This window comes from Streptococcus parasanguinis, assembly GCF_964238605.1.
In the GTDB taxonomy this organism is placed as follows: domain Bacteria; phylum Bacillota; class Bacilli; order Lactobacillales; family Streptococcaceae; genus Streptococcus; species Streptococcus parasanguinis_AJ.
In genome coordinates this window covers 1-115,343 of sequence record NZ_CAXSMM010000005.1, presented here as the reverse complement: position 1 = coordinate 115,343, position 115,343 = coordinate 1, and the positions used below count along the sequence as shown (strand labels likewise).

General features: G+C 42.3%; 107 protein-coding genes and 1 tRNA gene (1 of these 108 running past the window's edge). 81 read left to right on the top strand and 27 right to left on the bottom strand.

The genetic code is table 11. The features are described 5' to 3' along the window. The 6 genes from rplA to ACESR9_RS05620 all read left to right on the top strand — a co-directional run. On the top strand, positions 1 to 373 hold the 3' portion of the coding sequence (gene rplA, locus ACESR9_RS05645) for a 50S ribosomal protein L1 (protein ID WP_003005355.1). The gene continues 317 nt to the left of window position 1, outside the view; 373 of the gene's 690 nt are visible here — the last part of the coding sequence; the start codon falls outside the window, past its left edge; it ends in the stop codon at positions 371 to 373. 163 nt (positions 374 to 536) lie between these two features. Then, a complete protein-coding gene (gene pyrH, locus ACESR9_RS05640; RefSeq protein WP_003005706.1) occupies positions 537 to 1,268 on the top strand; it encodes a UMP kinase in 732 nt (243 codons plus the stop codon). Between the two features lie 19 nt (positions 1,269 to 1,287). Next, the gene (frr, locus tag ACESR9_RS05635) at positions 1,288 to 1,845 is read left to right on the top strand and encodes a ribosome recycling factor (RefSeq protein ID WP_003005165.1); all 558 of its coding nucleotides are present in this window, start codon (positions 1,288 to 1,290) and stop codon (positions 1,843 to 1,845) included. Between the two features lie 99 nt (positions 1,846 to 1,944). Next, complete coding sequence (gene cvfB / locus ACESR9_RS05630) at positions 1,945 to 2,799, top strand: RNA-binding virulence regulatory protein CvfB (RefSeq protein WP_373105952.1); 855 nt, start codon at positions 1,945 to 1,947, stop codon at positions 2,797 to 2,799. A 10-nt stretch (positions 2,800 to 2,809) separates the two neighbouring features. Further along, positions 2,810 to 3,025, top strand: a complete 216-nt coding sequence (locus ACESR9_RS05625) for a YozE family protein (protein WP_003005127.1) — start codon at positions 2,810 to 2,812, stop codon at positions 3,023 to 3,025. 79 nt (positions 3,026 to 3,104) lie between these two features. After that, positions 3,105 to 4,097, top strand: coding sequence for a PhoH family protein (locus tag ACESR9_RS05620; RefSeq protein WP_373105951.1), 993 nt, complete (start codon positions 3,105 to 3,107; stop codon positions 4,095 to 4,097). Positions 4,098 to 4,429: 332 nt separating this feature from the next. On the opposite strand, the gene ald is transcribed toward ACESR9_RS05620, so the two are convergent. Continuing rightward, the gene (gene ald / locus ACESR9_RS05615; RefSeq protein ID WP_037608011.1) at positions 4,430 to 5,542 is read right to left on the bottom strand and encodes an alanine dehydrogenase; all 1,113 of its coding nucleotides are present in this window, start codon (positions 5,540 to 5,542) and stop codon (positions 4,430 to 4,432) included. 200 nt (positions 5,543 to 5,742) lie between these two features. Between ald and ACESR9_RS05610 the strand changes: the two genes are divergently transcribed. The 15 genes from ACESR9_RS05610 (at position 5,743) to tehB (ending at position 19,180) form a co-directional block, all read left to right on the top strand. Beyond that, positions 5,743 to 6,312 (top strand): GNAT family N-acetyltransferase, encoded by a 570-nt coding sequence (locus ACESR9_RS05610; RefSeq protein ID WP_287302997.1) that lies wholly within the window; start codon positions 5,743 to 5,745, stop codon positions 6,310 to 6,312. A gap of 50 nt (positions 6,313 to 6,362) precedes the next feature. Continuing rightward, positions 6,363 to 6,435, top strand: a tRNA-Thr gene (locus ACESR9_RS05605). Between the two features lie 393 nt (positions 6,436 to 6,828). Then, entirely contained in the window at positions 6,829 to 8,553 is a 1,725-nt protein-coding gene (gene tetA(46), locus ACESR9_RS05600) for a tetracycline efflux ABC transporter Tet(46) subunit A (protein WP_373105947.1), read from the top strand. A gap of 1 nt (position 8,554) precedes the next feature. Further along, positions 8,555 to 10,291 carry a tetracycline efflux ABC transporter Tet(46) subunit B gene (gene tetB(46) / locus ACESR9_RS05595; protein WP_373105946.1) on the top strand — a complete coding sequence of 579 codons (1,737 nt, stop codon included), beginning with the start codon at positions 8,555 to 8,557 and terminating at the stop codon, positions 10,289 to 10,291. A gap of 96 nt (positions 10,292 to 10,387) precedes the next feature. After that, entirely contained in the window at positions 10,388 to 10,885 is a 498-nt protein-coding gene (gene ybeY, locus ACESR9_RS05590; RefSeq protein ID WP_003005431.1) for an rRNA maturation RNase YbeY, read from the top strand. Next, entirely contained in the window at positions 10,866 to 11,264 is a 399-nt protein-coding gene (locus tag ACESR9_RS05585; RefSeq protein ID WP_021153635.1) for a diacylglycerol kinase family protein, read from the top strand. The genes ybeY and ACESR9_RS05585 overlap by 20 nt, the downstream gene beginning before the upstream one ends. Positions 11,265 to 11,293: 29 nt before the next feature. Next, positions 11,294 to 12,193, top strand: a complete 900-nt coding sequence (gene era, locus ACESR9_RS05580) for a GTPase Era (RefSeq protein WP_003004993.1) — start codon at positions 11,294 to 11,296, stop codon at positions 12,191 to 12,193. A 45-nt stretch (positions 12,194 to 12,238) separates the two neighbouring features. Next, entirely contained in the window at positions 12,239 to 13,063 is an 825-nt protein-coding gene (gene mutM, locus ACESR9_RS05575) for a DNA-formamidopyrimidine glycosylase (protein ID WP_373105942.1), read from the top strand. Continuing rightward, entirely contained in the window at positions 13,064 to 13,672 is a 609-nt protein-coding gene (coaE, locus tag ACESR9_RS05570; protein ID WP_340279830.1) for a dephospho-CoA kinase, read from the top strand. It begins immediately after the preceding gene. Between the two features lie 16 nt (positions 13,673 to 13,688). Continuing rightward, positions 13,689 to 14,888: a multidrug efflux MFS transporter gene (locus ACESR9_RS05565; protein ID WP_301362668.1), complete on the top strand. Its 1,200-nt coding sequence runs from the start codon at positions 13,689 to 13,691 to the stop codon at positions 14,886 to 14,888. Further along, entirely contained in the window at positions 14,878 to 15,027 is a 150-nt protein-coding gene (gene rpmG / locus ACESR9_RS05560) for a 50S ribosomal protein L33 (protein ID WP_003005699.1), read from the top strand. Before ACESR9_RS05565 ends, rpmG begins: the two co-directional genes overlap by 11 nt. A 41-nt stretch (positions 15,028 to 15,068) precedes the next feature. Continuing rightward, positions 15,069 to 15,302 carry a preprotein translocase subunit SecG gene (gene secG, locus ACESR9_RS05555; protein WP_003008189.1) on the top strand — a complete coding sequence of 78 codons (234 nt, stop codon included), beginning with the start codon at positions 15,069 to 15,071 and terminating at the stop codon, positions 15,300 to 15,302. Between the two features lie 96 nt (positions 15,303 to 15,398). Beyond that, positions 15,399 to 17,759: a ribonuclease R gene (rnr, locus tag ACESR9_RS05550; RefSeq protein WP_373105939.1), complete on the top strand. Its 2,361-nt coding sequence runs from the start codon at positions 15,399 to 15,401 to the stop codon at positions 17,757 to 17,759. Continuing rightward, positions 17,722 to 18,189 carry an SsrA-binding protein SmpB gene (smpB, locus tag ACESR9_RS05545; protein WP_003005443.1) on the top strand — a complete coding sequence of 156 codons (468 nt, stop codon included), beginning with the start codon at positions 17,722 to 17,724 and terminating at the stop codon, positions 18,187 to 18,189. Before rnr ends, smpB begins: the two co-directional genes overlap by 38 nt. A gap of 130 nt (positions 18,190 to 18,319) precedes the next feature. Then, positions 18,320 to 19,180: an SAM-dependent methyltransferase TehB gene (gene tehB / locus ACESR9_RS05540; protein ID WP_373105935.1), complete on the top strand. Its 861-nt coding sequence runs from the start codon at positions 18,320 to 18,322 to the stop codon at positions 19,178 to 19,180. Positions 19,181 to 19,307: 127 nt separating this feature from the next. Here the strand turns inward: tehB and ACESR9_RS05535 are convergent, their stop codons facing one another. Continuing rightward, complete coding sequence (locus ACESR9_RS05535) at positions 19,308 to 19,850, bottom strand: TetR/AcrR family transcriptional regulator (protein ID WP_049483745.1); 543 nt, start codon at positions 19,848 to 19,850, stop codon at positions 19,308 to 19,310. A gap of 334 nt (positions 19,851 to 20,184) precedes the next feature. Next, positions 20,185 to 21,531 (bottom strand): Nramp family divalent metal transporter, encoded by a 1,347-nt coding sequence (locus ACESR9_RS05530; protein ID WP_003013089.1) that lies wholly within the window; start codon positions 21,529 to 21,531, stop codon positions 20,185 to 20,187. Positions 21,532 to 21,699: 168 nt separating this feature from the next. On the opposite strand from ACESR9_RS05530, the gene ACESR9_RS05525 reads away from it, so the two are divergent. The 4 genes from ACESR9_RS05525 to ACESR9_RS05510 all read left to right on the top strand — a co-directional run bounded on the left by ACESR9_RS05525 (position 21,700) and on the right by ACESR9_RS05510 (position 26,684). Next, positions 21,700 to 22,401, top strand: a complete 702-nt coding sequence (locus tag ACESR9_RS05525; RefSeq protein WP_023918743.1) for an ABC transporter ATP-binding protein — start codon at positions 21,700 to 21,702, stop codon at positions 22,399 to 22,401. A 13-nt stretch (positions 22,402 to 22,414) separates the two neighbouring features. Further along, positions 22,415 to 25,138, top strand: a complete 2,724-nt coding sequence (locus ACESR9_RS05520; protein ID WP_373105930.1) for an FtsX-like permease family protein — start codon at positions 22,415 to 22,417, stop codon at positions 25,136 to 25,138. 142 nt (positions 25,139 to 25,280) lie between these two features. Next, positions 25,281 to 26,123, top strand: coding sequence for a metallophosphoesterase family protein (locus ACESR9_RS05515; protein WP_061591427.1), 843 nt, complete (start codon positions 25,281 to 25,283; stop codon positions 26,121 to 26,123). Between the two features lie 111 nt (positions 26,124 to 26,234). Next, positions 26,235 to 26,684 carry an Rrf2 family transcriptional regulator gene (locus ACESR9_RS05510; protein WP_024055257.1) on the top strand — a complete coding sequence of 150 codons (450 nt, stop codon included), beginning with the start codon at positions 26,235 to 26,237 and terminating at the stop codon, positions 26,682 to 26,684. 240 nt (positions 26,685 to 26,924) lie between these two features. Here ACESR9_RS05510 and ACESR9_RS05505 read toward each other — a convergent pair whose 3' ends face one another. Continuing rightward, positions 26,925 to 28,007, bottom strand: a complete 1,083-nt coding sequence (locus ACESR9_RS05505; protein WP_373105925.1) for an aminopeptidase P family protein — start codon at positions 28,005 to 28,007, stop codon at positions 26,925 to 26,927. A gap of 160 nt (positions 28,008 to 28,167) precedes the next feature. On the opposite strand from ACESR9_RS05505, the gene ccpA reads away from it, so the two are divergent. Then, positions 28,168 to 29,172: a catabolite control protein A gene (gene ccpA, locus ACESR9_RS05500; RefSeq protein WP_061591300.1), complete on the top strand. Its 1,005-nt coding sequence runs from the start codon at positions 28,168 to 28,170 to the stop codon at positions 29,170 to 29,172. Positions 29,173 to 29,333: 161 nt separating this feature from the next. Here ccpA and ACESR9_RS05495 read toward each other — a convergent pair whose 3' ends face one another. Next, positions 29,334 to 29,924 (bottom strand): TetR/AcrR family transcriptional regulator, encoded by a 591-nt coding sequence (locus tag ACESR9_RS05495; RefSeq protein ID WP_024055141.1) that lies wholly within the window; start codon positions 29,922 to 29,924, stop codon positions 29,334 to 29,336. 156 nt (positions 29,925 to 30,080) lie between these two features. Here ACESR9_RS05495 and ACESR9_RS05490 point away from each other — a divergent pair, with 156 nt between their 5' ends. The 4 genes from ACESR9_RS05490 (at position 30,081) to thrS (ending at position 35,390) form a co-directional block, all read left to right on the top strand. Continuing rightward, on the top strand, positions 30,081 to 30,668 hold the full coding sequence (locus ACESR9_RS05490; protein WP_049485661.1) for a class I SAM-dependent methyltransferase: 588 nt from the start codon (positions 30,081 to 30,083) through the stop codon (positions 30,666 to 30,668). A 102-nt stretch (positions 30,669 to 30,770) separates the two neighbouring features. Continuing rightward, positions 30,771 to 31,769 (top strand): LTA glycolipid anchor biosynthesis glycosyltransferase, IagA/BgsA family, encoded by a 999-nt coding sequence (locus ACESR9_RS05485; RefSeq protein WP_003008161.1) that lies wholly within the window; start codon positions 30,771 to 30,773, stop codon positions 31,767 to 31,769. 1 nt (position 31,770) lies between these two features. After that, the gene (locus ACESR9_RS05480) at positions 31,771 to 33,093 is read left to right on the top strand and encodes a glycosyltransferase family 4 protein (RefSeq protein ID WP_021153617.1); all 1,323 of its coding nucleotides are present in this window, start codon (positions 31,771 to 31,773) and stop codon (positions 33,091 to 33,093) included. Between the two features lie 353 nt (positions 33,094 to 33,446). Then, positions 33,447 to 35,390 (top strand): threonine--tRNA ligase, encoded by a 1,944-nt coding sequence (gene thrS, locus ACESR9_RS05475; protein WP_070675005.1) that lies wholly within the window; start codon positions 33,447 to 33,449, stop codon positions 35,388 to 35,390. 211 nt (positions 35,391 to 35,601) lie between these two features. Here the strand turns inward: thrS and ACESR9_RS05470 are convergent, their stop codons facing one another. Continuing rightward, positions 35,602 to 36,651: a DUF389 domain-containing protein gene (locus ACESR9_RS05470; RefSeq protein ID WP_070587096.1), complete on the bottom strand. Its 1,050-nt coding sequence runs from the start codon at positions 36,649 to 36,651 to the stop codon at positions 35,602 to 35,604. 884 nt (positions 36,652 to 37,535) lie between these two features. Here ACESR9_RS05470 and yycF point away from each other — a divergent pair. The 10 genes from yycF to ftsY all read left to right on the top strand — a co-directional run bounded on the left by yycF (position 37,536) and on the right by ftsY (position 49,114). Next, positions 37,536 to 38,237 (top strand): response regulator YycF, encoded by a 702-nt coding sequence (gene yycF / locus ACESR9_RS05465; protein ID WP_003008151.1) that lies wholly within the window; start codon positions 37,536 to 37,538, stop codon positions 38,235 to 38,237. After that, on the top strand, positions 38,230 to 39,582 hold the full coding sequence (gene vicK, locus ACESR9_RS05460) for a cell wall metabolism sensor histidine kinase VicK (RefSeq protein WP_049472090.1): 1,353 nt from the start codon (positions 38,230 to 38,232) through the stop codon (positions 39,580 to 39,582). The genes yycF and vicK overlap by 8 nt, the downstream gene beginning before the upstream one ends. Before the next feature lie 7 nt (positions 39,583 to 39,589). Next, entirely contained in the window at positions 39,590 to 40,399 is an 810-nt protein-coding gene (gene walJ, locus ACESR9_RS05455) for an exodeoxyribonuclease WalJ (RefSeq protein ID WP_023918725.1), read from the top strand. Between the two features lie 148 nt (positions 40,400 to 40,547). After that, positions 40,548 to 41,093 carry a hypothetical protein gene (locus ACESR9_RS05450; protein ID WP_373105917.1) on the top strand — a complete coding sequence of 182 codons (546 nt, stop codon included), beginning with the start codon at positions 40,548 to 40,550 and terminating at the stop codon, positions 41,091 to 41,093. Between the two features lie 33 nt (positions 41,094 to 41,126). Beyond that, the gene (locus ACESR9_RS05445; RefSeq protein WP_201036695.1) at positions 41,127 to 41,513 is read left to right on the top strand and encodes a YbaN family protein; all 387 of its coding nucleotides are present in this window, start codon (positions 41,127 to 41,129) and stop codon (positions 41,511 to 41,513) included. 99 nt (positions 41,514 to 41,612) lie between these two features. Further along, a complete protein-coding gene (rnc, locus tag ACESR9_RS05440) occupies positions 41,613 to 42,314 on the top strand; it encodes a ribonuclease III (protein WP_070506695.1) in 702 nt (233 codons plus the stop codon). Next, positions 42,305 to 45,841 carry a chromosome segregation protein SMC gene (gene smc, locus ACESR9_RS05435; RefSeq protein ID WP_201036694.1) on the top strand — a complete coding sequence of 1,179 codons (3,537 nt, stop codon included), beginning with the start codon at positions 42,305 to 42,307 and terminating at the stop codon, positions 45,839 to 45,841. The genes rnc and smc overlap by 10 nt, the downstream gene beginning before the upstream one ends. Next, positions 45,831 to 46,637, top strand: a complete 807-nt coding sequence (locus ACESR9_RS05430) for a Cof-type HAD-IIB family hydrolase (protein ID WP_049497382.1) — start codon at positions 45,831 to 45,833, stop codon at positions 46,635 to 46,637. The genes smc and ACESR9_RS05430 overlap by 11 nt, the downstream gene beginning before the upstream one ends. After that, complete coding sequence (locus tag ACESR9_RS05425) at positions 46,634 to 47,455, top strand: Cof-type HAD-IIB family hydrolase (protein ID WP_024054729.1); 822 nt, start codon at positions 46,634 to 46,636, stop codon at positions 47,453 to 47,455. Before ACESR9_RS05430 ends, ACESR9_RS05425 begins: the two co-directional genes overlap by 4 nt. Then, positions 47,456 to 49,114: a signal recognition particle-docking protein FtsY gene (gene ftsY, locus ACESR9_RS05420; protein WP_201036693.1), complete on the top strand. Its 1,659-nt coding sequence runs from the start codon at positions 47,456 to 47,458 to the stop codon at positions 49,112 to 49,114. A 91-nt stretch (positions 49,115 to 49,205) separates the two neighbouring features. Here the strand turns inward: ftsY and zwf are convergent, their stop codons facing one another. The 4 genes from zwf to ACESR9_RS05400 all read right to left on the bottom strand — a co-directional run bounded on the left by zwf (position 49,206) and on the right by ACESR9_RS05400 (position 52,732). Further along, on the bottom strand, positions 49,206 to 50,672 hold the full coding sequence (gene zwf / locus ACESR9_RS05415; RefSeq protein ID WP_155199965.1) for a glucose-6-phosphate dehydrogenase: 1,467 nt from the start codon (positions 50,670 to 50,672) through the stop codon (positions 49,206 to 49,208). Positions 50,673 to 50,865: 193 nt separating this feature from the next. Beyond that, on the bottom strand, positions 50,866 to 51,681 hold the full coding sequence (locus tag ACESR9_RS05410) for a TIGR03943 family putative permease subunit (protein WP_373105910.1): 816 nt from the start codon (positions 51,679 to 51,681) through the stop codon (positions 50,866 to 50,868). Then, positions 51,678 to 52,583, bottom strand: coding sequence for a permease (locus ACESR9_RS05405; protein ID WP_023918706.1), 906 nt, complete (start codon positions 52,581 to 52,583; stop codon positions 51,678 to 51,680). The genes ACESR9_RS05410 and ACESR9_RS05405 overlap by 4 nt, the downstream gene beginning before the upstream one ends. Next, the gene (locus ACESR9_RS05400) at positions 52,583 to 52,732 is read right to left on the bottom strand and encodes an SPJ_0845 family protein (RefSeq protein ID WP_023918704.1); all 150 of its coding nucleotides are present in this window, start codon (positions 52,730 to 52,732) and stop codon (positions 52,583 to 52,585) included. Before ACESR9_RS05400 ends, ACESR9_RS05405 begins: the two co-directional genes overlap by 1 nt. A 147-nt stretch (positions 52,733 to 52,879) precedes the next feature. Between ACESR9_RS05400 and ACESR9_RS05395 the strand changes: the two genes are divergently transcribed. From ACESR9_RS05395 to ACESR9_RS05360, 8 genes are all read left to right on the top strand, one after another. Further along, entirely contained in the window at positions 52,880 to 55,036 is a 2,157-nt protein-coding gene (locus ACESR9_RS05395; RefSeq protein WP_023918702.1) for a Tex family protein, read from the top strand. Continuing rightward, complete coding sequence (locus tag ACESR9_RS05390) at positions 55,023 to 55,478, top strand: SprT family protein (protein ID WP_373105905.1); 456 nt, start codon at positions 55,023 to 55,025, stop codon at positions 55,476 to 55,478. The genes ACESR9_RS05395 and ACESR9_RS05390 overlap by 14 nt, the downstream gene beginning before the upstream one ends. Positions 55,479 to 55,552: 74 nt before the next feature. Beyond that, positions 55,553 to 55,834 (top strand): PspC domain-containing protein, encoded by a 282-nt coding sequence (locus tag ACESR9_RS05385; protein ID WP_195412408.1) that lies wholly within the window; start codon positions 55,553 to 55,555, stop codon positions 55,832 to 55,834. A gap of 120 nt (positions 55,835 to 55,954) precedes the next feature. Then, positions 55,955 to 56,221: a hypothetical protein gene (locus tag ACESR9_RS05380; protein WP_229042337.1), complete on the top strand. Its 267-nt coding sequence runs from the start codon at positions 55,955 to 55,957 to the stop codon at positions 56,219 to 56,221. Positions 56,222 to 56,393: 172 nt separating this feature from the next. Then, positions 56,394 to 57,326 carry an HPr(Ser) kinase/phosphatase gene (gene hprK / locus ACESR9_RS05375; protein WP_023918696.1) on the top strand — a complete coding sequence of 311 codons (933 nt, stop codon included), beginning with the start codon at positions 56,394 to 56,396 and terminating at the stop codon, positions 57,324 to 57,326. Continuing rightward, complete coding sequence (gene lgt, locus ACESR9_RS05370; protein ID WP_373105902.1) at positions 57,323 to 58,105, top strand: prolipoprotein diacylglyceryl transferase; 783 nt, start codon at positions 57,323 to 57,325, stop codon at positions 58,103 to 58,105. The genes hprK and lgt overlap by 4 nt, the downstream gene beginning before the upstream one ends. 3 nt (positions 58,106 to 58,108) lie before the next feature. Continuing rightward, positions 58,109 to 58,492, top strand: a complete 384-nt coding sequence (locus ACESR9_RS05365) for a DUF948 domain-containing protein (RefSeq protein WP_013903891.1) — start codon at positions 58,109 to 58,111, stop codon at positions 58,490 to 58,492. Positions 58,493 to 58,506: 14 nt separating this feature from the next. After that, positions 58,507 to 58,965 carry a YtxH domain-containing protein gene (locus ACESR9_RS05360; protein ID WP_021153588.1) on the top strand — a complete coding sequence of 153 codons (459 nt, stop codon included), beginning with the start codon at positions 58,507 to 58,509 and terminating at the stop codon, positions 58,963 to 58,965. A gap of 284 nt (positions 58,966 to 59,249) precedes the next feature. On the opposite strand, the gene ACESR9_RS05355 is transcribed toward ACESR9_RS05360, so the two are convergent. Beyond that, positions 59,250 to 59,543 (bottom strand): DUF3270 family protein, encoded by a 294-nt coding sequence (locus ACESR9_RS05355; RefSeq protein WP_223325082.1) that lies wholly within the window; start codon positions 59,541 to 59,543, stop codon positions 59,250 to 59,252. A gap of 129 nt (positions 59,544 to 59,672) precedes the next feature. Between ACESR9_RS05355 and ACESR9_RS05350 the strand changes: the two genes are divergently transcribed. Together ACESR9_RS05350 and ACESR9_RS05345 are read left to right on the top strand one after the other, a co-directional pair. Next, positions 59,673 to 60,602 (top strand): peptidase U32 family protein, encoded by a 930-nt coding sequence (locus ACESR9_RS05350; RefSeq protein ID WP_373105898.1) that lies wholly within the window; start codon positions 59,673 to 59,675, stop codon positions 60,600 to 60,602. A gap of 95 nt (positions 60,603 to 60,697) precedes the next feature. Next, entirely contained in the window at positions 60,698 to 61,984 is a 1,287-nt protein-coding gene (locus tag ACESR9_RS05345) for a peptidase U32 family protein (protein WP_003002878.1), read from the top strand. Between the two features lie 182 nt (positions 61,985 to 62,166). Here the strand turns inward: ACESR9_RS05345 and ACESR9_RS05340 are convergent, their stop codons facing one another. Both ACESR9_RS05340 and ACESR9_RS05335 read right to left on the bottom strand, forming a co-directional pair. Continuing rightward, complete coding sequence (locus ACESR9_RS05340) at positions 62,167 to 63,537, bottom strand: MFS transporter (protein WP_201036686.1); 1,371 nt, start codon at positions 63,535 to 63,537, stop codon at positions 62,167 to 62,169. A 40-nt stretch (positions 63,538 to 63,577) separates the two neighbouring features. Continuing rightward, on the bottom strand, positions 63,578 to 63,703 hold the full coding sequence (locus tag ACESR9_RS05335) for a 3-hydroxyacyl-ACP dehydratase (RefSeq protein ID WP_013903887.1): 126 nt from the start codon (positions 63,701 to 63,703) through the stop codon (positions 63,578 to 63,580). Positions 63,704 to 63,805: 102 nt separating this feature from the next. Here ACESR9_RS05335 and ACESR9_RS05330 point away from each other — a divergent pair, with 102 nt between their 5' ends. Continuing rightward, complete coding sequence (locus ACESR9_RS05330) at positions 63,806 to 64,135, top strand: winged helix-turn-helix transcriptional regulator (RefSeq protein WP_013903886.1); 330 nt, start codon at positions 63,806 to 63,808, stop codon at positions 64,133 to 64,135. 263 nt (positions 64,136 to 64,398) lie between these two features. On the opposite strand, the gene ACESR9_RS05325 is transcribed toward ACESR9_RS05330, so the two are convergent. After that, positions 64,399 to 64,731: a hypothetical protein gene (locus tag ACESR9_RS05325; protein ID WP_013903885.1), complete on the bottom strand. Its 333-nt coding sequence runs from the start codon at positions 64,729 to 64,731 to the stop codon at positions 64,399 to 64,401. Between the two features lie 90 nt (positions 64,732 to 64,821). Between ACESR9_RS05325 and ACESR9_RS05320 the strand changes: the two genes are divergently transcribed. From ACESR9_RS05320 to ACESR9_RS05310, 3 genes are all read left to right on the top strand, one after another. After that, entirely contained in the window at positions 64,822 to 65,034 is a 213-nt protein-coding gene (locus ACESR9_RS05320) for a YdbC family protein (protein ID WP_003002541.1), read from the top strand. A gap of 163 nt (positions 65,035 to 65,197) precedes the next feature. Then, a complete protein-coding gene (locus tag ACESR9_RS05315; RefSeq protein WP_201036685.1) occupies positions 65,198 to 66,340 on the top strand; it encodes a 5-methyltetrahydropteroyltriglutamate--homocysteine S-methyltransferase in 1,143 nt (380 codons plus the stop codon). Positions 66,341 to 66,352: 12 nt separating this feature from the next. Then, entirely contained in the window at positions 66,353 to 67,084 is a 732-nt protein-coding gene (locus ACESR9_RS05310; protein WP_003015569.1) for a cyclase family protein, read from the top strand. Positions 67,085 to 67,277: 193 nt separating this feature from the next. Here ACESR9_RS05310 and gorA read toward each other — a convergent pair whose 3' ends face one another. Then, positions 67,278 to 68,627, bottom strand: coding sequence for a glutathione-disulfide reductase (gorA, locus tag ACESR9_RS05305; protein ID WP_373105892.1), 1,350 nt, complete (start codon positions 68,625 to 68,627; stop codon positions 67,278 to 67,280). A 179-nt stretch (positions 68,628 to 68,806) separates the two neighbouring features. Between gorA and ACESR9_RS05300 the strand changes: the two genes are divergently transcribed. The 4 genes from ACESR9_RS05300 to lysS all read left to right on the top strand — a co-directional run bounded on the left by ACESR9_RS05300 (position 68,807) and on the right by lysS (position 73,745). Then, the gene (locus tag ACESR9_RS05300) at positions 68,807 to 69,964 is read left to right on the top strand and encodes an efflux RND transporter periplasmic adaptor subunit (RefSeq protein ID WP_155198819.1); all 1,158 of its coding nucleotides are present in this window, start codon (positions 68,807 to 68,809) and stop codon (positions 69,962 to 69,964) included. Beyond that, complete coding sequence (locus tag ACESR9_RS05295; protein WP_003002759.1) at positions 69,948 to 70,643, top strand: ABC transporter ATP-binding protein; 696 nt, start codon at positions 69,948 to 69,950, stop codon at positions 70,641 to 70,643. The genes ACESR9_RS05300 and ACESR9_RS05295 overlap by 17 nt, the downstream gene beginning before the upstream one ends. Then, positions 70,643 to 71,986 (top strand): ABC transporter permease, encoded by a 1,344-nt coding sequence (locus ACESR9_RS05290; protein ID WP_373105888.1) that lies wholly within the window; start codon positions 70,643 to 70,645, stop codon positions 71,984 to 71,986. The genes ACESR9_RS05295 and ACESR9_RS05290 overlap by 1 nt, the downstream gene beginning before the upstream one ends. Before the next feature lie 268 nt (positions 71,987 to 72,254). Then, positions 72,255 to 73,745 (top strand): lysine--tRNA ligase, encoded by a 1,491-nt coding sequence (lysS, locus tag ACESR9_RS05285; protein WP_049515026.1) that lies wholly within the window; start codon positions 72,255 to 72,257, stop codon positions 73,743 to 73,745. Positions 73,746 to 74,061: 316 nt separating this feature from the next. Here the strand turns inward: lysS and ACESR9_RS05280 are convergent, their stop codons facing one another. The 3 genes from ACESR9_RS05280 to ACESR9_RS05270 all read right to left on the bottom strand — a co-directional run bounded on the left by ACESR9_RS05280 (position 74,062) and on the right by ACESR9_RS05270 (position 76,198). Beyond that, positions 74,062 to 74,685, bottom strand: a complete 624-nt coding sequence (locus ACESR9_RS05280; RefSeq protein ID WP_373105886.1) for a histidine phosphatase family protein — start codon at positions 74,683 to 74,685, stop codon at positions 74,062 to 74,064. A gap of 22 nt (positions 74,686 to 74,707) precedes the next feature. Beyond that, entirely contained in the window at positions 74,708 to 75,181 is a 474-nt protein-coding gene (locus ACESR9_RS05275) for an aminoacyl-tRNA deacylase (RefSeq protein WP_315376719.1), read from the bottom strand. Between the two features lie 141 nt (positions 75,182 to 75,322). Further along, positions 75,323 to 76,198: a GH25 family lysozyme gene (locus ACESR9_RS05270; protein ID WP_151378631.1), complete on the bottom strand. Its 876-nt coding sequence runs from the start codon at positions 76,196 to 76,198 to the stop codon at positions 75,323 to 75,325. Positions 76,199 to 76,446: 248 nt separating this feature from the next. On the opposite strand from ACESR9_RS05270, the gene ftsW reads away from it, so the two are divergent. The 4 genes from ftsW (at position 76,447) to tpiA (ending at position 82,950) form a co-directional block, all read left to right on the top strand. Further along, on the top strand, positions 76,447 to 77,688 hold the full coding sequence (gene ftsW / locus ACESR9_RS05265; RefSeq protein ID WP_373105883.1) for a cell division peptidoglycan polymerase FtsW: 1,242 nt from the start codon (positions 76,447 to 76,449) through the stop codon (positions 77,686 to 77,688). Between the two features lie 38 nt (positions 77,689 to 77,726). Next, a complete protein-coding gene (gene ppc, locus ACESR9_RS05260; protein WP_373105881.1) occupies positions 77,727 to 80,552 on the top strand; it encodes a phosphoenolpyruvate carboxylase in 2,826 nt (941 codons plus the stop codon). A 277-nt stretch (positions 80,553 to 80,829) separates the two neighbouring features. Continuing rightward, positions 80,830 to 82,026 (top strand): elongation factor Tu, encoded by a 1,197-nt coding sequence (gene tuf, locus ACESR9_RS05255; protein ID WP_003002543.1) that lies wholly within the window; start codon positions 80,830 to 80,832, stop codon positions 82,024 to 82,026. Positions 82,027 to 82,191: 165 nt separating this feature from the next. Next, positions 82,192 to 82,950 carry a triose-phosphate isomerase gene (tpiA, locus tag ACESR9_RS05250; RefSeq protein ID WP_373105879.1) on the top strand — a complete coding sequence of 253 codons (759 nt, stop codon included), beginning with the start codon at positions 82,192 to 82,194 and terminating at the stop codon, positions 82,948 to 82,950. Between the two features lie 74 nt (positions 82,951 to 83,024). On the opposite strand, the gene ACESR9_RS05245 is transcribed toward tpiA, so the two are convergent. The 4 genes from ACESR9_RS05245 to ACESR9_RS05230 are packed head-to-tail and all read right to left on the bottom strand — an operon-like array spanning position 83,025 to position 87,588. Further along, positions 83,025 to 84,260, bottom strand: a complete 1,236-nt coding sequence (locus ACESR9_RS05245) for an aminoacyltransferase (RefSeq protein ID WP_155167517.1) — start codon at positions 84,258 to 84,260, stop codon at positions 83,025 to 83,027. A 6-nt stretch (positions 84,261 to 84,266) separates the two neighbouring features. After that, a complete protein-coding gene (locus ACESR9_RS05240; protein ID WP_373105877.1) occupies positions 84,267 to 85,478 on the bottom strand; it encodes an aminoacyltransferase in 1,212 nt (403 codons plus the stop codon). A gap of 3 nt (positions 85,479 to 85,481) precedes the next feature. Next, positions 85,482 to 86,288, bottom strand: a complete 807-nt coding sequence (yidA, locus tag ACESR9_RS05235) for a sugar-phosphatase (RefSeq protein ID WP_287311439.1) — start codon at positions 86,286 to 86,288, stop codon at positions 85,482 to 85,484. Further along, a complete protein-coding gene (locus tag ACESR9_RS05230; protein ID WP_155199808.1) occupies positions 86,278 to 87,588 on the bottom strand; it encodes an HD domain-containing protein in 1,311 nt (436 codons plus the stop codon). Before ACESR9_RS05230 ends, yidA begins: the two co-directional genes overlap by 11 nt. 115 nt (positions 87,589 to 87,703) lie before the next feature. Here ACESR9_RS05230 and ACESR9_RS05225 point away from each other — a divergent pair, with 115 nt between their 5' ends. The 3 genes from ACESR9_RS05225 (at position 87,704) to ACESR9_RS05215 (ending at position 91,774) form a co-directional block, all read left to right on the top strand. Further along, complete coding sequence (locus ACESR9_RS05225; protein WP_049483366.1) at positions 87,704 to 88,087, top strand: YwiB family protein; 384 nt, start codon at positions 87,704 to 87,706, stop codon at positions 88,085 to 88,087. 212 nt (positions 88,088 to 88,299) lie between these two features. After that, complete coding sequence (locus ACESR9_RS05220; RefSeq protein WP_155199807.1) at positions 88,300 to 90,984, top strand: cation-translocating P-type ATPase; 2,685 nt, start codon at positions 88,300 to 88,302, stop codon at positions 90,982 to 90,984. A gap of 121 nt (positions 90,985 to 91,105) precedes the next feature. Next, positions 91,106 to 91,774 (top strand): MIP/aquaporin family protein, encoded by a 669-nt coding sequence (locus ACESR9_RS05215; protein ID WP_045759670.1) that lies wholly within the window; start codon positions 91,106 to 91,108, stop codon positions 91,772 to 91,774. A 309-nt stretch (positions 91,775 to 92,083) separates the two neighbouring features. On the opposite strand, the gene ACESR9_RS05210 is transcribed toward ACESR9_RS05215, so the two are convergent. Then, positions 92,084 to 92,941, bottom strand: coding sequence for a metallophosphoesterase (locus tag ACESR9_RS05210; RefSeq protein WP_155199806.1), 858 nt, complete (start codon positions 92,939 to 92,941; stop codon positions 92,084 to 92,086). A 175-nt stretch (positions 92,942 to 93,116) separates the two neighbouring features. On the opposite strand from ACESR9_RS05210, the gene prfB reads away from it, so the two are divergent. The 3 genes from prfB (at position 93,117) to ftsX (ending at position 95,868) form a co-directional block, all read left to right on the top strand. Then, positions 93,117 to 94,212, top strand: a protein-coding gene (gene prfB, locus ACESR9_RS05205) for a peptide chain release factor 2 (RefSeq protein WP_100209015.1) whose coding sequence is annotated in 2 segments (ribosomal slippage) — positions 93,117 to 93,188 and positions 93,190 to 94,212 — 1,095 coding nt in all. Because the reading frame shifts where the segments join, the coding sequence is not laid out codon by codon here. A gap of 44 nt (positions 94,213 to 94,256) precedes the next feature. Continuing rightward, positions 94,257 to 94,949 (top strand): cell division ATP-binding protein FtsE, encoded by a 693-nt coding sequence (gene ftsE / locus ACESR9_RS05200; RefSeq protein ID WP_003008021.1) that lies wholly within the window; start codon positions 94,257 to 94,259, stop codon positions 94,947 to 94,949. Further along, positions 94,942 to 95,868 (top strand): permease-like cell division protein FtsX, encoded by a 927-nt coding sequence (gene ftsX, locus ACESR9_RS05195; RefSeq protein WP_042759907.1) that lies wholly within the window; start codon positions 94,942 to 94,944, stop codon positions 95,866 to 95,868. Before ftsE ends, ftsX begins: the two co-directional genes overlap by 8 nt. A gap of 69 nt (positions 95,869 to 95,937) precedes the next feature. On the opposite strand, the gene ACESR9_RS05190 is transcribed toward ftsX, so the two are convergent. Next, positions 95,938 to 96,579 (bottom strand): MBL fold metallo-hydrolase, encoded by a 642-nt coding sequence (locus ACESR9_RS05190; protein ID WP_155199804.1) that lies wholly within the window; start codon positions 96,577 to 96,579, stop codon positions 95,938 to 95,940. 118 nt (positions 96,580 to 96,697) lie between these two features. Here ACESR9_RS05190 and ACESR9_RS05185 point away from each other — a divergent pair, with 118 nt between their 5' ends. The 9 genes from ACESR9_RS05185 (at position 96,698) to ACESR9_RS05145 (ending at position 108,356) form a co-directional block, all read left to right on the top strand. Continuing rightward, positions 96,698 to 99,151: a bifunctional DnaQ family exonuclease/ATP-dependent helicase gene (locus ACESR9_RS05185; RefSeq protein WP_155199832.1), complete on the top strand. Its 2,454-nt coding sequence runs from the start codon at positions 96,698 to 96,700 to the stop codon at positions 99,149 to 99,151. A 4-nt stretch (positions 99,152 to 99,155) separates the two neighbouring features. Then, a complete protein-coding gene (locus ACESR9_RS05180; protein ID WP_049472428.1) occupies positions 99,156 to 100,136 on the top strand; it encodes a YeiH family protein in 981 nt (326 codons plus the stop codon). Between the two features lie 33 nt (positions 100,137 to 100,169). Then, positions 100,170 to 101,399, top strand: coding sequence for an FtsW/RodA/SpoVE family cell cycle protein (locus ACESR9_RS05175; protein WP_155199803.1), 1,230 nt, complete (start codon positions 100,170 to 100,172; stop codon positions 101,397 to 101,399). Positions 101,400 to 101,418: 19 nt separating this feature from the next. Beyond that, positions 101,419 to 101,970, top strand: a complete 552-nt coding sequence (locus tag ACESR9_RS05170; protein ID WP_155199802.1) for a DJ-1 family glyoxalase III — start codon at positions 101,419 to 101,421, stop codon at positions 101,968 to 101,970. Between the two features lie 166 nt (positions 101,971 to 102,136). Further along, positions 102,137 to 102,700, top strand: coding sequence for an HAD-IA family hydrolase (locus ACESR9_RS05165; RefSeq protein WP_049491087.1), 564 nt, complete (start codon positions 102,137 to 102,139; stop codon positions 102,698 to 102,700). Between the two features lie 12 nt (positions 102,701 to 102,712). Beyond that, the gene (gyrB, locus tag ACESR9_RS05160) at positions 102,713 to 104,662 is read left to right on the top strand and encodes a DNA topoisomerase (ATP-hydrolyzing) subunit B (RefSeq protein ID WP_031574061.1); all 1,950 of its coding nucleotides are present in this window, start codon (positions 102,713 to 102,715) and stop codon (positions 104,660 to 104,662) included. Between the two features lie 86 nt (positions 104,663 to 104,748). After that, the gene (gene ezrA, locus ACESR9_RS05155; RefSeq protein WP_155199801.1) at positions 104,749 to 106,473 is read left to right on the top strand and encodes a septation ring formation regulator EzrA; all 1,725 of its coding nucleotides are present in this window, start codon (positions 104,749 to 104,751) and stop codon (positions 106,471 to 106,473) included. Between the two features lie 114 nt (positions 106,474 to 106,587). After that, on the top strand, positions 106,588 to 107,256 hold the full coding sequence (gene serB / locus ACESR9_RS05150; RefSeq protein ID WP_347112948.1) for a phosphoserine phosphatase SerB: 669 nt from the start codon (positions 106,588 to 106,590) through the stop codon (positions 107,254 to 107,256). After that, entirely contained in the window at positions 107,241 to 108,356 is a 1,116-nt protein-coding gene (locus tag ACESR9_RS05145; protein ID WP_373105873.1) for a glycerate kinase, read from the top strand. Before serB ends, ACESR9_RS05145 begins: the two co-directional genes overlap by 16 nt. Before the next feature lie 42 nt (positions 108,357 to 108,398). Here ACESR9_RS05145 and ACESR9_RS05140 read toward each other — a convergent pair whose 3' ends face one another. Next, on the bottom strand, positions 108,399 to 108,851 hold the full coding sequence (locus tag ACESR9_RS05140) for a DUF1694 domain-containing protein (RefSeq protein ID WP_070588825.1): 453 nt from the start codon (positions 108,849 to 108,851) through the stop codon (positions 108,399 to 108,401). A 211-nt stretch (positions 108,852 to 109,062) separates the two neighbouring features. Between ACESR9_RS05140 and eno the strand changes: the two genes are divergently transcribed. Beyond that, positions 109,063 to 110,367: a surface-displayed alpha-enolase gene (gene eno / locus ACESR9_RS05135; protein ID WP_021153554.1), complete on the top strand. Its 1,305-nt coding sequence runs from the start codon at positions 109,063 to 109,065 to the stop codon at positions 110,365 to 110,367. Positions 110,368 to 110,624: 257 nt separating this feature from the next. Here eno and ACESR9_RS05130 read toward each other — a convergent pair whose 3' ends face one another. Both ACESR9_RS05130 and ACESR9_RS05125 read right to left on the bottom strand, forming a co-directional pair. After that, complete coding sequence (locus ACESR9_RS05130) at positions 110,625 to 110,810, bottom strand: hypothetical protein (protein WP_003002861.1); 186 nt, start codon at positions 110,808 to 110,810, stop codon at positions 110,625 to 110,627. Between the two features lie 95 nt (positions 110,811 to 110,905). Then, the gene (locus ACESR9_RS05125) at positions 110,906 to 111,916 is read right to left on the bottom strand and encodes a lactonase family protein (protein WP_373105871.1); all 1,011 of its coding nucleotides are present in this window, start codon (positions 111,914 to 111,916) and stop codon (positions 110,906 to 110,908) included. 168 nt (positions 111,917 to 112,084) lie between these two features. Here ACESR9_RS05125 and ACESR9_RS05120 point away from each other — a divergent pair, with 168 nt between their 5' ends. From ACESR9_RS05120 to budA, 3 genes are all read left to right on the top strand, one after another. Further along, entirely contained in the window at positions 112,085 to 113,260 is a 1,176-nt protein-coding gene (locus tag ACESR9_RS05120; protein WP_070506531.1) for an AI-2E family transporter, read from the top strand. After that, on the top strand, positions 113,250 to 114,479 hold the full coding sequence (locus ACESR9_RS05115; RefSeq protein ID WP_023918624.1) for a tetratricopeptide repeat protein: 1,230 nt from the start codon (positions 113,250 to 113,252) through the stop codon (positions 114,477 to 114,479). The genes ACESR9_RS05120 and ACESR9_RS05115 overlap by 11 nt, the downstream gene beginning before the upstream one ends. Before the next feature lie 72 nt (positions 114,480 to 114,551). After that, a complete protein-coding gene (gene budA, locus ACESR9_RS05110) occupies positions 114,552 to 115,268 on the top strand; it encodes an acetolactate decarboxylase (protein WP_023918623.1) in 717 nt (238 codons plus the stop codon). Positions 115,269 to 115,343 lie beyond the last annotated feature (75 nt).

The following is a 115,343-nucleotide window of genomic DNA, read 5'->3' as shown; positions in this document are numbered from 1 at the left end:
TGGTTGGTTGGACTTCGACGTTGTTATCGCTACACCTGATATGATGGCTCTTGTTGGACGTCTTGGACGTGTCCTTGGACCACGTAACTTGATGCCAAACCCTAAAACTGGTACAGTAACAATGGATGTTGCGAAAGCAGTTGAAGAGTCTAAAGGTGGTAAAATCACTTACCGTGCTGATAAAGCAGGTATCGTTCAAGCGATCATCGGTAAAGTTTCATTCGATGATACTAAATTGGTTGAAAACTTTAAAGCTTTCAACGACACAATCCAAAAAGCAAAACCAGCTACAGCTAAAGGTACTTACGTAACTAGCTTGACTTTGACTACAACTCAAGGTCCTGGTATCAAAGTGGATGTTAACTCACTTTAATTGAAATGAAAAGCTGCCTTCGGGTAGCTTTTTTTGTACGCCATTTTTATTTGCTACAGTTGGTAAAACTAATCGGATGGAAAAAAGAAAATTTTGATGGATATGACTATATAAAAAACGTAATTTATGGTAAAATAATACAGATCAAAAAAGGAGAGAGAAAATGGTAGAACCTAAGTATAAACGTATCTTAATCAAGCTATCTGGTGAGGCTCTTGCCGGCGAACGTGGTGTCGGAATCGATATCAAAACTGTCCAAAATATGGCCCAAGAAATCAAGGAAGTTCATGAACTTGGAATTGAAATTGCCTTGGTGATTGGAGGGGGAAACCTTTGGCGTGGAGAACCTGCTGCTGAAGCAGGGATGGATCGTGTCCAAGCAGACTACACAGGTATGCTCGGTACTGTCATGAACGCCCTTGTGATGGCTGATTCACTTCAACAAGTTGGCGTGGATACCCGTGTTCAAACTGCGATTGCTATGCAACAAGTTGCAGAACCTTATATCCGTGGTCGTGCCCTTCGTCACCTTGAAAAAGATCGGATCGTGATCTTTGGTGCAGGGATCGGTTCTCCTTACTTCTCAACAGATACGACCGCAGCCCTTCGTGCAGCTGAGATTGAAGCAGATGCCATTCTCATGGCCAAAAATGGGGTCGATGGTGTTTATAATGCCGATCCGAAAAAAGATGCTTCAGCTGTGAAATTTGAGGAATTGACTCACCGTGATGTGATCAACAAAGGTCTTCGCATCATGGACTCAACAGCCTCTACTCTCTCCATGGACAACGACATTGACTTGGTTGTCTTTAATATGAATGAACCAGGCAATATCAAACGAGTTGTCTTTGGTGAAAATATCGGAACAACCGTATCGAATAACGTAGAAAAATAATAGAAAATAGAGGAAGATTATGGCAAACCCAATTGTAGAAAAAGCAAAAGAAAGAATGACTCAGTCTCACCAAAGTTTGGGACGTGAATTTGGTAGCATCCGTGCTGGACGTGCAAATGCAAGTCTTTTGGATCGTATTTTCGTAGAATACTACGGAGTAGAGACACCATTGAACCAATTGGCATCTATCACCATTCCAGAAGCGCGTGTCTTGTTGATCACACCATTTGATAAATCATCTTTGAAAGACATCGAGCACAGCATCAATGCTTCTGACCTTGGCATCACTCCAGCCAACGATGGATCTGTCATCCGCTTGGTTATACCAGCTTTGACAGAAGAAACTCGTCGTGACTTGGCAAAAGAAGTGAAAAAAGTGGGTGAAAATGCTAAAGTAGCGATCCGTAACATCCGTCGTGATGCTATGGATGAAGCGAAGAAACAAGAAAAAGCAAAAGAAATCACAGAAGATGAATTGAAAGGTCTTGAAAAAGAGATCCAAAAAGTTACGGATGACGCTGTTAAGCATGTAGATGAAATGACAGCGCACAAAGAAAAAGAATTGATGGAAGTTTAATCCATCCCAACCATTACAGGAAAGAAAGACTCAGTTGGCACTGCTGGCTGGGTTTTATTTCCATTATTCTTGTGAAGAGGCAAGAGGAAAGAAGGAAACATGAATACGAATCTAGCAAGCTACATCATGGGAATGGTCATTGATGAAAATGATCACTTCTATTTTGTTCAAAAAGATGGCCAGACCTACGCGCTTGATAAAGCAGAAGGCCCACACCAAGTCGGAGAAAGTGTCAAGGGCTTTGCCTATACAGATATGAAGCAAAAGCTCCGACTCACGACACTTGAAGTCACTGCAACTCAAGAAAGCTTTGGCTGGGGAACGGTCACGGAAGTGCGCAAGGATTTGGGAGTCTTCGTGGATACAGGGCTTCCAGATAAGCAGATTGTTGTCTCACTAGATATCCTACCGGAGATCAAAGATCTATGGCCTAAGAAGGGCGATCGTCTCTATATTCGCTTAGAAGTTGATAAGAAAGATCGGATTTGGGGGATCTTGGCCTACCAGGAAGATTTCCAGCGTTTGGCTCGTCCAGCCTATAACAATATGCAAAACCAAAACTGGCCAGCCATTGTCTACCGCTTGAAATTGTCTGGAACCTTTGTTTACCTTCCAGAGAATAATATGCTGGGCTTTATCCACCCAAGTGAGCGCTATGCAGAACCTCGTTTGGGAGAGGTCTTAAATGCCCGCGTTATTGGTTTTCGTGAGGTGGACCGGACCTTGAATCTATCTTTGAAGCTACGCTCCTTTGAGATGTTGGAAAACGATGCCCAAATGATTTTGACCTATTTGGAAGCCAATGGAGGCTTTATGACCTTGAATGATAAGTCCTCTCCAGAAGAGGTCAAGGCGACTTTTGGGATTTCAAAAGGCCAGTTCAAAAAGGCTTTGGGTGGTTTGATGAAGGCCAAAAAAATCAAGCAAGACCAGTTTGGAACAGAGTTGATCTAAGAGGAGGCTTATGCGAAAATCATTTTATACTTGGCTGATGACGGAGCGCAATCCTAAAAGCAATGCTCCTAAAGCCATTCTAGCAGATCTTGCATTTCACGAGTCTGCTTTTCCCAAGCATACAGATGACTTCGACGAGGTCAGTCGCTATCTAGAAGAGCATGCCAGCTTTTCCTTTAATCTTGGCGATTTTGATGCGATTTGGGAAGAATACCAAGCCCACTAGAGAAGGATAGGTCGAGGATGGTTTTTTCTCGGCCTCTTTGTTATAATAATAGAAAAACACAGGTAGAGAGGTTCTTTATTTGCAAGAACATTCAGTTGAAATTACATTAACGCATCCAGACGATCTCTTTCATTTGTTTGGATCTAACGAACGCCATCTCCGTTTGATGGAGCAAGAATTTGGGGTAACTATTCATGCCCGGACAGAAATCGTCCAAATCATTGGGGAAGAAGAAAGCTGCGAGCAGGTTCGTCAAGTCATTCAGGCTCTTTTGGTCCTCGTTAACCGTGGCATGACCATTGGAACGCCGGATGTGGTGACCGCCATTACCATGGTGAGAAATGGGGAATTGGATAAGTTCATCGCTCTCTATGAAGAAGAGATTATCAAGGATAGTTACGGCAAGCCCATTCGGGTTAAAACACTTGGTCAAAAGATCTATGTCGATAGTGTCAAGAACCATGATGTCACTTTTGGGATTGGACCAGCGGGGACTGGGAAAACCTTCCTAGCAGTGACCTTGGCTGTGACTGCACTCAAGCGTGGTCAAGTCAAGCGGATCATTTTGACGCGTCCTGCTGTTGAAGCTGGAGAGAGCCTTGGTTTCCTACCAGGGGATCTCAAAGAAAAAGTGGACCCTTATCTACGACCGGTCTATGATGCTCTCTACCAGATTTTAGGGAAAGACCAAACAACTCGGATGATGGAGCGGGAGATTATCGAGATTGCGCCTTTGGCTTATATGCGGGGGCGGACCTTGGACGATGCCTTTGTCATCCTCGATGAAGCGCAAAATACCACCATCATGCAGATGAAGATGTTTTTGACCCGTCTTGGTTTTAACTCTAAGATGATTGTCAATGGAGATACCAGCCAGATTGACCTTCCTCGAAATGTCAAATCAGGCTTGATTGATGCTCAGGAGAAATTGAAGAACATTTCTCAAATTGACTTTGTGCATTTCTCTGCTAAGGATGTCGTTCGTCATCCAGTAGTAGCAGAGATTATCCGGGCCTACGAGCCCATTCCGAACCCAGTTGTCAAAGAAAAACTGGATGTGGAAGAAGAATAAAAGAAAAGGCAAAGATCATCGGATCCTTGCCTTAAATTGACGATAAAATCATCTCCTAGCCTTTCCTTAGGTGAGAACGGACGTTAGGTGAAATTATCCAGTGGATGATTTCAGCAATCCAAGAAGTTCCATGACTAATAATTGAGCCTAAGGTCTCAATTATTCCGAGTGCTTGAAACTAAATTGTTTCAAGCACTTTTCTCACGGCGGAAAGTCTCTGAAAATGATTTAAAAAATTCAAAACAACTTGTTTTTTTCAAAACATTTTTAATTAGTTCATATGAAAAAAATAAGTAGTTTGTTTTTTTCGATGGTGATTTTTTTATGATAGTTTAAACCAATTCATCAATTGGTGTGAAGTCACGCTCTAAACCAGTAGCAACTGGTTGGCTTGTGATATGGCCTTGGTAAGTAGTGACACCTTGGCGCAAGCCTTCATCGAGGGCAATTGCCTTGTGGAAGCCATTGTCAGCTAGGGATTCGACATAAGGAAGGGTCACATTGGTAAGGGCGATGGTAGAAGTGCGAGCGACGGCCCCTGGAATATTGGCTACAGCATAGTGGAGCACGCCATGTTTTTCGTAAACTGGTTCCGTATGCGTTGTCACACGGTCTGCTGTTTCGATAACACCACCTTGGTCAACGGCCACATCGACGATGACTGAACCGGGGCGCATTTGTTTAACCATATCGTCTGTCACTAATTTAGGAGCTTTAGCACCAGGAATCAAGACAGCTCCGATGACAACATCGGCATCACGGACGCTGGCTTCAATGTTAAATGGATTGGACATAAGGGTTTGGATTTGATGACCAAAGACATCTTCCAGAACAGCCAAACGTTTAGCACTGATATCTAAGATGGTCACTTGGGCACCAAGTCCAAGGGCGATACGAGCCGCGTGGGTTCCAACGACCCCGCCTCCGATAATGGTAACTTTTCCTTTGGGAACACCTGGCACCCCACCTAGGAGGACGCCTGATCCACCTTCTTGTTTGGTCAGGAAGTGAGCACCGATTTGCACGGCCATCCGTCCAGCCACCTCACTCATTGGCACCAAGAGTGGCAATTGTCCATCTAAGTCTCGAACGGTTTCGTAGGCTACACCAGTTGTCTTGGCTGCAACCATGGCATCTGCTAATTCAGGAGCAGCAGCCATATGCAAGTAAGTAAAGAGCAAGAGGTCTTCGCGAAGGAAGCCATATTCTTCAGCGAGGGGTTCTTTGACTTTGACCACCATCTCAGCGGCCCAAGCTTCTGCAGCAGTCGCAACGATGGTTGCCCCTTGCTTCGTGTAATCTTCATCCGCAAAGCCAGAACCAAGTCCGGCATTTGTTTCCACCAAAACGTGATGACCTTTCTTCACCAAGCTTTGTACACCTGCAGGTGTCAAACCGACCCGATTTTCGTTGTTTTTAATTTCTTTAGGAATTCCAATGAGCATTCTTGCCTCCTTACTCAGATTTAGGTGTAAAAAGGCCATTGGTGTGAGATGGCTCTCTTGACTCAATGACCTTTTCACTCCTTATCTGATTGTTTTGATTGATTTAATTGTATAGAAAAGTGGGTTAAAAAGCAAGAAAAATTTGAGCTTGCCTTCCTTTAGACTATTTGCTAAACTAATCCCTAAAGAAGGAGTGTCAAATGGAAAATTTATATGTGAAGTTAGCGGCTTATCGTGAAGTGGAGACAGAGCGTTTGCACTTGCGTCCGGTCACTCTTGAAGACGCACCAGCTATGTTTGAGTATGCTTCTGATGAGACAGTTACGCGCTATACCTTTGCAACCAATCATAGTCTTGAAGAGACGCGTAATAATATTGCCCTCTTTTACCTAGCGAGCCCACTTGGAAGATGGGGGATCGAGCTCAAAGAGAATGGAAAATTTATCGGGACGATTGATTTACTGGATTTGGATCTTTCTCTGAAGAAGGGGAGTATCGGCTATGTTCTGAATAAAGACTATTGGAACCAGGGTCTTGCGACAGAGGCTACCAAGGCAGTCATTGCCTTGGCTTTTGAACAGTTAGGGATGAACAAGCTAATTGCTGTTCATGATCAGGACAACCCAGCTTCTGGACGGGTGATGGCCAAATCAGGGATGAAATATTCTCACGAGGAGCCCTACGCGATGCTAGACCTGCATGAAGAAGGGAGAATGGTGACGAGAGTTCATTATGTCCTCACGAAGGAAGAATATTTGTCAGAAAAATGAGTCAGGATATTGACAAAAGACCTATCTCCATGATATAGTAGATAGGTACTGCTGGTTTAGCTCAGTCGGTAGAGCGCATCCATGGTAAGGATGAGGTCGCCGGTTCAATCCCGGCAACTAGCATATCAGAAGAGAGAAGCTTAGAGAAGATCTAGGCTTCTTTTTTTGCGAGTCCATCTTTAAAAGTCCGGTTTTTTCAACAATTTTCAAAAAAACGTTGACAAGCAAGGAAATCCGTGGTAAAGTTAGAACAACAAAGAGAAAGGAGAAAACCATCATGAACAAAGTAGATGTTTTGATGACACAATTGAATACACAGCTTCTCCAATCTCAGTTGAGTTCGATGTAAACTATAAATGGAACCCAAGATGGAGGAGTTTGTCTTGGGTTTTTTGTATGCATTTTTACCTGCCTTAACTGAATTGGTGATAGGCATCAGAAGGCCCAAGTGTGGACTGAGCACGTACTCAGCTCCTTGCTTGGGTTTTTTCTGTGCCATTTTGAAAAGGAGAATATATGATCAGAGCTATTTGGGAGTATATCAGGGAGCGCAAGTGGCGATATGTGAAGATCGCTATGGTCCTGATTCTTTATGATTACACCTTATTGATCCCGACGCAAGTTATCCAGCGTTTAGTGGATCATTTGAGTCAGCAGACGCTGACGCAATCGAACTTTGTATGGGATATGGTCCTCTTGGTAGGATCAGCCATCCTCAATTACCTGACGGCTTTTTATTGGCAGTTGCGACTTTTTCAGTCGTCAGTCCATTTCAAGGCGACCCTTCAGGGACAAGCGTTTCGTAAGCTAGTAGCTATGCGGCGTCCCTTTTTTGAGAAATTCCGTTCAGGAGATCTCTTGACGCGCTTTACGACAGATGTGGATGGGATGGCCGATATGGCTGGTTACGGGATGATGGTGCTCCTGTTTGGCGGTGGCTTGTTTGCCTTTATTATTCCGACCATGTTTTTCATTTCTTGGCAATTAACCTTGATTTCCTTTATTCCCATGATCTTCCTCGTCGTCTCTACCTATTTTTTGAGTAGAAAGCAGGAGGAGTATGTTGAGCAAAACCGGGAAGCAGTCGCTCAGTTGAACGATGAGGTCTTGGAGTCGATCGAAGGGATCCGGGTCATGCGGGCCTATAGTAGACGGGACCAGCAGGTCAAACAGTTTCAGAAAAAAACAGCCAGTCTATCCAAAACGGGGGATAAAATTGCCTCTATCCAGTATTCTTTTGGACCTTTAGCCCTGTTGTTTATTGGATTCTCGACAGTCTTGCTCCTGCTATATGGAGGCCAGTCCCTGGCAAGCGGGCAGTTGAGTCTTGGGAAATTATTGGCTTTACAGCTGTATTTGGTCTTTTTAATTGAGCCTATGTGGATGATAGCGGACCTGATCTTGGTCTACCAGACAGGGCAAATGTCCTATAAAAAATTAAAAGAAGTGATTGATGAAACAGATGATCTGGAGCCAGATGGTCCTCACTACCTAGAGCAGATTGATTTGGTGCAGTTTAAGGACTATTCTTTCAGCTATCCTGGTGCTGAGCGAAAGAGCCTGTCAGGCATTGATTGGACCATCCAGAAAGGACAGACGGTTGGAATTGTTGGTCGTACCGGAGCAGGAAAGACTACCCTGGTTCGACAATTCTTGCGGCAGTACCCAGTTGGTGAGGGAGAGTTTTTGGTCAACCAGCAACCGATCGTGGACTACAACCGACACTCCATCGAAGAAAAAATTGGCTATGTTTCCCAAGAACATATTTTATTCTCCAAGTCTATCCGTGAGAATATAGCGCTTGGTAAAAAAGGAGCCAGCCAAGATGACTTGGTGGAAGCAGTAGCCCAAGCTGCTTTTGCGGATGATCTCGAGCGGATGTCTCAGGGAATGGACACCCTGATCGGTGAGAAAGGGGTCTCTGTATCAGGAGGTCAAAAACAACGGATCTCTTTGGCGCGTGCCTTCTTAAGAGATGCTGAGCTCTTGCTGTTAGATGATTCCCTTTCGGCGGTGGATGCGAAGACTGAACAGGCCATTATTGACACGATTCAAAAAGAACGAAAAGACAAGACGACCATCATTGTTTCCCATCGCTTGTCGGCTGTTCATCAGGCGGATTGGATCATCGTCTTGGATCAAGGGCAGATTGTAGAAGAAGGCAGGGCTAGTGATTTATTAGCTCAAGAGGGCTGGTATTATGAACAATACCAACGGCAACAAAAACAGGAAGGAGAATAAGATGAAAGTTTTAAAACGATTATTATCGAGGATCACGCTTTATCCAACTGTCTTTCTTGCTGGCTTTATTTGCCTCTTACTAGCCACCATTTTTTCTGAATTGTCTCCCTTTCTTCTCCAAAAGATGATCGATGGGCCTTTGACCGCACTGACCCACGGTGGCGGGCAAGGTGACTTGCTTCAGATGGGAGGATTCTATCTCTTGGTCTTGAGCCTGGGACAGCTGATTAGCTACTTGGGAAATCGGATCTTGCTACATGGAAGTAATCAAGTAACCGCTAGTCTGAGAGACCAAGCCTTTCAAGTCATGCAAGGGCTACCTATTTCTTTTTTTGATGATAAGCCGGCTGGGAAGATCGCGACAAGAATTGTCAATGATACGGAGACCTTGCGGACCCAGTTTTATAACTCTTGTATGATTTTAGTCATCTATTTGGTGCGTTTCCTCTTTATTCTAGGAATTCTCTTTTATCTGAGTCCTATGATGGGCCTTCTCTTGTGTTTGGTCTTTCCAATTTTCTATGGAATCCAGTATCTCTACAAGGTCATGACGGATCAGCCTATGAAGGATTTCTTTGATGCGCGAAGCGAGGTCAATACCCAGGTCAATGAACTCTTGCATGGTGCCAGTATGATTCAACTCTATCATCAAGAGCCTGGTGTGGTGGAGGAGTTTGAAGCCACTACCCAGAAGATGTTAGGAGCCAATGATCGAATCCTCTTAGCCGATTCTATCGCTTCTTGGACCTTGACGGAATTGCTCAAGTTTTTAGTGATTGCAGGCATTTTGACTATCGCTGGGATTTCTTTCCTAGAGGGTAATATCGGTGTGACGGCTGGTTTCTTATTTATCAATATTAACTATGTCATTAATCTATTTGATCTCATGGCCAATCTCAGTCGTCAATTCCCGAATATTCGGCGATCCTTAGAAACGGGGAGCCGCGTCCTTGCTTTCTTAGACCAACCATTAGAGGCCGATGGTGCATCGGAACTGAAGATAGAAAAGTCTCAAGTCGTGTTTGACGACGTTCAATTTGCTTATGAAGAAGGCAAACCAGTTCTACAGGATATTGCCTTTCAGGCTAGTCCTGGGGAAACCATCGCTCTTGTGGGCCATACTGGATCGGGTAAGTCTTCTATTATGAACCTGCTCTATCGTTTTTATGATCCTCAAGAAGGAGCGATTTTGATCGATGGTCAAGATATTCGCCAAGTCTCTCGTGAGAGCCTACGTAGCCACATGGGGATTGTCCTGCAGGATCCTTATCTATTTACAGGGACCATTGCTAGTAATGTGGCCATGAATCAGAATCACATTGATCGGGATGCAGTCCAAGATGCCTTGAAAAAAGTCGGGGCTTGGCCCTTTGTAGAGCGCCTTGAAAAGGGGATCGACCATCCAGTCGTAGAAAAAGGATCCGCCTTTTCAAGTGGCGAGCGCCAATTGATTTCCTTTGCGCGGACGCTCTATATGAATCCGCAAATTCTGATTTTGGATGAGGCAACCTCTCACATCGATACGGAAACAGAAGAAATCATCCAGAAGGCTATGGCAGTCCTGCAAAAGGGACGGACCACCTTTATCATTGCCCATCGCTTGTCCACTATTCAAGATGCGGATCAGATCTTAGTCTTATCTGAAGGACGCATTGTGGAGCGTGGTAGACACGAGGAACTGGTTGCACAAGGCGGGATCTATGCCCAGATGAATGCCATTCAGCAAACAGTGGGGTAAGATTGTCCTGTAAAGAAAAAGATTGAAAACCAGCCTGTATCTAGTATATAGGCTGGTTTTATGCTATAATGAAGTGATAATAGTGAGGTGATCCAGATGTATATTGAAATGGTAGATGAGACTGGTCAAGTCTCTGACGAAATCTTAAAACAAACACAAGAAATTTTAGAATTTGCTGCTCAAAAAATTGGGAAAGAAGACAAGGAAATGGCCGTGACTTTTGTAACCAATGAACGCAGTCATGAACTAAATCTTGAATACCGTGATACGGATCGTCCGACGGATGTCATCAGTTTAGAATACAAACCAGAGATGGAGATTTCTTTTGATGAGGAAGACCTTGCAGAAAATCCAGAATTAGCAGAGATGATGGCTGAATTCGATACCTATATTGGGGAGCTCTTTATTTCAATTGACAAGGCGCGTGAGCAAGCCGAAGAATATGGCCACAGCTTTGAGCGCGAAATGGGATTTTTGGCAGTACATGGTTTTCTTCACATCAATGGCTATGATCACTATACGCCGGAAGAAGAAAAGGAAATGTTTGGCTTACAGGAAGAGATTTTGACAGCCTATGGACTCACAAGACAATAAGCGAAAATGGAAAAATCGGGACTTCACTTCAAGCCTGGAGTTTGCGATAACAGGAATTTTTACTTCGATCAAAGAAGAGCGCAATATGCGCAAGCATGCCTTATCAGCCCTTGCAGCAATTCTTGCTGGTTTGGTATTTAGGATTTCTGCGACAGAATGGCTCTTTTTATTGCTCAGTATCACCTTGGTGATTGCTTTTGAAATTATGAATTCAGCCATTGAAAATGTGGTGGATTTAGCTAGTAACTACCATTTCTCCATGTTGGCAAAGAATGCCAAAGACATGGCGGCTGGAGCAGTCCTGGTCGTATCAGGTTTTGCCCTACTAACAGGACTGGTGATTTTTGTGCCCAAATTCTGGGCCTTGGTATTTGGATAAGAGGGAGTATGCCCTCGTGAAAGGATAATATGACATTTAAATCAGGCTTTGTAGCCATTTTAGGACGTCCCAATGTTGGGAAGTCAACGTTTTTGAACCATGTCATGGGGCAAAAAATTGCCATCATGAGTGACAAAGCGCAGACAACGCGCAATAAGATTATGGGGATTTATACGACCGATAAGGAACAGATCGTCTTTATCGATACTCCAGGGATTCACAAACCCAAGACAGCGCTTGGAGACTTCATGGTGGAGTCGGCCTATAGCACTCTTCGAGAAGTGGATACGGTTCTCTTTATGGTGCCAGCAGATGAACCGCGTGGGAAGGGCGATGACATGATCATCGAGCGCCTCAAGGCTGCTAAGGTACCGGTTATTCTGGTGGTCAATAAGATCGACAAGGTGCACCCAGACCAACTCTTGGCGCAAATCGATGACTTCCGTAGTCAGATGGATTTCAAGGAAATCGTGCCGATTTCAGCCCTCCAAGGAAACAATGTTTCGCGTTTGATTGATATTTTGAGTGAAAACTTGGAAGAAGGTTTCCAATATTTCCCTGCCGACCAAATCACTGACCATCCAGAGCGCTTCTTGGTCTCTGAAATGATCCGCGAAAAGGTCTTGCACTTGACGCGGGAAGAAATTCCTCACTCTGTTGCCGTAGTCGTGGATTCCATGAAGCGGGATGAAGAAACCGATAAGGTTCATATCCGTGCAACCATCATGGTCGAGCGCGATAGCCAAAAAGGGATTGTCATTGGAAAAGGTGGCGCCATGCTCAAGAAGATCGGAACCCTTGCGCGTAAGGATATCGAGCTCATGCTAGGGGACAAAGTCTTCCTAGAAACCTGGGTCAAGGTCAAGAAAAATTGGCGGGATAAGAAATTAGACCTAGCTGATTTCGGATACAACGAAAAAGAATATTAAGAAGAGGTGGGCAGAAGCCTGCTTCTTGTTTTTGAAAGGAGTCCTATGCCTGAATTACCAGAAGTAGAGACGGTTCGACGCGGTCTTGAGAAATTAATTCTTGGGAAAACCATCCAGTCCGTGGAAGTAAAGTATCCAAAGATGATTCAGACGGATCTGGATACTTTTCGTCAAGATCTCCCAGGCCAAGAAATTCGGGTCATGGGACGCCGTGGGAAATACCTTTTATTTTATCTGACGGATCTGGTCCTCATCTCGCATTTGCGGATGGAAGGCAAGTATTTCTTTTATCCAGACGAGGTTCCTCTTCGCAGACATGCCCATGTCTTCTTTCATTTTACAGATGGTAGCACCCTGGTCTATGAAGATGTCCGCAAGTTTGGGACCATGGAAGTCCTCATACCTGAGCTTGTCGACAGCTATTTTTTGGCGAAAAAAATTGGTCCAGAGCCGACGGAAGCGGATTTTAAAGCACCAGCCTTCCAAGCAGCTCTTAAAAAATCAAAGAAACCCATTAAATCAGCTCTTTTAGACCAAAAATTAGTGGCTGGTTTGGGCAATATTTATGTGGATGAGGTTCTTTATCGAGCCAAGGTTCATCCAGCCCGTTTGGGTCAAAGCTTGACTGCTAGAGAAGCCAAAGCAATTCGCAAAGAAACGATTGCCGTGCTTGCTCAGGCTGTTGAAAAGGGTGGTTCCACCATTCGCTCCTACAGCAATGCTTTTGGCGAGGATGGCACCATGCAGGAAGAACACCAGGTCTATGGGAAAACAGGCCATCCTTGTTTGCGTTGCGGGACACCGATTGAGAAAATCCAGCTGGGGGGACGCGGAACCCATTTTTGCCCCCACTGCCAAAAGGAGAACTAGATGGCAAGAATCATCGGATTAACAGGAGGGATTGCTTCAGGAAAGTCCACTGTGACCTCCTATCTGAGAGAAAAAGGGTATCCTGTCATTGATGCTGATCAAGTGGTTCATGATTTGCAAGCACCAGGAGGAGCCCTCTACCGTGTCCTAGTGGATCATTTTGGGAGAGAGATCCTTACCAAAGAAGGAGAGTTGGATCGCGTCGCTTTGGGTCAGCGGATCTTTTCAGACCCTAGTGAAAGAGACTGGTCCAATCGCGTCCAAGGAAGGCTTATTCGTGAGGCTCTAGCTGAGGTAAGAGACAGACAAGCTGCACAATCCGATCTCTTTTTTATGGATATTCCTCTCTTAATCGAGCAGCACTATGAAGGGTGGTTTGAATCTGTCTGGTTGGTAGCTGTATCAAAAGAAACCCAGCTCAAGCGCCTGATGGAACGCAACCACTTATCAGAACTGCAGGCCCAAGAACGCATCGCGTCTCAAATGCCGCTAGATGAAAAAAGAGCCCATGCAGATCTGGTCTTAGACAATAATGGCGATCTTGCTGCCCTCTATGCCCAATTAGATGCAGCCCTACAACAAGCTCTACAACAATTAGAAAGAAGATGATTTTATCACAAGAGAAATCAATTGGCGTAAAAATCTATATATTGCCTGGATCGGGTGCTTTTTCATCGGAGCCAGCCTTTCTTTAGTCGTTCCTTTTATGGCCCTCTTTGTGGAAGAGTTGGGTGTTACGGGTAAGGCTGTTCCCCTTTATGCTGGCATTGCCGTCGCAAGTTCTTCTGTAACCTCTGCGATCATGTCTCCCATCTGGGGGAGCTTAGCCGACCGCTATGGTCGAAAACCCATGATGCTTAGAGCCTCCATTGCCATGACGCTGACCATGGGAGGCATTGCCTTTGTTCCATCAGTTTTTTGGCTCTTGGTCCTGCGCTTGCTCAATGGGGTCTTTTCAGGCTTTGTTCCCAATAGTACAGCCCTGATTGCCAGTCAAGTTCCCAAGGACCAATCTGGCTATGCCCTAGGGACCTTGTCGACTGGTGTCGTGGCTGGAACCTTGATGGGTCCTTTGATTGGAGGACTCATTGCCGAAAATCTGGGAATGCGCAATGTCTTTCTCTTGGTCGGCTTCTTCTTATTTTTGGTTTCCCTCTTAACCTTCTGGGGTATTGAGGAAGAGTACGAGCCCCTTCCAAAAGAAGAACAAAAATCCAGTTGGCAGTTGCTCATGTCCATTCAGCAAAAAGATATCCTCTTGGGCCTCTTTTTGACCAGCATGACCATCCAAATGATCGCCCAATCTATTTCTCCGATCCTGCCTCTTTATGTGCGGGCTTTGGGACAAAGAGATAACCTGATCTTTGTATCGGGGATGATTGTTTCAGCTATGGGAGTCTCTAGTATGCTCTTTTCCGGTTGGATGGGAAAACTCGGAGACCGAATCGGGAATCACCGGCTCTTATTAATCGCCCTTCTTTATAGTGGCTGTCTCTATATCCTTTGTGCCCAAGCGCAATCACCCCTTCAATTAGGGATTTTACGCTTCCTCTTTGGGATCGGGACAGGAGCCCTACTACCAGGAGTTTCTGCATTATTGAATCGTTTAACCCCCCCTGAAGGGATTTCTCGGATCTTTAGCTACAACCAGCTCTTTTATTACTTAGGTGGTGTATTAGGACCAATGATGGGATCGAGTATTTTCATGCATTTTGGCTATCATTGGGTATTTTACGGTACAGCCCTTTTGGCTTTTACCGATTTGATGTTCCTCTTATTCTTATTTAGAAAGTATTTGAAAGTGAGAGACGTACGTGCGAATTAAAGTTCAATTGACCTGCACCAGCTGTGGGAGTCAGAATTATTTGACCAGTAAAAATACCAAAACCCATCCTGAAAAGATCGAGGTCTTGAAGTATTGTCCCAAGGAAAGAAAAGTAACCTTACATATTGAATCAAAATGATTTTCATGGTATAATAGTGAAGATTTTAAGGAGTTTTGAATATGAGCGGAGCATTAACAACTATTTTACTAGTATTATCAGTATTGATTATTATCGCAATTTTTATGCAACCAACAAAAAACCAATCGAGCAACGTCTTTGACGCAAGCTCAAATGACTTGTTTGAACGTTCAAAAGCACGCGGGTTTGAAGCCGTGATGCAGCGTTTAACAGCTATTATGATCTTCTTTTGGTTATTGATCGCGATGATCTTAATGGTACTTTCTAGTAGATAAGATAGGCTCAGACAATGTCTTTGCCTATTTTTATTTTGTAAAACAAAGACACAAGTAGATAGAAAAAAGGAGGCTGGATAACCAGCAAATAAATCAATGAAAACAAGTATTAAAGAATATTTACAAGAGCATGACAAAGCCCAGATCAATGATCTGGCAGCAGCTCTAGGAAAGGAAGGGTCTAAGGATTTCCGTGACTTGGTCAAAACCATCTCTCTGATGGAACGCCGTCATGAGTTGAAATTCGAAGATGATGGCTCTCTTCGTTTGGCTCAAAAGAAGGCCCCAGCTATTACCCTCAAGGGGATCTTTCATGCGCATAAGAATGGCTTTGGCTTTGTCAGTTTAGAGGGAGAAGAAGAGGACCTCTTTGTTGGTCGAAATGATGTCAACCACGCTATCGATGGGGACACCGTTGAGATCGTCATTACTAAGGTGGCAGACCGAAACAAGGGAACGGCAGCAGAAGCTAAGATTATTGATGTCTTGGAGCATAGTATCAAAACGGTAGTTGGACAAATCGTTCTGGATGAGGAAAAACCTAAATATGCCGGCTACATTCGTTCGAAAAATCAAAAGATCAGCCAGCTGATCTATGTGAAGAAGCCAGCCATCCAATTGGAAGGGACCGAAATCCTCAAGGTCGAAATCGATCAATACCCGAGCCGCAAGCACAATTATTTTGTGGCGACTGTGCGGGATGTGGTCGGTCATGTAACAGATCCAGGAATCGATGTCTTGGAAGTGTTAGAATCCATGGACATTGTCTCAGAATTTCCAGAAGAAGTGCTGAAAGAGGCTGAGCAGGTTCCAGATGCACCGTCTGCTAAGGATTTAGAGGGACGCTTGGATCTGCGAGAGGAGATCACCTTTACGATCGACGGAGCAGATGCCAAAGACTTGGACGATGCGGTCCATATCAAGCTACTCAAGAACGGTAACTTTGAGCTGGGTGTTCACATCGCAGATGTTTCTTATTATGTTACAGAAGGTTCAGAACTCGACACGGAAGCTCTGAATCGGGCGACCTCTGTCTATGTGACCGACCGAGTAGTACCTATGCTTCCAGAACGTCTCTCCAATGGGATCTGTTCTTTGAATCCGAATGTGGACCGCCTGACCCAGTCTGCCATCATGGAGATTGATCCTTATGGCAAGGTCGTCAAGCATACTATTACCCAAACAGTGATCAATACAACCTTCCGAATGACCTATAGCGACGTCAATGATATCTTAGCGGGAGACGAAGAAAAGGCTCAAACCTTTAAGAAAATTGTCCCAAGTATTCATCAAATGGCCACCTTGCATAGCATTCTAGAAAGCATGCGGATTCGCCGAGGAGCCCTCAATTTTGATACCAATGAGGCTAAAATCTTGGTCAATAAAGAAGGAAAACCGGTCGATATCGTCCTTCGTCAAAGAGGAATTGCCGAGCGGATGATCGAGTCCTTTATGCTGATTGCCAATGAAACGGTAGCGGAGCACTTTACGCGACTGAAACTGCCGTTCATCTACCGGATCCACGAAGATCCAAAAGCAGAAAAAGTACAGAAGTTTATCGATTATGCTTCTAGTTTTGGAATCCAAATCTACGGAACGGCTAGTGAGATGAGTCAAGAAGCCCTGCAAGAAATTATGCGCAAGGTCGAAGGAGAACCCTATGCGGATGTCCTTTCGATGATGTTGTTGCGCTCGATGCAGCAAGCTCGCTATTCAGAGCACAACCATGGCCACTATGGGCTTGCTGCTGAGTATTATACCCACTTTACCAGTCCCATCCGTCGGTATCCGGACCTGATGGTTCATCGAATGGTGCGCGAATATGGGAAATCCCAAGAAGTAGCTGAACACTTTGAACAAGTCCTTCCAGACATTGCCAGCCAATCCTCTAGTCGAGAACGCCGAGCTATTGATGCAGAGCGCGAAGTAGAAGCCATGAAGAAGGCTGAATACATGGAAGACTATGTTGGAGAAGAGTACGATGCTGTGGTTTCCAGTGTGGTGAAATTTGGCCTCTTTGTGGAGTTGCCAAATACGGTTGAAGGTTTGATCCATATTACCAATCTTCCTGAATTCTACCATTTTAACGAACGAGATCTAACCCTTCGCGGAGAAAAATCAGGAGTGACCTTCCGTGTCGGTCAGCAAATTCGGATCAAGGTAGAAAGAGCTGACAAGATGACAGGAGAGATTGATTTCTCTTATATTCCAAGTGAATGGGATGTCGTCGAAAAAGGCCTCAAGTCTAAAGGACGTGACCGAGATGGCAACCGCAGGGATCGCAGACGCAAGGATAAAAAAGTTTCTAAGGGATCAACCGCTAGAAAAGATGACAAGCGGAAAGATTCTTTCTCTAAATCCAAAAAGAAAAAAGGGAAGAAACCATTTTACAAGGAAGTAGCAAAGAAAGGAGCCAAACATGGCAAAGGGCGAAGGAAAGGTAGTCGCGCAAAATAAAAAGGCGAGACATGACTACACCATCGTGGATACGATTGAAGCAGGGATGGTGCTGACGGGGACAGAGATCAAAAGTGTCCGTGCAGCACGCATTAACTTGAAAGATGGCTTTGCACAAGTAAAAAATGGCGAAGTTTGGCTTAGCAATGTCCACATTGCCCCTTACGAGGAAGGCAATATCTGGAACCAAGATCCAGACCGTCGTCGCAAGCTCCTTCTTCATAAAAAGCAAATCCAAAAGCTGGACCAAGACACCAAAGGGACCGGAATGACCTTGGTGCCTTTGAAGGTCTATCTCAAGGACGGCTATGCCAAATTGCTTTTGGGGCTCGCTAAAGGGAAACATGATTATGACAAGCGTGAATCCATCAAGCGTCGGGAACAAAACCGGGACATCGCACGGGTCATGAAACAATACAATACACGTTAAAGAAAAAGACAGTTTTGAAACTTGTTTCAGATCTGTCTTTTTTCTTAGAGATGGGCTCTCCTTTTTCTAACTTGTAAAAAGGGGCTTTTTTCTGTATGATAAGGGTAGTGAAAGAAAAAGGAGAAGCAGCATGACACAAAAATTGATCGCCTACAAACGCATGCCTATCTGGACTAAGGATAGCATGCCAGAAGCTCTTCAAAGAAAGCACAATACCAAGGTAGGAACCTGGGGGAAGATTACAGTTTTAAAAGGTCAGTTACGATTTATTGAATTGACCGAAGAGGGGGAAGAAATCGCGAGCCACCTATTTGAAGCAGGAGCAGAGAACCCCATGGCTGAGCCCCAGGCCTGGCACCGTGTGGAAGTAGCGACGGACGATGTGGAGTGGTACTTGGAATTTTACTGTGAGCCAAAAGACTATTTCCCCAAAAAATACAATACCAATCCTGTCCATTCAGAAGTGCTAGAAGCAGTGGGAATTGTCCCAGCTGGAAAGGCGCTGGATCTAGGATGCGGGCAAGGTCGAAACGCCCTCTTTTTGGCCCAACATGGCTTTGACGTAACAGCGGTGGATCAAAATGAGCTGGCACTTGAGATCTTACAAAGTATTGTCGCTGAGGAAGATCTAGAGATGCCAGTGGGACTCTATGATATCAATGCTGCAGCCCTTACTCAAAACTATGATTTCATCGTATCAACTGTGGTCCTCATGTTTTTAGACGCTTATCGGATTCCAGCGATTATCCGCAATATGCAAGAGCATACCAATCCAGGGGGCTACAATCTCATTGTCTGTGCCATGGATACGGAAGATTATCCTTGCCATATGCCCTTCTCGTTTACCTTTAAAGAAGGAGAATTGGCGGAGTATTACAAGGATTGGGAATTGGTCAAGTACAATGAAAATCCAGGCCATCTCCATCGTCGAGATGAGAATGGCCATCGGATTCAACTTCGATTTGCAACCATGTTGGCAAAGAAAAAATAAAGAAAAAGCAGGAGCCTAGCATCCTGCTTTTTTGCTTTTACAAACAAGTTGAACAAGGTGATCTGAATGTTGTTCATTTGCCAAAAAGAAAAACCTTCTCCATAAAGCTAGGAAAAGGTTGGGGGATTTAGTTCCAGCTAGCAAAGTCGCAGACGCTAAGAATGATCGTCCCGATTTCGATTGGCTCTTCCTTGGCACCGGATTCTAACCAGGTCACAATCACAGATTCGATGGTAGCGATGAAAATTTCTAGACCATACTTGTATGGAACTTGAAAGTCTGAAATGATGTGTTCTTTAGCATGGGGAGTATCGTCTAGTGCATGGAGGGTAAAACTTCTTACTAGTTTACGGAAGTCTGAGCAGCAGGATTGGGACAATGCATAAATAAAATCATAATTCTCTTTAATAGCAGTCAAGACATTGAGAAAGTTCACCTTGACAGGGCTTCCTTCAACGAAGAGGCTATCCAATTCTTGCATCATGTCCATTTTCATTTGCTCAAACATGTCGTATTTATCGACATAGTGCAAGTAGAAGGTCCCGCGGTTAATCCCAGCGGTTTCAGTTAATTGTCGAATAGTGATGCTTTCAAAAGGTTGTTGCAAGAGGAGTTTTGAGAGCGCATTTCGTAAGTCTGACTTGGTTGTTGTTTGTCTTTGGCGTACCATATGTTCCTTTCTGTAGTTGTATCAATCTGTTTCTATTTATTTGACGTTAAAATAATCTATATGTTAAATAATTTTACGACACTAACAAAGAGCATTATACTCCAAAAGAATAAATTAGACAACAATTCTAATTTTTGTACAGATAACGGAAAGTGTACAAAAAATTTACAAGTTTATGAATGACGGGCACTGACAAGATTTTGTGAAAATCTCACAACAATTAGTGATTTAAAATAATTCCCTCCTAAAAAAATGGTCAGGAAATTTTTAGGAAATGGAGGAACAAGATGAAGGAACGAACAAAAAAACCAGCACCGTTTAAGTGCTGGTTTCTTTATTTGATAAAAGTTGTCACGATCAAATTGAAATTTAAGATAGTTAAGACAATCGCAACGAGATAGCCTAAGAAAGTATTCCATTTCGCATTGACATGCTCTCCCATGATTTCCTTGTTGGAGGTGAAATAAACCAGAGGGAAGATGGAGAATGGAAGAGCCGCTGATAGGAAGACTTGAGAGTAGACTAGAAGGTCGTCGAGGACATGTTCCTGATCTCCAAATAAGATCGCAACGATGATGACAGGAAGAAGGGCAATGATCCGAGTCATGAGACGAACGACCCATTGTGGTAAGCGGAATCTCAAGAAACCTTCCATAACGATTTGACCGGTTAGGGTCCCAGTAATGGTTGAATTTTGACCACTGGCTAACAAAGCGATGGCAAAGAGGGTGGATAAGAAGGGACTGGCGATAGCACCGGCAATATGGTTATCCTTGAGGGCGTTGTACATGCTAGAGAAAGCACCGATCTTATCTCCGTGGCCAAAGAAGAGGGCTGCTCCAAGAATCAAGAGGAGGGAGTTGACGACGAAAGCCAGACTCAATTCAATATTTGAATCCCAGGTCATAAAGCGAACTGCCCGTTTGATATCTGCTGGATCCTTGTAATCGACTTTTCGCGTTTGCGAAATGGAAGAGTGGAGATAGAGGTTGTGGGGCATTACGGTTGCACCGATGATCCCAAGCGCCAAGGTTAAGGCTTCATTTCCTTTTGGAAGCCCAATTCCTAGCACCTCTTTTTGAGGCAGGAAGCCAGCGAAGATTCCTCCGATATCAGGTTTCGATAGGAAAACCAGATAGCCAAAAATTGCAAGGATCGTGAGGATCAAGGTTGATACGATGGCCTCGATCTTTCGAAATCCTAGATGCATGAGCCCCAGTAATAGGAAGACATCAAAGATGGTGATCAGGATAGAAAAGAGCAAGGGCCAGCCAAAAAGAAGGTGGAGGGCAATCCCTGATCCGATGACTTCCGCTAAATCTGTCGCCATCAAGGCAAGCTCAATCACAATCCAAAGGGTATAGCGAAGCCATTTTGGTAAATGATGGGCGGTTGTTTGGGCCAGATCCTTACGATGGACAATCCCTAGTTTACCAGCCATTTGTTGCAATTGCATGGCGATTAAAGACGAGAGAAGAACCACTGATAAGAGGAGGTAGCGGTATTGGGCCCCTCCGACGACACTGGTAATCCAGTTTCCCGGATCCATATAGCCGACAGCTACTAGACTTCCAGGCCCCGAAAAGAGCAGAAGAGTCTTCCAAAAAGGGATCCCTTTTGGCACGTCAATAGATTGGTTGATTTCTTGAAGTGATTTCCTTTCAAACTGTTGTAAACTCACAATGAGCCTTCTTTCTAAGAATAATTCAAATTTTTCTCTAATTATAGCATAAAATTTATAATAGTTCATGATAATTTAGGATAACCTTGTTTTCTACTACCTCGATTTCTTTGTAATCTATCAGAAAAGGACTATAATATAGATAGGAAGTAGGAGGGAGGAGAGGAAATGGCCTACATTGAAATGCAGCACTGTTACAAGCGCTATACGAGTGGAGAGACAGAGATTTTCGCTAACCGGGATGTTTCCTTTGAGATTGAAAAAGGCGAGTTGGTCATTATTTTAGGAGCTTCAGGAGCTGGAAAATCAACGGTTCTCAATATCTTAGGGGGGATGGACACCAATGACGAGGGTCAGGTTCTGATTGATGGGGTGGATATTGCAAAGCTAAATTCCCATCAACGGACGGATTATCGACGAGATGACGTTGGCTTTGTCTTTCAATTTTATAATTTGGTCCCTAATTTGACAGCTAAGGAGAATGTTGAGTTGGCTTCAGAAATTGTTTCTGATGCTCTGGATCCGGAAGCTGTTTTAAGAGAAGTAGGACTTGGCAATCGTCTTGATAATTTTCCTGCCCAATTGTCAGGCGGCGAGCAACAACGGGTGGCGATCGCTCGGGCAGTGGCTAAGAACCCAAAAATTCTCCTTTGTGATGAGCCAACGGGAGCCTTGGATTACCAGACGGGTAAGCAAGTATTGGGGATTTTACAGGATATGTCTCGAAAAAAGGGAGCGACGGTCATCATCGTAACCCATAATGGTGCCCTAGCTCCGATTGCAGACCGTGTGATTCGCATGCATGATGCCAAGGTCAAGTCGGTAGAAATCAATGAGCTTCCTCAAGATATTGCTACGCTAGAATATTAGAAGAGGTGGTAGCATGAAACGAAAAGTCTATTGGAAGGATCTATTTGCTTCCTTTACACATTCAAAAGGACGTTTTCTCTCCATCTTAACCTTGATGTTGTTGGGAAGCTTGGCCTTGGTAGGTCTAAAGGTGACCACTCCAAATATGCACCGAACGGCTAACCAGTTTATTCAGCAACAAAAGATGCTGGATCTTGCCGTCATGGGGGACTTGGGATTAGACCAGGCAGATCAAGAAGAGCTTTTAGGACTCAAAGGGGCGCGTGTCGAATTTGGTTCACTGCTGGATCTGACGGTGAAAGGAACAGGAAAGGCAATTCGACTTTTTTCTCCCCCAAAGAGTCTCTCTTCTTTTCATGTGACCAAGGGGCGTCTGCCCCAAAAAGAAGGGGAACTGGCCCTAGCGAGTTTTTGGGAGGATCGTTATCGATTAGGGGATACCCTCACACTTGAAGAAAAGGTGGGAACTCGCTCTAGTTTAAAGCGAAAGCAATTCACCATTGTTGGCTTTGTTCAATCCTCTGAGATATGGTCTCAAAAGAATTTAGGCACTGCCATGAGTGGCAGTGGGAATCTAGATGCCTATGCTCTGGTTTCAAAAGAAGTCTTCACTAGCAAACTCCCTGTGATGGCGCGTATCCAGTTTGATGATCTGGGATCTTTTGATTCTTTTTCGCAGGCCTACCAAAAACGGCTAGAAGAACACCAAGAAGAGTTAGAAAAACTTCTGAAAGACAATGGAAAGGCTCGCTATCAAAGACTCAAGAAGGAGGCGGATGGGCAGATCCAAAAAGGCCAGAAAGAACTCAGTCGTGCCAAGGAAACACTCCAGTCAGCCAAGAATCAGATCGATCAGGCTCAAAAGCAATTAGACTTGCAGGAGACGCAACTCAGTAAACTAGCTCCATTTCTGCCAGCTAAAGAGCGAGTAGCCAGTCAAGAAAAAATCCATCAAGCTAAAGAACAACTGGATCAGAAAAAGAAGAACTGGACCGAAGGTGAAACGGAGCTTGCAAAAAAAGAGGAGGAGCTAAAAAAAGCTCAAACCGAGCGAGATCAGCTGGAAATTCCAACTTATCATGTCTATGACCGCAAGACCATGCCAGGCGGACAAGGTTACCTGATGTATAGCAATGCTAGTAGCAGTATCTCTGCTGTCGGAAATATTTTTCCGGTCGTTCTTTATCTGGTAGCAGCCATGGTGACCTTCACCACGATGACGCGCTTTGTCGATGAAGAGCGGACCAATGCAGGCGTTTTTAAGGCGTTGGGCTATCGAACCAAGGACATCATTCTCAAATTTGTCCTCTATGGATTCTTTGCTGGTACGATTGGAACCCTTCTAGGAAGCTTGTTGGGGCATTATTTCCTATCGGGAATCATCTCCAACATTATTACGCAAGGGATGGTTATAGGAGAGAGCAGAGAGTATTTTTATAGGGATATAACTCTGATTGCTCTCGGACTATCTTTCATCGCGAGTGTGCTTCCAGCTTACTGGGTTGCTCGTAAGGAATTAAAAGAAGAAGCCAATCTTTTATTACTGCCCAAACCACCAGTATCTGGTTCGAAAATTTTTCTGGAGCGTATCCATTTTATTTGGAAACGTCTGAATTTCACGCACAAGGTTACTGCTCGTAATCTCTTTCGTTACAAACAAAGGATGATGATGACTATTTTTGGAGTGGCGGGTTCTGTTGCTCTTCTCTTTGCAGGGCTAGGGATTCAATCTTCTGTAGGAAGTGTTCCCAAACGCCAATTTCAAGAGATCCTATCTTATGAGTTGATTGTAGCCAAAAAAACGAATGCCTCCTACCAAGAAAGCAAAGAACTAACCAATCGTCTGGCAAAATCAGACATCAAGGATTATCGAGCTATCTATAGTAAGGTCATTGAAGCTTCTTTAAAAAATGGACACGACAAGCAGACTGTTACGATGTTGGTTACGGATCGTGCAGATTTTTCTCCCTTTGTCAGCCTGCGTTCTTTCAAGAAAGGGGAGTCCTTGTCTCTAAAGAAAGGGGTTATCATCAGTAGCAAACTGGCACAACTAGCCCAGGTTACAGTTGGGGATCGACTGACCCTAGATGGTCACTCTTTTAAGGTGGCAGGAATCACTGAAAATTATGTCGGCCATTTTATCTATATGGATCAGGCAAGTTACCAAAAAATCTACGGAGAGCGGACTTCAGAAAATAGCTATTTGGTACAGCTGCGAAATTCCTCCACACAACAAGTGCAAGCAGTTAGTCGGGACATGATGGCTCTTGCAGCTGTGAAAGCAGTCAGTCAAAATGCTTCGATGATTTCCCTCTTTAACTCAGTTGCCAAATCGTTGGACACTACCATGATGGTTCTAGTAGTCGTATCGGTTTTGTTAGCTATCGTGATCTTGTATAATTTAACCAATATCAATGTGGCAGAACGGATTCGTGAATTATCGACCATCAAGGTCTTGGGATTCCATAATAAGGAAGTGACACTCTATATTTACCGCGAAACCATCTTATTGTCTATCATAGGGATCCTCATGGGGTTAGTGGGTGGCTATTATCTTCATCAATTTCTTATTGCCATGATTGCACCAGATGCCATTCTCTTTTACCCCAAAGTAGGACTTGGTGTTTTCCTCATCCCTGTAGGAGGACTGATCCTTCTTTTGGTCCTGTTAGGAATTTATGTTGACCATTATCTCCGAAAAGTAGACATGCTCGAAGCCCTCAAATCAGTAGACTAAGATACAAAGCCCGTAGCTGATAGCGACAAAATGAGCCCTCTAGTCTTATTTTTCATTTCATCAGCATCGAATGTTTATAAAACTTTCACCTCGGGGTGGAAGTTTTTCTTCTCTTTGTTATAATGGAGAGTAGGAGAAGATCATGACTAAAATTGCTTTACTTTCAGATATTCATGGAAATACGACAGCTTTGGAAGCTGTCCTAGAGGATAGTCGAAAAGCCAAGGTGGATGAATATTGGCTCTTGGGAGATAGTTTGATGCCTGGAACAGGCAGACGCGCTCTTTTGGAGCTGTTAGAGGAGCTTCCTATTACGGTGAAAGTCCTTGGAAACTGGGAAGATAGTCTTTGGCGCGCTATGAGGGGGATGTTGGATGAGACTAGACCAAGTCATCGCTACCTCATGCGCCAGTGTCAATATATTCTTGAAGAAATCACGCCCCAGGAAATTGAAGCTATGCAGGAAATGCCCATGCAGGTCCATAGAGAAATCGCCGGTTTAAAGATCGGCATTACCCACCACTTACCCGATAAGAATTGGGGTCGGGAATTGATCCACATTGGTGAGCAGAAGGATTTTGATCGCTTGGTGACAAACCCGTCTTGTGATATTGCAGTCTACGGACACATTCACCAGCAGTTTTTTCGCTACGGGACAGGAGGAGAACTGATCATCAATCCTGGGTCGATCGGTCAACCTTTCTTTTTGGAAAAGAATCTTCGCAAGGATCTTCGGGCCATGTATGCTATTCTTGAATTTGATCAAACGGGGCTAAAAGATATCGATTTTAAACGGGTGGATTATGATGTGCAAAAAGAACTCCAACTTGCTAAAGACCTCCATCTTCCTTATTATCAAGTGTATTATGAAAGTTTGGTCAATGGCATTCATCATACCCACAATCATGAGCTACTTCATGAGATTGAGCAGAGAGAAGGTCATGATCGAGAAATCGATGCTTGGTTAGAGGACTTTTTCCAATAGTGTAACTGTTGACATTACAACAAAAACTAGTATAATAAGGGTAGTAAGAGTCATCTGTTGACAATCGTCCAATGGATGCCACTTTCAGAACAGGCAGAAAGGAGTAAAAACATGCAAATTTCGAGTCGCTTTACCATTGGGACTCATGTCTTGATCATGATTGCTCTACAAGGAGAAAAAACAAAAGTAACCAGTGATTTTTTGGCAGGAAGTGTTGGTGTGAATCCTGTTATTATTCGAAAGACCTTGTCTCAGTTGAAAAAAGCTGGATTGATCCATGTAGCGCGTGGGACAGGAGGAGCTGAACTCGCTAAAGCAGCCGATGAGATCAGTCTGCTGGATATCTATCAAGCTGTCGAATGCTTAGGTTCGACAGGCCAATTATTTGGTTTCCATGAAAAACCCAATCCAAATTGCCCAATAGGTCACAATATCCACCATGTCTTAGATGGGAAGCTCGAAGACATTCAGACTGCTATGGAAAAAGAGATGGCTCAAACCAGCCTAAAAGAAGTCGTAGAAGACGCGCAGAAAAGAATGGACCTCGAATCGGTTTCATAAGAAAAATGAGAGTGGGACAGAAATCGGTAATTCGTTAGAATTCGATTTCGTCGTTCCACCTCCGCACAGTTGAGTAGGGCTGTAAAAGCTGATGAAATCAGCGCAGTAGAGCCCATTCAACCACTGCGTCTTAATCGACAATCCAAAGACAATTAAGAGGCTAGGACTTTTGTCCCAGCCTCATTTTTTATATTTATTGACGAAACATTCTGTTTGCTGCGACTTGGATCTACAAAAGGATTAGTCAAAGTAAAGCAAGTCTTTGCTGGTTTCTGTAAAGAGTCCAAAGCCGTCTTTTGTGACATAGCCGCAGTCTTCGATACGGACTCCGACTTTACCTGGGATATAGATCCCTGGTTCGACTGAGAAGCACATGCCTTCTTCAAGCACCAGGTCATTTCCTTCCATAATAGAAGGAAATTCATGCACATCCATACCGATACCGTGTCCAAGGCGGTGGTTGAAGTATTCACCATAGCCAGCTTTTTCGATAACGCTCCGTGCAGCACGGTCAACTTCATGTGCGGTTACACCAGGTTTGATCATGTCAATAGCTGCTTGTTGAGCTTCTAACGTCAAGTGGTAGATTTCTTTTTTGAAATCATCTGGTTTTCCAACCGCAACAGTACGGGTCATATCTGATGCATAACCATTCACCATACAGCCAAGGTCAAAGAGCAAGAGAGCATCGTTTTCGACTTTGTTGCTTCCAGGAATTCCGTGTGGGTTAGCTGCATTATTCCCCGTCAAGACCATCGTTTCAAAGCTCATTTCATAGCCCAAGCGTTTGATGCCAAAGTCGATTTCTGCAACGATATCAGTTTCTGTTTTATCCAGTGAGATGGCGTCAAAACCCATATTGACAGCCTTATCTGCGTATTGACCGGCCACCAACATCTTTTGGATCTCATCAGCAGATTTGATCAAGCGCATGCGGTTAATCCGTGGTGTTAAGTTAGTAAATTCCGCTTTTTCAAAGACAGTGCGCAAACCATTGTATTTGGTCAGAATCAAGTTATCATATTCAAGTGCAACAGTTTTGGCATCTGGTTTAGCGATAGCCCCTTTAATCTTTTCCCAAGGGTTTTCAGAATCTACATAGCCAACTACTTGGAAATCGACAACTGCAGTCGCCCGTTCCACTTCAAGTGCAGGAACGAAGAGAAGGGGTTCGTGGTCTGTATAGACGAACAAGAAGAGTTGGCGTTCGTGGGGATCACTGTAAAATCCAGTCAGGTAATTGATGGTGACAGGATCAGATACAACAGCGACGTTTGTTTTTTCAGTTTCAAGAAAATCGACGATTTGATCTAATTTAGACATAATGCTACCTTCTTTCTATGGATCTATTTTGTCAAATTTTCCCTAAAAAAGCAAGAGTTTACAAAATTTTACCAAAATACTTGAAAGTGTTTACAATCCATGATAAAATAGGATTAATTAGAGAATGAAAACGAAATTTTCAATAATGAAAGGAAATCTTATGAATACAGACGATACAGTAACGATTTATGATGTCGCCCGTGAAGCAGGGGTTTCAATGGCAACCGTTAGTCGTGTAGTGAATGGAAATAAGAACGTTAAAGAAAATACACGTAAAAAAGTTTTGGAAGTGATCGAACGCTTGGATTACCGTCCAAATGCTGTTGCGCGTGGTCTTGCCAGTAAGAAAACCACAACAGTCGGTGTTGTGATTCCAAACATTACCAACAGCTATTTCTCTACCTTGGCTAAAGGGATTGATGACATTGCGGAAATGTACAAGTACAACATCGTCCTTGCAAATAGCGATGAAGACGATGACAAAGAAGTTTCAGTAGTAAACAACCTCTTTTCAAAACAAGTGGATGGAATCATTTTCATGGGCTATCACTTGACAGAAAAGATTCGCTCAGAGTTTTCACGCTCTCGGACGCCAGTCGTCCTTGCTGGGACAGTCGATGTAGAACACCAATTACCAAGTGTCAATATCGACTACAAGCAAGCTACTGTTGATGCTGTTGCACAATTGGCAAAACACAATAAGAAAATTGCTTTTGTAAGTGGCCCATTGGTGGATGATATCAATGGAAAAATCCGTTTGGCTGGCTATAAAGAAGCTTTGAAAACGAAAAAATTGAGCTACAGCGAAGGACTTGTCTTTGAATCGAAATACCGTTATGATGAAGGTTACAACTTGGCAGAACGCATCATTGCGTCAAAAGCAACAGCTGCCTTTGTAACAGGGGATGAATTGGCTGCAGGTCTCTTGAACGGCTTGTCTGATCACGGTATCAAAGTACCAGAAGACTTTGAAATCATTACTAGTGATGATTCACAAGTAACACGTTACACGCGTCCAAATCTATCAACGATTGGCCAACCCTTGTATGACCTTGGTGCGATTAGTATGCGGATGTTGACAAAGATCATGCACAAAGAAGAGTTGGAAGAACGCGAAGTGTTGTTGTCTCATACGATCAACCAACGTGGAACGACCAAAAAATAAGGATTAGTAGACTAGAGTCTCGACATGGGAAGACGTGTCTACTAGTCTAAGAGGCTAGAACAGAACTGTTCTAGCCTCTTTTTATATGTGTCATTAATCATAAGTAATGATGAAGTGAAATTGAATGAGTGTTGGTTCAAATATTGATGTGTAAGTTACAATTAAATCGTTCTAGAGTTTGTTAAAATACCATACAACAAAATATGATGAATTTGTTTTGTTTCGTCTTCTATGTTTTTATTTGGAGATAGATGATTTCCTGTGCTATTGAGAGCACTCATGACGTTTAAAATAACCTCTGTTGACAAATCTTTAGCAATTATATTTTCATTTTTACCTAGCTCAATATATGCACGATATATTTCACGCTTTTTCTCATCTATCGCTTTTGTCATAAGTTTCGTAAAAGTAGGATCCTCTAACGTTTTTTCTTGAAAGTAGTTAGAAATCTGTTGGCTTATTTTTTTCTGACATAAAGCTAAGGCTTGATTTAATTTTGATTTATAATCTATATTACTGAGTAGAATGTTTTCAGCTTCTTGTATGATGTCTTTAAACAATTCATTAATACATAAAGCTACTAAATTATCTTTCTTATCAAAGTAATTGTAGATTGACACAGGAGAAACTTCTGCGACTTTTGCAATTGATTGTATACTTGTTTCTTTAAACCCTTTTTCTTTAAATAAAGAAAGAGCAGACTGAATAATAGCTTGCTTCTTTTTTTCTGTTGTTTTTTGATATTGATTCATTTGAACACTCCATTTGATATCAATTATAGCACAACTTTGAAATTTATCTCAGATTATTTCATTAATTCTTGACGATATCTGATATTTACAATATAATTAAGTTTGAAATATAATTAATGATATTTCAAACTTATAATAATTGAGGGAAGATATTTAATGTTAACTGAATTTCTTATTAAGCAGTCTCAAAAACCTAGTGGTCTTATTGGTAGAGTCATCACAAAAATATGGTCATTCTATTTTAAAAAACTTAGTCTTTGGGCGATTAAACAGACTACTATTTCAGATAATTATAGAATTTTAGAAATTGGTTACGGTGGCGGGAGTACTATCAAGAACCTTCTTGCTTTAAATAAAAATCTTGAGATTCATGGTATTGATATTTCTAAGGAATCATATAGAACTGCCCAACGTGTTCATTCAGATTCCATAAGAAAAGGTAGTGTCCAACTTAAGATTGGAAATGTGGAGAATATGCCTTATCAAAATAACTATTTTGATAGAATATTTGCTATTCAGACCCATATTTTTTGGAAGGATATAAAAAAGAGTTTTCAAGAAGTTTATAGAGTCCTGTCCAGCAATTCTACTTTGATAATTGCTTCTGAAAAAGAAAAAATACATTATCATATGACAGATTATCGTACAAGTCATGAATTTAGTCAGTTACTAACAAGTATTGGTTTTTCAAAAATTGAGGAAAAACAGAATCGCAATTGGATTTTGTATATCGTATATAAATAAAATAGAATTTTAAATTTCGAACAGAACTGTTCTAGCCTCTTTTTTATACTGCAAACAGGTAGAGACTTGCTGGGCACTCTTTATTTCGGTATAATAGAAAGTATGAAAGTTTTACTGTATTTAGAAGGAAAATCCGTATTACAAAAATCAGGAATTGGTCGAGCCTTGCAGCATCAAATGCATGCGCTGGATTTGGCTGGGATTCCGTATACGACAGATATTTTAGGAGATTATGATGTGGTGCATATCAATACCTATGGCCCACGGAGTTTCCTTTTGCTCCATGCAGCAAAGCGTCGTGGAAAGAAAGTCATCATGCATGGCCATTCAACCCGTGAGGATTTTGAAAATTCCTTTATCGGGTCTAACTTTTTTGCGCCCTTGTTTGGGAAGTATTTGGCTCACATGTACCAAAAGGCAGACTATGTGATCACGCCATCTGAGTATTCCAAACACCTGATTCAGTCTTATGGGGTGACCACACCGATTATCGCGGTTTCCAATGGAATTGATTTGGAAAAATACAAGAAGGATCCGAAAAAAGAAGAAGTCTTTCGCAAGCATTTTAATATCCAAGAAGGCCAAAAGGTTGTCATCTGTGCAGGGCTTTATTTTAAACGCAAAGGGATTGAAGATTTCGTAGAAGTGGCTCGTCGCATGCCGGATGTGCGCTTTATCTGGCTAGGTTCTATCAACAAATGGATCATTCCGCGTAAGATTCGTCGTATCGTGGAAAAGGATCATCCAAGTAATGTGGAATTCCCTGGCTACTTCAAGGGAGCGGTCTTCCAAGGGGCCATGACGGGTTCAGATGCTTTCTTCTTCCCATCTTATGAAGAAACAGAAGGAATCGTTGTTTTGGAAGCCTTGGCCAGTCATCAGCACACGGTCTTGCGGGATATTCCAGTATACAATGGCTGGATCGACGAGACGTCTTCTGAATTGTGCCATAATGTAGACGAATTTGTGGATTCCTTGAACAAGGTCTTGAACGGACAAGTAGACAAGCGGGAGGCGGGCTACAAGGTCGCTGAAAGTCGTTCGATCGACTTAGTGGCTTATCAATTGGTCGAAGCCTATCAAACAGTTTTGGAGATGTAAGATGCGTGTAGGGTTATTTACAGATACCTATTTCCCGCAAGTTTCGGGAGTGGCGACCAGTATTCGGACGCTCAAAACAGAATTAGAAAAATTGGGTCACACGGTCTTTATCTTTACGACAACGGATAAAGATGTCAACCGCTATGAAGATTGGCAGATCATTCGGATTCCAAGTGTGCCTTTCTTCGCCTTTAAGGACCGCCGCGTTGCATATCGTGGCTTCTCAAAGGCGCTTGCCATTGCCAAGCAATACCAGCTGGATATTATCCATACCCAGACTGAGTTTTCACTGGGCCTTTTGGGAGTGTGGATTGGACGCGAGTTGCGGATTCCAGTCATTCATACCTACCATACCCAGTATGAGGACTATGTCCGCTATATTGCAAGAGGCATGGTCATTCGCCCAAGTATGGTCAAATACATTGTGAGAAGTTATATGAATGATCTGGACGGCGTGATCTGTCCTAGTGAGATCGTCTATGACTTGCTCCAAAAGTACAAGGTCAAGGCAGAAAAACGCATTATTCCGACAGGGATTGATTTGGCCAAGTTTGACCGACCAGAAATCACTCCGACAGAGACAGCAGCCCTTCGTGAAAAATATGAAGTCGCAGAAGATGAAACGCTTTTACTGAGTCTGTCGCGGGTTTCTTATGAAAAGAATATTCAGGCTGTTATTGCGGCTCTTCCTGATGTCCTCAAGGTCAATCCAAAAGTTAAGTTGATCGTGGCTGGAGATGGTCCTTATTTGGATGATTTGAAAAAACAAGCGGCGAAACTGGGGATTTCAGATGCGGTTGTCTTTACAGGGATGATCCCACCAAATGAGACAGCTCTTTACTATAAGGCGGCTGACTTCTTTATTTCAGCTTCAACGAGTGAGACGCAAGGGTTGACTTATTTAGAGAGTATTGCGAGTGGTACCCCGATCATCGCTCATGGCAATCCTTATCTCGATCATGTGATTGATGACCCTATGTTTGGAAAGCTCTTTTATGAAGAGAGTGATCTGGCACAAGCGATTCTTGAAGCGATTGAGGAGATGCCTCCAATCGATGAGACCAAGTGGGCAGAAAAGATTGATGATATTTCTGCAGCAACCTTTGGCCGTCGGGTCTACGAATTTTACTTGGATAAAATCATCTCTAAAGACTTTTCAAATGATTTGAATCCTGAGCAAAGTCGGGTTAAGCGGATGTCTAAGACCATTGTGAAAATCCCGACCAAGGTGATTGCTCTTCCGGTCAATGGATCTGTGAAGATGATGAAGGCTTCGGTCAAACAAGTGAAGAAAATCCGTAAAATCACGCATTTCTTTGATTGAAAATGAAACTTTTTCTTGCAAAATTTTTCAATCGTGCTATAATAACTGACAGAGACATATCAAATCTAGGAAATCTGATAGAGAGCGCGTGGGGCTGGAAATCGCGTAGAGGATAGGTTTGGGACTACTCGTGATTCTTTTATGCAAACATAAAACGGTGGCTACGTTAGAGCCAATCAGAGGTGTCCCTCTTTTTTGAGGAACATAAATGAAGGTGGAACCACGTTGCGACGTCCTTTCGAGGAGGTCGCTTTTTTGATTTCTTCATGAAGACATCAAAAGGAGTGACGATTCCAATGTTCAAAGACACCTCCCACCCATTTAGCTACTAAAAACTTTATAAGGAGAAAATCATGATTAAGATTACTTTCCCAGATGGCGCTGTTCGTGAATTCGAATCTGGCGTTACTACTTTTGAAATTGCCCAATCTATCAGCAATTCTTTGGCTAAAAAAGCTCTTGCTGGTAAATTCAACGGCAAATTGATTGACACAACTCGTGCCATCACCGAAGATGGAAGCATTGAAATCGTGACACCTGATCACGAAGACGCTCTTCCAATCTTGCGTCACTCAGCAGCTCACTTGTTTGCCCAAGCAGCTCGTCGCCTCTTCCCAGATATCCACTTGGGTGTTGGTCCAGCGATTGAAGATGGTTTCTACTACGATACAGACAACCAAGCTGGTCAAATCTCTAACGAAGACCTTCCTCGTATCGAAGAAGAAATGAAGAAAATCGTGAAAGAAAACTTCCCATCTGTTCGTGAAGAAGTGACCAAAGATGAAGCGCGTGAAATCTTCAAAAATGATCCGTACAAATTAGAATTGATCGAAGAACATTCAGAAGACGAAGGTGGGTTGACCATCTACCGTCAAGGTGAATACGTTGACCTTTGCCGTGGACCACACGTCCCATCAACTGGTCGCATCCAAATCTTCCACCTTCTGAACGTTGCTGGTGCTTACTGGCGTGGGAATAGCGACAATGCGATGATGCAACGGATTTACGGTACAGCATGGTTTGACAAGAAAGACTTGAAGAACTACCTTCAAATGCGTGAAGAAGCTAAGGAACGTGACCACCGTAAACTTGGGAAAGAATTGGATCTCTTCATGATTTCTCAAGAAGTTGGTCAAGGTCTTCCATTCTGGTTGCCAAATGGTGCGACCATCCGTCGTGAGTTGGAACGCTACATCGTTGATAAAGAAGTAGCAGCAGGCTACCAACACGTCTACACTCCACCAATTGCTTCTGTAGAACTTTATAAAACTTCAGGTCACTGGGATCACTACCGTGAAGACATGTTCCCACCAATGGATATGGGGGATGGAGAAGAATTTGTTCTTCGTCCAATGAACTGTCCTCACCACATCGAAGTTTACAAACACCATGTGCACTCTTACCGCGAATTGCCAATCCGTATCGCTGAAATCGGTATGATGCACCGTTATGAAAAATCTGGTGCCCTTACAGGACTTCAACGTGTGCGTGAAATGTCTCTGAATGATGGTCATACCTTTGTGGCTCCAGAACAAATCGAGGAAGAATTCAAGAAGATCCTTCAATTGATCATCGATGTGTATGAAGACTTTAACTTGACAGATTACCGATTCCGCTTGTCTTACCGTGATCCTGAAGACAAACACAAATACTTTGACAACGATGAAATGTGGGAAAATGCTCAACGCATGTTGAAAGCAGCCGTTGATGATATGGGTGTTGAGTACTATGAAGCAGAAGGGGAAGCAGCCTTCTACGGACCAAAATTGGATATCCAAGTGAAAACAGCTCTTGGTAAAGAAGAAACCCTTTCTACCATCCAATTGGACTTCTTGCTTCCAGAACGCTTTGATCTTCATTACATTGGAGCAGATGGAGAAGAACACCGTCCAGTTATGATCCACCGTGGGGTTATCTCAACGATGGAACGCTTTACTGCGATCTTGATTGAAAACTACAAGGGAGCTTTCCCAACCTGGCTTGCTCCTCACCAAGTAACCCTTATCCCAGTATCGAACGAAAAACACGTGGACTATGCTTGGGAAGTGGCTAAGAAACTACGTGACCGTGGTGTTCGTGCAGATGTGGATGAACGCAATGAAAAAATGCAGTTCAAGATCCGTGCTTCTCAAACACAAAAGATTCCTTACCAATTGATCGTTGGGGACAAGGAAATGGAAGAGCAGGCTGTAAACGTTCGCCGTTATGGTCAAAAAGAAACAGAAACCATGTCAGTGGATGCATTTGTAGAATTAATTCTTACAGATATTGCAAATAAATCCCGTGTTGAGAAATAAACCATTTAACCTAGAACAAAATCTCAGCCACCTAAAAAGCAACAACTGAAATAGTTGTTGCTTTTTTACATTTTGATTAAGCTGAGCTAGTAGTGATCTGCTAAACCACCACAAATAGTATCCTCATCAACAATCCTTTCTACCCATTAACTTTTGGATATAGGATATCCTCCCAAGATTTGCTTCCTCGAGTTAGATAAGGTCAATATCCTCAATCCTTGTCTGCTTCATTTTCTTTTACGAGATCTTTTTGAGAATCTTTTTCAGAGAGTTTTTGATCGATATACTTGTCAATGTTTTCGTAAAATTCCTTGGTCGTCTCACTATCTAATTTTGTCGAATTATGGACTTGATTGACTTTCAATTGAACAGATTGAATACCGTAAGAGTCTTGTTTTTGGCGAATGGTTTCTAATTCTTCTTCTGAAATCGGATCTCCAACAACTGTCAAGACCAATTCATTGCTACTTGACTTGTAGACTTGATTAATGATCGTATGATTGGCAAACTCTTTTCCTACAAACTGTTTGATCCCTTCTTTTCGTGCTTGATCCATCGTCAGAGTGACTGCTGAATAGCTGGCTGGAAGAACCAATAATACAATCAAGGAGATCAACCCAATTCTCATTTTCATGTTTAGCTCTTTAAATGAACTTAAGGGAGATTGTCTCATCATAATTCTTGTTCCAACAATATTGATTAGCATGATAAAGACACAGTTGATCAAGAAAAGATAGAGAGCCCCAAATAAAAATCGTACATTTCCATTAGCTAAACCATAGCCTGCAGTGCAGATAGGTGGCATCAGAGCTGTTGCAATAGCTACTCCTGGCACGATATTGTTTGCTTCTTTTTTTCTTGAACCAATGACACCTGCTATCCCACCCGCAATAGCAATGAGAACATCCCAAATGGTTGGAGAGGTTCGTGCAATCAATTCGCTACTTGCATAAGATAAGGGAGAAATCCAGAAATATAGAGTCGAGACAAGCAAACTGACCAATACTTGAGTAAATAAAACCCCTAGAGATTGCTTGATTAAACGCGTATCAAAAATAGCTAAACCAAACCCCAGTCCAATAATCGGTGTCATAAGAGGGGAAATCAGCATGGCTCCAATAATGACAGCTGTTGAATTCATATTTAGACCTATCGAGGCAATAAAAATCGAACACATCAAAATCACTGTATCTCTTAATCGAACATGAAGGTCATCATATAGTTTCTCGCGGAATTCACGTGTTGAATAGTTTCCGGACATTGGTTACTCCTTTTATTTCATATAATCTTGTTTCTGCATGGATGATGGTAGAGAGACTTCTGTCCAAACTGACATGTTTTTAATTCTCATTTGTCATTCTTTTGAACATTATCTTTTAAATATCCATCAGTCCATCCTGCATATTATATCAAAAAATTTACAGTCTTTCTCTGAAGAAATCTATCAATTGAACAGATAGAGAAAGTCAGAAATTTTAGATTCCTTATTCAAAGAAGGAGAACGGTATCTCCTCTGAAAGTAGATACCGTTTTAATGTTTAAAGATGATGAGTTTGTAGCAGCAATCCTAGCTGATATCGCCAACAAATCACGTGTTGAGAAATAATGAAAAAATAAAAAGATTGAGGATAAAACAATCTAAAAACCCTTCCCTTAGGTGAGTAAGAACGTCAGCGAACTTCTATGGAGTTCCAAAACTCCCTAGAGAGGCTGGGACAAAAGTCCTAGCCTCTCAATTATCTTTGGATTGTCGAGCAATACGCAGTGGTTGAGTGGGCTCTACTACGCTGATTTCATCAGCTTTTACAGCCCTACTCAACTGTGCGGAGGTGGGACGACGAAATCGAATTCTAACGAATGACCGATTTCTGTCCCACTCTCATTTTTCTCACGACGGAAAGTTTTTAATAAATGATTTATTCATTCTAGCAAGTAGGAAATTAACTATTTTTAGAATAACTCAAGTGATTTTATCTTCTACATATCATTCGTTTTTTCTGAGACGGAGATTTTAACTTCTCGGTCTTTTTTAACCTTTCTTATTGGAAAGTCCAGCAATTGAGGCTCCACATTTCTTCATAAGTTTGATATAATAAGAAGATAGAGATTGATAAGGAAAAGTAGCATTAGAAACAGGTATGTAAGATGAAAAAAATATTAGTAGTTGATGATGAAAAACCAATTTCAGATATTATCAAATTTAACATGGCAAAAGAAGGCTATGAGGTATTGACAGCCTTTGATGGTCGGGAAGCTTTAGAGGTCTTTGCAGCTGAAAATCCGGATATTATTATTCTTGATTTGATGTTGCCAGAGATTGATGGTTTGGAAGTGGCGCGTACGATTCGTAAGACTAGCAATGTGCCGATCATTGTCCTATCTGCTAAGGATACGGAATTTGATAAGGTCATCGGGCTTGAAATCGGTGCGGATGACTATGTCACCAAACCCTTCTCAAATCGGGAATTGCAAGCGCGTGTGAAAGCCCTGTTGCGTCGTTCTGAGTTTGCGGCTGATCCTCAGCTTGAAAATGAGGCCGATACGGAAATTGTCATTGGTGATCTTCACATTCTTCCAGATGCCTTCTTGGTTCAAAAAGGCAACAAAGAATTAGACTTGACCCATCGCGAATTTGAATTGCTTTATCACCTTGCGACCCATGTCGGTCAAGTGATGACCCGTGAGCACCTTCTTGAGACGGTGTGGGGCTATGATTACTTTGGTGATGTTCGGACAGTAGACGTGACGGTTCGTCGGTTGCGTGAAAAAATCGAGGACACACCGGGACGTCCAGAATATATCTTGACCCGTCGTGGTGTTGGATATTATATGAGAAACAATGATTGATCAACTAAAACAATTTGTAATGTCGTCGAACTTTGTCTTTGTTCTGATTACGGTTGGGTTTATCATTGTGGTAGCCTTGCTTTTGCTAGAAAACCGTAGGGACAATATCAAGCTCAGACAATTAAACGCCAAAATTAAGGATCTGATTGCAGGGGACTATTCTGAAGTGGTCGACATGCAAGGAAGTCCAGAACTGACGGATATGACCAATAGTATCAATGATCTGTCTGAGGTTATTCGCCTGACGCATGAAAACTTGGAACAAGAAACCAAGCGTTTGACCAGTATCCTTTCTTACATGACAGATGGGGTGCTTGCGACCAATAGACGTGGTCAGATCATCATGGTCAATGAAATGGCCGCCAAGCAATTGAATGTCAATCCAGATGAGGTGCTCAATACCAGTATTCTGGATTTGCTTTCGCTTGGAGATGACTATGATCTTCGAAGCTTGATTACAGAAGTACCAGAGTTGACCATCGATTCCCAGGATGAAAATGGGGAATACATAAGTCTTCGTGTGCGCTTTGCCTTGATTCGTCGCGAGTCAGGTTTTATCTCTGGTCTGGTAGCTGTCTTGCATGATACGACAGAGCAGGACAAGGAAGAGCGGGAACGTCGCCTTTTTGTCTCCAATGTGAGTCATGAATTACGGACACCTTTGACCAGTGTGAAATCCTATCTGGAAGCCCTAGACGATGGCGCTTTGTCAGAGCCGGTAGCACCAGATTTTGTCAAAGTTTCACTCAATGAAACCAACCGCATGATGCGCATGGTCACAGATCTATTGAGCTTGTCACGAATCGATAATGAAACCAGTCAGTTGGACATCGAGTTGACCAACTTTACGGCCTTTATCACCTTTATTTTAAACCGGTTTGATAAGATCAAGAGTCAATCGCAAGAAGATACCAAGAAGTATGAACTGATCCGGGAATACCCGATCACTCCGATCTGGGTGGAAATTGATACGGATAAAATGACCCAGGTAATCGACAATATCTTGAACAATGCCATCAAATACTCACCCGATGGTGGAAAAATCAAGGTAGGGATGAAAACAACAGATGCCCAGTTGATTATCTCTATCTCAGATGAGGGCTTGGGAATTCCCAAGAAAGACTTGCCACGCATTTTTGATCGCTTTTACCGAGTGGATAAGGCGCGTAGCCGGGCCCAAGGTGGGACTGGTCTGGGCTTAGCCATTGCTAAGGAGATCATTAAGCAGCACAAGGGCTTTATTTGGGCCAAGAGTGAATATGGTAAGGGATCTACTTTTACCATTGTCTTACCGTACGACAAAGATGCGATTAAAGACGACTGGGATACAGAAGAGGAAGAATAAGGAGTCAATGACAGAAGAGGGATTTAAGTACAGTATTTTAGCTTCAGGTTCTAGTGGAAATTCTTTCTACCTTGAGACACCAAAGAAAAAACTGCTCATTGATGCAGGGCTATCAGGGAAAAAGATTACGGGACTATTGGCTGAAATTGATCGCAAACCAGAAGATTTAGATGCCATTCTGATTACGCACGAACACTCAGACCATATCCATGGTGTGGGTGTTTTAGCGCGGAAATATGGGATGGATCTATATGCTAATGAAGCCACTTGGAAGGCTATGGAAGGGACCAAGTATCTAGGAAAGGTCGATGATGCTCAAAAGCATATCTTTGAAATGGGCAAGACCAAGACATTTGGCGATATCGATATCGAAAGTTTTGGGGTCAGTCACGATGCTGCTGCCCCTCAATTCTATCGCTTTATGAAGGATGGCAAAAGCTTCGTCATGCTGACGGATACGGGCTATGTGAGTGATCGCTTGGCAGGTATCGTCGCGGATGCGGATGGCTATCTGATTGAGTCCAACCATGATGTAGAGATCCTTCGAGCAGGTTCTTATGCGTGGCGCTTGAAGCAGCGGATCTTGTCAGACCTAGGCCACCTTTCTAACGAAGATGGTGCGGATGCCATGATCCGAACCTTGGGAAATCGCACCAAGAAGATTTATCTGGGACATTTGTCAAAAGAGAACAATATCAAAGAATTGGCCCATATGACCATGGAGAATCAACTGGCTCGAGCAGATCTAGCTGTTGGCCATGATTTTGAGGTGCTAGATACCTCGCCAGATACCGCGACCCCTTTGACGAAGATATAAGGTAGAGAACCACCCGTGGGTGGTTTTTTATATGCCTATTTGAGGAAATCTATACCTAGTAATGAATTTGCTCTTTACCCAAAATTCGTGTATGATAGGAAAGAACGAATTCTGAGTGAGAATCACGAAAGTAGAGGAGAGATAATAAATGAAAAAAATGGTGTTATTACTGGCTGGTTTGGTTGCTTTAACTGCTTGTAGTCAGTCTAAGCAGGATACGAAAGAGTCGACTTCCAATCAAACGACGAAGGAAACAAAAGTATCAGAGTCTTCTAAAGAAGAAAAAGGTTTGAAATTTGTAGTAGCACCTCAGTATGAAGGTAAAACATCTGAGCTAATTGAGTTAGGAAAAAAATTGCTCAAGGAACATCCTGAAGTTGGTAGTGAAGGTCATATGGTAGTCTACTTTACTGGGGCTGTATCTGAAGGAAGAGCAGCGCTCATGTTGGTCAATAAGACAGATGTGGATATCAAGAAAGATTTGAATTTTTCAATTTCTTGGTCTTATGATGGAAAGACTATTTTTGATAATCAAAAGGTAAGTTATTCCATCAAGGATAGCGGCGAATTACCATCTCATTCAGCAACTTTGATATTGTTGCCACTGAATGAGGAACAATTGGGAATTGTAGATGGAATGTCAGACCCATCTAAGATGAAGCTTCAACTATCCGATATGATACTTGCAGACTGATATCAAAAAATGAATCATATAAAGGAGAAGTAAATGCGCCTTGTTTATCTTACGGTTGGTTTTGTTTCTTTGGGATTAGGAATTATTGGGATTCCTTTGCCGATTTTACCGACGACTCCCTTTTTACTGCTATCGATGGCCTGCTTTGCTAAAAGTTCCAAACGCTTTGAAACCTGGCTCTACCAAACCAAGCTTTATCAAACCTATGTAGCGGATTACCGAGAGACCAAATCGATTGCCAAAGAACGGAAGAAATGGATCCTTCTTCAGATCTACATTCTGATGGGGATTTCGATCTATCTGGCACCGATTATTTGGGTGAAGCTTGCTCTAGGTGCTTTGACGATTTTTATCACCTATTATCTCTTAAAAGTGATTCCCAATAAGTCCGAAAATCAAACAGAAGAAGATCCTGATTAAAATTGGAGAATTCAGGCCCTAGAACTAGGAAAAGAAGTGCGTTCGTGCTTCTTTTTTGGTATACTTAAGAGTATGAATTTATTAGAAAGTAGGCTTCCCATGGAGAAATTACAAGCCCTGTTATCGGAACGGTTTCAGATCGTTTTTTCAGATAGCAGTTTATTAGATACAGCTTTTACGCACACCTCTTATGCCAATGAGCACCGCCTCTTAAAAATTTCACATAACGAACGTTTGGAATTTTTAGGAGACGCTGTTCTTCAATTAGTTATTTCCGAATATTTGTATAAGGAACACCCAAACAGACCGGAGGGAGATTTGTCCAAATTCCGTTCTATGATTGTCCGTGAAGAGAGTTTGGCTGGTTTTTCTCGGGATTGCCAATTTGACCATTTCATCAAACTGGGCAAGGGCGAAGAAAAATCTGGTGGCCGGGACCGTGATACGATCCTTGGCGATTTATTTGAAGCCTTTTTAGGTGCTCTTTTACTGGATCAAGGAGTGGAAGCGGTCAAACGCTTCATTTATCAGGTCATGATTCCTAAGGTTGAAACGGGTCAATTTTCCCAAGTCATTGACTACAAGACCCGTCTGCAAGAACTGTTGCAGGTTCACGGAGATGTGGAGATCCAATACCAAGTGGTTAGCGAGTCCGGTCCAGCTCATGCCAAAGAGTTTGAAGTAGAAGTGTTCGTGAACGGTCAAACGATGGGACATGGTCATGGTCGTTCCAAGAAGTTAGCGGAGCAGGAAGCAGCCCGCAATGCAGTTGAAACGAGGAATGATGGGCCATGTATCTAAAAGAGATTGAAATCCAAGGCTTTAAATCCTTTGCGGATAAGACAAAAGTCGTATTTGACAAAGGGGTCACTGCCGTTGTAGGGCCTAATGGATCTGGAAAATCAAATATCACGGAGAGCTTGCGCTGGGCCCTGGGGGAATCTAGTGTCAAGAGTTTACGTGGGGGCAAGATGCCCGATGTTATCTTTGCAGGGACAGAATCGCGAAAACCGCTGAATTATGCTTGTGTCACAGTTGTCTTAGATAACCAGGATGGTTTTATCCAACAAGCGGGGAAAGAAATTCGTGTCGAACGGCATATTTATCGTTCAGGAGACAGCGAGTACAAGATCGACGGCAAGAAAGTACGTCTCAGAGATGTCCATGATCTGTTCATGGATACGGGATTGGGACGTGATTCCTTCTCCATTATCTCCCAAGGACGGGTAGAGGAGATCTTTAACTCCAAACCGGAAGAACGCCGGGCCATCTTTGAAGAAGCTGCTGGTGTCTTGAAATTTAAGACGCGGCGTAAGGAAACTGAGACCAAACTCAACCAAACCCAGGAGAATTTGGACCGTTTGGAGGACATCCTTTATGAATTAGAAGGACAGATCCAACCTCTTGAAAAGCAAGCGACGGTTGCTCGCCGTTTCTTGGAATTAGACCAAGAACGGCAGGTTCTCTTGCTGGATGTTTTAGTTGCTCAAGTCGATCTGACAAAAGAGCTCTACGAAAAGGCTGATCAAGAAGAAAAGGCCATTCAAGAACAGTTGGCTTCTTATTACCAACGTCGTCAGGTCTTAGAAGAAGAGAATGTACGCATCAAGAAAGCCCGTCATCAGTTGGATGAGAGCTTAGCTGAGGACCAGGCCAGCTTACTTGAGGTTACTCGTTTGATCAGTGATTTGGAAAAGCAAATCGAAGTAGCTAAGTTGCAATCGAGTCAAGCGGCCCATAGTCGCAGGGAAAATCTTGAGCGGTTGGATGCTGTTTTAGCCCGTCTGGAAGAAGCGAAACAAGAGCTGGCTCAAAAACAAGAGACGCTAGCTGTGCTTCAACAAAGACTGACAGAGAACCGTCAGCAACAAGAAGAGTTGGAAAAAGAATTAGCCAACTACGAAGAAGATCCGGAACAAGTCATTGAGCATCTACGCGAGCAGTATGTCGCACTCTTACAGACGGAGGCTGAAAAATCTAATGAACGGACAGCCATTGAGAGTCGGATCCAAGCACTCCTGCAAGAATCTAGCCATCGTCAAGAGGATTTGACCAAGGCACAAACAAACTTCGAAGCTGCCAAGGAAAAAGAAGTCCGACAATTGGAAGAGTTGGATCAGGCACAAGCGACGGTCAAGGGTTTACTAGTAGAATATCAAGAGCAACTGGTAAAAGTGGAGCAGGCCAAAGCTGCCTACCAAGAGGCTCAAGCTACCATGTTTGACTTGATGGATGAGAGCAAGAATAAGCGGGCGCGGATCAATAGCTTGGAAGCCATTCAGAAGAACCATAGTAACTTCTATGCAGGCGTCAAGAGCGTTTTGCAAGAAGCAGAACGGTTAGGAGGCATCTGTGGGGCTGTTAGTGAGAATTTGAGTTTCTCAAAAGACTACCAGACGGCGCTTGAAATTGCTCTGGGAGCTAGCAGCCAACAGATCATTGTCGAAGATGAAAAGGCTGCAACGCGAGCGATCGATTTCTTGAAACGCAATCGCTTGGGACGGGCAACTTTCCTTCCGCTCACGACGATCAAAGCTCGTCAACTATCCCCTCGGAATTTGGAATTGATTCAAGCCAGTGCAGGATTTCTAGGAATTGCGAGTGACTTAGTGACCTATGAAAATCGGTTTGAACAGATTTTCCAAAACCTGCTTGGAGTAACGGCTATCTTTGACACGACGGAGCATGCGCGTGAGGCGGCTCGTAAAGTCAATTATCAAGTTCGGATGGTGACCTTGGATGGGACCGAATTGCGGACCGGAGGATCGTATGCCGGTGGTGCCAATCGTTCCCAAAATACGGTTTTTGTCAAACCAGAATTAGATAGTTTGAAGCAGAAAATGCAAGCTCTGGATGCTCGTTTGAGAGAAGCTGAGCAGGAGGTAGAGACCAAGGACAATCTGCTCAAGCAGGCGCAAGAATACCTGGCCTCTATTCAAAGCCAAGGTGAGCAAGCGCGTCTAGAGCAACAGCGGGCCCAATTGGCCTACCAACAAAGCCAAGAGCAACTGAAAGAAATTCAGGAACTCTTAGAAGCTTTGAAGTCAGAATTGGCAACAGATGCGACCCAGTCTCTTCAAGAAGAGCTGGAGTCTCTTACTGAGCAATTGGCAGAAATTGAGCTTCAAAAAGAAAATCTGAATCGCGACATTGAAACCATGAAGTCGGACAAAGATGTTCTGCAACAAAAGGTACAAAACCTGCAAGAGCAATTGGCAGAATTGCGACTTCAACAGACCGAATGTAAGAGCCAACAAAGCTATGAGCAAACAGATGCTCGTCGCTTGGAAGAAACGATCTCCCAGTTGGAAGTAGAAGAGCATCAGTTGCAATTGCTGATTGAACAAGGCGATGCCCAAGTTCAAACAGTAGATGTGGAGCAGCTAGCCAATCAATTGGCACAGGCCCAAGCCAAGAAAACGGACTTGGAACAAGGGGTCATTCGGAAACGCTTTGAGCTAGATGATTTGGAAGGCCAGGCCGAAGATGTGGCAGAACAGATGGAACAAGCGCGTAAGAAAAACGAAGAATGGATTCGTCAACAAGCCAAGGCTGAAGCGACACGTGAAAAGCATGCGGATCATTTGAACAAGCTCTTAACGCAAATTACCGATGAATTCATGCAAAGCTTTGAACAAGCCAAAGAGCAGGCCAAACCTGTTGAAAATCTTGCAGCAGCTGAGAATCAGCTCAAGAGCATCGAAAAAGATATTAAGGCACTTGGTCCTGTCAATGTGGATGCGATCGAGCAGTACGATGAGGTGAAGGGGCGCTTTGATTTCCTTTCCAGCCAGCGTGAGGATGTCTTGGCTGCGAAAAACATGCTTCTGTCCACCATCAACGACATGAATGACGAAGTCAAGGAACGTTTTAAATCAACTTTTGAAGCCATTCGTGAATCCTTTAAAGTCACTTTCCGTCAAATGTTTGGTGGGGGTTCTGCTGATTTGATTCTGACAGAGCCAGATCTTCTGACAGCTGGTGTTGAGATTTCTGTGCAGCCACCTGGTAAAAAGATCCAATCCTTAAACCTCATGAGTGGTGGAGAAAAGGCCTTGTCTGCCTTGGCCCTCTTGTTCTCGATTATTCGTGTCAAGACCATTCCATTTGTCATTCTGGATGAGGTAGAGGCTGCCCTAGATGAGGCTAATGTTAAGCGCTTTGGGGATTATCTGAACCGCTTTGATAAGGAAAGCCAATTTATTGTCGTGACGCACCGGAAGGGAACTATGTCGGCTGCAGATTCCATCTATGGGGTGACCATGCAGGAATCTGGGGTTTCTAAAATCGTCTCAGTAAAATTGAAAGACTTAGAAAATGAAGAATAATGATATTAAATTGATTGCTACGGATATGGATGGAACCTTTCTAAATGATCAACATCAGTACGATCAAGACCTTTTACGCAAGGTATTAGCAAGCTGCAAAGAAAAAGGCATTTATTTTGCTGCTGCGAGTGGCCGTGCCCTCCTTTCTCTCAAATCTCTCTTTAAAGGATTTGAGGACCAGATGATTTTCATTGCTGAAAATGGTAGTGTGGTAGAATTTCATGGAGAAGATCTCTACGAAGCGACCATGTCCAAAGACTTTTATTTGGGTGTTTTTGAGGCTTTGAAATCTTCACCTTATGCAGACCCGAATAAGCTTCTTTTGACCGGGAAAAAAGGGAGCTATGTATTAGAAACAGTAGATCCCGACTATCTGGCCTTGAGTCAGCACTACAATGAAAACATTCAAAAAGTGCAAAACCTAGCAGATATTCAGGATGAAATCTTCAAATTGACCACCAACTTTGATGCAGCTCTAGTACTTGAAGGTGAGCAATGGGTCACTGAGAACATCCCCGGTGTCAAAGCGATGACGACAGGTTTTGAATCGATTGATATTGTCCTCGATTATGTCGATAAGGGAGTGGCCATTACCGCCTTAGCGGATAAACTAGGGATCTCGATGGATCAGGTGATGGCTTTCGGGGATAACTTAAATGACCTCCATATGATGCAAGTCGTGGGCCATCCTGTAGCGCCAGAAAATGCACGTCCTGAAATCTTAGCGATTGCTGAAAAAGTCATCGGCCACCATGCGACTGGTTCTGTCCTACGCTACATGGAGGAAATTGTATGAGTAAGATTTCCTTGATTGCGCTGGATTTAGATGGGACCCTTCTCAATTCAGAAAAAAAGATCTCCCCTCGCAATAGAGCAGCCCTCGCTGCTGCACAGGCCCAAGGTGTCAAGGTGGTTCTAACCACTGGTCGGCCCCTGAAAGCTATGGATTTTCTTTTGGAAGAATTGGGAACAGCAGGCCTCAAAGAAGAGTATACGATTACCTTCAATGGTGGCTTAGTGCAGCGAAATAATGGAGAGATTCTCTCAAAAGTTGTCTTGGCACCAGAAGATGTCGCAACCATTCATGATGAAACAGCCCGTCTAGGCCTTCCGCTGGATGCTATCAGTGAGGGAACGGTTTATGAGATTCATGCAGATCGAAAGTCTCTCTATTCCCTTTACAATCCCTACCTGAACTTTATTGAAACTGATTTTAAAGACCTGCCATCCACGATTTCCTACAACAAGTGTGTGACAGCAGTCGATCAAGACTTTTTAGATGCAGCGATCAAGCAGATCAAGCCGGACTTATTTCAAGACTATGAAATTTTTAAATCTCGGGAAATGTTGCTGGAATGGTGCCCTAAAAATGTTCACAAGGCGACAGGTTTAGAGGCACTGGCAGCTATTTTGGGCCTTAAGGCAGATCAAGTCATGGCCTGTGGAGATGAAGCCAATGACCTGTCTATGATCCAGTGGGCTGGACTAGGGGTTGCCATGGGCAATGCGATTCCAGCAGTGAAGGAAGTTGCAGCGCTTGTGGCCCCTGTGACCAATGACCAAGATGCTGTCGCATGGGCGATTGAAAATTATGTGCTAAAGGAGAGTGAATAAATGGGATTATTTGATCGTTTATTTGGAAAAAAAGAAGAAACTGAAAAAGTGCTTCCGTCTTCGGAAGAAGTGACGGAAAGTACTGAGGTTGAAGAAACTGTCAAAGAGGAGCCGGCGGCTACCTTAAATGACAAGGAAGAGCAAAAAATCGCTGATATGGAGGCTTATTACCAAGAGCTCAAAGCGCGAATTGCAGCCACTCATCAACCTATTTCAACCGTTGCTCAAGAAGAGCCGGCAGAGGAACCTCTTGTTGAAGAAATCGTGACTTCAGAGACTCCTGAAGATCAAGAACCAGTAGAGGAGCCTCCAGTTGCCTTTGAACCTGCTCAAACAGAAGCAATTCCTCAAGAAGTTTCACCACTAGCTGATGACACGGAGACTGAGCCTCTTGAAGAAGTGAAAATTGAAGCGGAAGAAACTGAAGATGGTGAGGAAGCAGATGGGGCTAACGGTTCAGAACTGGAAGAAGAGTCACCGATTGCTTCTCCATCATCTGAAGCTGAGCTAGTAGAAGGGAGCACGACAGAAGAGGAGTCTCCAGAACTAGTAGAAGCTCAGGATGAGGTTTCAGAACCTGAAGTATCAGAAGCGATCGCTCAAGTGGAAGAAACTTCAGAAGTTGCAGAAGCTGAGTCCAGACTTCCTCAAGGAGAAGCAGCATCAACCGTTGAGGAAAGAACTGTTGAAGAGGCAGAGCAGCCAATTCCAGACGAGGTTAAGCCTCAGCAAGAAACCATTCAGGAAAAATACGATCGTAGCTTGAAAAAGACACGGACTGGATTTGGAGCACGTCTCAATGCCTTCTTTGCTAATTTCCGTTCAGTCGATGAAGAATTCTTTGAAGAATTGGAAGAACTCTTGATCATGAGTGACGTTGGGGTTCAAGTGGCCTCTAATTTAACCGAAGAGTTGCGCTATGAAGCCCGTTTGGAAAATGCCAAAAAACCAGATGCTCTCAAACGCGTGATCATCGAAAAATTGGTGGACTTGTATGAAAAGGATGGCCAATTTAATGAAGCCATTCGTTTTCAAGAAGGCCTTACGGTCATGCTCTTTGTTGGGGTCAATGGAGTTGGTAAAACCACATCTATCGGGAAGTTAGCCCACCGCTACAAACAAGAAGGCAAGAAAGTCATGTTGGTTGCAGCAGATACTTTCCGTGCAGGAGCAGTGGCTCAACTGGCAGAATGGGGACGCCGTGTAGACGTTCCAGTTGTAACAGGTCCTGAAAAATCAGATCCTGCTAGCGTCGTCTTTGATGGAATGGAACGTGCGATCGCTGAAAACATCGATGTTCTGATGATTGATACGGCGGGTCGTCTGCAAAACAAGGACAACCTCATGGCGGAGCTTGAAAAAATCGGCCGGATTATCAAGCGAGTGGTGCCTGATGCGCCGCATGAAACCTTGCTGGCCCTCGATGCATCGACTGGTCAAAATGCCTTGGTGCAAGCCAAAGAATTTTCAAAAATTACGCCTGTGACAGGAATTGTATTGACCAAGATCGATGGAACGGCTCGAGGTGGGGTCGTCCTTGCGATCCGTGAAGAGTTGGACATTCCAGTGAAGTTGATTGGATTCGGAGAAAAGATTGATGACATCGGACCATTCCATTCAGAAAACTTCATGAGAGGCCTCTTGGAAGGCTTGATTTAAGAGTCGAATAGAAAAAGACAAATTGTTGGAAGAACAATTTGTCTTTTTGTTTCCTTGCGCTATCAAAAAAACCACCCGAAGGTGGCTTTCCTTAATTCTTAGGTTCAGGTTTCCAAACCCATTCGGCTCCGTATTCTGCAAGGAGATCATCGGATGCAGTTGGTCCCATGGATCCAGACTTGTATTCATAGAGTGGTGCTCCATTTTCGGCCCATAGTTTTTCGATTCGGTCAATCAATTGCCATGAAGCACGAACTTCGTGCCAGTGGCTGTAATTGGTTGAGTCATTGTTCAAAACGTCAAAAATTAATTTTTCATACGGCTCTGGGGAAGCTCCAGTTGCAGTCGCATCTGTTTCGTAATCAAAGGAAATCGGTGCGATGCTGAATGTTTCTCCGACCTCTTTCCCGTTGATGCTCAATGAGAAACCTTCGTTTGGTTGGATATAAATGGTCAAGACATTTGGTTGCAAGCTATGTCCAAAGATGGAATCGGTTTGCTTGAAGACCACATTGACCATGGTTCCTTTTTGGGTCAAGCGTTTTCCGGTACGGAAGAAGAAAGGCACTCCGCGGAAGCGATCGCTATCAACAAAGAACGTACCAGAAGCATAGGTTTCTGTAGTAGATTCAGGGTCGACATTGGGCTCACTGCGATAAGAGATATCTTTTTTCCCTTCGATCGTACCTGAATGGTATTGACCACGGATAAAGAATTTCTTCAGTTCCTCATCTGTTGGATTGTGCAATTGCTCAAAAACTTTAACTTTTTCTGCCCGAATTGCATCCTTGGTAAAGGTAGCTGGTTTATCCATGGCAAGCAATGACAAAAGCTGAAGGGTATGGTTTTGCACCATATCTCGAAGGGCCCCAGAATGATCATAGTAGCCACCGCGTTCTTCAACTCCTAAGCGTTCAGCAAAGGTAATTTGGATGTTGTCAATAAAATCTCGGTTCCAAAGGTTATCAAAAATAAGATTTCCGAAACGAATGGCAAAGATATTTTGGATCATTTCTTTTCCAAGGTAATGGTCGATCCGGAAGATTTGTTCTTCATCAAAGGTTTCTTCCAATTCCTTGTTGAGCTGACTTGCAGTTTCCAAATCTGTACCGAAAGGTTTTTCAACGATCAAGCGCTCAAAGCCTTGCCCATCCACAATGCCTTCTGATTTGAGGTGTTTGGCAATGGTTCCAAAAAATTGAGGAGCCATGGACAAGAAGAAGACCTTGTTGTGTTCTGTTTGGTATTTTTCATCCAAGCTATTTTGCAATTCACGCAGGGCGATGTAATGTTCGGTATCATTGACATCGTGGCTTTGGTAGTAGAAATGACTAGCGAATTCTTGAGCTTGTTGTGGGCTATCTGCCAGATCTGTGATGGATTCTACCACAACTGATTCAAAGTACTCCTTGCTCCATGGTCTGCGAGCTGTTCCGATAACCGCAAAGTGTTCAGATAGATTTCCTGATTTATAGAGTCTAAAAAGGGATGGGTAGAGTTTGCGCTTGGCTAAATCTCCACTGGCCCCGAAAATGGTTACAATAACTTTTGAAGACATTTAAGTACCTATTTCCTATTTTATTAACCATATTTTACCATAAAATCTACAAGATTTCTTTGATGGAATCGTTGTTCCGAATATTTTCCGCTTGGATTAGAGGATTTGAGAGGAAAGCATAGAAAAAGCTAGAACGAAGGAGCGTTCTAGCTTTCATGGGGTTAAGGCCTATCGAAGGAACTTAGTCTATTCATTAAAATACGCGGTAGACATAAGGATTATCTGGTTGTGTAATGGTTTGACAATCCGTCACGTGGAGGACAGGCAAGCTTTGCTTGAGCTGTTTGTGGTATTCAATGGATAAGGTTCCTTTTGCATGGATCCAGGTATTGTTTTCAAAATGTTGAGGGGCACCGGTTGTTAAAAGACCGTAAACACCCGAGTCTGCGATACAGTGGATGATCCCAAAGCGAAAGAGAAATTGACTTTCTTTGTTATTAGGGTCATTGTAAACAAAACCGGTCAACTCAATGGTCTTTCCTGCAAATTGGTCTGGATAATCATAAATGACTTCCATGACTTCCATATAATTTTCAGTGGTCACCTGGATCACCTTTTTATCAACATATTTCTTAGCTGCCTGCTTCATCTCTGACTCATAGGCGGCTTTGGTGAAATAGCTACTGGTATCAGGTTTGAGATACTGGGTTGTTGTCCCTTCATCCTGTTGGATTTCTGTGGAAGAACCTGCTGCTACTGGGAAGTGATAGCCTTTGGCAGAGACGGTTTGAGAATCCAGCGTTACGGTTGGAAAAAATAAACCGACGAACAAAGGAATACAGAGCAAGAAAATACTCGCCACTTTTGCCCAGAAGCCAGAGAGATGACTGTGGATCTTCATCTGCTTGACCCAGATGATCAGCTGCACAAGAGCTAAAACAAAGGACAAGAACATGGAAATATAAGCCAAGTAAGAATAGTGTAAGTTGATGTATTGATTGAGCTTACCAGATAATTGTAGGTACATGGTGAGCTCAAAATAGCCAGCTAATATCAAGAAACGAATCATAGCACCACCCCCACAAACCAAGCATAAAGGAGCACAACTCCACTCACAATTCCAATAAATTGCCAGATGAAACGGGTCTTGAGATAATTTTTCATCATGAGGAGATTTTTGACATCAAGCATAGGCCCAATCACTAGAAAGGCAAGAACAGGCGCTACTCCAAAACTTGTTAGAAGAGAGGATCCAACAAAGGCGTCCGCCTCGCTACAAAGTGAGAGGAGGAAGGACAAGACCATGAGAAGGAGAATAGCAATAACCGGTGTCGCGCTGATCGAAGTGAGGATCCGTGTTGGGACATAGACTTGGATGAGGCTGGCAAAGAGGCAACCAAATACCAGGTAACGTCCCGTATCAAAGAATTCATCAATGGCTTGTACCAAGACTTGGAAGAGCTTTTGACCTTTGCTCAAGTCCCTAAAATCATGTTCATGTACAGCCTTACGATGTTCTTTTTGGATCGAATCTGTCTGAATAAAACCAAGAAAGATTCCAAGTACCGTTGCGACCAGTAGGGAACCAAGGGCTCGGTAGAGGGCCATCTTGACAGAATTCCCAAAGGCTGAGTAGGTCGCAAAGAGAACGATAGGATTGATGACCGGTGCTGTCACCAGAAAGGGAACAGCAGTATAACTTGGAACTTTCTTTTCTAGAAAGCGATTGATAATGGGGACAATTCCACATTCACAGGAAGGAAAGATAAAGCCGATAAAGGTCCCAAAGAAGATCCGCCCAAATTTATTCTTGGGAAGAAAGCGGTAGACCCTCTCGGGGGTGATATAGACCTCAATAATCCCTGAAATGATACTTCCGATTAGGACAAACGGTAGGGCTTCGATAATAATCGAGAGAAAAATAGCCCCAGCCTGCAAGACGCTAGAGGGAAGGTGTTGAAAGAATGTCATTACTTAACCTTCTTTGCTTCTTTAGTTGTAGCAGTTTCTGCCTTCTTTTTTTCTTCAGGAAATTCTACTTTCTTTTCTACATCCGGAAAACTCGCAAAATTTTCAAACATTTTATCAAGATCATCTGTTTTTGAGAATTTAATAGCCATTGTTGGGCCTCCTTTTTATTTTCTTTCATTATAACAAAAAGGAAAGAGCAAGGGGGAAATGGAGCATAAAAGGAAAGAACCATAGGGTCAAAATTATTCTCTGAAAAATCCCTGAAACAGAGACCAGAACAGGCGCTCTCACCCTTGATGGCAGCAAAATATGCTATAATAGAGGCTATGGATAAATATGAAAAAATAGCCCAAGAATTGGGTGTTAGCTTAAAACAAATCGATACCGTATTGAGTCTGACCGCAGAAGGCTCAACTATTCCTTTCATTGCCCGCTATCGAAAAGATATGACGGGAAATTTAGATGAAGTAGCGATCAAGGCCATTATTGACCGGGACAAATCCTTAACGACTCTAGCCGAACGAAAGGAAACTGTCCTTGCTAAGATTGAGGAACAGGGCAAACTGACAGAGGCGCTCAAGCAGGCTATTGAGGCTGCTGAAAAATTAGCGGATGTCGAAGAGCTCTATCTCCCATATAAGGAAAAACGGCGGACCAAGGCGACGATTGCACGAGAAGCAGGACTTTTCCCCTTGGCACGTCTCATTTTGCAAAATAGTCCAGACTTGGAAGCAGAGGCTCGGAAATTTACCTGCGAGGCCTTCCCAACTGAAACCGCAGCATTAGCTGGTGCAGTGGATATTCTGGTAGAGGCTATTTCAGAGGATACCCAATTACGGGCCCTCACCTATCAAGAAATTCATGGGCATTCCCTCATGACGTCAACCTTGAAGGATGAAAGCTTAGATCCTAAGAGAACCTTTGAAATCTATTATGATTTTTCTGAGAAGATCAAGAATATGCAAGGCTACCGGACTCTAGCTCTCAATCGTGGGGAAAAATTGGGCGTTCTCAAAGTCGGATTCGAGCACCAACTGGATCGGATCATTCGTATTTTTGAGGCTCGTTTTAAAACGAAAAATGCCTATGTCGATGAGGTTATTCAACAAGCGGTTAAGAAAAAAATCGTTCCTGCGATTGAACGTCGGATTCGGACAGAGTTAACGGAGGTGGCAGAAGACGGAGCCATTCAATTGTTCTCTGAAAATCTACGGAATCTATTGCTCATTCCTCCATTAAAAGGGCGCGTGGTCCTTGGATTTGACCCAGCCTTTCGGACCGGTGCTAAACTAGCCGTTGTCGATGAGACAGGAAAGATGCTTGCCACCCAGGTCATCTATCCAGTTGCTCCTGCAAAACCAGCTCAGATCGAGCAGGCTAAAAAGGATCTATCCTCCTTGATCAAAGAGTTCGGAATAGAAATTATTGCGATTGGAAATGGAACCGCCAGCCGTGAAAGTGAGGCCTTTGTCGCAGAGGTGCTTCATGACCATCCAGGAGTTCGCTATGTTATTGTCAATGAAAGCGGAGCCTCTGTCTATTCAGCTAGTGAGTTGGCCCGTCATGAGTTCCCAGAGCTAACCGTTGAAAAACGCTCGGCCATCTCCATTGCCCGTCGCTTGCAAGATCCGCTAGCAGAATTGGTGAAAATCGATGCCAAATCCATCGGTGTCGGTCAATACCAACACGATGTCAATCAGAAAAAACTGACAGAAAGCTTGGATTTCGTGGTAGATACTGTCGTCAACCAAGTTGGGGTCAATATCAATACGGCTAGTCCCTCTCTCTTAGCCCATGTAGCAGGACTCAATAAAACCATCTCTGAAAATATTGTGAAATACCGGGAAGAAGAAGGAATGATTCTTTCACGAGCACAGATTAAAAAAGTCCCTCGTCTCGGCGCCAAGGCTTTCGAGCAAGCGGCTGGATTCTTACGCATTCCTGAAAGTAAAAATATCTTGGACAATACCGGCGTTCACCCTGAAAGTTACAAGGAAGTTGAAAAACTTTTTCAACTTCTTGAAATTACCGACCTCGATGCATCCGCTCAGGAAAAATTAAAAGCTGTGAACATAAAGGAGATGTCTACTCAGCTGGATCTGGGACCAGAAACCCTGAAAGATATTATTGCCGATCTCCTAAAACCAGGTCGCGATTTGCGGGATTCCTTTGATGCACCCGTGCTCCGTCAGGATGTCTTAGATATTAAAGACCTCCATATAGGCCAAAAATTAGAAGGGGTTGTGCGTAATGTGGTTGACTTTGGAGCCTTTGTCGATATTGGCATTCACGAAGATGGCTTGATTCATATCTCCCATATGAGTAAGCAGTTTATCAAGCATCCAAGCCAGGTCGTCTCAGTGGGTGATTTGGTAACCGTCTGGGTGAAGAAGATTGATGTGGAACGCGAAAAAGTCAATCTCAGTTTGGTAGCTCCGAATGAATCTGACTGAGTATGTACGCCAAGTATCCCTAGAAGATTTTGGGAGAGAATTCCGCCATCAAGCAGAGTGGAATTCACGTCTTCAAACTACTGGGGGTCGTTTCTTTCCCAAAGATCGACACCTTGATTTCAACCCGAAAATATACCAAGCTTTCGGGTTAGAGGTCTTTCGTAAAATCGTCCGTCACGAGCTCTGCCATTACCATCTTTACGATCAAGGAAAAGGCTATCGCCACAAAGATCTAGACTTTAAGCAACTTCTCCAGCAAGTGGACGGTCTTCGTTTCACACCTCCTCTACCAGATAGAACTGGGCGAGTCAAGCGGATCTATCTCTATCAATGTCCCCGTTGTGGCCAAGAGTATAGACGAAAGCGAAAAATCGATCTGAAGAAATATGCCTGCGGTCGCTGTCACAGCTGCCTGCAATTTCTTGAAATGAGACAAGTGTAAGAATCAGTCTTTAGGCGGATCTCTTTCCAGTTCGACTCTGCTAAAATAGGTCTAACTAGAAAGAGGAAAATCAAATGACATCATCATTTTACAAATTAAAACGACATCGCCTGGTTTCAGGTGTGCTAGCTGGCTTAGCTGATAAATTTGGTCTTAGTGTAACTCTCCTACGCTTCTTGTTTATTCTTTTTACGGTTTCTCATGCCTTTATCGGTGTGATTATCTATTTACTGTTAGATACGACCTTGCCTTATAAGGACGAGGAGGAGCAGGAAATGTTTGACGATGGCCCTCGACCTCGTCGAAGAAAAGAGGCCGAACCCATCCATGATCAGAATGATAGTCCATTTTTCTAAAAGGAGATTTGAGTGAAGCAGAAGTTCTATTCCCTTGCTTTTATTCTATATCTCTTCTTCAGTTTTATAGGACAGTTTTTCATTTTAAATCGTTTTTTTGGTGAAGGAGTTGGAACAGTTTTGATCGGAATGCTCCTTTTTCCACTGGGCATTTGGAATAGCCTCTTCTACCTCTTGTTTCTGCCAACAGAAATGGCTAGAAAACCACAAATTTATCGGTTTTCGATTTTATTTCTTCCGATTTTGTATCTGGTTTTGTCCTTGCTGGGGGGAGGACCTACCACCTTTATGCTAGGCTTGATCGCATTTCCTTCAAATGCGGTGGTCTATGCAGTCTCTACCGGAATCAAATCTATGATCAAAGATTTCTTGCAAGGCCAAGGCTAGAGCATTCTTCATATGTTCCCATCATTTCCTAGAGGTTGGAGACCTTTGTCTTGGCCTCTTTTTGCTTGCCTTAAAAAGGAGTTGAAAATGGATCTTTCAAATGATACTTCAGTCTCTCGTCTGAAGAGAAAATCTGCTATAATAGAGAGAGAATTTGAAAAGGGAGAATGATATGGCAGTTACTGTTCGCGATCTACAGGAAAAGCTTCGTCTATCGGTTGTTTATGGGGATGATAGCCTCTTAAGCAAGGAAATTACGACTGCGGACATTTCACGTCCAGGTCTTGAAATGACGGGCTATTTCGACTATTACACACCTGAGCGGATTCAGCTTGTAGGAATGAAAGAATGGTCCTACCTGGTGAAGATGAGCTCTCACAACCGTCATCAGGTCCTGCGCAAGATGTTCCAGCCAGAGACACCTGTCATCATTGTCGCGCGGAACTTAGAAATTCCAGAAGAAATGTTGCGTGCTGCGGAAGAGAAGCAACTAGCTATTTTGAAGAGCAATGTTGCAACGAGTCGTTTATCTGGAGAGCTTTCTAGCTATTTGGATAGTCGGCTAGCAGAACGTACGAGTGTACACGGTGTCTTGATGGATATTTATGGGATGGGTGTCTTGATCCAAGGAGATAGCGGAATCGGAAAAAGCGAGACAGGTCTGGAACTTGTCAAACGGGGTCACCGCCTCGTAGCAGATGACCGAGTCGATATCTATGCGAGAGATGAGATGACCCTTTGGGGAGAGCCAGCTGAAATCCTACGCCACTTACTAGAGATCCGTGGTGTCGGGATTATAGATGTCATGAGTCTCTACGGAGCCAGTGCTGTCAAGGATTCTTCACAAGTCCAAATCGCCGTTTACTTGGAAAATTATGCCAAAGATCAGGTTTATGATCGTCTGGGTAATAATGCAGAAGAGTTAGAAATCGGTGGCGTGACCATTCCTCGGATTCGCATCCCTGTGAAGACTGGTCGGAACATTTCGGTCGTGATCGAAGCCGCAGCTATGAATGTTCGTGCCAAAGAAATGGGCTATGATGCTACCAAAACTTTTGAAGAACGTTTGTCCCAGTTGATTAGTCAAAATGAGGTGAAGGAATGAATCCAGTAGCCCTTCAATTAGGTCCGATCAGTATTCGTTGGTACGCGATTTGTATTGTCTCTGGCTTGATTCTAGCCGTTTATCTTTCTATGAAAGAAGCGCCCCGTAAAAAAATTGATCCAGATGCTATCATTGATTTCATTTTGATCGCCTTTCCTCTTGCGATTGTGGGGGCTAGACTCTATTACGTTTTTTTCGAATGGGGTTACTATAGCCAGCACCTGGGTGAGATTTTCGCCATCTGGAACGGAGGAATCGCGATTTATGGTGGCCTCTTGACAGGTGCCCTTGTCCTCTATCTATTCTCTCGTAGACGTTTGATTGAACCGATTGACTTTTTAGATATTGCGGCCCCAAGCGTCATGATTGCACAGAGTATTGGGCGATGGGGGAACTTCTTTAACCAGGAAGCTTATGGAGCTGCTGTTAAAAGTCTTAACTACCTGCCCTCTTTTATTCGAGACCAAATGTATATAGATGGCAGTTACCGTCAGCCAACCTTCTTATATGAATCCAGTTGGAATCTGCTAGGTTTTCTCTTGATCTTGATTCTTCGGAGGAAGCCCCAATTTTTGCGGCAAGGTGAGATCACAGCCTTTTACCTTATCTGGTATGGTTTTGGTCGGATGATCATCGAAGGAATGAGGACGGATAGCTTGATGTTTGCTGGCTTACGTGTTTCCCAGTGGTTGTCGATGATCCTGATTCTAGTTGGACTCGCCATTATCATCTACCAACGTCGCAAAAAAGCCCCTTATTATGTAGAAACAAAGGAGTAATATATGTTTATTGAAATTGCCTACGGCCTCTTAGGCCTTGCCTTAGTAGCGCTTGTCATTTATATGATTTTTTTCCTCTCAAAGATTGGAAAAGTTGTAGATGAGACGCAAAAAACGATCCAAGTTTTGACATCAGATGTCAATGTCACCTTGCATCAGACCAATGATTTATTGGCAAAAGTCAATGTTTTAACGGATGATTTGAATCAAAAAGTTGCAACGATTGACCCACTCTTTACAGCCGTGGCGGATCTTTCAGAGTCTGTTTCAGATTTGAATGATCAAGCCCGTCAATTGAGTGTCAAAGCTGTATCAGCTGGTGGAAAAACAGTGAAAGCCTCTATCGGATTAAAAGCGATTAAGATGGCTTCAAAATTATTTAAATAGAATCGAGGAAGAATATGGGACGTTTATCTAGTTTATTAATTGGTGTGATTTCAGGTGCTTCAGCAGCCTACTATTTATCAACAGAGCAAGGAAAGAAAGTCACTAAAAAAGTGGTGCGCTTCGTAAAAGATTATCAAGAAGATCCTCAAGAAGTACATGAATCGGTGAAACAAACTGCTAAGGATGTTTCAAAACAAGCAGCAGAAGTGATCCAACAAACCAAAGAAAAAGTTGGTTCTGGAGAAATTACGACAGGAACTGTTTTGGAATCTGTCAAAGAAAAGACGCAAGATGTGGTTGAAAAATCTCAAGAAGTCTATCACTCATTTAAGGATAAACTTCAAAAAGAAAATCTAAGTGGCAATGACTTGGTTCAATCCATTCGCAAACAAACAGAATCAGAAGACATCGTGTTAGAGTTGGATGAAAAAGATTCTGAAGAAGCAGCTGAAGAAGAAACAAAAGAAGCATAAAAAAGAGAGTGGGACAGAAATCGGTAATTCGTTAGAATTCGATTTCGTCGTCCCACCTCCGCACAGTTGAGTAGGACTGTAAAAGCTGATGAAATCAGCGTAGTAGAGCCCACTCAACCACTGCGTCTTGCTCGACAATCCAAAAACAATTGAGAGGCTAGGACTTTTGTCCCAGTCTCTTTTTATGGAAGGTAAGATGGCAATTGGCAGTTAAGTTTTGTCTTCCAATTGTTATTCCAATTAAAAAAATTCGAGTAAATAAAAAAATCAGGCGAACCTGATTTTTATTTTTTTCGTTTATTGTAGTAAATTCGGAACCCTTGAATACTAGCAAAGCTAGAACCAATCGCTAAAGCAAACGCAAAGAAGGTATTCATTTTCGTTGCTAAAAAGACAAAACTAAATACAACCGTCAACACACAGAAAATAGCAATATTTAAAAAATATAGCAATTCACTTAATTGAGGTGCGGGTTCAACTTCAGGAGCATAGTCCTGAATAGGGGTTTCTTGGGTTTGTTTGGTTAATTCGATATAATCGAATTCTTCTTCATGGTGTCTTAAATTTCTTACGGGCATTTTCTCTCTCCTAACAGTACTCTATTATTCTATCATGAATTCAGGTATATAAATGTTACAAAAATGTTACAAATTTTACAAAATGAATATATTTTTCTAGAATATCGGAATTTTTGTTATAATGGTTCTATGAAAAATATTATTATTACAGCAACAGCAGAGAGTGTTGAGCAAGCGCAAGCCCTGATTGATGCAGAGGTTGACCGAATCTATGTCGGTGAAAAAGACTACGGATTACGATTGCCTCAAACTTTAAGCTATGACGAAATAAATCGAATTGCCCAACTGGTCCATGCTGCTGGCAAAGAATTGACAGTAGCTGTAAATGCACTCATGCACCAATCGATGATGGATTCAATCAAGCCTTTCCTAGATTTTCTAAAGGAAATTCAGGCTGATTATATTACTGTCGGAGATGCGGGCGTTTTTTATGTCTTGAAACGAGATGGCTATCCATTCAAAACCATCTACGATGCATCAACCATGGTCACTTCTAGCCGCCAGATCAATTTCTGGGGAAAACAAGCAGGAGCTTCTGAAGCTGTTCTGGCTCGTGAGATTCCATCTGCCGAATTATTCGTAATGGCTGAGAATCTTCAGATTCCAGCAGAAGTATTGGTCTATGGTGCTAGCATTATTCACCATTCGAAACGACCTCTTCTTCAGAATTATTACAACTTCATCAAGACAGAGGACTCTGTGACCAAGGAGCGTGATTTGTTCCTAGCAGAACCAGGAGATCCAAATTCTCATTATTCGGTCTACGAGGACAAACATGGAACCCATATCTTCTCAAATAATGACTTGAATATGATGACCAAATTGTCTGAGTTGGTAGAACATGGCTTTGATCATTGGAAACTCGATGGTGTCTACTGTCCGGGTGAAAACTTTGTCAAGATTACAGAGTACTTTGTCAAGGCCCGTGATTTGATTCAAAAAGGAACATTTACACAGGATCAAGCCTATCTGTTTGATGAAGAAATCCGCAAATTGCATCCAGCTAATCGTGGTTTGGATACTGGTTTCTATGATTATGAACCAGATCGTGTAAAATAATAAAAAAACTAGGGCTTCTTCGTTTGTGAGTTTTCCTTTTTCAGGGAACGAAGAGGCTATTCATCATATCGACAATCTTGTAAATTGGAGAAAACATGACAAATACAAAAAAACGTCCAGAGGTTTTGGTACCTGCTGGAACATTAGAAAAATTAAAAGTTGCCGTTAATTATGGGGCAGACGCAGTGTTCGTCGGTGGACAAGCCTATGGTTTGCGTAGCCGTGCTGGAAACTTTACCATGGATGAGCTTCGTGAAGGTATCGAATATGCGCATGCACGTGGCGTAGATGTACACGTGGCTTCGAACATGGTGACCCATGAGGGAAATGAACAAGGGGCTGGTGAATGGTTCCGTGAATTACGAGATATGGGCCTTGACGCCGTGATCGTCTCAGACCCGGCCTTGATTGAAATCTGTGCAACTTATGCACCTGGACTCAATATTCACTTGTCTACGCAAGCTTCTGCAACCAACGTGGAGACCTTCCATTTCTGGAAAGAATATGGCTTGACCCGTGTCGTCTTGGCCCGTGAGGTATCCATGGAAGAGTTGGCAGAGATCCGTAAGCGTACCGATCTTGAGATCGAAGCCTTCGTTCATGGAGCCATGTGTATTTCTTATTCCGGACGTTGTACCCTTTCTAACCACATGTCTGACCGGGATGCCAACCGTGGTGGTTGTTCTCAATCTTGTCGTTGGAAATACGATCTCTATGATATGCCATTTGGCCAAGAACGCAAGAGTATCAAAGGACAAGTCCCAGAAGAATATTCTATGTCAGCCGTGGACATGTGTATGATCGAAAATATTCCAGACATGATTGACAATGGGGTTGATAGCTTGAAGATCGAAGGTCGGATGAAATCTGTCCATTACGTATCAACAGTTGCCAACTGTTACAAGGCAGCTTGTGATGCCTATATGGAAAGTCCAGAAGCCTTTTATGCCATTAAGGATGATTTGATCAATGAATTGTGGAAAGTCGCTCAACGTGAATTAGCAACTGGATTCTACTACCAAACACCGACTGAAAATGAACAATTGTTTGGGGCACGTCGTAAGATTCCGCAATACAAATTTGTAGGAGAAGTGGTGGACTTTGATCCATCTACCATGACTGCGACGATTCGCCAACGGAATGTCATCAATGAAGGCGACCAAGTGGAATTCTACGGACCAGGCTTCCGTCATTTTGAATGCCAGATCCAAGACTTGCATGATAAGGATGGAGTGAAGATTGATCGCGCACCAAATCCGATGGAACTTCTTACGATCACCGTTCCACAAGAAGTCAAGCCAGGAGATATGATTCGTTCTTGCCAGGAAGGTTTAATCAATCTCTACTCAAAAGATGGGGCAAGTAAAACTGTTCGAGTATAACAAAAAAAGAGAGGGTTAAATCTCTCTTCAGAATATAGAAAAACTCTATTAGGACTAGAAAAACTTCTCCTTTAGAGTTTTTTCTTTATATAATTATGAAAAAAGATTGAAGAAAATTGTCAAAATGGACTTTTTCTTCAATCTGTATAATCAACTTTTAATTGAATGCATTCTGTTTGGTTTTATTCTTTTCCATAAAGGTAACGACTAGCAATTAACCAAGTAGCAATATACATTATTACGTTAACCAAAAATGCGACAACGATAACCATATTCCAATTATGGGATAAATTAGTAGTTAGAATCCCCATAATTGTTGTACCAAAAAGTCCACCAATTTGTTTGTTAGCGTTTAAAGTTGCACCAGCAATTCCAGATAATTCTTGACCAGCAGCTTCCATAAGAATGGTAGTAGTTGCTGGAGTTAACACTCCGATACCAAGGCTCATTAAAGAAAATAAAGGGATTAGGATGTATAGTTGAATTTCATGAAAAAGGACTCCAATTCCAAAAATTCCTGCTGCTCCTACAATGGCAAAAATAATTGAGACAGTAGCGAGGCTTCCCACGGAAAATCGTTTTACAACACGTGCGTAAAATAAATTACCAATAATTAAGACAATCATTCCTGGTAGAATGAGGAGTCCAGAAACCATTGAGGAGAGGTTTAAATAAGTTTGAAAATAAAGTCCTAGCACCAAAACAATACCATATAATGAAATGTTAACTACTAAACCTAACAGATTAGAGGCAATAAACTTAGCATTTTTTAATAGTTGGTGGGGAACAATAGGTGCTTTACTTTTTTTATCGTGGACTACTAAACCAACAGTAAATAATATAAACAGGAGAAGAAACAATAAAAGATTTAGGTTACTATAGCCATATTGATTCCCTTCAACAAGGTAAATAACTAGACTTCCGATAGTTGCAACAAGAAATATATTACTGAAAATGTCAATTCTAGTCTTTGGATTGGCAATATTGTTTTTCACAAGAAGTAATATTGAAATTACTGTCAAAATTCCCAATGGAATATTGATTAAGAAAATACCCCTCCATCCGAAGTAGTTAATAATTAGTCCACCAATAAAAGAACCAGTACCGGTTGCAACAGAAATAATTGCTGTCCAAATTCCTAACATACGTGCTCTTTTAGTAGAATCAGGGTATGAAATGAATAAAAGTGCTAATGAACTAGGCATAAACAAAGAAGCACCGAAACCTTGAACGAATCTAAGTATGATTAATGTTTCAATATTTGGTGAAAAAGAGCACCCAAATGAGGCAAGTGTAAAAATTGTCATTCCAAATAATAAAATTCGTTTAGCACCATATTTTGTTGTTAGATTTCCTGAAAGTAGGAGTAAAGAGCCTAAAGCTAGTGTATAGGCGTTAATAATCCAAATGGATTGCTCTAATGAGACGCTCATAGCTGTTTCAATATGGGGAACAGCAAGAACCACTCCGGTTGTATCTAGGACCGCCATAATGTATCCTAGTGAAAGAATAAAAAGTAGATAAGCTGGCGCTTTTGTATTTGTTTTTTTCATCAAGCTTCCTCCGTTATTTCATCAAACCAATTTTCATTTATCAATCAAAAGCAATATATTTAACTTTCTGAAAATATTTTACTTGAGTATATCCAGTGCCAAAGTATCTTCCATCAGCGCAACCGAGAATATCTTTGATACGGTCAAACTTAGTTGTAATATCCATAGTAATTTCCCCTTTCAAATGATATAATTAGCTTATCATGTAATAATTTCTGAAACAAGAAGGGAAAAAAAGTATAGTAACTATCAAAAAAGGAGGAAATGAATGGAGACTTGCAAGAAGCAATCTTTGAAAAAATCAATTTGTCCAGCAAGAAGGGTCTTGAATTTACTAAAAGGTAAATTTACTCTTGAGATCTTATCTGAAATTATTGATGGTAATATACATTATAGTAGTCTTTTGCGTAGTGTAGAAGGTATTAATCCTAGAATATTAGCTCAACGATTACATGATTTTGAGCAAGAAGGTATTTTATCAAGAAAAGTTTTACCGACATCGCCTCCACAGGTTGAATATAAAATGACAAAAAAAGGTATTGCTCTAAGAAGTATCGTTGAAGAAATGAAAAAATGGGAGCATACTTATGGTGATTAGAGATTAGATTGAATTTACATAATTTATTACTAATATTTTTCTTTAAATAGATAATGTAATTATGAAAGATTTGGTGACCTTTTTAATCAAGGCAACGTCAATACTAGTAGTATGTACTGGAACTTTAACTTTTTACTAGGTTCAAAAGTTAAAGTTAAAATTTGATAGAATTTTTTTGATACTCTAATAAATTTAGAAATGAGATTAAAAGTAATAAAAACAAACGCCAAAAATGACGTTTGTTTTCAATATAAAAGAGAGGGTTAAACCTCTCCTTTTTGTTGAGCGATGCGAATATTATTGGGGACCAAACTGATTTTCTGAATCTCAGAAATCCGAATAATCGTGGACATACTCTTTTTAAAATTTTTCACGATCAGTTGTCGGCGTTCTTGGTCATACTTGACAATATCGCCTGTAAAACTCTTGTTTGAAAAAATAACATGAACCCCTTGTTTTTTTCGCAATGCTTGTTGAATGATTTCAATAATTCTCTCATCTTCTAATGGGGCAGGGGTACTGACTTTTCCATTGAAAAATTCATTTGCTCGGTCTTTAACGATCTCGAGAAATTTTTTCATAGCTAAATTCTCCATAACTTGATACAATATATTATAGATAATTTCAACGATTTTGTAAATGATTTACGAATAATAGAGATGAGAAGGCAAGAAAGGAGTCGTGAAATGGCAGAATTTTCATTCCAAATCGAAGAACATCTACTGGTCTTGTCAGAAAATGACAAGGGTTGGACCAAGGAATTGAACCGTGTAAGTTTTAACGGTGCTCCAGCTAAGTATGATATCCGGACCTGGAGTCCCGACCATACAAAGATGGGGAAAGGCATTACACTCACGAACGAAGAGTTTCAAGTTATGCTCGATGCATTTAAAAATTAAAATAAAAAAGAGGTCCTTCAAGGACTTCTTTTTGTTATAGTCTAAGACTATATAGATGTCAAAGATATTAGATTATCCCAACCCCTTGTTTATCAGGTGTTAGACTGCTATAATGGTTGCATTGATGAATTAATGTAAAACTTATAGGAAAGAGGAATTCATATTGACACATACACATGCACCTTATCGCATAGACCATGTTGGTTCATTCCTTCGTCCAGCAGCTTTGGTTCAAGCTCGTGAAGATTTCGCAGCTGGAAAAATCAGTCAGGCTGACTTAACAAAAGTAGAAGATCAGGCGATTCGTGACCTCGTTGAAAAAGAAATTGCTGCTGGTCTGAAGTCAGTAACGGATGGAGAATTCCGCCGTGCTTATTGGCATTTGGATTTCTTCTGGGGATTTGGTGGCATTGATCACGTCCAAGCTGAACAAGGCTATCAATTCCATGATGAAACGACCAAGGCGGACTCGGCACTTGTCGTTGGAAAAATTACAGGAGCCAATCATCCATTTGTAGAGCATTACAAGTTCTTGCGTGATCTTGTAGCAGATGTAGATGGTGTAGAACCTAAATATACCATTCCAGCGCCTGCGCAATTCTATTTTGAATTGATCCGTGATGCAGAACATGTAGAGCAATTGAATACCATCTATCCTGATTTTGCGGCTGTTCGTGAAGACATCAAGCAAGCCTATCTTCAAGTGATTCAAGATTTGTATGATGCAGGACTTCGGACACTTCAGGTAGATGATTGTACGTGGGGTGTCTTGGTAGACGATAATTTCTTGACGGCTTGGGGAGCAGCTCAAGGCAAGTCAAAAGATGAGGTTCGCCGGGAATTAGCTGATCTCTTCTTGACCTTTAACAACGATGTCTACCAAAATGTTCCAGCTGGTTTGACCGTCAATACACACGTTTGTCGTGGGAACTTCCATTCTACCTGGGCTTCATCAGGTGGCTATGCACCGATTGCAAAAGAACTCCTTGGAGAAGAAGCGGTCAATGCTTACTTCCTTGAGTTTGACACCGATCGTGCTGGTGGTTTTGAACCACTTGCAGAAGTGACCCCTGGAAAAGGAGTGGTGTTAGGCCTCTTGACATCTAAGAGTGGTCAACTGGAGAACAAGGATGAAGTCATCGCTCGTATTAAAGAAGCGAGTCAGTATGTACCTTTAGAAAATCTTTACCTGTCTACTCAGTGTGGCTTTGCTTCAACAGAAGAAGGAAACATTTTGACAGAAGAAGACCAATGGAAAAAAATCGGTTTGATTAAGGAAATTGTCGCTGAAGTTTGGGGCGAATAAGGAGGAAGAAACATGTCAGATTTACTAAGTATTTATAAAGAATTGCAAGCTAAAAAATGGGTGGACTTGAGTCACCAAATCAATGCGGAAAGTCCACACTTCCCAGCCCTTCCTGCTTTGCAACAAGAAGATCTTTTCACATTAAAAGATGGTTTCCATGTTCAAAAATTTACAGTGGTTGGTCAATACGGAACGCATATTGATGCACCGATTCACTTTGTAGAAGGTGGTCGTTGGTTGGATGAGATTGACCTCAAAGATCTCCTCTTGCCACTCTATGTTATCGACAAGTCTAAAGAAGTTGCTGCCAATCCAAACTTTATCTTGAGTAAACAAGATATCTTAGACTTTGAGGCAGAGCATGGACAAATTGCTGAGGGTGCTTTTGTTGCCTTCCGCAGTGATTGGTCAAAACGTTGGCCAGATCAAGATGCTATGCGTAACCTAGATGAAAATGGGGTTCAACAAAGTCCAGGATGGAGCCGTGAAGCCTTGGAATTCTTGATTCATGAACGCCATGTTAAGGCTGTGGGTCATGAAACCTTCGATACAGATGCAGGTATTCCAGCAGCAGAGCATGGCTTGGTCAATGAATACTACCTCTTGGAACAAAATATCTACCAAGTTGAAGTCTTGAACCAATTGGACCAAGTTCCAGCTGTAGGTGCCTTGATTTCGATTGCTTTCCCTCACTGGGACAAGGCAACTGGTTCACCTGTCCGTGCCATTGCCATCTTACCATAAACAAAGAAAAAGAGAGTGGGACAGAAATCGGTAATTCGTTAGAATTCGATTTCGTCGTCCCACCTCCGCACAGTTAAGTAGGGCTGTAAAAGCTGATGAAATCAGCGTAGTAGAGCCCACTTAACCACTGCGTCTTGCTCGACAATTCAAAGACAATTGAGAGGCTAGGACTTTTGTCCCAGCCTCTTATGTTTTATCTCATGGTCACAAATTCTTCGGATCCGGTTGGGTGAATGGCGACGGTTGCGTCGAAATCGGCTTTTGTCGCTCCCATCTTGATAGCAACTGCAAATCCTTGGATCATTTCGTCCACTCCGTAGCCAAGACCATGAAGGCCAACGACCCTTTCTTCGGGACCAGCAGTGATGAGTTTGAATTTTGCTTGCTGGCGGTGTTGGGTAACAGCAGTGTACATGGAAGCAAATTGAGAAGTATAGACTTTGATATTCTCTTTTCCATAAGTTTGCTGGGCTTCTTCCTCCGTTAGGCCAACGGTTCCAATAGCAGGGTGAGAAAAGACAACGGTTGGGATGTTTGTATAATCCATTTTGGCATTGACTTTTCCATTGAATAGTCGTTCAGAAAGAGTGCGTCCAGCTTTAATAGCGACAGGAGTTAATTCTTTTTCTCCTGTAACATCCCCAAGAGCATAGATTCCTGGAATAACTGTATTCTGGTATTCATCCACTGCAATGAATCCTTTTTCATTTAAGGTGACGCCTGCAGCTTCTAGATTGAGATCCTGGACGTTTGGTTTTCGCCCTGTTGCCCAGATAACATGATCTGCCACGTGGCTGGTCATATCCTCAAAATAAATCTTCACACGACCGTCTTCAAATTTTTCAAGCTTCATGGGAACCTTATGTTTGTGAAGCGGAAGGTTTTGTTTTTCCATTTCTTCCATTAAGCCATCGACAATGTAGGAATCAAACTTTCTTAAGGGACGATCACCGCGAACGAAGAGATCGGTCTGAACACCTAGGGCATGGAGCACACCGGCTAGTTCCACTGCAATGTAGCCAGCTCCAATAATGGCAACAGATGTAGGAAGTTCTTCCCAAGCAAAGACATCATCAGACGTTTCGCCAAATTCAGCTCCAGGAACAGAAGGAATAAAAGGATGGGCACCGGTCGCAATTACGATATGCTTGGCCTTAATGGTTTCTCCATTTACCTCAACCGTATGAGCATCCACAAAACGAGCACGTCCTTCAATTCGTTCAACCCCATTGCGTTTGAAACTGCCATCATAGGAATTACGGGAACGATCAATATAGGCTTCGCGATTTTTTCTTAAGGTTGCAAAATCAAATCTTGTTTGTTCAGAAGTAAATCCATAGTCTGGTCCATAATCGCGAATAGCTTCTGCAATTTGCGCACCATACCACATAATCTTTTTAGGCACACATCCTCTGTTGACACAGGTGCCACCCAATTGTTTTTCTTCAATGACAGCAGCGCTCGCTCCGTACTCTCCAGCCCGGTTCATCGTAGCGATTCCTCCACTACCTCCACCGATTGAAATAATATCAAATTCTTTCATGTTTTCCTCCTAAATGGGATTTTAGTTTGATTGTAATATCAACTGTTACAAAAGTCAAGGGTTTAGCATGTTACCAAGCATTTAAATTTCATTTTGCCGTATCAATTTTAGATAGAAAAGTAAGGAAATATGGTATACTATGGTATAGAATAAAACGCTTTCTTTGATGGAGAAAAACGATGAAGAAATTGAAAAAATGGCAACTATTTACAGCTGCAGGTGCAGCAATTGTGGTGATTGGAACAGGAAGTGTGATGATGTTTTCGCACCCAAGTACTCCTGATCAAGCAATCACGAAAGAAACTCCAATGGTGCAAACGGTCAAGGATGGATCGATCGCTTCTTCAGTCTTGTTAACTGGGAAAGTCACTGCCAACCAGGAACAGTATGTCTATTTTGATGGAACCAAAGGGGATTTGCAGTCGATTTTGGTCAATGTAGGAGATCAAGTGACGGCCGGTCAGCCAATTGTTCAGTATAGTAGTACAGAGGCCCAAACCGCTTATGATGCAGCCGTTCGTGCTGTCAATAAGGCAGATCGTCAGTTAAATGACTTACTGACAAATGGTGTGACCATTGATACGACAGGCGATGAAGAAGCAGATGCCAAATCAGCTTCGCAGACCCAGCGAACAGTCGATTCTCAAGCTAGCGATTTACGAGATGCTAAGTCGGATGCGGTCGATAATATGAACAAGGCTAAGGCTCTTCTGGATGCGACAACAGTTAGGAGTAATACAGATGGTACCGTGGTCGAAGTCAATAAAGATGTTTCAAAATCGACTACAGGGACCAACCAAACTCTGGTTCACATTGTGAGCAACGGAAATTTACAAGTCAAAGGGGAATTGTCTGAATACAATTTGGCCAATATTTCTGAAGGTCAGGAAGTGGTCCTCACTTCCAAGGTTTATCCGGATAAAACCTGGACAGGAAAGATTTCTTATGTAGCCAACTATCCGACTGACGCGGGTCAAGCAGGTGCCAATGCAGCAGGTGGAACACAAGGAAGCGGAGGAGCCAAGTACCCATTCACAGTGGATATTACCAGTGAAATTGGAGAACTCAAACAAGGCTTTTCTGTCAATATTGAAGTCAAAAGTTCTACTCAACATCCCCTTGTTCCCGTGACAAGTGTCATGGCTGATGGGGACACGAGTTATGTATGGACGGTCGAAAATGGCAAGGCTAAGAAAGTAAAAGTAACGCTTGGTAACGCCGATGCTGAAAACCAGGAAATCTTGTCAGGCTTGAAGAAAGATGCTCAAGTTATTGTGAATCCTAATGAGAAACTGGAAGATGGAAAAGAGATCGGAAAATATGACAAAATTGATTGAACTAAAAGGAATCAATAAAACCTATAAAAATGGGGATCAGGAACTTCGTGTCTTAAAAGACATCGATTTAGAAGTCGAAGAGGGAGAATTTGTGGCCATTATGGGTCCATCTGGCTCAGGGAAATCGACCTTGATGAACGTCATTGGCTTGTTGGACCGCCCGACCAGTGGAGAGTATTTCCTAGAAGGTCAGGAGGTTGGAAATCTCAGTGAGAAAAAATTAGCACGTGTTCGAAATGAACAGATCGGTTTTGTCTTTCAACAATTCTTTCTTCTCTCCAAGCTCAATGCCTTTCAAAATGTAGAACTGCCTCTCATTTATGCAGGAGTTCATCCTGCTAAACGGAAGGAATTAGCTGAGCAGTACCTTGAAAAGGTAGAGCTCCATTCTCGCATGCACCATTTGCCTTCAGAGCTCTCAGGGGGTCAAAAACAGCGGGTTGCGATAGCTCGAGCTCTCGTCAATCAGCCAGCCATCGTCTTAGCAGATGAGCCGACTGGTGCCCTAGATACCAAGACGGGGGAGCAAATAATGGACTTGTTAACCAAGTTAAACCAAGAAGGAAAAACCATTATCATGGTTACACACGAGCCAGAAATTGCAGCCTTTGCGCATCGTCGCATCGTCATTCGTGATGGAGTGATCTCCTCAGATAGCAAGCTGGAAAGGGGGACCTAATGCAAAATTGGAAATTTGCGATCAGCTCAATTATGAGCCATAAATTACGGTCTTTCTTGACCATGGTGGGGATCATTATTGGGGTCGCTTCTGTCGTTGTCATCATGGCTCTGGGAGATGGTATGAAAGCTGGTGTCACCAAGACCTTCACCAAGGACCAAGAGTATGTACAAATCTCTTATTCTCCCAACAAGAGTGGCTATGTGACTGGGATCAATATTGGTCCTTCTGATGATACTGGAGAAGGAGAAGGCGGAGGCGAAAGTGGCCCTGCAGCTGAAGACCGAGGGATGGCTGCTCCATCGGATATGGATGGGGAAAACGCTGAAGATGTTGATGGTCAAGTCCAAGAAGCACCACCAGTTGTGCAAGAATCTTGGGTTAAGGAATTAACCAAGATTCAAGGCATCGATGGTTACTATGTTAGCAATACCTCCAATGCAACCATTGCTTTTCAAAAGAAAAAAGCAGAAGGGGTAAACATCCAAGGAGTAAATGAAACCTATTTTTCTGTCAAAAAGGTTGAGCTCTTATCTGGACGAAAATTAACCCCTTCAGACTATAGTAATTTCTCCCGGGTGGTGCTCCTTGATGAAGGATTGGCCCAACAATTATTTGGAACGGAGAATCCACTGAATCAGGTGGTCTCTGTTGGGGATAACAATTATCGCGTCGTTGGTATTTTCAAGGATCCAAATGCAGGAACAGCTCTTTACGGAGCTTCCTCAGGTGGAAGTGCCTTGATGGCCAATACCCAACTCGCCTCTGAATTCGGAACGGATGAAATTCAAAATATTGTCGTCCATGTGCCAGATGTGAAGCAGATTAAAACCGTTGGGATCGAAGCTGCTCAAAAGTTAACAGAACTTTCAGGTGTTCGCCAAGGAGAATTTCAAATCTTTAATTTGGATAGCATCCTAGAGGAAACCAAAAAAGTAGTAGGAATTATGACGTCAGTGATCGGTGCCATTGCAGGGATTTCCCTTTTGGTTGGCGGGATTGGAGTCATGAATATCATGTTGGTTTCTGTGACAGAGCGGACGAGAGAAATTGGTCTTCGCAAAGCATTGGGAGCAACTCGAGGTAAGATTCTGGTTCAATTTTTGATTGAGTCGATGGTCTTGACCATCATTGGTGGGCTGATTGGACTTGGACTTGCTTATGGTGTGAATAGCTTGATTACTACACTCGCAGCAGCCTCCCTAGAAGGCCCACCGATTATTTCCTTAAATGTCGCTATCGGCAGTATTATTTTCTCTGCTTTTGTAGGCATCATCTTTGGAATTTTACCAGCGAATAAGGCTTCTAAGTTAAATCCGATCGAAGCACTGCGTTATGAATAAAAATAGGAGCGAGTCAGGATGAATGGTTTAAGATTCTCCACGCTCCTTTTTGCTGCTGTTGTTGAATAGTTTGTCGAAACCTTTTCAATTATCTCGCCCTGTACAGGTTAAACAGTTTAAGCAGTCAACGACAGTTTTCGGATATTATTTGAGTATAGCTTCGAGAGGTTACATTTTACCTAGCCTTATTTTTGTTTAATTGGTAAATATTAGTGAATTTCTGGTCTAAATATGATAGAATAGGGGAGAATAACTTAGGAGGTTCCAAATGACTACTGAACATATGGAAGAATTAAATGACCAGCAGATTGTCCGTCGTGAGAAAATGGCGGCCCTTCGTGAACAAGGAATCGATCCATTTGGGAAGCGATTCGAACGCACTGCAAATTCAGGTCAATTAAAAGAAAAATATTCAGAATTAGATAAAGAACAACTCCACGACTTGAACGAAACAGCTATTATTGCTGGTCGTCTCGTAACAAAACGTGGAAAAGGAAAGGTTGGCTTTGCCCATCTTCAAGACCGTGAAGGTCAAATTCAGATCTACGTTCGTAAGGATGCTGTTGGAGAAGAAAACTACGAAATCTTCAAAAAAGCAGACCTTGGTGATTTCCTTGGTGTTGAAGGGGAAATCATGCGCACAGACATGGGTGAACTTTCCATTAAAGCAACTCATATCACTCACTTGTCAAAAGCTCTTCGTCCTTTGCCTGAAAAATTCCACGGACTTTCAGACGTTGAAACCATCTATCGCAAACGTTATTTGGATTTGATTTCAAACCGTGAAAGCTTCGAACGCTTTGTAACCCGTTCAAAAATCATCTCTGAAATCCGTCGTTATTTAGATGGTCAAGGATTCCTTGAAGTGGAAACACCAGTGCTTCACAATGAAGCTGGTGGTGCGGCTGCCAAACCATTTATCACTCACCACAATGCGCAAAATATTGACATGGTGCTTCGTATCGCGACTGAGCTTCACTTGAAACGTTTGATTGTTGGTGGGATGGAACGCGTTTACGAAATCGGACGGATCTTCCGTAACGAAGGAATGGATGCCACTCACAACCCTGAATTCACTTCGATCGAAGTCTACCAAGCTTACGCTGACTTCCACGATATCATGGATTTAACAGAAGGTATCATCCAACATGCTGCTAAAGCGGTCCATGGAGATGGTCCAATTGACTATCAAGGAACAGAAATCAAAATCAACGAACCATTCAAACGGGTTCACATGGTTGATGCGATCAAAGAAATCACAGGTATTGACTTCTGGCAAGACATGACCTTTGAAGAAGCTGTAGCACTTGCAAACGAAAAACATGTACCAGTTGAAAAACACTACACAGAAGTGGGACAAATTATCAATGCCTTCTTCGAAGAATTTGTTGAAGAAACCTTGACGCAACCAACTTTTGTTTATGGTCACCCAGTAGCAGTGTCACCTTTGGCTAAGAAAAACCCAGAAGACCCACGCTTCACTGACCGTTTCGAACTCTTCATCATGACCAAAGAGTATGCCAATGCCTTCACGGAATTGAATGATCCGATCGATCAATTGCAACGTTTTGAAGCGCAAGCGCGTGCGAAAGAATTGGGAGATGACGAAGCTACAGGCATCGACTATGACTACGTTGAAGCTCTCGAATATGGTATGCCACCAACAGGTGGACTTGGAATTGGTATTGACCGCCTCGTTATGTTGTTGACAAATGTAACAACAATTCGTGACGTTCTTCTCTTCCCAACCATGAAATAAGCTAAAAGAAAACACTGATCTTGCGATCAGTGTATCAGATTGAAGAAAAGTCTTCTAAAAAACTTTCCTTAGGTGAGTACGGACGTCAGCGAACTTCTACGAAGTTCCATGACTAATTATTGAGCCTAAGGTCTCAATAATTCCGAGTGCCTGAAACACAGTTGTTTCAGGCACTTTTCTCACAGCGGAAAGTTTTGTATAAACTTAACTAACTAAAGAAAATAGAATCATATTTTTGAAGATTCAACTAGCTATTTTAGGTGATAAACAGTTTGCCTGCATTCTAAAAAACACTGATCTTGCGATCAGTGTTTTTTTAGTCCTCTATATAAGAGGTATCATTCCATTTTTCTAAGTGATAGTGCTCAAAATTATCTGTTGTCAAAATCGTCACGCTGGCATTGTCTAGTCCGCCATTTTTGCGAAGTTCTCCTGTTTCATAACCGAGCAAGGTTCGAATAGAAGCCGTCAAATTAGCTCCGTGTCCAACAATGAGAACGGTATCGAGCTCTTTTCCTTTCAGACTTTTTACAAAATCACAGGTACGTTTGGTTGTTTCATAAACAGATTCTGCATCAAAGATTTCATTTTGAAAACGAGCGAGGTTATGTCGAAACGCATCCATTTGTTGGGGATAGATGGCCGAAATGGTAGAAATTTTAGCTCCTTCTATTTTTCCCAAATTCCACTCACGAAGAGCAGGCGTTGGTTGCAATTTTAGAGGTGTCTCCAATTGATCGAGAATGATCTGTGCAGTATGGACTGTCCGTGGCAGATCACTTGCAAAAGCTGCATCAAAAGGGACAGTAGCTAGATGCTTTCCTAATTTTTCAAGCTGATGAATGGAGGCTGGTAATAGCGGAGAATCGCCATTTGATCCTTGTAAACGTCCTTCTTCATTCCATTCTGTCCGTCCGTGTCGAATAAAATATAGTTTCACAATCTTGTCTCCTTCTCTGTCTTTATTCCAAAATATCTGCAAAAGTCGCCTTTACGAAGTCTGCTAGAAGTTGTGGTTTGATTTGAATACTATGGCCAATTTCCCCAGCAGACACGATCATGGTTTCTAACTGAAGGGCTGATTCATCGATAAAAATAGGAAAAGAATGCTTTTGGCGAATGCCCACCGGATTATTGGCCCCATGAACATAACCCGTTGTTTTTTCAAGATCTTTTTGAGGAATCATAGCGATTTTCTTATTCCCTGATAATTTGGCTAACTTTTTCTCTGAAAGATGCTCTGTAATAGGAATGATCCCAATCACGGGCCCCGTTTTATCTCCTTTAAGAGCTAGGGTTTTGAAAATAGTAGAGCGATCAATTTCTTCTGGTAAGATCCCTTCTAAAGCGTTGATTTGTAAGCCTATGTGCTCAATTTTTGCTTTAGTCAAGATCTGCTCGACCAAGGTTTTCTTCACCTTATTTTTTTTTGCCATGGCTTTCTCCTTTTCTCTTTTTCTCTACAAAATCAGATTTCATTAGACCATTATAACATATAATAGCTGCGATATTGTCTAAGCCTCTAAACATAGAAAACAGCAGAAAAAGTGAAGATCACTTGATCTGCTGTTTTGAGGCTATGAGGAAGAGCCATCTTTTTGTACCTTGAATAGTTTCCGATAAATCGCTTCTTGGTCTTGCGTCGGAGCAATCTGGTTGAGATCCAAGTAGTGTGAGAATCCATTTAATTGCCCTTGAGAGGTATATTGATGCAAGTCGTATTCCGTATTGGTATCTGGTGCAGCATTATAGTAGCCATCGTCAAATCCATAAGTAGGAATCCAAAGAGCCGTAAATTTATCAGTGGAGATACTATGTTCTTCCATGAAGTAGGTTCCGATATAGAGTCCAATATTTTTGGCACCCAAAGCTTGTAGTTTTGCTCGGAAAGCTTCAACACCTGCGTTCATATCCTTCATGGTTTTTTCCTCAACATCTAACCAATAGTAGGTCGGTTTGTAAGGAGAAGCAGCCTTGTAAAATTCTTCTGCTTCTTTTTCCATTTCTTTTTTATCCTTAGCAGCGACATAAGCATAGACCGCGACTGGGATATTTCGTTTTTGGAATTCTTGGATATGGGTTTTATAGGATTTATCCAGACCATTTAAGTGGGTCGCAGCATTTTCCTTTTTAGCTTGAGCCCCACTATGGACACGAACGATCACACCTCCTACATTTTGGGAGAGAACATCGTAGTCAATTTCACTAGGCAATTGCCAGCCAGAGATATCAATGATCGGGCGGCCAACCAGTTCTGGATTGATATCTTCTTCTTTTTTAGAAGAAGAGCTTGCAGTGGTTGTTTTTTTAGGTGTATTGGAGTTCGGAATGGTTTTGGTTGTTGCTTGTCGCTCTCTTACTTGCAGATCGGCAATCGTTCGTGAAAGAACGAGAAAAGAAATGATACCGATAAAAAAGATCAAGAGAACAACGGGTTTTATCCTTTTTCTCATACAAAATCATTTTACCGTAAATAAGACGAAAAGGCAAAACTTAATGCTTAAAAGATCACGATTTCAGCCATTATTTTCAATAAAAAGGAATCTTTTCATCGAAAAAGGATAAAAATATATGAAAATAAGAAGAATGACTAGAGTATTTCTCGAAAATTGAGAAGAAGCCGAATCTTTTCGGACCTTTCCTTGGTTTTGCTTCTCAAAAATGATATAATGAAGGTTGAACATTAGGAATATGGTGAATTATGAAAATTGAAAAAAGACATCTTTTAAATTATTCCATCCTCATTCCCTATTTGATTTTATCCATCATTGGCTTGATTGTCGTTTATTCGACAACAAGTGCCTTGGCAATTCAAAGTGGAGTGAGTTCGATTCGAATGGTACGGACACAGGGGTTCTTCTTCATCTTTAGTCTCCTAACCATTGCCTTGATTTATAAATTTAGCCTAGACTTCCTGCGAAATAAAAAAGTATTAGCTTTTGTCATCTTTATTGAGGTGATTTTATTGATCTTGTCTAGGTTTATCACGGATACGGTCAATGGAGCTCACGGTTGGTTGACGATTGCAGGAATGTTTAGTATCCAGCCAGCAGAATACCTCAAGGTGATCTTAGTCTGGTATCTGGCCTTGATCTTTTCTAAACGACAAGACGAGATACGCGATTATGATTATCAAGCCTTGACCCACAATGAATGGATTCCAAGGAATTTAAACGATTGGCGTTGGCTGACCTTGATTCTGATTGGAATCGTTGTGATTATGCCGGACTTGGGAAATGCGACGATCTTGGCCTTAACGGTCTTGATCATGATTACGGCTAGTGGAGTGGGCTACCGTTGGTTTACCTCTTTACTTGGTTTAGTTGTTGGAGCCTCCACCATTGTCCTTGGTTCAATTTGGATCATCGGTGTGGACCGTGTCGCTAAAATTCCTGTCTTTGGTTATGTGGCCAAACGTTTTAGTGCCTTCTTTAACCCCTTTAATGACTTGTCTGGCGCAGGTCACCAATTAGCTAATTCTTACTATGCCATGAGTAACGGTGGTTGGTTTGGCTTAGGGCTAGGAAATTCCATTGAAAAACAAGGTTACTTACCAGAAGCGCACACAGACTTTGTGTTTGCGATCGTGATTGAAGAATTAGGTTTTGTTGGAGCTAGCTTGATCCTTGCTCTCCTATTCTTTTTAATTCTTCGGATCATTTTAGTCGGTATTCGAGCAAAGAATCCTTTTAATTCGATGATGGCCATTGGGATCGGTGGGATGATCTTAGTGCAAACCTTCATTAACATCGGAGGAATTTCTGGTTTGATTCCGTCTACAGGAGTGACCTTCCCCTTCTTATCCCAAGGGGGAAATAGCTTATGGGTCTTATCCGTAGCGATTGCTTTCGTTTTGAATATCGACGCTAGTGAAAAACGGGCTAAGATGGAACAAGAAGGCATGGTTTTTGAAGAAAAAGGTAAAATCAAACCTTATTATTAAAAGGGAATTGTTGAATGGCTATTCAAAAAGGAGAAAAAATGGTCTTACAAAAATTAGAGAACTTCACAAATAAAGATATTATCAAAGAAGAAGCCGAAATTTTAACCAATTTATTAGATGATATTACGAAAAATTTGGTTTGTCCGGAAACCTTTGATAAAATTAGGCAGTTGAAGGATCTATCAAAAACACAGAACTATCGTGAGTTGAATCAAATAGTGGAACAATTGACAAATGAAGAAATGACAGTGATTTCACGTTATTTTGCGATTTTACCACTCTTGATTAACATCTCAGAAGATGTCGATTTGGCCTATGAAATCAATCATTTGAATAACGTGGATGGTGAATACCTCGGAAAACTTTCTTCAACCATCAAAGAAGTTGCGAAAAATGAAGATGCACAAGAAATTCTTGAAAATCTCAATATTGTACCTGTTTTAACAGCCCATCCAACTCAAGTGCAACGAAAAACCATGCTGGATCTAACCAATCATATTCATGCTCTTCTTCGTCAGCACCGGGATGTTAAAGCTGGTTTAATGAATGAGAATAAGTGGTATAACAATCTTCGTTGTAATATCGAAATCATGATGCAAACGGATATGATTCGTGACAAAAAATTGAAGGTTACCAATGAGATCACCAACGTCATGGAATATTACAATAGCTCTTTCTTACAAGCTGTTCCAAATCTTATGTTGGAATACAAACGCTTGGCAAAAGAGCATGGATTAGAGCTTGAACAACCACGTCCGATCACAATGGGCATGTGGATCGGGGGAGACCGGGACGGGAATCCGTTTGTAACAGCTGAGACCTTGAAGCGTTCAGCAACTATTCAAAGCGAAGTCATTTTGAACTATTACATCGAAAAGATTTCTAAATTATACCGTCATTTCTCCCTTTCAACGAGTCTTTCTAAAACAAGTGAAGCAGTAGCTGAAATGGCCGCCCTATCAAGTGATACATCTGTCTTTCGTGAAAAAGAACCATACCGTCGGGCTTTCCACTATATCCAGTCAAAATTGATCCAGACTTTGGTCAATTTAAAAGAATGGACTATGGTTGGGGAAACTAGAGAAGATCGTTATGCTGTCGAGAGGTTATTAGGAGCAAATGCTCATCAACAAGGGCCAGTTTCTGATTATATCGGCAATCGTATCTCTGGGGCTCTAAAGAAAATTTCTGAGAAAGAAGCTCCAGCTTATGCATCAGCTCAAGAATTTAAAGAAGACCTTGAAAAGATCAAAGATTCCTTGTTAGAAAACAAATCAGAGTATTTAATTTCTGGTGAGTTTGCAGAACTTCTAGAAGCCATCGATGTTTTTGGATTCTATCTGGCCTCTATTGATATGCGCCAGGATTCGAGTGTACATGAAGCCTGTGTGGCAGAATTGCTGAAATCAGCAGGGATTAATGACCACTATTCTGATTTATCAGAGGATGAAAAGTGTCAAGTTCTCTTGAAAGAACTTTTAGAAGATCCACGTATTTTATCAGCAACTCATGCTGAAAAATCTGAACTGCTTGAAAAAGAATTAGCGATTTTCCAAACGGCCCGTGAATTGAAGGATCGTTTAGGAGAAAAAGTCATTCGTCAAAACATCATTTCTCATGCAACCAGTGTGTCAGATATGTTGGAATTGGCTGTGATGTTGAAAGAAGTGGGCTTAGTTGATACAGAAAAAGCTCGCGTGCAAATCGTACCTTTGTTTGAAACAATCGAGGATTTGGATCATTCAGAAGAAACTATGAGAAGCTACTTGTCTCTTCCGATTGCCAAACGTTGGATTGCTTCTAAGAACAACTATCAAGAAATTATGTTAGGTTACTCGGATTCTAACAAGGATGGTGGTTATTTGTCTTCTTGTTGGACCCTCTTTAAAGCCCAACAACAATTGACTGCTATCGGAGATGAGTTTGGAGTGAAGATTACCTTCTTCCATGGACGTGGTGGTACCGTTGGACGTGGTGGCGGTCCTACCTATGAAGCCATCACTTCTCAACCGTTGAAATCCATTAATGACCGTATCCGCTTAACGGAGCAAGGGGAAGTGATCGGCAATAAATACGGGAACAAAGATGCCGCCTACTACAACCTTGAGATGCTTGTTTCTGCAACTATTAACCGCATGATTTCAGAACAAAAGAGTCCATTTTCTATGTTTGATCGTTTCGGGGAAGTCATGGATAAAGTCGTGAATCGCAGTTACGATATCTATCGTGATTTGGTCTTTGGAAATGAGCACTTCTATGATTACTTCTTTGAATCAAGTCCGATCAAAGCTATTTCTAGCTTTAATATTGGTTCGCGTCCAGCTGCCCGTAAGACTATTACAGAAATTGGTGGTTTGCGTGCTATCCCATGGGTCTTCTCTTGGTCACAAAGTCGGGTGATGTTCCCTGGTTGGTATGGAGTAGGTTCTAGCTTTAAGGAATTTATCGATGAGGATCCTGAGAATATTGAAACCCTTCGATATATGTATAAGAACTGGCCTTTCTTCCAATCTCTCTTGTCAAATGTGGACATGGTCTTATCCAAAGCCAACATGGATATTGCCTTTGAGTATGCGCAATTGTGTGAGGAAGAAGAAGTCCGCAATATCTATCAGATTATCTTACATGAATGGCAATTGACCAAGGATATCATCCTGATGATTGAGGAGCATGACGAATTGCTCGCGGAAAACCCTTATCTGAAAGAAAGTTTGGATTATCGGATGCCGTACTTTAACGTCTTGAACTATATTCAGTTAGAATTGATTCGACGTCAACGGACTGGACAACTATCAGCCGATCAAGACAAGCTAATCCATATCACCATCAATGGAGTGGCTACAGGATTACGAAATTCAGGTTAAAAAAATCGGAACATTGTTCCGATTTTTTCTGCTCTGAAACGAAGTGATAGAAGATGTTTAACGAGTTTAAATTAAAGATTTCAAATGAGGATTTTCAAAGCTTGATCAGGATCTTTCAGCAAGAGGACAAAACAAAAGGAAAGAAGAGGAATAATTAAGAAAATATAGGTAAAAGGCTTGCAATTTTATCTAAAATTCGATAGAATAGTAAGGAAAGTTAGACTGTATTGCCTACTGTCTATCTATAAAATATATTTTATTGGAGGCTTTTACTCAAATGGCAAAAGAAAAATACGATCGTAGTAAACCGCACGTTAACATCGGTACAATCGGACACGTTGACCACGGTAAAACTACCCTAACTGCAGCAATCACAACTGTTTTGGCACGTCGCTTGCCTTCATCAGTTAACCAACCAAAAGACTATGCGTCTATCGATGCTGCTCCAGAAGAACGCGAACGCGGTATCACTATCAACACTGCACACGTTGAGTACGAAACTGCTAAACGTCACTACGCTCACATCGACGCTCCAGGACACGCGGACTATGTTAAAAACATGATCACTGGTGCCGCTCAAATGGACGGAGCTATCCTTGTAGTAGCTTCAACTGATGGACCAATGCCACAAACACGTGAACACATCCTTCTTTCACGTCAGGTTGGTGTTAAACACTTGATCGTCTTCATGAACAAAGTTGACTTGGTTGACGATGAAGAATTGCTTGAATTGGTTGAAATGGAAATCCGTGACCTTCTTTCAGAATATGATTTCCCAGGTGATGACCTTCCAGTTATCCAAGGTTCAGCTCTTAAAGCTCTTGAAGGTGACTCTAAATATGAAGACATCATCATGGAATTGATGGATACTGTTGATGAGTACATCCCAGAACCAGAACGCGATACTGACAAACCATTGCTTCTTCCAGTCGAAGACGTATTCTCAATCACTGGACGTGGTACAGTTGCTTCAGGTCGTATCGACCGTGGTGTTGTTCGTGTCAACGACGAAATCGAAATCGTTGGTATCAAAGAAGAAATCCAAAAAGCAGTTGTTACTGGTGTTGAAATGTTCCGTAAACAACTTGACGAAGGTCTTGCAGGGGATAACGTTGGTGTGCTTCTTCGTGGTATCCAACGTGATGAAATCGAACGTGGACAAGTTATCGCTAAACCAGGTTCAATCAACCCACACACTAAATTCAAAGGTGAAGTTTACATCCTTACTAAAGAAGAAGGTGGACGTCATACTCCATTCTTCAACAACTACCGTCCACAGTTCTACTTCCGTACAACTGACGTAACTGGATCTATCGAACTTCCAGCAGGAACTGAAATGGTAATGCCTGGTGATAACGTGACTATCGACGTTGAGTTGATCCACCCAATCGCCGTTGAACAAGGTACTACATTCTCAATCCGTGAAGGTGGACGTACTGTTGGTTCAGGTATGGTTACTGAAATCGAAGCTTAATTCGATCTAGTTCCCAGATTAACAATTATATAGACAGACAGAAAACCCCGTGGAGACGGGGTTTTTATTTTTTACAAAAAGTAAAATGAGCTTGTGCAACCTTTCATTATGACGAAATTTATGGTAAAATAGATAGTATAAAATAAGAAAAAAGAGGTATGTGAAATGTCACGTAAACCATTTATCGCTGGTAACTGGAAAATGAACAAAAATCCAGAAGAAGCAAAAGCATTCGTTGAAGCTGTAGCATCAAAACTTCCTTCAGCTGATCTTGTTGAAGCTGGTATCGCGGCTCCTGCAGTTGACTTGACAGCTGTACTTGCTGCTGCTAAAGGTTCAAACCTTAAAGTTGCTGCACAAAACACTTACTTTGAAAATGCTGGTGCCTTCACTGGTGAAACTAGCCCACAAGTTTTGAACGAAATCGGTACTGACTACGTTGTTATCGGTCACTCAGAACGTCGTGATTACTTCCACGAAACTGATGAAGACATCAACAAAAAAGCAAAAGCAATCTTTGCGAACGGTATGCTTCCAATCATCTGTTGTGGTGAAAGCCTTGAAACTTACGAAGCTGGTAAAGCGGCAGAATTTGTAGGTGCTCAAGTTTCAGCTGCACTTGCTGGATTGACTGCAGAACAAGTCGCTTCAACAGTAATCGCCTACGAACCAATCTGGGCTATCGGTACTGGTAAATCAGCTTCACAAGACGACGCACAAAAAATGTGTAAAGTTGTTCGTGACGTTGTAGCTGCTGATTTTGGTCAAGAAGTGGCTGACAAAGTACGTGTTCAATACGGTGGTTCAGTGAAACCTGAAAACGTTGCTGAATACATGGCTTGTCCAGACGTTGATGGAGCTCTTGTAGGTGGTGCATCACTTGATCCAGAAAGCTTCTTGGCATTGCTTGACTTCGTTAAATAATAACATCTAAAAGGCGAGAGATTTCTCGTCTTTTTTATAGTAAAAAAGACCAGCTTCAAAGCTGGTCTTTTGAGTTATGAACGACGCAAAAGTTTCTTGATGAGAGAAATCAATTTGTATTTAAGAGGACGTGGATAATAACGGAAGGTCCCCATCTTACGAACGATGTAACCATTGAAGTTTTGTTTGAAACGAAGAACACCGTCTGAGCCGTCAAAGATTCCTTGAATACCAAGGAAGTTATATCTTGGGATGCCACGTTTGATGGTTTCAAGCATCATATATTCCTGGAGAACGGCAGGAGCATAGAACTTATTAAATTCTGTATAAGAGCCACTGAATAAATAGGTGGATTCTTGTGGCATATAGACGAAGAGGCTTCCTGCAAGAATGACGTCTTGATCTCCATATTTTTCAATATATTCTTTTGCGTCCTTCTTTCTCACCTCAAAGGTATCAAACTGGCTAGAGAATTCACGAAGTTGATTTTGTTTTTTCTCTGAATTGGGGTTGACTTCAAGATCCTTCTGTAATTTCTCAATCTTCTGTGCTAGTTTTCCTTGGTCTTTTTCAAGATTCGTGTAGTAATGGTGGAAGTTCAGTGTTGCGATCATGAAATCGGCATTGTCGCCAAAACTGTCATAGAAAGTTTGGTAATAATCCAAGGTCTTATCCTGATAGTCGCGACGGTCACTGGTAGAGGAAGTAATATCCTTAAAGAGTTGCAGTTCATCTCGGTTTAATCGTTTCAGTTCAATACCGAAAGATTTGGCTTTTTTGACAAGTGGCTTTCCTTTTTTACTGAAGCTCTTGAGAAGATTTTTTTCGGTGATGCCCTCCATATCTTTCACATAATGCCAATCACCTTCTCCACCTGGATAACCTGTTGTTAAACCATCATGCTGATAGCCCAAGTTTTTAAGGTTATCCATAAAATGGGTTTGCTCTTCACTGGTTGGATTGCCGTCACTATCAAAGGTTTGATAGGTATCATAGGGCTTAATAACGAGTTCAATAGCCCCATTTTCTTTCGCATAGTCTTTTAAAGCTGCATAGAAGGGTTCTAGCATAGCCTCCTCTTGGTAAAGAGGGCCAGAATTGATTTCCATATGGAGACCACCTGTCATAGGAAGACTGTACAAGATCGCTGCCACTTGGACTTGATCTTTTTGTTTCCAAGCGATAAATTGGACCGTGTTTCCTCGCTTTTCAAGCAGATCTGCCATTTCAGCAGACTGGATAAAAGAGCGATGGGAGACAGTATTTGCAAATGAGGTAAATTCTTCTTTTGAAATTGTCGTAAGAGTCATGTAACTTTATTTACTCCTTAATTTTTTCCGGATCTTGTAGACTTTGTTTACAAGTGGATAAAGTGGACTGGTTGGTAGGTTGAATTCCCCAACAAATTCTTCAATGACAGGATTAAATTTTGATTTGAAATGATAGAGACCACCATCGAGTGAATTTTCAATGCCCCCCATATTTTGCCAAGAAGCACCACGGTCGAAAGCGTGTTGGGCAGTTTCATACCAGGTGAGGATAGCAGGTTGGTAACGGCGGAATTCTTCATCCATCCCTGCATAAACATTTTCAGACGTCCCACCGAATTCAAGGCTTAAGGTCCCAGATAAAGGAACGATCTGTCTACCTGCTTGGAGATGCTGCTCAAGAAATTGCAGTTCTTCCTCTATCCGCTCTTTTTCTTTTTGGTTATTCTCAACCTTGCCAGGCTTTGTTTTTTCTGTGAATTTTTCAGCCTCTGCCTTGTTTTTTTCAAGATCTTTTATAAGGGAGGTTTTCCGTTTCTCGAGATCTAGAGTAGACAAAGTAATGTAGGATTGTCCTTGGTAGGTTGTGAGCAGTTTTTCGTAGTAGTCTTTTCCACGTAAATGAATGCTTTTACGAGCCTCAGTCTTTTTCATGAGAGAAGCAAAGTCCTCTAACAATTCGGTTCCGCCAAATTGGACTTGGATCCCTTTGTTTCGGGCAGTTCGGATGGCTTGTCGAGTAGATTTTGAAAGATCTTGCTCGGTGAAAAACTCTTTGTGGATATTCGCTTGAAAGCGTGGTTGGATATTTTCTGCTATATCACTGGTTCGGCCAGTCCATTCAACCCCTTCTTTAGTTAAGGTGTCGATCACTGCTTGCACATCAGTGGTTTCCGTATTTTCTTGTCCAATCAATTGTTTACTCAAGAAAAGACTTGGATCAAATTTCACAAACAAGGCCTTGTATTGTTTGGCTATCTTTTTAAGGGACTGGATCACAAATGAAACCAGCTCTTTGTTCTGGTAATCCATGATTGGGCCTCGAGGAATGTAGAGCATAGAAAAGCCAAGTGGCAGGGGTTGAATCAAGATGCTTGCAACAGCGACTAATTGGTCTTCTTGATAAAAACCAACCCGTTCATTTCCCCAATTATCTTTGATTTTTGCCCATGAGCTGCTTTGTAAGAGATTGGTTTGGTCACTCTGAATAACAAAGGCATCATGCGCACTAGCAGAAATTCCTAGCTGGTAATGGTACATTTCTTATAATACCCACTTTCTAATGGCGTATGCAACGCCAGATTCATCATTTGATTTGGTAATAGTTGTAGCAATTTTTTTAAGAGCTGGATTGCCATTTTCCATAACGACAGCATGTCCCACGACTTCTAGCATGGAACGGTCATTTTCTTCATCTCCGATAGCCATGGTTTCTTCTTGCTGGATTCCAAGTCGTTCAGCTAGATGAAGAACAGCTGATCCCTTATTAGTTGTTTTCCCTAGAATTTCTAAATAAAAAGGGGCTGATTTGACCATGGTGAAGCGGTCCTTGAATTCTTTAGGAATTTTTGCAATCGCAGCATCTAGAATGTCTGGTTCATCGATATACATGGCCTTGACAAATTCTTTCTCACGAACTTCTTCAGGCGTCCGGTAATAAAGGGGCATATTGACCAGTTGAGATTCATGAATGGTGTAGCGTCCGATATCGCGATTGCTGGTATAGATGCCATCTTTAGTAATCACATGAGAGTGGATTTGGAGTTTGTTAGCAAGAGACTCGATATCGAGATAGTCCTCATAATCTAAAAGGTCCTTGATGAGTTCTTTTCCAGTAGCGGTTTCTTGAACCAGACCGCCATTAAAGGTAATGACATAGTTTCCAGGATCCATCAAATGGAGTTCTTTTAAAAGTTTTGAGACCCCTGCGATAGGACGACCTGTTGTGATAACGATTTTAACGCCTGCGGCTTTAGCATCTTGAATGGCTTCAAATACAGAAGGTGTGATCTCTTTTTTTGAATTGAGAAGTGTACCGTCGATATCGATCGCAACTAATTTAATGGACATCCGTCTCTCCTGTAAAATAATCATTGGTGATATAGGAAGTGAATTCCTCTACTTGCTTACTGAAAAGTCCATTAACCTCCAGCATTTCTTTTGGGAAATAGAAGCGGTTGTCCCCATAGCGAGTTCCTGCTAAAGCAGCGACGAGTGGAGACAACTGAGACAATTCAGCGAGACTCCCATCTTTTCGGATCATCTCGATCTGGGTCCGCGGTTTTTCAAGCTCTGGTCGATAAATATCGTAGGGCAGATCGAAATTTTGATGAATAGCGGTGTAGTAGGTTGGATTAAACCCAACCTCTTTAATCAGTTTTTCAAGGATTGCTAAGTCTTTTCGCTTATCTTCTGTAAATAGAGTCGATTTAAAGACTTTCCGATTAATATAGCGCTGAGCAAGATCAGACAAGATGGTATCCGGACTATCCATCCAGACTTGGAAATAGGTATTCATCACACCGTCATCTAGATTTAAGTAGTCTTGGATAGTGACTTCTTCTTCAAAAAATGGAATCAAGCGAGGTGAAGTCAGTTGAAAATACTCTTTCTGATCTGGATAAATGGTTCTAGCGCGTTTGAGTAGATTTTGAAGGAGGACTTCCATGGCACGAGTAGCTGGGTGGAAGTAGACCTGCATATACATTTGGTAACGGCTGACCACGTAATCCTCGACAGCATGCATGCCATTTTGTTGGAAGGCAATGCCATTTTCAATCGGTCGAATAACGCGCAAAATACGGGTCAAGTCAAATTTTCCATAGGAAGCACCCGTAAAGTAGGCATCCCGCAGTAAATAATCCATCCGGTCCACATCAATTTGACTAGAAATCAATTGCACCACTTGTTTATTGGGGTAGGTATGATCAATGACGCTGGCTACACGATTTGGGAAATCAGGAGCTACCTGTAAGAGGATCTGATTGACCTCCGTCTCTGGACTGGTGATGATCAGCTGGGTCATTTTTTCATGATCGGTCCCAAACAGTCCTTCAAAGGTATGGGAATAGGCACCATGTCCAATGTCATGAAGAAGAGCGGCTGTCATGGTCAGTAAGTTTTCATCAGAGTTCCATTGCTCTGCATACTTTTCCTCAAAAATGGACAGAATGCGTCTTGAAATTTCATAGGCGCCAAGACAGTGAGAAAAACGACTATGCTCCCCACCGTGGAAGGTAAAACCAGATGTCCCCAGTTGTTTGATGCGGCGTAGTCGTTGAAATTCTTTACTATTAATTAATTGATAAATGATGGGATGATCCACATGAACGTAATCATGCACGGGATCGCGAAAGACTTTTTCATTCATGGGTCTATTATAGCAAAAAAAAGCCTATTTTGCGATATAGAGGCTAATAGGGGCAGTCAAAATGCGTAAAATTTGATAGAATAGTAAGGCAAGAAAAGAAGAGAAGGAGACAAAGATGCAGATTCGCATTCAAAATACCATTCGATTTGGAGAAGAAATGGAAATTGTTGATCAGTACTATCAAGGTGAATGGAAGGAAAAAGCAGGTTTTCAATATCTCTTGTATACCAATGAAGAAGATGAAAAGGTTGCTTTGAAATTTTCCAATGATGAATTGGTCATGACACGATTCTCAAGTCCTAAATCCATCATGCGTTTCTACAAAAATGAAGATGGTGGGGCAATCATCCCAACTCCGATGGGCATTCAGCAGTTTTTGATTACAACAGACCTCTTTCAATTAGAAGCAGGTCATTTGAAAGTCTCTTATCGCTTGTTAACTCTCGATGGAGAACAGGAATTTGCTAATTATCAATTACTGGTGGAATGGGAAGAATAATCCTCATTAAATTATTCTAGATCCCGCTTGCTTTATTCTATAAAAATGGTATAATAAAACCACTCAAGGGAGTAGCTGGCGGTTTTCCGCGATAGTGTCGTCATTACGAAATTATTTCCGGCACTATATTAAACGGCGAGACTTGTTTTTTCAAACAGGTCTCTTTTTTGTGCAAAAGAGACCTAGTAGAAAGCTATAAGGAGGAAATTATTTTGTCAAAAGAACAAAATAAAGCTTTGTTTTATACACAGAGTAAAGAAGAAGTTCTAAAGGAATTGGACTCTTCAATTGAAGGCTTGTCAACTGCTCAAGCTCAAGAACGTTTAGCGATTTATGGTCATAATGAACTGGACGAAGGTGAAAAACGTAGCCTCTTGTCTAAGTTTATCGATCAGTTTAAAGATTTGATGATCATCATCTTGTTGATCGCTGCAGCTCTCTCTGTGATCACAGAAGGAATGGACGGCCTTACAGATGCCATGATCATCTTAGCCGTTGTTGTTTTGAACGCAGCCTTTGGTGTCTACCAAGAAGGACAAGCCGAAGCAGCTATCGAAGCGCTGAAAAACATGTCTAGTCCATTAGCGCGTGTCCGCCGTGATGGTCACGTGATTGAAATTGATTCTAAAGAATTGGTCCCAGGTGATATCGTTCTTCTGGAAGCTGGAGATGTGGTTCCTGCAGATATGCGTTTGTTTGAAGCAGCTTCTCTTAAAATTGAAGAAGCAGCTCTTACAGGGGAGTCTGTGCCAGTTGAAAAAGATGTGACAGGACTTGTTGAAGCAGATGCTGGTATTGGGGACCGCGTTAATATGGGTTACCAAAACTCAAATGTAACTTATGGTCGTGGTATTGGTGTCGTAACAAACACTGGTATGTATACAGAAGTTGGTAAGATTGCAGATATGTTGGCTAATGCCGATGAGACTGAAACACCATTGAAGCAAAGCTTGGAACAATTATCTAAAGCCTTGACTTACTTAATTGTTGTGATTGCGGTCATTACTTTCTTAGTTGGCGTCTTCGTTCGTGGAGAGCATCCATTAGAAGGCTTGATGGTTGCGGTAGCCCTTGCGGTTGCGGCCATTCCAGAAGGACTTCCTGCCATTGTAACTATCGTTCTATCTTTGGGAACTACAACCCTTGCCAAACGCAATTCGATTGTTCGTAAATTACCAGCGGTTGAAACTCTTGGTTCAACAGAAATCATCGCATCTGATAAAACAGGTACTTTGACTATGAACCAAATGACTGTTGAGAAGGTCTACACCAACGGTCAATTGCAAAGCTCAGCAGCTGAGATTGCTGCTAGCAACAATACCCTTCGTATCATGAACTTTGCCAATGATACTAAGGTGGACCCATCTGGCAAGTTGATTGGGGACCCAACAGAGACTGCTTTGGTACAGTTTGGTTTGGATCACAATTTTGATGTTCGCGAAATTTTGAAGGATGAACCACGTGTGGCAGAATTGCCATTTGACTCTGACCGTAAGCTTATGTCAACTATCCATAAGGAATCGGACGGTTCTTACTTTATCGCTGTCAAAGGAGCTCCTGACCAATTGCTCAAACGTGTGACGCGTATTGAAGTTAATGGGGAAGTTCGTCCTATCACGGATGAAGATAAGAAAGCTATACTTGCTACCAACAAAGACTTGGCTAAACAAGCCCTTCGTGTTTTGATGATGGCTTATAAGACAAGTAACGAAATTCCAACCTTGGAATCTGAAATCGTTGAGTCTGACTTGATCTTCTCTGGTTTGGTCGGTATGATTGACCCTGAGCGTCCAGAAGCTGCAGAAGCTGTTCGTGTCGCTAAGGAAGCGGGTATCCGTCCAATTATGATCACTGGTGACCACCAAGATACAGCAGAAGCGATTGCCAAACGTCTGGGAATCATCGATCCAAATGACACCGAAGACCATGTCTTCACTGGAGCTGAGTTGAATGAACTCTCTGACGAAGAATTCCAAAAAGTCTTCAAGCAATACTCTGTCTATGCGCGTGTATCACCTGAACACAAGGTTCGGATCGTGAAAGCTTGGCAAAATGAAGGAAAAGTTGTTGCCATGACTGGTGACGGGGTCAACGATGCACCATCACTTAAGACAGCTGACATCGGTATCGGTATGGGGATTACAGGTACAGAGGTTTCTAAGGGAGCATCAGATATGGTCCTTGCCGATGACAACTTTGCAACCATTATCGTAGCGGTAGAAGAAGGACGTAAGGTCTTCTCAAATATCCAAAAATCTATCCAATACCTCTTGTCTGCCAATATGGCTGAAGTCTTCACCATCTTCTTTGCAACCCTCTTTGGTTGGGATGTGTTACAACCAGTACATCTTCTCTGGATCAACTTGGTAACCGATACTCTTCCAGCTATCGCTCTTGGTGTGGAACCAGCTGAGCCAGGTGTCATGACCCACAAACCTCGTGGACGTAAATCTAACTTCTTTGACGGTGGGGTCTTCGGAGCTATTCTTTATCAAGGTGTCTTCCAAACCATGCTGGTTCTTGGTGTTTATGGCTGGGCCTTACTCTATCCAGAACATGCGACTCGTGCCGAAATCCATGCAGACGCTTTGACCATGGCCTTTGCAACTCTTGGTTTGATCCAATTGCTCCATGCCTTTAACGTTAAATCGGTTTACCAATCCATCTTTAAAGTGGGACTCTTCAAGAACAAGACCTTTAACTGGTCGATTCCAGTTGCCTTTGTTCTCTTGATGGCGACCATCATTGTCCCTGGATTTAACAAACTCTTCCATGTCTCTCATTTGAGTTTGACACAATGGTTAGCTGTTATGATTGGTTCGCTCTTGATTGTTGTTCTCGTTGAGATTGTCAAAGCCGTTCAACGTGCACTTGGAAAAGATAAAAACGCTATTTAAGCATAAAAAAAGTCATCTTCGGATGGCTTTTTTTGCGGGCAAAATAGACTGGGCATATTTCTTGAGGTACGTGTGGTTTTTTGATAAACTAGTCAACAGTTTGAAGAAAGGAAACTTAGTTATGAAAAAGTTTTTTGCTGAAGTAATCGGCACATTTATGCTTGTCTTTATCGGGACTGGCGCAGTTGTTTTTGGAAATGGAACAGAAGGTCTAGGACATTTAGGAATTGCCTTGGCATTCGGTTTATCCATTGTTGCAGCAGCTTACTCAATTGGGACTGTTTCTGGTGCCCACTTGAACCCGGCTGTTTCGATTGCCATGTTTGTGAACAAACGCTTGTCTTCAAAGGACTTGGTTAATTATATTGCAGCGCAAGTAGTGGGTGCGGTTCTCGCATCTGCAACAGTTCTCTTCCTCTTGTCAAATTCAGGTATGTCAACAGCTAGTCTTGGTGAAAATGCCCTAGCGAAGGGTGTGACTCCATTTGGCGGTTTCTTGTTTGAAGTGATTGCGTCCTTTATCTTTATCTTAGTCATCATGACAGTGACATCAGCTACCAAAGGTAATGGGAAAATCGCTGGTCTTGTCATAGGTTTGAGCTTGACTTTGATTATTCTTGTTGGTTTGAACATTACAGGACTTTCTGTTAACCCAGCTCGTAGCTTGGCTCCTGCACTCTTTGTAGGTGGTGCAGCCCTCCAACAAATTTGGATCTTTATCTTGGCTCCAATCGTTGGCGGTGTTCTGGCTGCAATCGTTGCAAAAAATCTTTTGGATACAGAAGAGTAAAAAAATTGGTCCCAGAGGGACCAATTCAGATTGAAAACAAAGTCATATAAAAAACTTTCCTTAGGTGAGTACGGACGTCAGCGAACTTCTTCGAAGTTCCATGACTAATTATTGAGCCTAGGGTCTCAATAATTCCGAGTGCCTGAAATGTTATTGTTTCAGGCACTTTTCTCACAGCGGAAAGTTTAGGTATTTTCTCGATCGATTTAAAAATTGGAACTTATTTATTTTTTTGCAGAATCGCTTAACTTATTTTACTTTAAAATAGTTTGTCTACATTCTAAATTGGTTCCGAAGGAACCAATTTTTTTATAGTTCAAGGATCGTCATGGCTTGAGAAAATTCATGAGCGAGCTGTTTTTTCTTGTATGCTTTAAATTCGGGGAGTTCTTTAATTCTGCGATAGCGTTTGTAGGGATCGTATCGTTTTGGAAAATCATATTCAGGAAAAGCATCGAAAAATTGTTTGCAGAGCTCCCATTCTCGGACATAGCCTAAAGGTCTGGCATGATAGGTGATGTTGTCAATGGTTGTTGCTGGCATTCGATGGTGGCTATGACCAAAAATCACCTCTTTGACAGGATATTGTCTAAACAGTTCATGAAAGGCTTGGCTCCCTAGAAAAGCATTAAAGCGTTCAAAATAAGGGTGGCGCAGGAGAAACTGACTATGAGGAACAAAGTGCATGGCGATGATCAGGGGTTGGTTTACTCGCATGAGCTCTTGTTCCAGCTCTTGCAACAGACGTTTGGTAATGGCTGGATCAGATCCCATTCGTTGGAGGCGTCTGTCAAACCAAAATAGATTTTTGGTTTGGAGATGTTTTTGGGGAGAGATAGTAGGAACAAAACTGTAGTCATACCAGCCCGAAAAGGCAAGAAGCGTATGATTGGAGAAGGGAATCTTTTGAAATTCAAAAGGTCTCATGGCTTCTTCTGATAGGCCCAGCATATCATGATTTCCTAGGCTAAAGGTCACTGGAAGGTGATATCGGAGTTGGTCTAAAAATTCCTGTGACGTCTTTTCAAAGCCGTTGGCAATATCTCCTGCAATATGGAGATGTTGAATTTTTTTGTCCTTGAAAAGAGTGATCAGGGTCTCTAATTCTTCTTTGCCGAAGTTGTTTGAATCAATATGTAAATCGGACATAAAAGCTACTGTTGTCATGCTACCAGTCTAGCATAAGAGGATCTTTTTTTCTAACAATTAGGTTACAAATGAATAGAAAAAATGCTGAAAATCAGCTGGCTTGGCAGTGGTCAACCAGTAGATCCAATATTGGAAGGTGGGCAAATAGTGAAGGTTATGATATAATAGACTAGATACATAGAAAGAGGTACTTATGGACATTTCAGAAATTCGTCAAAAAATTGACGCAAATCGTGAAAAATTAGCTTCTTTCAGGGGGTCTCTTTGACTTAGAGGCATTGGAAGAAGAAATTGCCATTTTAGAAAATAAAATGACAGAACCTGATTTTTGGGATGATAACATTGCTGCGCAAAAGACATCTCAAGAATTAAATGAACTCAAGCAGACCTATGAAAATTTCCATCAAATGGTGGATCTCTTTGATGAGTCAGAAATCTTACTGGACTTTTTGGCAGAAGATGATTCGGTCAAAGAAGAATTGATCGAGAAGTTGGAGGAGCTGGATAAACGTATGACCAGCTATGAGATGACCTTGCTATTGTCTGAACCCTATGACAATAATAATGCCATCCTAGAAATCCACCCAGGTTCAGGAGGGACAGAAGCTCAGGACTGGGGCGACATGCTTCTTCGGATGTATACTCGTTTTGGAAATGCCCACGGCTTTAAAGTTGAAGTCTTGGACTATCAGGCTGGAGATGAGGCTGGAATCAAGTCTGTGACCCTATCCTTTGAAGGGCCACATGCATACGGTCTTCTGAAATCTGAAATGGGGGTACACCGTTTGGTTCGAATCTCTCCATTTGACTCCGCTAAACGTCGTCATACCTCCTTTACATCTGTTGAGGTCATGCCCGAATTAGACGATACCATTGAAGTCGAAGTTCGTGATGATGATATCAAGATGGACACCTTCCGCTCTGGTGGAGCTGGTGGACAAAACGTCAACAAGGTCTCTACAGGGGTGCGCTTGACCCACATTCCGACAGGGATTGTAGTGGCATCCACCGTGGATCGGACCCAATACGGGAACCGTGATCGTGCGATGAAGATGTTGCAAGCTAAACTCTACCAATTAGAGCAAGAGAAAAAAGCAGCAGAAGTGGATTCTCTAAAAGGGGATAAAAAAGAAATCACCTGGGGAAGTCAAATCCGCTCCTATGTTTTTACCCCTTATACCATGGTTAAGGATCACCGGACCAACTACGAAGTAGCGCAGGTGGACAAGGTGATGGATGGAGATATCGATGGCTTTATCGATGCCTACCTTAAATGGCGTCTCCAATAACCTCGAGGGAATCAACCAGAAAAGAATGAAAGGAATTTCATTACATGTCAATGATTGAAATGAAAGATGTTGTCAAAAAGTATGACAACGGGACGACGGCCCTTCGCGGGGTCTCTGTCCAAATTGAACCAGGAGAATTTGCCTACATCGTAGGACCTTCTGGTGCAGGGAAGTCGACCTTTATTCGACTTTTATACCGTGAAGTCAAACACGATAAAGGAAGTTTGAAAGTAGCTGATTTTGATTTGGATAAAATCAAAAAACGCGATATTCCTATGTTGCGACGCAATGTGGGAGTGGTCTTCCAAGATTATAAATTGCTTCCAAAGAAAACCGTTTATGAAAATATTGCCTACGCAATGCAAGTTATCGGTGAGCGACGTCGCAATATTAAAAAGCGTGTTATGGAAGTTTTGGATCTTGTCGGATTGAAACACAAGGTCCGCTCATTCCCGAATGAATTGTCAGGGGGAGAGCAACAACGGATTGCGATTGCTCGTGCGATCGTCAACAATCCGAAAGTCTTGATTGCGGATGAGCCAACGGGTAACTTGGACCCAGATAATTCATGGGAAATCATGAATCTTTTGGAGCGGATTAATCTGCAAGGGACCACAGTATTGATGGCGACCCACAATAGCCAGATTGTAAATACTTTACGTCACCGTGTCATCGCGATTGAAAATGGTCGTGTAGTGCGTGATGAAGCGGAAGGAGAGTACGGATACGATGATTAGAAGATTTTTCCGACACTTAATCGAATCGCTTAAAAGCTTGAAACGAAATGGTTGGATGACGATTGCAGCGGTCAGCTCGGTTATGATTACCCTTAGCTTGGTTGCTATTTTCGCCTCAGTTATTGCCAATACTATCAAGCTTTCAGATGATATTCAAAATAGTGTGCGGGTTGTAGTATACATGCGCAAGGATATTCAAGACCAGAGTGAGCAAATTGAAAAAGACGGTCAAACCGTGACCAATGAAAACTACCATAAGGTCTACGATGCTCTGACAGCCATGAAACATGTTGACAAGGTTGATTTTTCTAGCAAGGAAGAACAGTATGATAAACTGATCAAAACGGCTGGGAACAACTGGAAGATTTTTGATGGAGATGCCAATCCTCTCTATGATGCTTATTATGTAGAGACGACTGCTCCTAAATATGTAAAGCAAGTTTCGGCTGATGCCAAAAAAATTGAAGGAGTTTCTGAGGTTAAAGATGGCGGGGTCGATACCCAACGCTTGTTCGCTCTTGGAACCTTTATCCGAAACTGGGGCTTGATTGGTGTAGCTTTATTGATCTTCATCGCAGTCTTCTTGATTTCAAATACCATTCGGATTACCATCATTTCACGTAGTCGTGAGATTAAGATTATGCGACTGGTAGGAGCAAAAAATGGCTATATTCGTGCACCATTCCTTTTAGAAGGTGCTTGGATCGGTCTTTTGGGAGCCTTGGTTCCTTCAGCTTTGGTCTTCTATGTTTATAATGTTGTCTATACATCTATGAACAATAACTTGGCAGATCAAAACTTGTATCTCTATAGTCCTCATCTCTTGGTACCGATCATGGTCGGTGGCCTCTTTGGATTAGGAATTTTGATTGGAGCGATTGGTTCTTCAATCTCCATGAGACGTTTTCTTAAGATATAATAAAAAAGCAAGTTCGCACTTGCTTTTTTTGTCTACTGTTATGAGGACAGGAAGGATGATAAGGACTCTTTAGGATTGTCTAAAGAAGGGATTGAACATCTTCTCGTGACCAATAGAAGTCTCAGGGCCATGACCGGGATAGACAGTGTAGGAAGATGGAAGGGTAAAGAGTTCTTCTCTGATACTGCTAAGCAACTGTGTCGCGTTCCCTGTTGGAAGATCGGTCCGTCCAATGGTTTCGCGAAAAAGGGCATCACCAGATAGAACCAGGTGATCCTCAGGAAAGACGATAGAGACTCCTCCTGCAGAGTGGCCTGGTGTCTCCAGAACATAAAAGTGGAAATCAGCTATTTGGTAATCGGAGCGAATGTCATAAAGGAAGTCGGCCTCCTTACATACCACATCTTCTAAATCCGCATGACGATCCAAACCAGATAAATTATCGACTGGAGAAGACAACCAACTGGCTTCTGCTGAATGGACATAAACAGGTGGGAAATGATAGGTCTGACGAACCTTTTCAAGACTCATAATGTGATCGTAATGTGTATGGGTTAAAAGAATCGCTACGATGGGTTTTCCGATGCGATCAATTTGTTTTTGAATAGTTGCCCAGTCACTCCCTGGATCGACAAGAATGAGGGAGTGGTCATTTTCAAGGTAGTAGGTGTTTTCATAAGCTACAGGATTAACGGTACGATAGATTTTCATAAGGACTCCTTTCTAGAATAGTGTATCAAATTGCGAGGAAAATAACAGGATTGAAGTCAGCATGAAAGGAGAAAAAAATCTGCAGAGCTTGCTCAAACGTGATATAATTTTAAGTATTATGACAAGACAGAAACGGAAATATGCCATTGTGGATCTGGAAGCGACCAGTGCTGGAAGCAATGCTAAGATCATTCAGGTTGGGATTGTCATCATTGAAGATGGGAGGATTACGCAATCCTATGAGACGGATGTGAATCCCCACGAACGATTGGATGAGCATATCAAACAATTGACTGGCCTGACAGATGCTCGCTTGAAAAAAGCTCCAGAGTTTGCACAAGTGGCAAAAGAAATTTTTGAATTAATAGAAGATGCCGTCTTTGTGGCCCATAATGTCAAATTTGATGCGAATTTATTGGCAGAAGCCCTCTTTTGGGAAGGATTTGAGCTAACGACTCCTCGGATTGATACGGTTGAATTGTCTCAAATTTTCTATCCGACTTTAGAACGCTACAATTTAGGAGCGCTTGCAGCTGAACTGGAAATTGAGTTGCACCATGCTCACTCCGCTTTAGCGGATGCTATGGCAACAGCCCAGTTGCTGTTGAAATTGAGAGAGAAAATTGCGAGCTTGCCAAGGGGATTGATCGAAAAACTTCTTTCGATGGCAGATTGTTTGATTTATGAATCACGACTCTTAATAGAAGATGCGCTTGAAGACAGTAGCCTTTTTTTACCAGCTCATTTAGTAGAAGTTCATGGTCTCTACCTGCGAAAGCCACAGCAGTTTTTAGAAAGTCGTCATTTGTCTGAACAGTTTGAATTCAATATGCAGTTGTTGGGAATGGAGGCTTATCCGGAGCAGAGAGAATTTGTTGCCTATATCGAGGACAGTTTGCAACAGCCACTTCCGAGTTTTATTGAAGCGCCAACGGGTATTGGGAAGACCTATGCCTATCTATTAACGCTTTTGGCGAAAACATCCAAGCGCATTCTTGTCAGTGTTCCGACTAAAATTCTTCAGGATCAAATTATGAAGAAGGAAGGAAAGACTATCCAAGATCTTTTCCAAATTCCCTTTCATAGCCTGAAAAGTCCCAAGGATTACATCCAACTCGATAAATTTTATGAGGCCTTACAGAGTGAGTCAGATAATGGGATGATCCGACGCTTTAAAATGCAACTGTTGGTTTGGCTGACCATGACGGAAACGGGAGAGCTCAGTGAAATTGGCCAACTCTATCGTCATCTTCATTTTGTAGCTGACATTTGCCACGATGGCCAATTGTCGAAACGTTCACTTTTTTATCAGGAAGATTTTTGGCGTCTCGGCCAGGAAAAAGTGAAAACCAGCCGGGTAATTCTGACCAATCATGCCTATCTGTTAACTCGTCTAGAAGATGATAAGAGTCTACTTCAAGAATCTGTTCTGGTAGTGGATGAAGCGCAAAAACTCTTCTTTGCTTTAGAGCAGTTTTCACAGAGAGAAGAAAACTTGCAATCTCTTCTTCTAGGCTTGCAACATGCCATCGAAGAGGAAAAAGATCTTCTGCAAAGGCGTTTGCTGGAGAGTATTCAATTTGAGTTAAATGCCTGCTCTAAGGAAGTTGTACAAGGAAAACCAGCCATCTTATCAGATCAAACAGTGGAAAAAATGCGACAGGATGTATCGGAATTAAAAAATGAATCATTAGAGAATCTAAGAGAATTGTTTGATGAGCGCTACCAAACCTTTTGGATGGACAAGGAAGTGGTCGAAAGCCACCAGATTCTTCGTCTCCATGGAGGAGTTGAGGACTTGCTATCCTTTAGGGAGTTTGTGCCTGAAGAAGTACCCGTGCTCTTTGTATCAGCGACGATCGCTATCAGTAAAAAGGTGCATTTACCTACCCTTTTGGGATACCAAGAGCAGCAGATCTACCGGGTGCCAATAACAGTCAAACAACACCAGGAATTGTTGGTGCCGATAGATTTTCCAGATGTCGTTTCTTTATCTTCTGTGGAGTATGCAAGAGAGATTTGTCAGCTCATCGATGAACTCCTTCCTCTAAGAAAACCAATTTTTCTTTTGTTTACCTCAAAAGAATTGTTACTGGAGACGTCAAACGCATTGAAGTTTCCTCATTTGGCCCAGTATCGAAATGGTGATGCAGCTAATATTAAGCGGCGATTTGACCGAGGAGAAAGCTCCATTTTATTGGGAACAGGAAGCTTCTGGGAGGGAGTCGATTTCTCTCAACAAAAAGAAGTGATTCAAATCATCACGCGCCTTCCTTTTGACAATCCTAAAGATTATATGGTTCAAAAGCTGAATACAAAACTCAGAGAACAGGGGAAAAATCCCTTTTACGACTATAGTCTTCCAGTCGCGATTTTAAGGCTAAAACAGGCTATTGGGAGAACCAGCCGTTTTCAAGATCAGGAATCTCTGGTCCTCTTATTGGATCAGCGGGTGGTAACCAAGCGATATGGAAAACAAATTTTGGACGGGTTGCAACAAGTGTTGCCCCTTCACACGACATTGAGAGAGCGGCTTGTTGAGCAAGCAGCTGACTTTTTTGAAAGGAATTGAGAAAATGAAAAATAAAGGATTTGGACTTGCAATTGCATTTGTACTGGCACTTTGTGCTATGTTGTTGGGAACTTTCTTTCCCATTATTGGCTCCAGTGTTTTTGCCTTAATTTTAGGAATTGTCCTTAATGAATTTGTGGATTTGCCGGAGAATTCACGACCAGGCTTGAACTGGTCCGGTAAGAAATTGTTGCAGTATTCGATTATCTTCATGGGATTTAGCTTGCCCATTGCGACAGTTGCCTCTACAGGTTTATCTTCTTTAAAGATTAGTCTGCCGACGATAACCGTTGCCTTTCTTGCAGCGATTATTTTTGGGAGAGTCTTCCACCTGAAATCTCATCTACGGACCTTAATTGGGTTTGGTACAGCTATTTGTGGTGGATCTGCTATTGCAGCAGCAGCTCCGATCATTGAAGCAGACGAAGAGGAAATTGCCCTATCTATGTCAACTATCTTCTTCTTCAACATTTTGGCTGTCTTTATCTTTCCAGTATTAGGGCATTTATGGCATATGTCTAATTTCCAATTTGGCCTCTGGTCAGGAACAGCCATTAACGATACGTCATCTGTTGTAGCAGCAGCATTTTCATACAGTAAAGCAGCGGGGCAAATGGCTACAATTGTTAAGTTAACACGCGCCCTGATGATTGTACCAGTTTGTTTGGGCTTGATCGGTTTAAAATGGTATAGGAGTAAACAACAAGGAAGAAACAAAGGAATGTTAAAGAAAATTATTCCTTGGTTTATTATCTGGTTTATTGTGGCTTCCATTCTTTCTTCTATTGGCCTGGTACCTAAAGTGGTCCTACCTTACCTAAATGACCTTTCTCACCTCTTTATGGCCATGGCCTTGGTTGGAATCGGAAGCAAGGTTTCTTGGAAACAGTTCCGTGCGGCAGGAGCAGCCCCCCTTCTGGTAGGTTTGATTGCTTGGTTCTGTGTGGCAGGATCTAGCTTGATTCTACAGATGTTGTTCTATTAATTAATTTGATGATTCTCACAGAAAGGAATGTGAATGAAGAAAAATCATTTTTGGACGATCCACCTGGATTATTCGATCATTGGAATTGTCTTCACCCTACTTATGATAGGGATCTTATCCGTTTATGTGGCAGTTTCTCATGATTATCCCCAAATGGTGTGGCCTTTTTTGGGGCAGCAATTAGCCTGGATTGGTGTGGGATGTATCATTTGCCTGATTGTGACGATTTTTAGTACGAAATTTCTTTGGAAAATCACTCCCTTTCTTTACCTACTAGGCTTGGCCTTGATGGTTCTTCCTCTTGTTTTTTATAATCCAAACTTGGTGGCTTCAACAGGTGCAAAAAACTGGGTAGCTTATGGAAACATCACCTTATTTCAGCCTTCAGAATTTATGAAGATTCCCTTCATCCTGATGCTGTCACGTTCTATTGTTCGATTTTTACAAAGAAATAAGGGGCGTGAGCGATTGTTACGACAAGATTGGTTTTTAATTCTAGAGTTGACCATCTATACAATTCCGGTCTTTGCCTTATTGGCCCTCCAGCAGGACTTGGGAACGGCCTTAGTATTCTTGGCCATCTTTGCGGGCTTAGTGCTCGTTTCAGGAGTTTCTTGGAAAATAATCTTGCCGGTCATCTTGCTTCTAGCAGGTGGGTTAGCAGGCTTTCTCTTTCTCTTTCTATCAGAAGGGGGTCGGGCTTTTCTGCACCAGCAAGTAGGGATGCCAACCTACCAAATGAACCGTATTTTAGCCTGGTTAAATCCTTTTGACTATGCACAAACAACCACCTACCAGCAGGCGCAAGGACAGCTAGCCATTGCCAGTGGTGGCCTCTTTGGTCAAGGATTTAATGTATCTAATTTATTGGTTCCCGTAAGGGAAAGTGATATGATTTTTACAGTAGTAGCAGAAGACTTTGGCTTTGTTGGAGCTCTTGTGCTGTTGATTTTATATGTGACCCTGATTTACCGTATTTTAAAAATCACCCTCCAGTCCAACAACCAATTTTATACCTATATTTCCATCGGATTCATTATGATGCTGGTCTTTCATATTTTTGAAAATGTCGGAGCGGTAACGGGCCTTCTCCCTTTGACGGGGATTCCTCTCCCCTTTATCTCACAAGGAGGATCGTCTATTATTAGTAATCTGATTGGTATTGGTCTGGTCCTCTCAATATATAATCATAGTAGCAAAAAGAAAGAGCCAGAAGAAGGGCCTCTAATCCGTAAAAAAATAGTCCTTAAAAAGGCGCAATAGATAGAAAGAAGGAATGAAAATGAAAAAAGTAGCAACGATTTTAGCAAACGGTTTTGAAGAAATTGAAGCCTTGACCATTGTCGATGTTTTGAGACGGGCTGGGATCGACTGTGACCTCGTTGGGATGGAAGAAACGGTCACAGGTTCTCACCAGATCACAGTGGAAGTCGACCGCCTCTGGAATGGAGACCTGTCAGATTATGATGGAATCTTCTTACCAGGTGGGATGCCAGGAGCTGCGAATTTGCGAGATAATCCGGAATTGATTGCAGCTCTCCAAGAAGAAAGTAGGAAAGGAAAAATCATTTCTGCGATTTGTGCAGCACCAATTGTCTTGGCACGTGCCGGCTTCTTAAAAGATAAACACTATACCTGTTACGATGGTTTTGAAGAAGAGATTCAAGATGGGTACTATCAGAAAGAAACAGTGGTGAAAGACGGGAATCTCTTGACCAGTCGTGGTCCTTCAACTGCACTTGCCTTAGCCTACGCCTTGGTAGAGCAATTTGGAGGAGATGCCCAAAGCCTTCGGCAAGGAATGCTCTATCAAGATGTCTTTGGAGATGCTTAACAAAGCTCTTTTGGACACCATATTTTCTGGTGAAAGATCACATTCTATGTCGGAAAATGACTTCTCTTTGATTTAAAATGAAATGACCGTAAAAAATGGCTAAAATCCCCCCTAAATGAGGGTTTTTAGCTTATTTTTTTTGTCCATTTGTGGTATAATATTGACTATGAATTATCATGATTTTATATGGGATCTTGGTGGGACGCTATTGGATAATTACGAAACGTCCACAAATGCCTTTGTAGCGACATTGAAGGACTTTCACATCCAAGCTGATCATGATTCTGTTTATGCAGCATTAAAAATCTCAACACAGGATGCAATTCAAACCTTTGCACCTCATATTTCCAATTTTCGTACGGAATACAAGAAAAAAGAAGCCTTGGGCTTGCAAGAGCCGGTCTTATTTGAGGGAGCAAAAAAGTTACTAGAAGAGATCCAAGCACATGGAGGACGCCATTTTTTGGTATCTCATCGGGATCGCCAAGTTTTGACCCTTATTGAACAGACAGGTATTGCACCCTACTTTACGGAGATTGTAACAGCAGACGAGGGCTTTCCTCGAAAACCAGACCCAGCCTCTATGCTTTATTTGAAAGAAAAATATGGCATTCAAGACGGTCTGGTCATCGGAGATCGTCCGATCGATATAGAAGCTGGGAAGGCTGCAGGGCTTTCGACCTATTTATTTGATTCCATGCCACGCTTACACCAGTTTATATTTGAATAGAAAAGGGAAATTATGACAGAGGATAAACAGCAAGAAAATCAAGCACAAGAATATGATGCCAGTCAGATTCAGGTCTTGGAAGGACTAGAAGCCGTTCGGATGCGTCCGGGAATGTATATTGGTTCTACCTCAAAAGAAGGTCTTCATCACCTGGTCTGGGAAATCGTAGATAACTCGATTGACGAAGCCTTAGCTGGTTTTGCTAGCCATATTGAAGTTTTCATTGAAGCAGATAATTCGATCACGGTTGTCGATGATGGTCGTGGGATCCCAGTGGATATCCAAGAAAAGACAGGTCGACCTGCCGTCGAAACTGTCTTTACCGTACTTCACGCAGGAGGAAAATTCGGCGGAGGCGGCTACAAGGTTTCTGGTGGTCTTCACGGGGTAGGGTCATCCGTTGTCAATGCCCTCTCCACATCCCTCGATGTTCGCGTCTATAAAAATGGCAGTATCCATTACCAAGAGTATCGACGTGGACACGTTGTGGATGATTTGAAAGTCATCGGGGAGACAGATCGGACAGGGACAACCGTCCACTTTATTCCAGACCCAGAAATCTTCACGGAAACCACCGAGTATGATTTTGAAAAATTAAATAAACGGATTCAAGAATTAGCCTTTCTAAATCGTGGTTTGCGTATCTCCTTGACGGATAAGCGAGAAGGCCTGGAGCAAGAAAAGCATTACCACTACGAAGGCGGGATTTCTAGTTACGTTGAATACATCAATGAAAACAAAGATGTCATCTTTGAAACTCCGATCTACACAGATGGGGAAATGGATGATATTACTGTTGAAGTAGCCATGCAATATACCACCGGCTACCATGAGACGGTCATGAGTTTTGCCAATAATATCCATACTCATGAAGGTGGGACGCACGAACAGGGCTTCCGTACAGCTCTCACTCGTGTCATCAATGATTACGCTAAGAAAAATAAACTCTTAAAAGAAAATGAAGACAATCTAACTGGGGAAGATGTTCGAGAAGGCTTAACAGCAGTTATCTCAGTTAAACATCCAAATCCACAGTTTGAAGGACAAACCAAGACCAAACTTGGAAATTCAGAAGTTGTTAAAATTACCAATCGACTCTTTAGTGACGCCTTTTCGGATTTCCTTTTGGAAAATCCACAAATAGCTAAGAAAATCGTCGAAAAAGGGATTTTAGCAGCGAAAGCCCGCGTAGCTGCTAAGCGGGCGCGTGAAGTGACTCGTAAGAAATCAGGACTTGAGATTTCCAACCTACCTGGTAAATTGGCAGATTGTTCTTCAAACAATCCAGAAGAAACAGAACTCTTTATCGTCGAAGGGGATTCAGCCGGAGGATCTGCAAAATCAGGTCGAAATCGGGAATTCCAAGCGATTTTACCAATTCGTGGTAAAATCTTGAACGTTGAAAAAGCAAGTATGGACAAAATTCTAGCCAATGAAGAGATCCGTAGTTTATTTACTGCTATGGGAACTGGATTTGGTGCTGAATTTGATGTCACAAAAGCGCGTTATCAAAAATTAGTCATCATGACCGATGCCGATGTCGATGGCGCACATATTCGAACCCTTCTGTTGACCTTGATCTATCGCTATATGAAACCAGTCTTGGAAGCGGGATATGTTTATATTGCGCAACCACCAATCTATGGGGTCAAAGTCGGTAGTGAGATCAAAGAATATATCCAACCTGGTGCCAACCAAGAAGCAGAATTAGCTGCAGCTTTGGAACGCTATTCAGAAGGTCGCTCAAAACCAACCATCCAACGCTACAAAGGTCTTGGGGAAATGGATGATCACCAATTATGGGAAACAACCATGAACCCCGAACACCGCTTGATGGCACGGGTATCAGTAGACGATGCTGCGGAAGCAGATAAGATATTTGATATGTTGATGGGAGACCGCGTGGAACCACGTCGGGAATTTATTGAAGAAAACGCTGAATATAGTACACTCGATGTATAAAATTCAACGAACGCTTCCCATTAATGGATATTTTATGGTATAATTACTAGGATTACGTTCAAGTAATACGATGAAGGAGTTTTTATATGTCTAGTGGACTAATTGTTCTCATCTTTATTGTCGCCCTTATCTTGATTGTAGGATATGTGGTTGCAGTCATTTTGAGAAAACGAAACGAGGCCTTACTGGCAGCACTGGAAGAACGAAAAGAAAAGTTATATAACCTTCCGGTCAACGATGAAGTTGAGGCCGTAAAAAACATGCATTTGATTGGTCAAAGTCAAGTTGCATTTCGTGAATGGAATCAAAAATGGGTAGATTTATCCTTAAATTCATTTGCTGATATTGAAAACAATCTGTTTGAGGCGGAAGGCTACAATAATTCTTTCCGTTTCATGAAGGCTAAACAAGCTATTGACAATATCGAAAGTCAGATCCAGTTGATCGACGAAGATATCAAGGCGATTCGCCAAGCCCTTTCAGATCTTGAAGAGCAAGAACAAAAAAATAGCGGACGCGTGGTTCATGCCTTAGATATGTTTGAAGAACTTCAAAAAGAAGTCACTTCAGATCCAGATCGTTATGGCAGTGCGCTTCCTGAAATTGAAAAGCAAATTGGAAATATTCAATCTGAGTTTTCACAATTTGTCACCTTGAATTCTTCAGGTGACCCTGTTGAAGCAGCTGAAATCCTTGATACCGCTGAGAATCATATTGTGGCCTTAAAACAAATTGTTGAGCGAGTGCCAGAAATTGTCACCGATCTTCAGTCAAAACTTCCAGACCAATTAGAGGATTTGGAAAGTGGCTACCGAAAGCTTTTGGAATCTGGCTACCACTTCACTGAAACAGATATTGAATCTCGTTTCCAACAGTTGCATGCTTCCTTGAAGAACAATATGGCAAATGTATCCGCGCTTGAATTGGACAATGCTATTTACGAGAATGAGCAAATTCAAGAGGAAATCGATGCATTGTATCACATCTTTACTCGTGAAATCGAATCACAAAAAGTCGTGAAGAAGTTAGTGAAACAACTGCCTGGCTATTTGAAACACGCAAAAGATAACAATAGCAACCTTGCAGCAGAAGTGGAACGCCTTGGTAAAACATTCGTCTTGAATGAAGCTTTCAGCCAACAGTTAAAAGAGTTGGAAGCTGAGCTATCTTCACAAGAAAATGTGGTAGAAGATGCCTTGAAAGATTCATCTGAAACACAAAAGGCCTATTCTATCGTAGAAGAAGAATTAGAAGCCATCGAGGCTCGCTTGAAAGAAATCGAAGATGAGCAAATCGGCTTGAGTGATTCCCTTTCAAAAGTTGAAAAAGACGATGCCAATGCTCGCCAAAAAGTTAACATCTATGCTAACCGTTTGCATGCCATTAAACGCTATATGGACAAGCGAAACTTGCCAGGAATCCCTCAAGAATTCTTGGAATTATTCTTCACAGCAAGCAACAATACAGAGGCTTTGATGGATGAGTTGGAAGGGGATAAAATCAACATCGAATCAACCAATCGTTTGTTAGATATTTTGACCAATGATATGAATGAATTGGAAGAAGCGACTTATCGAATTGTACAAAATGCTACTTTAACGGAGCAGTTGTTGCAATATTCAAATCGCTATCGTTCATTTGATGATCATGTTCAAGCTGCCTTTGATGAGTCCCTTTATATTTTCGAAAGAGAATATGACTATGCGGCTTCCTTCAAAGTCATCTCAGATGCTTTGGAGATGGTAGAAGCTGGAGTGACCGATCGCTTTGTTACTTCGTATGAAAAAACTCGGGAGCAAATTCGCTTCTAATAACAAAAAAACGACTTTTTAGGAGGTCGTTTTTTTTTATCTTCAAATGATCATTGAAACTTGAAATTTAAACCCTATTTTTGTATAGTAAGGGAGAAATAAGAAGGGAAAGCGATGAAAGAAGTAACAGGTCTCCTCGTTATGGATGTAGATGGAACTTTGATCCAACAAGAAGGAATTGATTTACTAGCTCAAGAAGCTGGCGTGGGACAAAAAGTAGCAGAGATTACGGCACAAGCAATGAATGGAGAGTTGGATTTTAAAGCATCTTTACAGGCGCGTGTCGCTTTATTGAAGGGATTAGAGGCCTCTATTTTTCCGAAAATTGTAGAGCAGATGGACGTCACACCGGGAGCTAAGATCTTAATCACGGAACTGCATCAAAGAGGTTACAAGGTTGGCCTTGTTTCAGGGGGATTTCATGAAGTCATCGATCCTATCGCGAAGTCTTTAGGAATTGATCTGGTTCGTGCTAATCGTTTGCAGACTTTTGATGGCCGTCTGACAGGGAAAGTGCTCGGAGAGATTGTGACCCCTGAAAGAAAAAAAGACTCTCTCCGGACATGGGCGAGAGAAAATCATATTCCACGAAGTCAGACGATTGCTATGGGAGATGGTGCCAATGATCTTCCCATGATTGAAACAGCCGGAATCGGGATTGCCTTTATGGCAAAGCCGATCGTTGCCGAACGAGCTCCATACCGTATTGAAACGAGGGATCTAAGCCTTGTTCTTGAAATTCTAGACCAGCATAGAAAGGAAACAGCATGCATATCCTACTAGCACCGGATTCATTTAAAGAATCCTTATCTGCCAAACAAGTAGCAGAAGCCTTAAAAAAAGGATTTCAAGAGGCTCTACCAGATGCAACTTTTGACCTCCTTCCCATAGGGGATGGAGGCGAAGGCACCATGGAAACCCTAGCTGGAGTTCTGGATGTAACGGAGTACCAAACTCAAGTAACCGGACCATTTGGACAGCCTGTTTCAATGTCTTACTACCAAAAAGATGAGATGGCTTTTTTTGAGATGGCTTCACTTGTCGGTTTAGGCACCATTCCAGCTGAAAAACGAAATCCTCTTGAACTGGAAACACGAGGAATTGGTGAACTGATTTTGCAATTGGTTGACCAAGGGGTTAAAACGATCTGTGTGGGAATTGGTGGTTCTGCAACGAATGATGGTGGGATTGGAATGGCAGCCGGACTAGGGGTAGCCTTCTATGATGACCAAGGTCATCTGCTTCGTCCAGTTGGTGCTTCACTCGATCGTGTGGCTAGAATAGATACCAGTGCGGTTCCAAACGCATTACAAGACATCGAGCTCCAAGTCTTAACAGATGTCACCAATCCTCTCTGTGGCAGTCAAGGAGCAACCTATATCTATGGCGGGCAAAAGGGATTGAATCCCCTTCTGTTTCCAGCAGTTGATCAAGCTATGGAGGAATTTTATCAGCTAGCAGATGCCCGAATCTTATCCATGGCTGGCGCCGGAGCTGGAGGTGGTATGGCAGCAGGCTTGGTCGCTTTTGCGGGAGGTCAGATTTTCTCAGGAATTGAGAAAAGTTTGGATCTAATCGACTTCGATCGTAAGGTTCAAAAAGCGGATCTGGTCGTCGTGGGAGAAGGTAGGATGGACCTCCAATCTTTGTCTGGAAAAGCTCCTGTCGGGATAGCCAAACGAACACCAGAGAAGACCCCAGTGCTTGCTATTTGTGGCGCCTTAGCAGAGGATTTGCCAGCATTCCCAAGTCATCATATTGAGGCTGCCTTCTCTATTGTATCAGGTCCTTGTGAGGTGGCAGATGCACTCACTCATGCTGAAAAAAATCTGATTTCCTGTGCTCAAAATATTGGGAACCTTTTAAAAATAAAAGCAAACTAAAAAACCAATGGAAAGGAGATGTTCCCTTCCATTGGTTTTTCTTTAGCTAAAGAGACGTTTCCAAAATGATTTCTTTTCTGGACTGGCAGTCTCTTTTTTCTTTTCAAATAAATTTGGATACTGGAGACTCATATCTGTTGGTGAAATTCCAGATGGGTGGTCAGTATGGATGATGAGACCAAAGGGGGAATGGCGACAGTCATCCGAAACGATGCTTGCCACAAGACCAAGATCTTTGGTTTTTTTCAAATATTGTAGCTGGCTGCTTTCATCTAAAGCTGGGGAGATCTTGACCAAAACAGGATGAAAGCGATCTGAAATATCAGTGAGGATTGTCGAATACTGCTCCAGGTACATCTTGTCCCTTGCCTCCTCCAAGGTGCATGAAGCAATCACCCGCTCCTCATAAGTCTCCAAAAATCGACGCTGCTCATCCGGATTGAATCGAGTAGGACCAGCAGCTTTTTCTAAAATCGTTTTATTAATATCTGTCATAAGTTTAGTATAGCATAAAGCGTAGCAGAAGAGTAGAAGAATGCTAAAAAATTAAATAAGGAGGGGAAATGGCAGAAAATAAGATAGTGGAACCGTTTTCTTGTTAAAAACTTCTCAATTTTCGTAGATTTCCTTGTTTTTTCTTGAAAAAATAGCCTAATTACGATATGATAGAGGAGTAAAAAATATAACTCAATAAGGAGAGTAAGAAATGTCAATTATTACTGATGTTTACGCTCGCGAAGTCCTAGACTCACGCGGTAACCCAACACTTGAAGTAGAAGTATATACTGAATCAGGTGCTCATGGACGTGGTATGGTTCCATCAGGAGCTTCTACTGGTGAACACGAAGCAGTTGAACTTCGTGACGGTGACAAATCTCGTTACGGTGGTCTTGGAACTCAAAAGGCTGTTGACAACGTAAACAACATTATTGCTGAAGCAATCATCGGCTATGATGTACGTGATCAACAAGCTATCGACCGTGCTATGATCGCTCTTGACGGTACTCCTAACAAAGGTAAATTGGGAGCAAACGCAATCCTTGGTGTGTCTATCGCTGTAGCTCGTGCTGCTGCTGACTACCTTGAAATCCCACTTTACAGCTACCTTGGTGGATTCAACACTAAAGTTCTTCCAACTCCAATGATGAACATCATCAATGGTGGATCTCACTCAGATGCTCCAATCGCTTTCCAAGAATTCATGATCGTACCTGCTGGTGCACCTACATTCAAAGAAGCTCTCCGTTGGGGTGCTGAAATCTTCCACGCACTTAAGAAAATCCTTAAAGGTCGTGGTCTTGAAACAGCCGTTGGTGACGAAGGTGGATTTGCTCCTCGTTTCGACGGAACTGAAGATGGTGTAGAAACTATCATCGCTGCTATCGAAGCTGCTGGTTATGTTCCAGGTAAAGACGTATTTATCGGATTTGACTGTGCATCATCAGAATTCTACGATAAAGAACGCAAAGTTTACGATTACACTAAATTCGAAGGTGAAGGAGCTGCTGTCCGCACTGCTGCTGAACAAATCGACTACCTTGAAGAATTGGTAAACAAATATCCAATCATCACTATCGAAGATGGTATGGATGAAAACGACTGGGACGGTTGGAAAGCTCTTACTGAACGTCTTGGTGGTAAAGTTCAATTGGTTGGTGACGATTTCTTCGTAACAAACACTGACTACCTTTCACGTGGTATCGAAGAAAAATGTGCTAACTCTATCCTTATCAAAGTTAACCAAATTGGTACTCTTACTGAAACATTCGATGCTATCGAAATGGCGAAAGAAGCTGGTTACACTGCCGTTGTATCACACCGTTCAGGTGAAACTGAAGATTCAACAATCGCTGACATCGCAGTTGCAACAAACGCAGGACAAATCAAGACTGGTTCACTTTCACGTACAGACCGTATCGCTAAATACAACCAATTGCTTCGCATCGAAGATCAACTTGGTGAAGTAGCTGAATACCGTGGATTGAAATCATTCTACAACTTGAAAAAATAATCTAGTTTACTAGACTAGAAAGATCCTTGAGTCTTCTCAAGGATCTTTTTTTGCGATTGGGGTAAACAAAAATGAGGCTGGGACAAAAGTCCTGGCCTCTCAATTATTTTTGGATTGTCGAGCAAGACGCAGTGGTTGAGTGGGCTCTACTACGCTGATTTCATCAGCTTTTACAGCCCTACTCAACTGTGCGGAGGTGGGACGACGAAATCGAATTCTAACGAATTACCGATTTCTGTCCCACTCTCATCGTCTTATTAGAACAAGCCTTTGATTTTGTCCAAGGCACCGCTGACCATTTCATTTCCAGATACAAGCCCTTTAGCTTGTTCAAGGTAGTCACCGAGGTTGTCTTTGTTGTCATCGACAAATTTCTTTGCAGCGTCGAAATCTTTCTTTTCGATCATTTCTTTCACTTGGTTAAATAAGTCCAATGGATTCATGTTAGGGTCTCCTAAAATATAAGTTGTGAAGTCAGGCTCGCGCCTTTTTCTCATCTATTTAATCATTTTTTTAGAGGTTTGACAACTAAAACGACTTAATGAAAAACCGTACAAACGGCCTCTGGAACATAGAAGTCGTCGGATAGAAGGGTCAATTTTCCGCTAGCAGGATCCCGCTTGAAGACGGTGGTATTAGGTGAATCTTGATGGGCTGCAATCAAATAGTTTTGATCAGGACTAAGCGTGAAATCACGTGGATTGAGCCCTTGACTTGGAACAATTTCAATCAGTTCTAGGCTACCATCAGCCACAACTTTGAAGACCGCGATGGAATTATGAGCACGGTTAGATGCATAGAGGAATTTTCCATCAGCTGAGAGCTTGATTGCAGAAGCCCATTTTTGACCATCGTAGTCTGATGGAAGTGTGGAAACAGTTTGGAAGTGTTCGAATTCACCCATACCGTCATAAAAGAGTACATCGATCGTAGCATTTAATTCATTGATGAGATAGGCAGTCTTATAGTGAGGATGAAAGACCAGGTGACGAGGTCCTGCCCCTGGAGCTGTTTGATACTGATTGATCAGGGTCAGTTTTCCTTCCTCACTGACATCATAGACATGCAAACTATCAGTTCCTAGGTCACACGTGATCAAGTACTGATCTGGCGTAAGGTCTGCATAGTGGGTATGTGGACTTGCTTGATTGGCATGAGGACCACTTCCTTTGTGGGTGTCTTGATCGACAAAGGACAAACGCCCATCTGCCTCTATCTTATATACGAGAACTTGGCCTTTGTGATAGTTGGCTCCATAGATCAGTTGACGCTTGTCATCGACAGAGACATAGCAGAGTGGTGCTCCCTCTTCAACAACGTGATTGAGCGGCTGAAAATCAGCTGTAAAACTTGCGATTCCTCCTTTTCCCTCTTCAGCTCCGACACTGTAGAGGTTGCCTTTTTCAGAAAAAGCGATATAGGTTGGATTGGGCTCAGCTGCCACTAGTTCAAGTTGGCTCAATGTCCCTGTTTCAGGGTCAAATTGTGCCTTGTAAATTCCTTTGGATTCTTTTTTGGTATAGGTACCGAAATAAATGGTTTGAGACATAGGACACCTCGTATGATTTGTTAGGTTTATTATATCAAAGGTCCTATTGGAAGGCAATTGCTAGTTGAAAAGGCGAGGGCCTTTCTTTCTTATTTTGCTAGTTTTTTCGTAACTTCAAGCTCAAAAAATGCTAAAATAGAAACAGATTGAAATGAAAAGGAGTTCTCTGTGGATAATAAAGAAAAACAGTTTAGTTTGTCCTGGTTTTTTAGATGGTTTTTAGACAACAAGGCCATTACCGTATTTTTAGTTACCTTGCTGTTGGGCTTGAACCTTTTGGTTTTGAGTAAAATCACCTTTATTTTTATTCCTATTTTTGAGTTTGCAGGAGCCGTCATGCTGCCTGTCATTATTTCTGGTTTGCTCTATTACCTGCTTAACCCTATTGTTGACTTTCTTGAAAGAAAAGGACTCAAGCGGATTTTTGCAATTTCCTTAGTCTTTTTCTTGATTGCAGTGCTTTTAATTTGGGGTTTAGCTGTAGTGATTCCATCCGTCCAACGACAAGTGGTGAGTTTCTTTCATAACCTGCCAACTTATTTGGAAAAGGCCAATGCAACCATCGATGATTTTCTAGATAATCGCGTCTCCTCTGATATCAAACCCCAGTTAGATGAGATCACTAAGGAACTGTCTGCAAACATTACTTCTTGGGCCAGTTCGATCTCTGGGCGGGCTGTCAATTGGGTCAGCAACTTGATCGGAGTGGCTTCGCAAGTTATTGTTGCCTTGATCATTATGCCTTTTATTGTCTTTTATCTTCTTCGAGATGGAAAAAATTTAAAGGGCCACATTGTTCGCTTCTTACCAACTAAGATTCGTAAATCGGCTGAACAAGTTCTCTCAGATGTCAATACCCAACTCTCCAACTACGTTCGAGGGCAAATTACGGTAGCCATTGTCGTCGCCATTATGTTCATCATCTTCTTTAAGATCATTGGCTTGCGCTATGCGGTGACACTGGGGATCTCTGCGGGAATCTTGAATTTGATCCCATACTTGGGTAGTTTCTTAGCCATGTTACCTGCCTTAGTATTGGGCTTGGTAGCAGGACCAGAGATGTTTATCAAGGTCTTGATTGTATTTGCAGTGGAGCAAACCATTGAAGGACGTTTTGTATCACCTTTGGTTTTGGGAAGCCAGTTAAATATCCATCCGATTACCATTTTGTTTGTGCTCTTGACGTCAGGATCTATGTTTGGAATTTGGGGAGTTTTCCTTGGAATTCCAGTCTATGCATCTGCTAAGGTGGTGATTGGAGCTATCTTTGAATGGTATAAGGTCGTCAGTGGTTTGTATGAAGAACATAATGAAGTAGAAGAGGAAACACACAGTGAGTCATAGTCAACAAATGGTAGAGGCTCTCGATCGGCAGGAGCTAGAAGAAGCAGAAGTTCAATTTCAACAGGCTTTGTTAGAAGATAGTGAAGCACAATTATTGGATTTAGGTCAATATCTTGAAAGTATCGGTTTTTACCCTCAGGCAAAGGAGATCTATGAACAGATTGCAGAAACCTATCCAGAAGTGTATCTAAGTTTGGCAACTATCCTTGCAGAGGAAGGACAAATGGAAGAGGCCTTTGCTTATTTAGAAGAAATTGAGCCAGACTCTAACTGGTATGTGGCCAGTCTCTTGGTTAAGGCGGATCTCTATCAGATGGAAGGCCTAGCAGATGTGGCGCGTGAAAAATTAGTTGAAGCTGCTCATTTGTCTGATGATCCGATCATTCAATTAGGGCTAGCTGAAATTGATCTGGAATTGGAACGCTACCAAGAGGCTATCCAAGAGTATGCTCAATTGGACAATCGGGAGATTTTGGAAGCGACAGGTATTTCCACCTATCAACGGATTGGTTTTGCCTATGCCAATCTTGGTAAGTTTGAAGCAGCTGTTCCTTTCTTAGAGAAGGCTCTGGAGATTGAGTTTGATGACCAGATTGCTTACGAATTAGCGACCTTATTGTCTGACCAAGAAGAATTCCAAAAAGCCCTGATCTACTACAAACAAATTGATACCTTGTCGCCTGATTTTGAGGGCTATGAGTACGGTTATGCCTTGGCTTTACAGGCTGAAAATGACCGTGAAAAAGCGCTTGGGATTGCTAAACAAGGGATCCAGAAGAATCCCTTTGATGCCCAATTGAAGCTTCTTGCTTCTCAGCTTTCTTATGAACTTCACCAGCCTGAACAGGCAGAAGCTTATCTATTAGAGGCTAAAGAAGTGGCAGATGATCTCGAAGAGATTGCTCTTCGCCTGACCACCCTTTATTTGGAACAGGAACGCTTTGACCAAGTCTTGGCTTGGCAAAATGAAGAAGTCGAAACAGTTGTCACCCGTTGGAACATTGCCCGTGCCTTGGCTGCCTTGGAGAAAACAGAAGAGGCCGTCTCAGCCTACCAAGAGCTCTATGAGGATTTAAAGGACAACCCAGAGTTCCTCGAAGCCTATGTTTATTTGTTGCGTGAGGCTGGAGATGTGACGAAGGCGCGTGAAGTGGCTAATCAGTATTTGGCGATCGTACCAGACGATGTGCAGATGCAAACCCTCTATGATAGCCTCTAATCAAAACCATATCGTGAAGATTCGGAATAGTTTGTGGTATACTGGTAGAAGATAGAATGAGGAGAGAAAAACATGGAACCAGTGAAACTTTTTCAATACAATACCTTAGGTGCCCTAATGGCGGGTCTGTACGGGGGTTCATTTACGATTGGAGAACTCTTGGAATACGGAGATCTAGGAGTTGGGACGCTTGATTCTATTGATGGAGAGTTGATCGTATTAGATGGTAAGGCATATCAGGCCAAGGGATCAGGGGACCATCCTGAAATAGTCGAAGTTTCTCCGGATGCCAAGGTTCCCTATGCAGCAGTCGTCCCTCACCAAGCAGAAGTCATTTTCCGCCAACGCTTTGAAATGACGGACGAGGAATTGGAAGCCCGTATTGAATCTTATTACGATGGGGAAAATCTTTTCCGCTCCATTAAGATTCGTGGTGACTTTGCCAAGATGCATGTCCGTATGATTCCAAAATCAACACCAGAGATGAAGTTTGCAGAGGTTGCAACCCATCAGCCAGAGTATACACGGGAAAATGTCACTGGAACCATCGTCGGTTTTTGGACACCAGAAATTTTCCATGGCGTGAGCGTGGCTGGTTATCATTTGCACTTTATTTCAGATGACCACACCTTTGGTGGCCATGTCATGGATTTTGTCATCACAGAAGGGATTGTAGAGGTGGGAGCCATCGATCAGCTGGATCAACGTTTCCCAGTTCAAGACCGTCAGTACCTCTTTGCCAAATTCAATGTTGATGAGGTCAAAGAAGACATCAATAAAGCAGAATAAAAAGAGGCTGGGACAAAAGTCCTAGCCTCTCAATTATTTTTGGATTGTCGAGCAAGACGCAGTGGTTGAGTGGGC

Coding starts and splice junctions, on each gene's coding strand:
- ACESR9_RS05430 (WP_049497382.1), top strand. CDS start 45,831: ATGAAGAATAATGATATTAAATTGATTGCTACGGATATGGATGGAACC.
- ACESR9_RS05165 (WP_049491087.1), top strand. CDS start 102,137: ATGAATTATCATGATTTTATATGGGATCTTGGTGGGACGCTATTGGAT.
- ACESR9_RS05385 (WP_195412408.1), top strand. CDS start 55,553: ATGACATCATCATTTTACAAATTAAAACGACATCGCCTGGTTTCAGGT.
- ftsE (WP_003008021.1), top strand. CDS start 94,257: ATGTCAATGATTGAAATGAAAGATGTTGTCAAAAAGTATGACAACGGG.
- ACESR9_RS05295 (WP_003002759.1), top strand. CDS start 69,948: ATGACAAAATTGATTGAACTAAAAGGAATCAATAAAACCTATAAAAAT.
- ACESR9_RS05350 (WP_373105898.1), top strand. CDS start 59,673: ATGAAAAATATTATTATTACAGCAACAGCAGAGAGTGTTGAGCAAGCG.
- hprK (WP_023918696.1), top strand. CDS start 56,394: ATGGCAGTTACTGTTCGCGATCTACAGGAAAAGCTTCGTCTATCGGTT.
- ftsX (WP_042759907.1), top strand. CDS start 94,942: ATGATTAGAAGATTTTTCCGACACTTAATCGAATCGCTTAAAAGCTTG.
- ACESR9_RS05320 (WP_003002541.1), top strand. CDS start 64,822: ATGGCAGAATTTTCATTCCAAATCGAAGAACATCTACTGGTCTTGTCA.
- ACESR9_RS05225 (WP_049483366.1), top strand. CDS start 87,704: ATGCAGATTCGCATTCAAAATACCATTCGATTTGGAGAAGAAATGGAA.
- ACESR9_RS05360 (WP_021153588.1), top strand. CDS start 58,507: ATGGGACGTTTATCTAGTTTATTAATTGGTGTGATTTCAGGTGCTTCA.
- coaE (WP_340279830.1), top strand. CDS start 13,064: ATGGCAAGAATCATCGGATTAACAGGAGGGATTGCTTCAGGAAAGTCC.
- ACESR9_RS05210 (WP_155199806.1), bottom strand. CDS start 92,941: ATGACAACAGTAGCTTTTATGTCCGATTTACATATTGATTCAAACAAC.
- era (WP_003004993.1), top strand. CDS start 11,294: ATGACATTTAAATCAGGCTTTGTAGCCATTTTAGGACGTCCCAATGTT.
- ACESR9_RS05335 (WP_013903887.1), bottom strand. CDS start 63,703: ATGGATATTACAACTAAGTTTGACCGTATCAAAGATATTCTCGGTTGC.
- frr (WP_003005165.1), top strand. CDS start 1,288: ATGGCAAACCCAATTGTAGAAAAAGCAAAAGAAAGAATGACTCAGTCT.
- serB (WP_347112948.1), top strand. CDS start 106,588: ATGAAAGAAGTAACAGGTCTCCTCGTTATGGATGTAGATGGAACTTTG.
- ACESR9_RS05400 (WP_023918704.1), bottom strand. CDS start 52,732: ATGGCTATTAAATTCTCAAAAACAGATGATCTTGATAAAATGTTTGAA.
- ald (WP_037608011.1), bottom strand. CDS start 5,542: ATGCTCATTGGAATTCCTAAAGAAATTAAAAACAACGAAAATCGGGTC.
- rnr (WP_373105939.1), top strand. CDS start 15,399: ATGAAAACAAGTATTAAAGAATATTTACAAGAGCATGACAAAGCCCAG.
- ACESR9_RS05190 (WP_155199804.1), bottom strand. CDS start 96,579: ATGAAAATCTATCGTACCGTTAATCCTGTAGCTTATGAAAACACCTAC.
- ACESR9_RS05340 (WP_201036686.1), bottom strand. CDS start 63,537: ATGAAAAAAACAAATACAAAAGCGCCAGCTTATCTACTTTTTATTCTT.
- pyrH (WP_003005706.1), top strand. CDS start 537: ATGGTAGAACCTAAGTATAAACGTATCTTAATCAAGCTATCTGGTGAG.
- thrS (WP_070675005.1), top strand. CDS start 33,447: ATGATTAAGATTACTTTCCCAGATGGCGCTGTTCGTGAATTCGAATCT.
- yidA (WP_287311439.1), bottom strand. CDS start 86,288: ATGTCCATTAAATTAGTTGCGATCGATATCGACGGTACACTTCTCAAT.
- ACESR9_RS05425 (WP_024054729.1), top strand. CDS start 46,634: ATGAGTAAGATTTCCTTGATTGCGCTGGATTTAGATGGGACCCTTCTC.
- ACESR9_RS05445 (WP_201036695.1), top strand. CDS start 41,127: ATGCGCCTTGTTTATCTTACGGTTGGTTTTGTTTCTTTGGGATTAGGA.
- ccpA (WP_061591300.1), top strand. CDS start 28,168: ATGAATACAGACGATACAGTAACGATTTATGATGTCGCCCGTGAAGCA.
- ACESR9_RS05490 (WP_049485661.1), top strand. CDS start 30,081: ATGTTAACTGAATTTCTTATTAAGCAGTCTCAAAAACCTAGTGGTCTT.
- ACESR9_RS05345 (WP_003002878.1), top strand. CDS start 60,698: ATGACAAATACAAAAAAACGTCCAGAGGTTTTGGTACCTGCTGGAACA.
- ftsW (WP_373105883.1), top strand. CDS start 76,447: ATGAAAATTGAAAAAAGACATCTTTTAAATTATTCCATCCTCATTCCC.
- ACESR9_RS05215 (WP_045759670.1), top strand. CDS start 91,106: ATGAAAAAGTTTTTTGCTGAAGTAATCGGCACATTTATGCTTGTCTTT.
- ACESR9_RS05230 (WP_155199808.1), bottom strand. CDS start 87,588: ATGAATGAAAAAGTCTTTCGCGATCCCGTGCATGATTACGTTCATGTG.
- ACESR9_RS05125 (WP_373105871.1), bottom strand. CDS start 111,916: ATGTCTCAAACCATTTATTTCGGTACCTATACCAAAAAAGAATCCAAA.
- ACESR9_RS05520 (WP_373105930.1), top strand. CDS start 22,415: ATGAAACGAAAAGTCTATTGGAAGGATCTATTTGCTTCCTTTACACAT.
- ACESR9_RS05275 (WP_315376719.1), bottom strand. CDS start 75,181: ATGGCAAAAAAAAATAAGGTGAAGAAAACCTTGGTCGAGCAGATCTTG.
- ACESR9_RS05610 (WP_287302997.1), top strand. CDS start 5,743: ATGGAAAATTTATATGTGAAGTTAGCGGCTTATCGTGAAGTGGAGACA.
- ACESR9_RS05180 (WP_049472428.1), top strand. CDS start 99,156: ATGAAAAATAAAGGATTTGGACTTGCAATTGCATTTGTACTGGCACTT.
- ACESR9_RS05525 (WP_023918743.1), top strand. CDS start 21,700: ATGGCCTACATTGAAATGCAGCACTGTTACAAGCGCTATACGAGTGGA.
- ACESR9_RS05290 (WP_373105888.1), top strand. CDS start 70,643: ATGCAAAATTGGAAATTTGCGATCAGCTCAATTATGAGCCATAAATTA.
- ACESR9_RS05130 (WP_003002861.1), bottom strand. CDS start 110,810: ATGAATCCATTGGACTTATTTAACCAAGTGAAAGAAATGATCGAAAAG.
- tpiA (WP_373105879.1), top strand. CDS start 82,192: ATGTCACGTAAACCATTTATCGCTGGTAACTGGAAAATGAACAAAAAT.
- ACESR9_RS05310 (WP_003015569.1), top strand. CDS start 66,353: ATGTCAGATTTACTAAGTATTTATAAAGAATTGCAAGCTAAAAAATGG.
- ACESR9_RS05240 (WP_373105877.1), bottom strand. CDS start 85,478: ATGTACCATTACCAGCTAGGAATTTCTGCTAGTGCGCATGATGCCTTT.
- ACESR9_RS05405 (WP_023918706.1), bottom strand. CDS start 52,583: ATGACATTCTTTCAACACCTTCCCTCTAGCGTCTTGCAGGCTGGGGCT.
- gorA (WP_373105892.1), bottom strand. CDS start 68,627: ATGAAAGAATTTGATATTATTTCAATCGGTGGAGGTAGTGGAGGAATC.
- ACESR9_RS05270 (WP_151378631.1), bottom strand. CDS start 76,198: ATGAGAAAAAGGATAAAACCCGTTGTTCTCTTGATCTTTTTTATCGGT.
- ACESR9_RS05480 (WP_021153617.1), top strand. CDS start 31,771: ATGCGTGTAGGGTTATTTACAGATACCTATTTCCCGCAAGTTTCGGGA.
- ACESR9_RS05410 (WP_373105910.1), bottom strand. CDS start 51,681: ATGATTCGTTTCTTGATATTAGCTGGCTATTTTGAGCTCACCATGTAC.
- tuf (WP_003002543.1), top strand. CDS start 80,830: ATGGCAAAAGAAAAATACGATCGTAGTAAACCGCACGTTAACATCGGT.
- eno (WP_021153554.1), top strand. CDS start 109,063: ATGTCAATTATTACTGATGTTTACGCTCGCGAAGTCCTAGACTCACGC.
- lysS (WP_049515026.1), top strand. CDS start 72,255: ATGACTACTGAACATATGGAAGAATTAAATGACCAGCAGATTGTCCGT.
- ACESR9_RS05450 (WP_373105917.1), top strand. CDS start 40,548: ATGAAAAAAATGGTGTTATTACTGGCTGGTTTGGTTGCTTTAACTGCT.
- walJ (WP_023918725.1), top strand. CDS start 39,590: ATGACAGAAGAGGGATTTAAGTACAGTATTTTAGCTTCAGGTTCTAGT.
- ACESR9_RS05535 (WP_049483745.1), bottom strand. CDS start 19,850: ATGGTACGCCAAAGACAAACAACAACCAAGTCAGACTTACGAAATGCG.
- ACESR9_RS05485 (WP_003008161.1), top strand. CDS start 30,771: ATGAAAGTTTTACTGTATTTAGAAGGAAAATCCGTATTACAAAAATCA.
- gyrB (WP_031574061.1), top strand. CDS start 102,713: ATGACAGAGGATAAACAGCAAGAAAATCAAGCACAAGAATATGATGCC.
- ACESR9_RS05585 (WP_021153635.1), top strand. CDS start 10,866: ATGGACTCACAAGACAATAAGCGAAAATGGAAAAATCGGGACTTCACT.
- ACESR9_RS05510 (WP_024055257.1), top strand. CDS start 26,235: ATGCAAATTTCGAGTCGCTTTACCATTGGGACTCATGTCTTGATCATG.
- ACESR9_RS05145 (WP_373105873.1), top strand. CDS start 107,241: ATGCATATCCTACTAGCACCGGATTCATTTAAAGAATCCTTATCTGCC.
- smc (WP_201036694.1), top strand. CDS start 42,305: ATGTATCTAAAAGAGATTGAAATCCAAGGCTTTAAATCCTTTGCGGAT.
- tehB (WP_373105935.1), top strand. CDS start 18,320: ATGACACAAAAATTGATCGCCTACAAACGCATGCCTATCTGGACTAAG.
- ACESR9_RS05245 (WP_155167517.1), bottom strand. CDS start 84,260: ATGACTCTTACGACAATTTCAAAAGAAGAATTTACCTCATTTGCAAAT.
- lgt (WP_373105902.1), top strand. CDS start 57,323: ATGAATCCAGTAGCCCTTCAATTAGGTCCGATCAGTATTCGTTGGTAC.
- cvfB (WP_373105952.1), top strand. CDS start 1,945: ATGAATACGAATCTAGCAAGCTACATCATGGGAATGGTCATTGATGAA.
- ACESR9_RS05140 (WP_070588825.1), bottom strand. CDS start 108,851: ATGACAGATATTAATAAAACGATTTTAGAAAAAGCTGCTGGTCCTACT.
- mutM (WP_373105942.1), top strand. CDS start 12,239: ATGCCTGAATTACCAGAAGTAGAGACGGTTCGACGCGGTCTTGAGAAA.
- vicK (WP_049472090.1), top strand. CDS start 38,230: ATGATTGATCAACTAAAACAATTTGTAATGTCGTCGAACTTTGTCTTT.
- ybeY (WP_003005431.1), top strand. CDS start 10,388: ATGTATATTGAAATGGTAGATGAGACTGGTCAAGTCTCTGACGAAATC.
- ACESR9_RS05175 (WP_155199803.1), top strand. CDS start 100,170: ATGAAGAAAAATCATTTTTGGACGATCCACCTGGATTATTCGATCATT.
- ACESR9_RS05170 (WP_155199802.1), top strand. CDS start 101,419: ATGAAAAAAGTAGCAACGATTTTAGCAAACGGTTTTGAAGAAATTGAA.
- ezrA (WP_155199801.1), top strand. CDS start 104,749: ATGTCTAGTGGACTAATTGTTCTCATCTTTATTGTCGCCCTTATCTTG.
- yycF (WP_003008151.1), top strand. CDS start 37,536: ATGAAAAAAATATTAGTAGTTGATGATGAAAAACCAATTTCAGATATT.
- ACESR9_RS05470 (WP_070587096.1), bottom strand. CDS start 36,651: ATGTCCGGAAACTATTCAACACGTGAATTCCGCGAGAAACTATATGAT.
- ACESR9_RS05515 (WP_061591427.1), top strand. CDS start 25,281: ATGACTAAAATTGCTTTACTTTCAGATATTCATGGAAATACGACAGCT.
- ACESR9_RS05300 (WP_155198819.1), top strand. CDS start 68,807: ATGAAGAAATTGAAAAAATGGCAACTATTTACAGCTGCAGGTGCAGCA.
- ACESR9_RS05330 (WP_013903886.1), top strand. CDS start 63,806: ATGGAGACTTGCAAGAAGCAATCTTTGAAAAAATCAATTTGTCCAGCA.
- ACESR9_RS05355 (WP_223325082.1), bottom strand. CDS start 59,543: ATGCCCGTAAGAAATTTAAGACACCATGAAGAAGAATTCGATTATATC.
- ACESR9_RS05395 (WP_023918702.1), top strand. CDS start 52,880: ATGGCAGCAAAATATGCTATAATAGAGGCTATGGATAAATATGAAAAA.
- zwf (WP_155199965.1), bottom strand. CDS start 50,672: ATGTCTTCAAAAGTTATTGTAACCATTTTCGGGGCCAGTGGAGATTTA.
- secG (WP_003008189.1), top strand. CDS start 15,069: ATGAGCGGAGCATTAACAACTATTTTACTAGTATTATCAGTATTGATT.
- rnc (WP_070506695.1), top strand. CDS start 41,613: ATGGAGAAATTACAAGCCCTGTTATCGGAACGGTTTCAGATCGTTTTT.
- smpB (WP_003005443.1), top strand. CDS start 17,722: ATGGCAAAGGGCGAAGGAAAGGTAGTCGCGCAAAATAAAAAGGCGAGA.
- budA (WP_023918623.1), top strand. CDS start 114,552: ATGGAACCAGTGAAACTTTTTCAATACAATACCTTAGGTGCCCTAATG.
- ACESR9_RS05390 (WP_373105905.1), top strand. CDS start 55,023: ATGAATCTGACTGAGTATGTACGCCAAGTATCCCTAGAAGATTTTGGG.
- ACESR9_RS05505 (WP_373105925.1), bottom strand. CDS start 28,007: ATGTCTAAATTAGATCAAATCGTCGATTTTCTTGAAACTGAAAAAACA.
- ACESR9_RS05185 (WP_155199832.1), top strand. CDS start 96,698: ATGACAAGACAGAAACGGAAATATGCCATTGTGGATCTGGAAGCGACC.
- ppc (WP_373105881.1), top strand. CDS start 77,727: ATGGTCTTACAAAAATTAGAGAACTTCACAAATAAAGATATTATCAAA.
- ACESR9_RS05495 (WP_024055141.1), bottom strand. CDS start 29,924: ATGAATCAATATCAAAAAACAACAGAAAAAAAGAAGCAAGCTATTATT.
- ACESR9_RS05625 (WP_003005127.1), top strand. CDS start 2,810: ATGCGAAAATCATTTTATACTTGGCTGATGACGGAGCGCAATCCTAAA.
- ftsY (WP_201036693.1), top strand. CDS start 47,456: ATGGGATTATTTGATCGTTTATTTGGAAAAAAAGAAGAAACTGAAAAA.
- ACESR9_RS05365 (WP_013903891.1), top strand. CDS start 58,109: ATGTTTATTGAAATTGCCTACGGCCTCTTAGGCCTTGCCTTAGTAGCG.
- ACESR9_RS05325 (WP_013903885.1), bottom strand. CDS start 64,731: ATGGAGAATTTAGCTATGAAAAAATTTCTCGAGATCGTTAAAGACCGA.